General features: G+C 37.5%; 88 protein-coding genes and 19 pseudogenes (1 of these 107 running past the window's edge). 72 read left to right on the top strand and 35 right to left on the bottom strand.

The features are described 5' to 3' along the window. Positions 1 to 186: the 5' portion of a winged helix-turn-helix transcriptional regulator gene (locus CEF16_RS21880; RefSeq protein WP_091588268.1), read on the bottom strand. 174 nt of this gene lie to the left of the window's left edge; 186 of the gene's 360 nt are visible here — the first part of the coding sequence; it begins with the start codon at positions 184 to 186; its stop codon lies beyond the left edge, outside the window. A gap of 264 nt (positions 187 to 450) precedes the next feature. On the opposite strand from CEF16_RS21880, the gene CEF16_RS21875 reads away from it, so the two are divergent. After that, entirely contained in the window at positions 451 to 1,437 is a 987-nt protein-coding gene (locus CEF16_RS21875) for a Gfo/Idh/MocA family protein (protein WP_091588270.1), read from the top strand. Between the two features lie 149 nt (positions 1,438 to 1,586). Here the strand turns inward: CEF16_RS21875 and CEF16_RS21870 are convergent, their stop codons facing one another. Genes CEF16_RS21870 through CEF16_RS21865 form a run of 3 tightly spaced genes read right to left on the bottom strand, consistent with a single transcriptional unit; the run spans position 1,587 to position 5,357 of the window. Beyond that, positions 1,587 to 3,179, bottom strand: coding sequence for a sodium:solute symporter family protein (locus CEF16_RS21870; protein ID WP_091588271.1), 1,593 nt, complete (start codon positions 3,177 to 3,179; stop codon positions 1,587 to 1,589). A 32-nt stretch (positions 3,180 to 3,211) separates the two neighbouring features. After that, on the bottom strand, positions 3,212 to 3,367 hold the full coding sequence (locus CEF16_RS23995; RefSeq protein WP_170032324.1) for a hypothetical protein: 156 nt from the start codon (positions 3,365 to 3,367) through the stop codon (positions 3,212 to 3,214). Beyond that, on the bottom strand, positions 3,360 to 5,357 hold the full coding sequence (locus tag CEF16_RS21865; RefSeq protein WP_091588273.1) for an oxidoreductase: 1,998 nt from the start codon (positions 5,355 to 5,357) through the stop codon (positions 3,360 to 3,362). Before CEF16_RS21865 ends, CEF16_RS23995 begins: the two co-directional genes overlap by 8 nt. Before the next feature lie 180 nt (positions 5,358 to 5,537). Here CEF16_RS21865 and CEF16_RS21860 point away from each other — a divergent pair, with 180 nt between their 5' ends. Next, complete coding sequence (locus tag CEF16_RS21860; protein ID WP_139186024.1) at positions 5,538 to 6,116, top strand: cupin domain-containing protein; 579 nt, start codon at positions 5,538 to 5,540, stop codon at positions 6,114 to 6,116. A gap of 381 nt (positions 6,117 to 6,497) precedes the next feature. Here CEF16_RS21860 and CEF16_RS21855 read toward each other — a convergent pair whose 3' ends face one another. The 3 genes from CEF16_RS21855 to hxlA form a co-directional block, all read right to left on the bottom strand. Further along, positions 6,498 to 6,623 (bottom strand): GapA-binding peptide SR1P, encoded by a 126-nt coding sequence (locus CEF16_RS21855; protein ID WP_091588276.1) that lies wholly within the window; start codon positions 6,621 to 6,623, stop codon positions 6,498 to 6,500. A 322-nt stretch (positions 6,624 to 6,945) separates the two neighbouring features. Next, positions 6,946 to 7,503, bottom strand: a complete 558-nt coding sequence (hxlB, locus tag CEF16_RS21850; RefSeq protein WP_096241799.1) for a 6-phospho-3-hexuloisomerase — start codon at positions 7,501 to 7,503, stop codon at positions 6,946 to 6,948. 18 nt (positions 7,504 to 7,521) lie between these two features. Further along, the gene (hxlA, locus tag CEF16_RS21845) at positions 7,522 to 8,163 is read right to left on the bottom strand and encodes a 3-hexulose-6-phosphate synthase (protein WP_096241785.1); all 642 of its coding nucleotides are present in this window, start codon (positions 8,161 to 8,163) and stop codon (positions 7,522 to 7,524) included. A 460-nt stretch (positions 8,164 to 8,623) separates the two neighbouring features. Between hxlA and zwf the strand changes: the two genes are divergently transcribed. The 9 genes from zwf to CEF16_RS21800 all read left to right on the top strand — a co-directional run bounded on the left by zwf (position 8,624) and on the right by CEF16_RS21800 (position 20,439). Then, positions 8,624 to 10,144, top strand: a complete 1,521-nt coding sequence (gene zwf / locus CEF16_RS21840) for a glucose-6-phosphate dehydrogenase (RefSeq protein WP_091588121.1) — start codon at positions 8,624 to 8,626, stop codon at positions 10,142 to 10,144. Positions 10,145 to 10,247: 103 nt separating this feature from the next. Further along, positions 10,248 to 11,150 carry a phosphogluconate dehydrogenase (NAD(+)-dependent, decarboxylating) gene (gene gnd / locus CEF16_RS21835; protein ID WP_091588120.1) on the top strand — a complete coding sequence of 301 codons (903 nt, stop codon included), beginning with the start codon at positions 10,248 to 10,250 and terminating at the stop codon, positions 11,148 to 11,150. A 137-nt stretch (positions 11,151 to 11,287) separates the two neighbouring features. After that, positions 11,288 to 12,625, top strand: coding sequence for a glucose-6-phosphate isomerase (locus CEF16_RS21830; protein ID WP_091588118.1), 1,338 nt, complete (start codon positions 11,288 to 11,290; stop codon positions 12,623 to 12,625). Positions 12,626 to 12,712: 87 nt separating this feature from the next. Beyond that, complete coding sequence (gndA, locus tag CEF16_RS21825) at positions 12,713 to 14,143, top strand: NADP-dependent phosphogluconate dehydrogenase (RefSeq protein ID WP_091588116.1); 1,431 nt, start codon at positions 12,713 to 12,715, stop codon at positions 14,141 to 14,143. 82 nt (positions 14,144 to 14,225) lie between these two features. After that, positions 14,226 to 14,975, top strand: coding sequence for an IclR family transcriptional regulator (locus CEF16_RS21820; protein ID WP_245918041.1), 750 nt, complete (start codon positions 14,226 to 14,228; stop codon positions 14,973 to 14,975). Positions 14,976 to 15,650: 675 nt separating this feature from the next. Continuing rightward, entirely contained in the window at positions 15,651 to 16,616 is a 966-nt protein-coding gene (locus CEF16_RS21815) for a heme-dependent oxidative N-demethylase family protein (RefSeq protein ID WP_091588113.1), read from the top strand. Between the two features lie 32 nt (positions 16,617 to 16,648). Then, entirely contained in the window at positions 16,649 to 17,470 is an 822-nt protein-coding gene (locus CEF16_RS21810; protein WP_091588111.1) for a dimethylamine monooxygenase subunit DmmA family protein, read from the top strand. 35 nt (positions 17,471 to 17,505) lie between these two features. Continuing rightward, a complete protein-coding gene (locus tag CEF16_RS21805) occupies positions 17,506 to 18,456 on the top strand; it encodes a PDR/VanB family oxidoreductase (RefSeq protein WP_091588109.1) in 951 nt (316 codons plus the stop codon). Between the two features lie 372 nt (positions 18,457 to 18,828). Further along, positions 18,829 to 20,439: a trimethylamine N-oxide permease gene (locus CEF16_RS21800; protein WP_091588108.1), complete on the top strand. Its 1,611-nt coding sequence runs from the start codon at positions 18,829 to 18,831 to the stop codon at positions 20,437 to 20,439. A 496-nt stretch (positions 20,440 to 20,935) separates the two neighbouring features. Here CEF16_RS21800 and CEF16_RS21795 read toward each other — a convergent pair whose 3' ends face one another. The 8 genes and pseudogenes from CEF16_RS21795 to CEF16_RS21760 all read right to left on the bottom strand — a co-directional run bounded on the left by CEF16_RS21795 (position 20,936) and on the right by CEF16_RS21760 (position 28,589). Further along, positions 20,936 to 21,358 (bottom strand): SRPBCC family protein, encoded by a 423-nt coding sequence (locus CEF16_RS21795; protein ID WP_091588106.1) that lies wholly within the window; start codon positions 21,356 to 21,358, stop codon positions 20,936 to 20,938. Positions 21,359 to 23,244: 1,886 nt separating this feature from the next. Next, the gene (locus tag CEF16_RS25485; RefSeq protein ID WP_139186020.1) at positions 23,245 to 23,406 is read right to left on the bottom strand and encodes a MerR family DNA-binding transcriptional regulator; all 162 of its coding nucleotides are present in this window, start codon (positions 23,404 to 23,406) and stop codon (positions 23,245 to 23,247) included. A gap of 217 nt (positions 23,407 to 23,623) precedes the next feature. After that, positions 23,624 to 23,788 carry a transposase gene (locus CEF16_RS24165; protein ID WP_175488393.1) on the bottom strand — a complete coding sequence of 55 codons (165 nt, stop codon included), beginning with the start codon at positions 23,786 to 23,788 and terminating at the stop codon, positions 23,624 to 23,626. A 268-nt stretch (positions 23,789 to 24,056) separates the two neighbouring features. Next, a complete protein-coding gene (locus CEF16_RS21780) occupies positions 24,057 to 24,680 on the bottom strand; it encodes a LysE/ArgO family amino acid transporter (RefSeq protein WP_091588102.1) in 624 nt (207 codons plus the stop codon). A 23-nt stretch (positions 24,681 to 24,703) separates the two neighbouring features. Continuing rightward, complete coding sequence (locus CEF16_RS21775) at positions 24,704 to 25,093, bottom strand: ACT domain-containing protein (protein ID WP_091588100.1); 390 nt, start codon at positions 25,091 to 25,093, stop codon at positions 24,704 to 24,706. A gap of 4 nt (positions 25,094 to 25,097) precedes the next feature. Beyond that, on the bottom strand, positions 25,098 to 25,973 hold the full coding sequence (locus CEF16_RS21770; protein WP_170032318.1) for a 2OG-Fe dioxygenase family protein: 876 nt from the start codon (positions 25,971 to 25,973) through the stop codon (positions 25,098 to 25,100). A 132-nt stretch (positions 25,974 to 26,105) separates the two neighbouring features. Beyond that, a pseudogene (locus CEF16_RS21765) lies at positions 26,106 to 26,572 on the bottom strand (stress protein). Between the two features lie 1,576 nt (positions 26,573 to 28,148). After that, positions 28,149 to 28,589, bottom strand: coding sequence for a DUF4198 domain-containing protein (locus CEF16_RS21760; protein ID WP_091588097.1), 441 nt, complete (start codon positions 28,587 to 28,589; stop codon positions 28,149 to 28,151). Positions 28,590 to 28,906: 317 nt separating this feature from the next. Between CEF16_RS21760 and CEF16_RS21755 the strand changes: the two genes are divergently transcribed. Together CEF16_RS21755 and CEF16_RS21750 are read left to right on the top strand one after the other, a co-directional pair. After that, positions 28,907 to 30,367 (top strand): SulP family inorganic anion transporter, encoded by a 1,461-nt coding sequence (locus tag CEF16_RS21755; protein ID WP_091588096.1) that lies wholly within the window; start codon positions 28,907 to 28,909, stop codon positions 30,365 to 30,367. A 110-nt stretch (positions 30,368 to 30,477) separates the two neighbouring features. Then, entirely contained in the window at positions 30,478 to 30,891 is a 414-nt protein-coding gene (locus CEF16_RS21750; protein ID WP_091588094.1) for a universal stress protein, read from the top strand. A 138-nt stretch (positions 30,892 to 31,029) separates the two neighbouring features. Here CEF16_RS21750 and CEF16_RS24645 read toward each other — a convergent pair whose 3' ends face one another. Then, on the bottom strand, positions 31,030 to 31,170 hold the full coding sequence (locus CEF16_RS24645) for a hypothetical protein (protein WP_139186019.1): 141 nt from the start codon (positions 31,168 to 31,170) through the stop codon (positions 31,030 to 31,032). Positions 31,171 to 31,361: 191 nt separating this feature from the next. After that, positions 31,362 to 32,005, bottom strand: a pseudogene (locus CEF16_RS21745) (class I SAM-dependent methyltransferase). Positions 32,006 to 32,210: 205 nt separating this feature from the next. Here CEF16_RS21745 and CEF16_RS23990 point away from each other — a divergent pair. From CEF16_RS23990 to CEF16_RS25145, 8 genes and pseudogenes are all read left to right on the top strand, one after another. Beyond that, the gene (locus CEF16_RS23990; RefSeq protein WP_170032316.1) at positions 32,211 to 32,369 is read left to right on the top strand and encodes a hypothetical protein; all 159 of its coding nucleotides are present in this window, start codon (positions 32,211 to 32,213) and stop codon (positions 32,367 to 32,369) included. A gap of 13 nt (positions 32,370 to 32,382) precedes the next feature. Further along, positions 32,383 to 33,123, top strand: a complete 741-nt coding sequence (locus tag CEF16_RS21740; RefSeq protein WP_091588093.1) for a helicase domain-containing protein — start codon at positions 32,383 to 32,385, stop codon at positions 33,121 to 33,123. Next, a complete protein-coding gene (locus CEF16_RS21735) occupies positions 33,124 to 34,686 on the top strand; it encodes a HelD family protein (protein ID WP_091588091.1) in 1,563 nt (520 codons plus the stop codon). Between the two features lie 145 nt (positions 34,687 to 34,831). Continuing rightward, positions 34,832 to 36,278, top strand: a pseudogene (locus CEF16_RS21730) (SulP family inorganic anion transporter). Positions 36,279 to 36,292: 14 nt separating this feature from the next. Next, complete coding sequence (locus tag CEF16_RS21725) at positions 36,293 to 36,706, top strand: universal stress protein (RefSeq protein WP_091588090.1); 414 nt, start codon at positions 36,293 to 36,295, stop codon at positions 36,704 to 36,706. A 179-nt stretch (positions 36,707 to 36,885) separates the two neighbouring features. Then, entirely contained in the window at positions 36,886 to 37,644 is a 759-nt protein-coding gene (locus CEF16_RS21720; RefSeq protein ID WP_091588088.1) for a metallophosphoesterase family protein, read from the top strand. A 157-nt stretch (positions 37,645 to 37,801) separates the two neighbouring features. Next, positions 37,802 to 38,218 carry a CBS domain-containing protein gene (locus tag CEF16_RS21715; protein ID WP_211295891.1) on the top strand — a complete coding sequence of 139 codons (417 nt, stop codon included), beginning with the start codon at positions 37,802 to 37,804 and terminating at the stop codon, positions 38,216 to 38,218. Between the two features lie 1,083 nt (positions 38,219 to 39,301). Continuing rightward, the gene (locus tag CEF16_RS25145; protein ID WP_342750509.1) at positions 39,302 to 39,400 is read left to right on the top strand and encodes a putative holin-like toxin; all 99 of its coding nucleotides are present in this window, start codon (positions 39,302 to 39,304) and stop codon (positions 39,398 to 39,400) included. Between the two features lie 229 nt (positions 39,401 to 39,629). On the opposite strand, the gene CEF16_RS21710 is transcribed toward CEF16_RS25145, so the two are convergent. Further along, complete coding sequence (locus CEF16_RS21710) at positions 39,630 to 40,781, bottom strand: tyrosine-type recombinase/integrase (protein WP_091588085.1); 1,152 nt, start codon at positions 40,779 to 40,781, stop codon at positions 39,630 to 39,632. Positions 40,782 to 41,158: 377 nt separating this feature from the next. Between CEF16_RS21710 and CEF16_RS21705 the strand changes: the two genes are divergently transcribed. From CEF16_RS21705 to CEF16_RS21685, 5 genes are all read left to right on the top strand, one after another. Then, complete coding sequence (locus tag CEF16_RS21705) at positions 41,159 to 42,130, top strand: helix-turn-helix domain-containing protein (RefSeq protein WP_091588084.1); 972 nt, start codon at positions 41,159 to 41,161, stop codon at positions 42,128 to 42,130. Between the two features lie 346 nt (positions 42,131 to 42,476). Further along, positions 42,477 to 43,070, top strand: coding sequence for a LysM peptidoglycan-binding domain-containing protein (locus CEF16_RS21700; RefSeq protein ID WP_091588082.1), 594 nt, complete (start codon positions 42,477 to 42,479; stop codon positions 43,068 to 43,070). After that, positions 43,063 to 43,287 (top strand): polysaccharide deacetylase family protein, encoded by a 225-nt coding sequence (locus tag CEF16_RS21695; RefSeq protein WP_170032313.1) that lies wholly within the window; start codon positions 43,063 to 43,065, stop codon positions 43,285 to 43,287. The genes CEF16_RS21700 and CEF16_RS21695 overlap by 8 nt, the downstream gene beginning before the upstream one ends. Positions 43,288 to 43,757: 470 nt before the next feature. Then, complete coding sequence (locus tag CEF16_RS21690; protein ID WP_091588373.1) at positions 43,758 to 44,072, top strand: ArsR/SmtB family transcription factor; 315 nt, start codon at positions 43,758 to 43,760, stop codon at positions 44,070 to 44,072. A 119-nt stretch (positions 44,073 to 44,191) separates the two neighbouring features. Beyond that, a complete protein-coding gene (locus CEF16_RS21685) occupies positions 44,192 to 44,767 on the top strand; it encodes an NAD(P)H oxidoreductase (protein WP_091588375.1) in 576 nt (191 codons plus the stop codon). A gap of 373 nt (positions 44,768 to 45,140) precedes the next feature. Here CEF16_RS21685 and CEF16_RS21680 read toward each other — a convergent pair whose 3' ends face one another. Then, the gene (locus CEF16_RS21680; RefSeq protein WP_091588377.1) at positions 45,141 to 46,010 is read right to left on the bottom strand and encodes an SDR family oxidoreductase; all 870 of its coding nucleotides are present in this window, start codon (positions 46,008 to 46,010) and stop codon (positions 45,141 to 45,143) included. Between the two features lie 91 nt (positions 46,011 to 46,101). On the opposite strand from CEF16_RS21680, the gene CEF16_RS25540 reads away from it, so the two are divergent. The 4 genes from CEF16_RS25540 (at position 46,102) to CEF16_RS21660 (ending at position 48,783) form a co-directional block, all read left to right on the top strand. Then, the gene (locus tag CEF16_RS25540; RefSeq protein ID WP_091588379.1) at positions 46,102 to 46,719 is read left to right on the top strand and encodes a helix-turn-helix transcriptional regulator; all 618 of its coding nucleotides are present in this window, start codon (positions 46,102 to 46,104) and stop codon (positions 46,717 to 46,719) included. Positions 46,720 to 46,722: 3 nt separating this feature from the next. Continuing rightward, a complete protein-coding gene (locus tag CEF16_RS25535; RefSeq protein ID WP_091588380.1) occupies positions 46,723 to 47,064 on the top strand; it encodes a helix-turn-helix transcriptional regulator in 342 nt (113 codons plus the stop codon). Between the two features lie 306 nt (positions 47,065 to 47,370). Continuing rightward, positions 47,371 to 48,198 carry a helix-turn-helix transcriptional regulator gene (locus tag CEF16_RS21665; protein WP_091588382.1) on the top strand — a complete coding sequence of 276 codons (828 nt, stop codon included), beginning with the start codon at positions 47,371 to 47,373 and terminating at the stop codon, positions 48,196 to 48,198. 162 nt (positions 48,199 to 48,360) lie between these two features. After that, entirely contained in the window at positions 48,361 to 48,783 is a 423-nt protein-coding gene (locus CEF16_RS21660; protein WP_091588383.1) for a VOC family protein, read from the top strand. A gap of 112 nt (positions 48,784 to 48,895) precedes the next feature. Here CEF16_RS21660 and CEF16_RS21655 read toward each other — a convergent pair whose 3' ends face one another. Further along, positions 48,896 to 49,504 carry an ArdC-like ssDNA-binding domain-containing protein gene (locus CEF16_RS21655; RefSeq protein ID WP_245918027.1) on the bottom strand — a complete coding sequence of 203 codons (609 nt, stop codon included), beginning with the start codon at positions 49,502 to 49,504 and terminating at the stop codon, positions 48,896 to 48,898. Positions 49,505 to 50,485: 981 nt separating this feature from the next. On the opposite strand from CEF16_RS21655, the gene CEF16_RS21640 reads away from it, so the two are divergent. From CEF16_RS21640 to CEF16_RS24635, 5 genes and pseudogenes are all read left to right on the top strand, one after another. After that, complete coding sequence (locus CEF16_RS21640; protein ID WP_091588386.1) at positions 50,486 to 50,938, top strand: VOC family protein; 453 nt, start codon at positions 50,486 to 50,488, stop codon at positions 50,936 to 50,938. A 1,004-nt stretch (positions 50,939 to 51,942) separates the two neighbouring features. Beyond that, positions 51,943 to 53,731, top strand: a pseudogene (gene ltrA, locus CEF16_RS21635) (group II intron reverse transcriptase/maturase). Between the two features lie 533 nt (positions 53,732 to 54,264). Further along, entirely contained in the window at positions 54,265 to 55,641 is a 1,377-nt protein-coding gene (locus CEF16_RS21630) for an alkaline phosphatase (protein ID WP_091588388.1), read from the top strand. Positions 55,642 to 56,911: 1,270 nt separating this feature from the next. Continuing rightward, complete coding sequence (locus CEF16_RS21620) at positions 56,912 to 58,462, top strand: hypothetical protein (protein ID WP_245918026.1); 1,551 nt, start codon at positions 56,912 to 56,914, stop codon at positions 58,460 to 58,462. Between the two features lie 95 nt (positions 58,463 to 58,557). Beyond that, positions 58,558 to 59,256: a peptidase G2 autoproteolytic cleavage domain-containing protein gene (locus CEF16_RS24635; protein WP_245918025.1), complete on the top strand. Its 699-nt coding sequence runs from the start codon at positions 58,558 to 58,560 to the stop codon at positions 59,254 to 59,256. 523 nt (positions 59,257 to 59,779) lie between these two features. Here CEF16_RS24635 and CEF16_RS21615 read toward each other — a convergent pair. Both CEF16_RS21615 and tnpA (CEF16_RS21610) read right to left on the bottom strand, forming a co-directional pair. Beyond that, positions 59,780 to 61,003, bottom strand: a complete 1,224-nt coding sequence (locus CEF16_RS21615; protein WP_091588510.1) for an esterase-like activity of phytase family protein — start codon at positions 61,001 to 61,003, stop codon at positions 59,780 to 59,782. Positions 61,004 to 61,451: 448 nt separating this feature from the next. Then, positions 61,452 to 61,727 (bottom strand): annotated as a pseudogene (gene tnpA, locus CEF16_RS21610) (IS200/IS605 family transposase); the annotation flags it as partial. A gap of 539 nt (positions 61,728 to 62,266) precedes the next feature. Between tnpA (CEF16_RS21610) and CEF16_RS21600 the strand changes: the two are divergent. The 5 genes and pseudogenes from CEF16_RS21600 to tnpB (CEF16_RS21580) all read left to right on the top strand — a co-directional run bounded on the left by CEF16_RS21600 (position 62,267) and on the right by tnpB (CEF16_RS21580) (position 68,266). Beyond that, positions 62,267 to 62,881, top strand: coding sequence for an IS200/IS605 family accessory protein TnpB-related protein (locus tag CEF16_RS21600; RefSeq protein ID WP_139186034.1), 615 nt, complete (start codon positions 62,267 to 62,269; stop codon positions 62,879 to 62,881). A 557-nt stretch (positions 62,882 to 63,438) separates the two neighbouring features. Continuing rightward, positions 63,439 to 65,283 carry a hypothetical protein gene (locus tag CEF16_RS21595; protein WP_091588455.1) on the top strand — a complete coding sequence of 615 codons (1,845 nt, stop codon included), beginning with the start codon at positions 63,439 to 63,441 and terminating at the stop codon, positions 65,281 to 65,283. Positions 65,284 to 65,768: 485 nt separating this feature from the next. Continuing rightward, positions 65,769 to 65,990, top strand: a pseudogene (locus tag CEF16_RS21590) (IS5/IS1182 family transposase); the annotation flags it as partial. Positions 65,991 to 66,361: 371 nt separating this feature from the next. Beyond that, on the top strand, positions 66,362 to 66,679 hold the full coding sequence (isdG, locus tag CEF16_RS21585) for a heme oxygenase (RefSeq protein ID WP_091588457.1): 318 nt from the start codon (positions 66,362 to 66,364) through the stop codon (positions 66,677 to 66,679). Between the two features lie 466 nt (positions 66,680 to 67,145). Beyond that, a pseudogene (gene tnpB / locus CEF16_RS21580) lies at positions 67,146 to 68,266 on the top strand (IS200/IS605 family element RNA-guided endonuclease TnpB). Positions 68,267 to 68,476: 210 nt separating this feature from the next. Here the strand turns inward: tnpB (CEF16_RS21580) and CEF16_RS21575 are convergent. Further along, a complete protein-coding gene (locus CEF16_RS21575) occupies positions 68,477 to 68,971 on the bottom strand; it encodes a hypothetical protein (protein ID WP_091588482.1) in 495 nt (164 codons plus the stop codon). 321 nt (positions 68,972 to 69,292) lie between these two features. On the opposite strand from CEF16_RS21575, the gene CEF16_RS21570 reads away from it, so the two are divergent. Continuing rightward, complete coding sequence (locus CEF16_RS21570) at positions 69,293 to 69,508, top strand: site-specific integrase (protein WP_091588480.1); 216 nt, start codon at positions 69,293 to 69,295, stop codon at positions 69,506 to 69,508. On the opposite strand, the pseudogene CEF16_RS24630 reads toward CEF16_RS21570, so the two are convergent. After that, positions 69,508 to 69,648 (bottom strand): annotated as a pseudogene (locus tag CEF16_RS24630) (NADPH-dependent FMN reductase); the annotation flags it as partial. The gene CEF16_RS21570 and the pseudogene CEF16_RS24630 sit on opposite strands and share 1 nt — an antisense overlap. On the opposite strand from CEF16_RS24630, the gene CEF16_RS21560 reads away from it, so the two are divergent. Continuing rightward, the gene (locus CEF16_RS21560; RefSeq protein WP_091588479.1) at positions 69,649 to 69,867 is read left to right on the top strand and encodes an HPr family phosphocarrier protein; all 219 of its coding nucleotides are present in this window, start codon (positions 69,649 to 69,651) and stop codon (positions 69,865 to 69,867) included. A gap of 79 nt (positions 69,868 to 69,946) precedes the next feature. Here CEF16_RS21560 and CEF16_RS21555 read toward each other — a convergent pair whose 3' ends face one another. After that, entirely contained in the window at positions 69,947 to 71,044 is a 1,098-nt protein-coding gene (locus CEF16_RS21555; protein WP_170032310.1) for a S8 family peptidase, read from the bottom strand. Positions 71,045 to 72,042: 998 nt separating this feature from the next. Here CEF16_RS21555 and CEF16_RS21550 point away from each other — a divergent pair. Continuing rightward, positions 72,043 to 72,332 (top strand): annotated as a pseudogene (locus tag CEF16_RS21550) (VOC family protein). A 203-nt stretch (positions 72,333 to 72,535) separates the two neighbouring features. Here the strand turns inward: CEF16_RS21550 and CEF16_RS21545 are convergent. Together CEF16_RS21545 and CEF16_RS21540 are read right to left on the bottom strand one after the other, a co-directional pair. Further along, the gene (locus CEF16_RS21545; RefSeq protein ID WP_091588475.1) at positions 72,536 to 72,997 is read right to left on the bottom strand and encodes a hypothetical protein; all 462 of its coding nucleotides are present in this window, start codon (positions 72,995 to 72,997) and stop codon (positions 72,536 to 72,538) included. 160 nt (positions 72,998 to 73,157) lie between these two features. Then, entirely contained in the window at positions 73,158 to 74,162 is a 1,005-nt protein-coding gene (locus tag CEF16_RS21540; RefSeq protein ID WP_096241783.1) for a DUF3231 family protein, read from the bottom strand. Positions 74,163 to 74,534: 372 nt separating this feature from the next. Here CEF16_RS21540 and CEF16_RS21535 point away from each other — a divergent pair, with 372 nt between their 5' ends. The 4 genes from CEF16_RS21535 to CEF16_RS21520 all read left to right on the top strand — a co-directional run bounded on the left by CEF16_RS21535 (position 74,535) and on the right by CEF16_RS21520 (position 79,341). Then, positions 74,535 to 74,708 (top strand): aspartyl-phosphate phosphatase Spo0E family protein, encoded by a 174-nt coding sequence (locus CEF16_RS21535; protein ID WP_245918023.1) that lies wholly within the window; start codon positions 74,535 to 74,537, stop codon positions 74,706 to 74,708. 765 nt (positions 74,709 to 75,473) lie between these two features. After that, positions 75,474 to 76,529: a PAS domain-containing sensor histidine kinase gene (locus CEF16_RS21530; RefSeq protein ID WP_091588307.1), complete on the top strand. Its 1,056-nt coding sequence runs from the start codon at positions 75,474 to 75,476 to the stop codon at positions 76,527 to 76,529. A 250-nt stretch (positions 76,530 to 76,779) separates the two neighbouring features. Continuing rightward, on the top strand, positions 76,780 to 77,223 hold the full coding sequence (locus CEF16_RS21525; RefSeq protein ID WP_245918022.1) for a hypothetical protein: 444 nt from the start codon (positions 76,780 to 76,782) through the stop codon (positions 77,221 to 77,223). 939 nt (positions 77,224 to 78,162) lie between these two features. Continuing rightward, entirely contained in the window at positions 78,163 to 79,341 is a 1,179-nt protein-coding gene (locus tag CEF16_RS21520; RefSeq protein ID WP_091588309.1) for a DUF6242 domain-containing protein, read from the top strand. 152 nt (positions 79,342 to 79,493) lie between these two features. On the opposite strand, the pseudogene CEF16_RS21515 reads toward CEF16_RS21520, so the two are convergent. Continuing rightward, a pseudogene (locus CEF16_RS21515) lies at positions 79,494 to 80,926 on the bottom strand (IS4 family transposase). A 223-nt stretch (positions 80,927 to 81,149) separates the two neighbouring features. On the opposite strand from CEF16_RS21515, the gene CEF16_RS21510 reads away from it, so the two are divergent. The 4 genes and pseudogenes from CEF16_RS21510 to CEF16_RS21495 form a co-directional block, all read left to right on the top strand. After that, complete coding sequence (locus CEF16_RS21510; protein WP_091588311.1) at positions 81,150 to 81,773, top strand: hypothetical protein; 624 nt, start codon at positions 81,150 to 81,152, stop codon at positions 81,771 to 81,773. A gap of 607 nt (positions 81,774 to 82,380) precedes the next feature. Next, positions 82,381 to 83,939, top strand: a protein-coding gene (locus CEF16_RS21505; protein ID WP_091588312.1) for an IS3 family transposase whose coding sequence is annotated in 2 segments (ribosomal slippage) — positions 82,381 to 83,038 and positions 83,038 to 83,939 — 1,560 coding nt in all. Because the reading frame shifts where the segments join, the coding sequence is not laid out codon by codon here. Positions 83,940 to 84,556: 617 nt separating this feature from the next. Then, on the top strand, positions 84,557 to 85,222 hold the full coding sequence (locus CEF16_RS21500) for a class I SAM-dependent methyltransferase (RefSeq protein WP_091588314.1): 666 nt from the start codon (positions 84,557 to 84,559) through the stop codon (positions 85,220 to 85,222). A gap of 151 nt (positions 85,223 to 85,373) precedes the next feature. Beyond that, a pseudogene (locus tag CEF16_RS21495) lies at positions 85,374 to 85,555 on the top strand (IS110 family transposase); the annotation flags it as partial. Positions 85,556 to 85,930: 375 nt separating this feature from the next. On the opposite strand, the gene CEF16_RS21490 reads toward CEF16_RS21495, so the two are convergent. Together CEF16_RS21490 and CEF16_RS21485 are read right to left on the bottom strand one after the other, a co-directional pair. Then, entirely contained in the window at positions 85,931 to 86,503 is a 573-nt protein-coding gene (locus tag CEF16_RS21490; protein ID WP_091588315.1) for a dihydrofolate reductase family protein, read from the bottom strand. A gap of 82 nt (positions 86,504 to 86,585) precedes the next feature. After that, complete coding sequence (locus CEF16_RS21485) at positions 86,586 to 87,422, bottom strand: helix-turn-helix domain-containing protein (RefSeq protein ID WP_091588317.1); 837 nt, start codon at positions 87,420 to 87,422, stop codon at positions 86,586 to 86,588. A gap of 1,446 nt (positions 87,423 to 88,868) precedes the next feature. Between CEF16_RS21485 and CEF16_RS21480 the strand changes: the two are divergent. The 8 genes and pseudogenes from CEF16_RS21480 to CEF16_RS21445 all read left to right on the top strand — a co-directional run. Continuing rightward, positions 88,869 to 89,019, top strand: a pseudogene (locus tag CEF16_RS21480) (DUF2200 family protein); the annotation flags it as partial. Positions 89,020 to 89,341: 322 nt separating this feature from the next. Continuing rightward, positions 89,342 to 90,319, top strand: coding sequence for an alpha/beta hydrolase (locus tag CEF16_RS21475; RefSeq protein WP_211295888.1), 978 nt, complete (start codon positions 89,342 to 89,344; stop codon positions 90,317 to 90,319). Between the two features lie 646 nt (positions 90,320 to 90,965). Then, positions 90,966 to 91,566 (top strand): annotated as a pseudogene (locus tag CEF16_RS21470) (GNAT family N-acetyltransferase). A 325-nt stretch (positions 91,567 to 91,891) separates the two neighbouring features. Beyond that, positions 91,892 to 92,851: pseudogene (locus CEF16_RS21465) on the top strand (sigma-70 family RNA polymerase sigma factor); the annotation flags it as partial. 75 nt (positions 92,852 to 92,926) lie between these two features. After that, on the top strand, positions 92,927 to 93,535 hold the full coding sequence (locus CEF16_RS21460; protein ID WP_096241781.1) for a dihydrofolate reductase family protein: 609 nt from the start codon (positions 92,927 to 92,929) through the stop codon (positions 93,533 to 93,535). Positions 93,536 to 93,897: 362 nt separating this feature from the next. Continuing rightward, positions 93,898 to 94,632 carry a DUF899 family protein gene (locus CEF16_RS21455; RefSeq protein WP_091588474.1) on the top strand — a complete coding sequence of 245 codons (735 nt, stop codon included), beginning with the start codon at positions 93,898 to 93,900 and terminating at the stop codon, positions 94,630 to 94,632. A 452-nt stretch (positions 94,633 to 95,084) separates the two neighbouring features. After that, positions 95,085 to 95,417: an ArsR/SmtB family transcription factor gene (locus CEF16_RS21450; protein ID WP_091588472.1), complete on the top strand. Its 333-nt coding sequence runs from the start codon at positions 95,085 to 95,087 to the stop codon at positions 95,415 to 95,417. Positions 95,418 to 95,482: 65 nt separating this feature from the next. Continuing rightward, the gene (locus CEF16_RS21445) at positions 95,483 to 95,977 is read left to right on the top strand and encodes an SRPBCC domain-containing protein (protein WP_091588470.1); all 495 of its coding nucleotides are present in this window, start codon (positions 95,483 to 95,485) and stop codon (positions 95,975 to 95,977) included. A gap of 393 nt (positions 95,978 to 96,370) precedes the next feature. Here CEF16_RS21445 and CEF16_RS21440 read toward each other — a convergent pair whose 3' ends face one another. Next, complete coding sequence (locus CEF16_RS21440) at positions 96,371 to 96,784, bottom strand: DoxX family protein (protein WP_091588469.1); 414 nt, start codon at positions 96,782 to 96,784, stop codon at positions 96,371 to 96,373. Positions 96,785 to 97,447: 663 nt separating this feature from the next. Then, on the bottom strand, positions 97,448 to 99,625 hold the full coding sequence (gene katG, locus CEF16_RS21430; protein ID WP_096241780.1) for a catalase/peroxidase HPI: 2,178 nt from the start codon (positions 99,623 to 99,625) through the stop codon (positions 97,448 to 97,450). Between the two features lie 254 nt (positions 99,626 to 99,879). Here katG and hxlR point away from each other — a divergent pair. The 7 genes and pseudogenes from hxlR to CEF16_RS25475 all read left to right on the top strand — a co-directional run. After that, positions 99,880 to 100,034 (top strand): annotated as a pseudogene (gene hxlR / locus CEF16_RS21425) (transcriptional activator HxlR); the annotation flags it as partial. Between the two features lie 1,458 nt (positions 100,035 to 101,492). Then, positions 101,493 to 101,831, top strand: a complete 339-nt coding sequence (locus CEF16_RS21420) for a LytTR family transcriptional regulator DNA-binding domain-containing protein (RefSeq protein WP_170032307.1) — start codon at positions 101,493 to 101,495, stop codon at positions 101,829 to 101,831. 2 nt (positions 101,832 to 101,833) lie between these two features. Next, positions 101,834 to 102,361 (top strand): tubby C-terminal domain-like protein, encoded by a 528-nt coding sequence (locus tag CEF16_RS21415; protein ID WP_091588460.1) that lies wholly within the window; start codon positions 101,834 to 101,836, stop codon positions 102,359 to 102,361. A gap of 1,140 nt (positions 102,362 to 103,501) precedes the next feature. Next, positions 103,502 to 103,690, top strand: a complete 189-nt coding sequence (locus CEF16_RS25480) for a FixH family protein (protein WP_139186035.1) — start codon at positions 103,502 to 103,504, stop codon at positions 103,688 to 103,690. Between the two features lie 323 nt (positions 103,691 to 104,013). Beyond that, positions 104,014 to 105,131, top strand: a pseudogene (tnpB, locus tag CEF16_RS21410) (IS200/IS605 family element RNA-guided endonuclease TnpB). Between the two features lie 734 nt (positions 105,132 to 105,865). Continuing rightward, a complete protein-coding gene (locus CEF16_RS21405; RefSeq protein ID WP_091588502.1) occupies positions 105,866 to 107,188 on the top strand; it encodes a 2-hydroxycarboxylate transporter family protein in 1,323 nt (440 codons plus the stop codon). 96 nt (positions 107,189 to 107,284) lie between these two features. Further along, positions 107,285 to 107,407 (top strand): MerR family transcriptional regulator, encoded by a 123-nt coding sequence (locus CEF16_RS25475; protein WP_211295890.1) that lies wholly within the window; start codon positions 107,285 to 107,287, stop codon positions 107,405 to 107,407. A 95-nt stretch (positions 107,408 to 107,502) separates the two neighbouring features. On the opposite strand, the pseudogene tnpA (CEF16_RS21395) reads toward CEF16_RS25475, so the two are convergent. Together tnpA (CEF16_RS21395) and CEF16_RS21390 are read right to left on the bottom strand one after the other, a co-directional pair. Further along, positions 107,503 to 107,736: pseudogene (tnpA, locus tag CEF16_RS21395) on the bottom strand (IS200/IS605 family transposase); the annotation flags it as partial. Further along, a complete protein-coding gene (locus CEF16_RS21390; protein ID WP_091588442.1) occupies positions 107,675 to 108,349 on the bottom strand; it encodes a TetR/AcrR family transcriptional regulator in 675 nt (224 codons plus the stop codon). The pseudogene tnpA (CEF16_RS21395) and the gene CEF16_RS21390, both read right to left, overlap by 62 nt. Positions 108,350 to 108,584: 235 nt before the next feature. Between CEF16_RS21390 and CEF16_RS21385 the strand changes: the two genes are divergently transcribed. The 6 genes and pseudogenes from CEF16_RS21385 (at position 108,585) to CEF16_RS25470 (ending at position 114,280) form a co-directional block, all read left to right on the top strand. Further along, positions 108,585 to 109,532 (top strand): CoA-binding protein, encoded by a 948-nt coding sequence (locus CEF16_RS21385; protein WP_170032304.1) that lies wholly within the window; start codon positions 108,585 to 108,587, stop codon positions 109,530 to 109,532. A gap of 65 nt (positions 109,533 to 109,597) precedes the next feature. Next, positions 109,598 to 110,695 carry an acetate--CoA ligase family protein gene (locus CEF16_RS21380; protein WP_170032301.1) on the top strand — a complete coding sequence of 366 codons (1,098 nt, stop codon included), beginning with the start codon at positions 109,598 to 109,600 and terminating at the stop codon, positions 110,693 to 110,695. A gap of 66 nt (positions 110,696 to 110,761) precedes the next feature. Further along, a complete protein-coding gene (locus CEF16_RS21375) occupies positions 110,762 to 111,565 on the top strand; it encodes an enoyl-CoA hydratase-related protein (RefSeq protein WP_091588448.1) in 804 nt (267 codons plus the stop codon). Between the two features lie 65 nt (positions 111,566 to 111,630). Beyond that, positions 111,631 to 112,833 carry an iron-containing alcohol dehydrogenase gene (locus CEF16_RS21370; RefSeq protein ID WP_091588450.1) on the top strand — a complete coding sequence of 401 codons (1,203 nt, stop codon included), beginning with the start codon at positions 111,631 to 111,633 and terminating at the stop codon, positions 112,831 to 112,833. A gap of 25 nt (positions 112,834 to 112,858) precedes the next feature. Further along, positions 112,859 to 114,004, top strand: a pseudogene (gene mmsA / locus CEF16_RS21365) (CoA-acylating methylmalonate-semialdehyde dehydrogenase); the annotation flags it as partial. Between the two features lie 6 nt (positions 114,005 to 114,010). Further along, positions 114,011 to 114,280: an enoyl-CoA hydratase-related protein gene (locus tag CEF16_RS25470; protein WP_425428048.1), complete on the top strand. Its 270-nt coding sequence runs from the start codon at positions 114,011 to 114,013 to the stop codon at positions 114,278 to 114,280. A gap of 185 nt (positions 114,281 to 114,465) precedes the next feature. On the opposite strand, the pseudogene CEF16_RS21360 reads toward CEF16_RS25470, so the two are convergent. Next, positions 114,466 to 115,343: pseudogene (locus CEF16_RS21360) on the bottom strand (IS3 family transposase); the annotation flags it as partial.

The raw sequence follows: 115,343 nt of genomic DNA, 5'->3' as shown, positions 1-115,343 counted from the left end.
CAGTTCTCTTAATTGGTTAACAAGCATTCTTTGGGTTATACCCGGTATGAGAGATTTTAGTTCATTAAACCGTTTGGTTCCTTCTTTCCCTAGATGCCACAAAATAAGCATCTTCCATTTACCACCAATGACAGAAAGCGTCAATTCCTTTTCACAGTTAAACGTCTTACCACATACATGCCCCATATTTACACCCCCCAAATCTCACATAGTGGTATACTAACAGACAGTATCTAACAAAAAAGTGCGTACTTTTGATTAATTATTATACACATTATACTTGCTTATGTACAGGAATATACGAGAGAATTAAAAAGGTTTCTCTAATCATAAAAACATTGCAGGAATTTACAAATTTTATCTAAAACGTACAATGAGCTGAATCGAAGAAAATGTCAAGAAACCAAGTCCCTAGCTTTAACTACTTCATATGAGGATGGTGCTGTAGATATGATACGCTTTTGTATAGTCGGGACAAACTGGATTACAGAAGAATTTATTAAAGCAGCAAGTCATTTACAAGATTTCTCTTTAACGGCTGTTTATTCCCGAACAGAAAAACGAGCAAAAGAATTTGCAGATATGTTTAATGTTGAGACAATCTTCACGGATATAGAAAGTATGTCAAAAAGCAATAAGATAGATGCTATTTATATTGCCAGTCCTAACTGTTTTCATGCACAACAAGCGATAACTTGTATGAACAATGGAAAACATGTCTTATGCGAAAAGCCAATGGCTTCAAACACGGCTGAATTAAAGCAAATGATAAACACAGCAAAAAAGAATAACGTGCTATTAATGGAAGCCCTAAAAACTACTTTTCTTCCTAATTTCAAAAGTATCCAAGATAATTTGCATAAAATAGGAGAAGTCCGTCGGTATATTGGGGTATATTGTCAATACTCTTCCCGTTATGATACGTATAAGGAAGGAACAGTCTTAAATGCATTTAACCCTACCTTTTCAAATGGTTCTTTAATGGATATTGGAGTTTACTGTCTTTATCCATTAGTAGTACTTTTTGGAAAACCAGAAAGAATAAAAGCAAACGGAATAACACTAGAGTCTGGTGTAGATGGAGAAGGGAGTATTCTCTTACAATATGAAGAAAAGGATGCAGTTGTAATGTACTCAAAAATAACCAATTCATATATATTTTCGGAAATTCAAGGGGAAAACGGGAGTATCTTAATCGATAAAATACACAGCCCTGAAAAAGTACAAATTTGCTATAGGGATGGGAGTGTAGAAGATATTACACAGTCACAAGTAAATAACACAATGTATTACGAGGTGAAAGAATTTATTGAATTGATTAAAAAAGGGGAACTCGAATCATCTACTAATTCTTACTCTAATTCTTTAATAGTTACAGAAATTATGGAAGAATCGCGACAACAAATGGGGGTTGTATATCCAGCAGACAAGGATTAAGTGAATAAAAGATTAAAATTCAAGCAGCTATTTTATGTAAATCATTTTAGTTTTTGGTGCTATTCTGATCCTTGGTGAGGTTATTGGAGATAATGAAAAAACCTATCCTAGCTTGAGATTCCAAAATTAGGATAGGTCATTTTCCATCATTATAATAGGTGCAGAGGGAGATAATAGAAGATAAAGGTGATGACGATCACGAAGGCTCCACTTGCGATCAGAATATTAGGATACCTCTGGGTAATGGTGATTTCCTTGTTGTCTTTTAAAGCAGCTGGAAGTTGTAAGATTTGCTGCCGGAATACTTTTTCTGCTTCCGTGACTTCTTCGGTTCTCGAAATCAAGACGAGTGCGAGAGTGGATAACACGACTCCAATGATGATAGGGTGAAAGTAGATTGGCAGATCTGTCACGAGCATTTGATATAATTCGGCTGCAACGACACCCAGAAAGCCGATGATGATCCCCCAAAACGCCGCATTTTTGGTGACTTTTTTTGAATAAACACTGGCAAAGGCGGTAGGTCCCCAAGAGGCAGCAAATAAAGTGGCTGCAAAATATCCGATCCACATGACTGCCGGCGGCTGCCAGAGTGTAATAAGCAGAATCACTACGCTCGACAGCAGCATCGTATTTCGGCTGAATCTCAACACTATTTTACTGCTTTTCTCTTTATTAATGAGTATATCATGAGCGACGCTGTTCCCTATGAGTTGTAAAAAGGTGGAGCAGGATGAAAGTATGGCTGACATGATGCCAACTAAAGCGATGATACCTAACCAGGTTGGCATGAGGTTCAACGCGGACCAGATAAACACGTTTTCCGCAGGGTTTATAGTGGGATTTACGACATTCACTGTTGCCACTCCAATATGGAGAAAGAGGTAAATAACAAAAATAGCAATAGTGGCTATGACACCGGAACGGATCACGACGTGCTCACTTTTCGCCATTAAGTACCGGCTTGTCTGCCATGGACTTACAGCAACCACCGTTCCCCATACCAGTCCTAAGATAATTGCCCAGACAAGCGCTTCTCCAGGGGAACTGAAATAAGAATTCTCCCCTGTCATCCCATGCCAGCTTAGAATATCTGGGAAAGCTTGCAACGACGCTGTCTCAAGCAAGGCATTCGGCCATCCGCCTGTGGCATGTAAAATAAATGGTATTCCGACGATAGTGGCTATGAGGAAAATGAGAAACATAATTGTATCGTTGACCAATACCCCTTTTGCTCCGGAAAGAAAAGTAAAGGACGTATACGCAAACCATATGACGAACAAGGATGCGGTATAGGATAGACCCGAAACGGAGGAGAATAGCAGTGCTCCTCCCTGGGTCACAGCCACAATATAAGCCGAAATCCCTAAGATGGTCGTGATTCCAGCGACTTTCTGCATTTTTTGTGAATCAAAGCGTTTACCAAAATACTCAGGAACAGTCAGGGCGCGGCTTCGTCGTAAATATCTTCCGAAAAAAAACACGCCGAGCACATAACCGCTGGCATTGAAAATAATTAAGATCAGCTGTATGATCGGATAACCGCTATATGAAAAGCCTGCTTCACCCATAAATGTTACCGAACTTAGGAAAGAAGCAACCAGGGACCCTGTAATCACCAGAGTCGGCGCGTTCCTTCCGGATACATAGTAGTCATCTACATTAGAAACTCTACGTGACAAAAAGATCCCCATGAAAATAAAGAATAAAAATGCGATAATAATTCCGATTAAATAAGACAATATATCTCCTCCTTTATTTTTTCAAGTCCGCATCATTTCATGGAAGGTTTCTGTTCTTCCTCATGATAGCGGAGCTCTTTTTTCTCTTTAATTTCGCTGCTGTTTAGTTTATTTAGCATGTATTTCGAGAATAGTCCGATCAATATTAAAGCGCTTCCATAAGAAAAAGTAAAAATGAGATCACCCATTTATTTGTTCCTCCTCTTTTTCAGCAGATAGGTTAAGTGCCGCCTGAAAACCTTCCCACACGGCTTCATCCAGCGATCGTGGACTTTTCGCATCTCCTATTCGGATAACCTCGCAACGTAGGTTCTTAAGTCTCCGATACTCTTCAAGTGCCTCAGAGGCATCTTGGCCAGTCGCCAACACAATAGCTTCCGGTTTCCGTTCTTCGATCCGTCCGCTAAATATATGCTCGAGCAAAATGCTGTCCTGTTTCATTGCTTTTAGTTTAAAGTGAGGAGTTTGATTGACCTTTAACGTATCGAAGCGTTCCAGCAGCTTGTTCCGTTTATATTGCTGCACGGCTTCTCCAATTCCGTAGCTCTGAGACACAATTTCCACGTTTTTACCTTGTACAGCTAAGAATTCTGCTGCTTCCACTCCAGGCCAGTCTCCTTTCCAATCTAACACGAGAATGTCTTCTTCCTTTACCGGTGTATGATTGAGAATGTCCCAGGACGTATAGTAAGATATCGTTGTGTTATCAACATCATCTGGTAGAAGCGGCTTAGAACCAGTTGCTACAATGACCGCATTGGGTTTCATTCTTTTCAAGTGGGCGTAAGTGAAACGCTTTCCCTTTTCTATCTGAACATTTAAACGCTCTAGCTCATTGATCAGATACGTACGCCACTGTCTAACCTGCTCTCTGTACAGACCCCCCTGTAAGATATTTAACTGTCCACCCAGGCAGTCGTTTTCTTCAAATAATGTTACGTCATGTCCTTGTTTTTTTAATGTAATCGCAGCCATCATTCCGGACGGGCCGCCGCCAATGACTGCAACAATTTTTGCCCGTGCCGTTGCTGGAACGTCGGCATAATACTTTTCTCGTCCAGTCACCGGATTGACGGTACAACGGATCGGGAGGTGTTGCTGATAGCGACCAATACAGCCTTGATTGCAGGCGATACAAGGTATAATTTGTTTCCCTTTATCTGTTATTAGTTTATTGGGTAGGTGAGGGTCTGCAATTAAGGCCCGTGTCATCCCGACCACATCTGCACATTGATCAGCTAGCAATTGTTCGGCAATGTCGGGAGTATAGATCCGTGACGTTAGAATAAGAGGAAGGGCACCAATTATTTCTCTCACCTGTTTCACTTTCGAAAATAGCTGCGATGCTGATTCCGAAGCAGGCGGTACAATATACGAGCTTCCTTTGTACGTGGCAGATGATCCGATCACGAGGCTCCAATAATTAAGCTTTTCCAGTTCGTGAAGGTGGCGGATCACGTCAAGAGAGCTATCGGCACTGGTACCGACATCGTCTTGGGATTCCAAGGACATTCTCATTCCCAGTACGTAATCGTCACCGACAGCCTTTCTCACTCTCGTAATCACTTCTCTTGAAAATCTCATCCTGTTTTCAAAAGAACCTCCCCATTGATCGGTTCTTTTATTGACCGTTGGGCTCCAAAACTGTTCAAACAAATAGGTGTGCGAGCCAACAAACTCTACCCCGTCGAGTCCAGCCTCTTTCAGATGAAGGGCACTTTGGACAAATCCGTCGATAATTTCTTCGATTTCTTCCTCTTCCAACTCTCTTGGAATTATGTGAAACCGTTCGGTTGGAACTGCGGAAGGAGCAACGACATCGTTATTTGCTTCACTAACATAGGCTTCACGTCCGTGGTGAATTAATTGAGCAATTAATTTCCCATCGTGTTTATGAATGTTTTCTGCCGTTTTTTTATGGAGATGAATGATTTCTGGGTGACTGGCGTCTATAGCGAATGGAGTATTCAATCCAGTCTTATGCACCCCATGAGCCTCCATGACGATAAGCCCCACTCCTCCTTTCGCTCTTTCCGTGTGGTAAGCGGCGAAATCCTCTGTCGGCAAGTGGTTTTCGACGAGTGTGGTCTGGTGACCACTAGTCATGATGCGATTCTTAAGTTCCATATGGCCAATCTTCATTGGAGAAAAAAGATGAGAAAATTTTTCCTTTGTCATATGGGGACCTCCTGAGTATTTTTAAGTAATACTTAATTAACTATACATTAATATTACAATCACCTTGTCGTAATTTCAATAAAAAATCTGAATTTAATGAATATTACAAAATGGGAAGCAAGCATGTGAAATCTGATAGTATTAAAGAAAAACAACCTATTTTTACAAGAGGTGACAATCTTGAGTGATATAAATGAAACCAATACCGTCGGGGAAAAGCTTCGAACAATACGATTATCAAAAGGAGTAACTTTAAATATGATCGCAAGCCAAACTGGACTCACTTCAAGCTTTATCAGTCAATTTGAGAGAGGATTAACCACAGCATCTATTGCCTCTATGCAGAAAATAGTCCAAGTATTGGACATTCCCCTCGCTTCTTTATTTGATAAAGAAATGGTGGAAGACGATACAGCAGACAACGTAAGTATCGTGCGCAAAGATAACCGCCGCCAGCTCTCCTTTCCCAAGCCCGCATTAACGAATGATTATTTACTTACCAATTTAGATGGGAAACTACAGGTGATATACTCGACGATCGAACCAGGAGGAAAAAGCGGAGAACCTTACAGCCACAATAGTGACGAGGAATGCATTATTATCTTGTCGGGCGTAATGGAAATCACGATAAACAACAAAACATATGAACTTCATGAAGGGGATACTATCAAATTTACGAGTCGTTCCCCACATGATTGGAAAAATACAGGAGAAAATACACTTGAAGCGCTATGGATTATAACGCCGCCAAGCTTTTGATGTACATAATGTGAGCCAGTTGTGGGAGGTGTGAAGGCGAGGTCATTCATGGAAGCTGTTAGTGTACGCCGATCCCATACCAAATTGCGAGGCACTGAATAATGTGTTGTTAATTCTTTTGATTATTTCTAAAGAGTAACTAGTACCTAACAGCTGAAATAAATGTAAAACCATAAATCGCAAATAGCTTTTTAAAAAATCCCTTTCTGAACTCTGATCAGCAAAAGTGGCTGCTGGTGGAATTGTCGTAATTGTTGATGTACTGTAATCATTGGACGACAATGCGGAAGCCAAACTATCTTTGTCATTTCCTTTTCAAACTATAATAGATAACATAAAAGTGTGTTGAAGAGTTAGCTTTAAAATATGAAAACAAACAGTTTAATTATTGCGATCTCTACAAGATTGTGTAGAACACTCCGTACATTTTCCGTAGAGTGTTACAACTTTCTCAATGTTAATATGTTCTATAACTTTCTCACAGGTTTGACAAATAATAGTTCCCATTACTTTCAACTCCTTTAAAAATATATAGAAAACGCTTTCAAAATTTAATTTAGTACACTTAACCTTACCTTCCATCGCAATTGGTTACACAACTTACAAATGACTACGTTAAAAATTATTCCCAATGCTACTTTACCACCACCATAATCTTAGGGAATATTGGAAAGAAAGTAACCAAGGTAAGCCTTGGTTACTTATATAATATGATCTAAAACGTATGGTAGCTTAAAATATAAAAATATAGTAAAAGGAGAAGGAAAGTATGGACTGAAGGCACAGCCTCATTTTAAAACATATATTTTTTCAACGAATCGTTTTGCCCCTACTCAAGATTCGCATGTTTGCCAAACATAGCCCCAGATTCTGATTTTCTTTGGTCCATCAATCGTAAGATGACCGCATCATAAAATAATAAGAGACTTTGTTCAAATAAAGAACCCATAGGTTGTATGGTATTGTATTCATTGTCTGTCCCAGCCTTCGGTTTGGCTGGTACTTTAATCGCTACATCACTTAATCTTCCAATCGTTGATTCAGGAGAAATCGTAACAACCGCAACAGAAGCGTCTAAACTTTTCGCCTTCTCTGCCATGGAAACCAAGCTTTTGGTCTCTCCCGAACCAGATCCAATAATTAAAAGATCGTCTTTTTCCAGGCCAGGGGTGATGGTTTCCCCAACAACATAGGCCTCTACTCCCATGTGCATCATTCGCATGGCAAAGGATTTGGCCATAAATCCAGATCGGCCGGCCCCAGCTACAAAAATTTTCTTGGATGCCAGGATTTGATCCACCAATTTTTCCGCTTGGTCTTCAGCGAGTAATTCGATGGTCCGGTTTAACTCGTTTATAATTTCCGATGCGTATTGTGTGGTCTTCATCATGGAATTGCCCCTTTTTTAGGCTACAGTCCCTTGTTTAATTAATTCTTCGATTTTTGACGCTGCAGCTTTTTTATCTTCAGCTCCCGTGATCCCTCCACCAACAATGACAAGATCCGGTTGGGATTCAATGACTTCTGGGAGCGTGTCCAATTTAATACCGCCTGCAATAGCCGTCTTGGCATGTTTTACAACACGTTTAATGGTGTTCAAGTCCTCAAAGGAGTTTTTCCCAACGGCCTGTAGGTCGTACCCGGTGTGTACACAGATATAATCTACACCAAAGGCATCCAATTCTTTCGCCCGTTGTTCAATATCTTTCACAGCGATCAAATCAACAAGGATTTTTTTGCCTTGTTTTTTCGCTTCCTCGACAGCCCCTTTGATCGACTCGTCTTCGGCTACCCCTAGGATCGTAACGATATCAGCCCCTGATTCCGATGCCTTCATGACTTCGTAACCGGCCGCATCCATGGTCTTTAAGTCCGCCAATACCTGGAGCTGAGGGAAGGCTTCTTTGATTTCTTTTACAGCTTGAAGCCCCTCAATTTTTACAACAGGTGTCCCGATTTCGACGATGTCAATATGATCTTTGACTTCATTTACCAACTCTTTTGCTTCTTGCGTGTTTACAAGATCCAACGCTAATTGAAGTTCCATGATCTCACTCCTTATTTGAATTTAAATTTCAATGAAATTGTTTGATACAAATATTATTGTAAGTTCTAATTTTCAGAAATAAAAGTACGGACTTTATTTTCATATAGTGTCAAAAAATATACTGTAAGGAAATATGTTAACAAAAGGGCATAAAAAACATGCAGCTCCTCCTATTAAGAGTACTGCATGTTTTTTAATGTTTCCCATCTTCCATAAGATGTTATTTGGATCGCTTACAATATTTTTTTAATACATATTTTTGTATGGAGGGAAGGTTTTCTTTTTCCTGATGTTTCATGACTGTCTCCATATAGTTTTTATCCCAATCATCCCACTTCATTTTAATATAAATTAGTGTGTTTTTTTACACTATATAAAAAAAAAGTGCGTACTTACAAATGTAAATTATAAATATTATACTGATCCCTACATAGAACATGTAGTCCATAGGAGGGAGAACATGAATGATGTTACTGTTTCACGTGATACAGAGTACAATGTTAGCGTCCTAAACAAATCGGAAGTTGATTCTATGACCTTTGTCTTATTTGGAGCCACAGGGGATTTAGCCAAAAGAAAAATTTTTCCTGCCCTATATAATCTATTTCTGGATAATAAAATGCCACAATCGTTTTCAATTATCGGTTTAGGCAGAAGAGAATGGTCAGATTTCACATTTAAAAAACATGTAAGAGAATCACTATCTACATTTTCGAGACATGAGATAAATGATGGACCAAAAACAGATGAGTTTCTTAATTCGTTCCATTACAGCCCTTTGGATGTAACGGACGATGAGGGGTATGAAAGGCTACTTGATATGATTCAAAGACATGAAGAGGAATTGAATATTCCTGAAAATCGTCTGTTTTATTTATCTGTTGCCCCTAGTCTAATTGATGTAATTACCTCGAATATTACAAATAGCGGGTTAGGATCTGTAAAGGGATGGAAGCGTTTAATTATCGAAAAACCATTTGGTCATGACTTGAAGTCGGCCCAAGACTTAAATGAAAAACTTAGTAAAGCTTTTGAAGAAAGTGAAATTTATCGTATTGATCATTATCTCGGTAAACCAATGGTTCAAAACCTCGAAGCTTTAGAATTTGCAAATCCTATATTTCAAGCGTTATGGAATAAGCAATACATTGCTAATGTACAAATTACGGCTAGTGAAACAGTTGGGGTAGAAGATAGAGCGAATTATTATGACCAAGCAGGGGCAATTCGTGATATGGTTCAAAATCATATGTTGCAAATTCTGATGATGACAGCAATGCAACTCCCGAAACGAATCAGCTCAAAAGATATTCGTTATGAAAAGAAAAAAATCATGGAATCTCTTAGGCCATTACAAAAAGAAGAAGTTGCATCTCATGTAGTTCGTGGTCAATATGGTCCAGGGGAAATTCAAGGTGAATTCGCTTTAGGATATAAAGAGGAAGACGGAATTAATAATTTTTCGAAAAATGATACATTTATTGCTGCCCGTTTGTGGATTGACGATAATTTTTGGAGTGGGGTCCCCTTCTATATCCGTACAGGAAAAAGAATGAAAGAAAAGTCCACAAGAATTGTGATTGAATTTAAAAATCCATTGAAGGATCTTTATATTACCCAAAATGAAGAAATATCCCCCAATATTCTAACCATTGATATTAGTCCAAACGAGAGTGTTTCCTTACAATTAAATATTAAAAATCCATTAAATGATAATAAGATTGAACCGGTTACAGTTGCCTATTCAGCTAACCAGAAGAATGTACCCGAAGCCTATGAATTCTTACTGTCCGATGCTTTACGTGGTGATCCTACTTTCTTTGCTCATTGGAACGAAGTTGAACTATCTTGGAGATGGGTTCAGCCTATATTAGAGGCATTTGAAGAAGATATCGTTCCTTTGCATTCATACCCTGCAGGTTCCATGGGACCAGAAGCAGCTGATCAATTATTGGAAGAGGAGGAATTTCAATGGTGGTAGGTTGAAAGTCTTCTTGCGAAACTTAATTCCCACTACTAAAGGATTAACTTAAAATACTGTAAATTCTGAATCTTAAATACTTACAATTTTAGGAGGTATCAATATGCAAGTGGGATTAATTGGTTTAGGAAAAATGGGATTAAATATAGGTCAAAACCTACTTGACCATGGTCATGAAGTAGTGGCATACGATATAAATCTAAATACAGTTGAAGAAATTAAAAAATACGGGGCTAAAGGTACAACAGATTTGTTAAAGCTGATCCATTCCTTAGAAAAGCCGAGAGTTCTTTGGATGATGATTCCCCATTCCAATGTTGATTCAGTAATTAATGAGATAACACCATTCTTAAATAGCGGTGATATTGTAATTGAAGCCGGAAATTCCCACTATAAGGAATCCATACGTCGATATAATCAACTAAAAGAGTTTGGGATAAGCTTTATGGATGCAGGTACTTCTGGTGGGGTAGAAGGGGCTCGTCATGGAGCTTGTTATATGATTGGAGGAGACCCAGAAGCTTGGAATATAGTAAAGCCTGTATTTGAAGATACAGCTGTAGAAAAAGGATATTTATATGCAGGTCCAATAGGCAGTGGTCATTTTCTAAAAATGGTACACAATGGAATCGAATATGGAATGATGGCGGCTATTGGTGAAGGATTTGAATTACTAGAAAAAAGCGAATTTGATTATGACTACGAAAATGTTGCAAGAGTATGGAATAATGGTTCCGTTATTCGTTCATGGCTTATGGATTTAACCGAACAGGCATTTTCTAAAGATGCAAATTTAGAAGAAATTAAGGGGATTATGCATTCTTCAGGAGAAGGGAAATGGACAGTCGAAACGGCTTTGGAACTACAAACTGCTGCTCCTATTATCGCAATGTCCTTAATGATGCGTTATCGTTCAACTGAAGAAGATACCTTTACAGGTAAAGTAGTAGCAGCTCTTCGTAACGAATTTGGAGGGCATTCAGTGGAAAAAATGACAACCTCATAAAAGTTTAAAAGAAGTATCTGCGTTGAAAAAATTTAAATAGAGATATATAAAAAGTCCAAGATAATAATATCATTAATCAAAAAAGCCTGGATTAAAGAAGAAATGCCTATAGTTTAATAGAAAGGGGCTAGAGGGGTATGGCTATTTCTTTTGATTACTCAAACTCCTTATCATTTATAAATAATCATGAAATAGATCATTTAAATGATTTTGTGAAAATAACGCATAATAGACTACATGAAAAGAAAGGACTGGGATCCAATTTTCTTGGCTGGGTAGACCTACCACTTAACTACAATAAAGAAGAAGTTTTACAAATAAAACAAGCAGCTGAAAGAATACAAAATAATTCGGAAGCTCTTATTGTGATAGGCATCGGGGGATCATACTTAGGTGCAAGAGCAGCAATTGAAGCCTTATCCCACAGCTTTCATAACCAAATGAACGATAAAACACAAGTTTATTTCGTTGGTCAAAATATCAGCTCCGTTTATATGAACCATTTATTAGAGGTAATAGAAAATAAAGACGTCTCTGTTAATGTGATCTCTAAATCAGGAACAACAATGGAGCCTGCTATTGCTTTTCGTTTTTTCCGTGATTATATGGAGAAAAAGTATGGAAAAGAAGGTGCTAAAAAACGGATTTATGCTACTACTGATCAATCGGAAGGAGCATTAAAAAAGCTTGCTGAGGAAGAAGGGTATGAAACTTTTGTAATCCCGGATGATATCGGCGGAAGATATTCTGTACTTACAGCCGTTGGTCTATTACCTATTGCCGTTGCTGGACTGAATATTGATCGAATGATAGAAGGAGCAATAGAAGCTTATCATAAATATAATAACCCGGATCTTTTGAGCAATGAGTGCTATCAATATTCTGCTGTAAGAAACGCCCTGTATCGCAAAGGGAAAGACATCGAATTACTGGTTAACTATGAACCATCCCTTCGTTATGTATCTGAATGGTGGAAGCAATTGTTTGGGGAAAGTGAAGGGAAAGATCAGAAAGGTCTTTTTCCTGCCTCTTTGGATTTCACAACTGATTTGCATTCCATGGGCCAATACGTACAGGAAGGTCGAAGAAATATGATAGAGACTGTGTTACAAGTCAAAAAACCTCAAGTTGATCTGACTATTCAAAAAGATCCGGAAAATGTTGATGGGTTGAATTTCTTAGCTGGTAATACTATGGATGAAGTCAACAAAAAAGCTTTTCAAGGTACTGTATTGGCTCATATAGACGGTGGAGTTCCTAACTTACTTGTTGAACTGGATGTAATGAATGAATATACTTTTGGTGAAATGGTTTATTTTTTTGAGAAAGCTTGTGCAGTCAGTGGATACCTTTTAGGTGTAAACCCATTTGATCAGCCAGGGGTTGAAGCTTACAAAAAAAATATGTTTGCATTACTTGGCAAACCAGGTTTTGAAAAGGAAAAAAATGAACTAGAGAAACGTTTATCAGATTAAAAGATACAGAGTACTATATATCTTGTTAGCGGTTCTACAGAGATAGTAAATACGAATCTAAATATTTAAGTAGAAAGGAAGAATTTTATGGACAAACAACAAATCGGTGTCATTGGCTTAGCAGTTATGGGTAAAAATCTAGCATTAAATATTGAAAGTCGAGGTTATTCTGTTTCTGTTTATAATAGATCCTCTGAAAAAACAGAACAATTTTTGAAGAATGAAGCAGAGGGGAAAAATTTTGTTGGTACGTATAGCATCGATCAATTTGTAAGTTCATTAGAAAAACCACGTAAAATTTTATTAATGGTTAAAGCAGGTCAACCTACAGATGCAACAATTGAATCGCTAAAACCTTATCTTGATAGAGGAGACATTTTGATCGATGGAGGGAATGCATTTTTTCAAGATACAATAAATCGTAATAAAGAATTAGCCTCAATTGGTGTTCATTTTATTGGTACAGGTGTTTCCGGTGGAGAAGAAGGGGCATTGAAAGGTCCTTCTATTATGCCTGGTGGTCAAAAAGAAGCGTATGAACTTGTAAAACCCATGTTAGAAGCAATTTCTGCAAAAGTAGAAGGGGATCCTTGTTCTACTTATATAGGACCTGACGGCGCTGGCCACTACGTTAAAATGGTCCATAATGGAATCGAATATGGTGATATGCAATTAATTTCAGAAGCTTATTTTATTTTGAAACATGTACTTGACTTAAGTGCACAAGAATTACATGAAGTGTTTACCGAATGGAATAAAGGAGAATTAGATAGTTATTTAATTGAAATTACCTCAAACATCTTTACCAAAATGGACAAGGAAACAGGCAAGCCACTTATTGATGTAATATTGGACACAGCTGGTCAAAAGGGTACCGGTAAATGGACAAGTCAAAGTGCGCTAAACTTAGGAGTTCCACTTCCAATTATCACAGAATCTGTATTTGCTCGCTTTATTTCTGCAATGAAAGAAGAACGTGTAAAAGCAAGCAAATTATTAAAAGGGCCTGAATCGAAATTATTTAAAGGGAATAAAAAAGAGTTAATTAATGCTGTACAAAAAGCTTTATATATGAGCAAGATTATCTCTTACGCACAAGGTTTTTCTCAAATGCGCGCTGCATCGGAAGAATACAATTGGAATCTTCGCTTCGGTGATATTGCGATGATTTTCCGCGGTGGTTGCATTATTCGTGCACAATTTTTACAAAAAATTAAAGATGCTTATGATCGTGATCCTAATTTGACAAATTTGTTATTAGACCCTTACTTTAACGAACTTGTAGAAAACTATCAATCCGCACTACGCCAAGTTGTTAGCATAGCAATTGACAATGGCATTCCAGTCCCCTCATTTTCAAGTGCCATTGCATATTATGACAGTTATCGTTCAGAAATTTTACCTGCAAATCTGTTGCAAGCACAACGTGACTACTTTGGAGCGCACACCTACCAACGTGTGGATAAAGAAGGCATATTCCATACGGAATGGATGGAAGATTGCAGCAAGATCAATTAATAGTTTATCCCTTACTATCTAAATTAACTAAAACATTCAAAATTTAATTCTAATGAAAGAAGGGGTGAGGACATTGTCGGAGGTGATAAAGAAATGTACTACTTTGTTGACTGCCATTATACCTGATGAGGAAAAGGAGGAATGGAGTGCTACTGAAGTTAGTCAAAAGTTAGAAATTCCTATTCAAACGGTGCATAGATTACTTTCAAGTCTTACTGAATGTGGATTCGTATATAAAAACAATGAAACTAAAAAATTCCGTTTAGGTTTGAATTTAATACAATTAGGACTATCGGTAAGAGATAATTTGTTGGTTCATAAAGGTGCACTTCCAATTATGAAAAATCTCACTAAGAAAACAGAGCAAAGTGTTTATTTAACAGTTCCGGAAGGTAATGAAGGTGTATTAATTGACTTTGTTAGTGCAGATCCACTTTATAAAATTTCAGAGCCTATTGGAAGGAGGACACCTTTATGTACCGGTGCCTCTAAAAAGGTAATGTTAGCTTATATGAAACTAAAAACCAGAAAGCAAATTTTACAAAGTCTTATGAATATCGGCCAAGTAAGCAATTTGAATAAATTGGAATATGAACTAAAAAATATTAAAAAAAGTGGAATTGCTATATCTAGTGACGAAACAGCAAAAGGAATAATCAAAATAGCTGCTCCTATTTTTTCATCTGAATATAAGGTAGTTGCTTCTATATGCTTGGCTAGTTCGAATAGAAAATATTTAGAGCATAAAAAAATGTTCATCAGTGAGGTGAAAAGTGCAGCGAAAGAAATCTCAGAAGAGCTAGGTTGTATTGAATCACACTCCGTACATTAAAAGTACATTATATAAAAAATTTTGACAATACTAATAGATTTTACACGAAACTAACAAAATTTATTTTTTGATAAATAAATATGAATTATCTTAATATTTGATAAAATTTTATTTTTTTCTCATATTAAATATGACATAATAAGGTACAAATAATTTATAGAAAATTCCGGAACCTTTATCCAGTAATAAATTGACAGTTTTAAGTAGTCAATTTCTAAGTTTTTCTATTTTCTCTTTTTTAGAATACGTATAAAACTGGATAGAATATGAAAATAGAAAAATTAATTACAAAGAGGGGGGAGAAAGAAGGGCTAAAAATAAAAAGCGACAGCGGATATATACAGCATACTAATCGCCTGAACCATTATTTATGCATTAAAAGAAAAGAACTGTACAACCAACTAAATATTTAGTGCTTATAAGACAACCAATGGTTTAGGAAATCGTAACATAAAAGCACCGTAACTTATTTAAAAATTCGGAGATATTGGCATTAAAATCTCTATCGCAAGATAAAAACAAGAAGGAAGATGGGTATGAAGCCCACTTTATGTAATTCAAATTTTGTAGCGCTTACATGGGACTTACTGGATTTTTACCAATATAAGATAAAATTTCCAGTATTAGACGTTTTGTATAGTATTTTTCTTAGATTTATTAAAGGGGAGAAAAAATATGACGAGAACTATACAAAGAGGAAAAATTCCGAACACTCCTATACTCGATCGATTTCCAAATCCGTTTAAAGGAGATTCCTATCGGTATTCCAATAATTCGAAACTACTTGATCCACCTGTAGTACTAACTATTACACCAGAATATTTTGAAGAAGTTGCCTTAAAAAGACAACTTTTAGAGTCTAGAAAAGAACAATGTTTTCAATCTTTTGAACATTCTGTCGAAGCGCAATGGGAAATACTAGAGATGATTATGCAGGAAATGGTATCAGAGTACCCAGATTATTTTAGTTTAATTAAAAACGAAAATCACTGGACATTCCAGAATCATTTACTTGAAGAAGAACAGTCATTTACTTTTGGTGATTCTTCAACCTTACCATATGAACCATTAGATTTTATAGGAAGACATGTTCAAGAAGATTTAATCTATCTTGGGCAAAGGGACGGAGAACTATATATGGACGCTGGACAACTAGTATTCCCGGCTAACTGGTCGCTTAACTTTGACCTTGGGATGTCATTCTTGGAAATTCATAGTCCTGTACCATATGCCTTCTCCGGTAGTGGATTAGCTGAGAAAGTTCGAAGCTTTATCTTACGAATAGAAGCAGGAAAACCGTGGACTCGATATAACTGGACATTAACAGTCGAACCAATCCTGGACACATCACCGGAAACCTTTGATACATGGGGACCAAAAAAAGACAAGGTTACTTCCGATAATGCTGGAGATTTAGTCCATTTACGAGTAGAAGACCAAAGGTTGTTTCGTCTTCCACGTAGCAATGGTGTTTTGTTTGGAATTCATACACACCTTATTCCTCTTAACGAATATTGCAAAAATCAACAATGGAAAAAACAATTTTATAACGTATTGACTGACCTACCAGATGATCTAGCAGATTATAAAGGTTTTATTTCTTTTAAAGACAGAGTAGTAGAATATTTAGAAAAGAAGTAATAGATAGTAGTTTTAAAAATAAGGGGTTGGGGGTGTACTCAATTAAATTTTTTCTTACTCGTGAGGAGTTGTCATTTAATAAAGGGTATGTAGGGGAAGTTAAACTCGTAAATGGTTCGATTCCTTATACAATTAGTCGTTCGAATGAAATTACAATTAATAATACTCGTTTCGAGCTTCCAATTAATTTAGTTGAATTGAATAAAGAAGAGGGTAGGTACCTTCTTTTAATCAATACCGCAGATTATCAAGAACAAAAGCGTTTGGATTTAGTAAGGTCTCTCAGAAACCAGACCTTTGAATTACAAGCACAAGATTATTCATTTTTTAAACTTCATTCTAATTGTAAGAAAGTGTTACTATTAATTGATAAGTTAGCTCTAATTGAAAGTTTAGCTATTGTTCATTCCCTTTCCATAAACAAGATAGAAACCCAATTTTTCTTGAAGATAAATAGTCAACAAGAATCCATATTCAATTATATGGCTTTACGAAATTATCTTCAAGAAATACCTTATAATAATGCTGCCATTTTACCGTCATCATCTTATGATAAGAAAGTTCAGTCCATTTTTGAAAAACAAAAAATTGGGACAAATATCTTTATTTCTGGATCCTTCTCCATGCTAGATAGTTTAAAACAAAAAGCTTATGAAGCAGGTTTCTCTGATGAGGAAATACAGTACAGAGGGTTCGGACAAAAACAGGAAAAAATATATTGTGTAAAGTGTTACTCTTATAATAAAAAACACAGTACTCAGACAATAGAGTGTGAAAATTGCAACACAATACTTGATGTATCTGATCACTTTTCAAGAAGATTAAATGCATACCTTGGCTATATTGATGTTTGATAAGTATATAAATATATGGGGGGTGAAGAACTGAAATGGCTACCGTTGGAGTTGTTGTAGAAGAAGTAAAAAAGCAATCCCCGCAAGTAAAGAGTTTTAAATTAGCACCAGTTGATGGTTCAAAATTACCTCGATCTAGTGGCGGAGCACATGTCACTACTTCTATCCAAAACGGTCAAGAAATAATCGAACGCAACTACTCATTAACAAATGATCCTGACGAAACGGACTACTATGAAATTGGCATCCGTCGAAGTGATGAATCAAAGGGCGGTTCCATCTTTTGGCATGACCGTATAAAAGAGGGGGATCAACTTGAGATAAGTTATCCTAAAAATCACTTTCCTCTTAGTTTCAGTGCGAAACACCATGTCTTTATCGCTGCTGGTATTGGAATTACTCCTTTTCTTGCAATGGCATCGGAATTAAAAAAGAAGAATAAATCATTTGAATTACATTATGCTGCTCCATCACAGGAATTATGTGCTTTTTATTCATTTCTTTCTTCTACTTATTCTGCAGAAACCCATTTTTACTTTTCCAGGACAGGGAAAAGAATGACAACCGACTTAATGGACAACCAACCAATAGGTACTCATGTCTATTTTTGTGGTCCTGAAACAATGGTAAAAGAGTATGCTGAAGCAGCAAAATCATATGGATATCCTGAAAAAAACATTCATTTTGAGCTTTTTACACCTCCAGATTTTGGTCCCGTGTACCCTTTTGAAGTAAAGTTACAAAACAGCAATAAAGTGCTTCAAGTTCCTGAAGAGGAAAGTTTGTTAGATGTATTGTTAAAGAATAATATTGAAGCTCCTTATTCTTGTAAAATGGGTGGATGTGGAAGTTGTGCAGTTGAGGTATTAGAAGGTGACATCGATCATAGGGATGTATTTTTTACAGAGGAAGAAAGGAAAGAAACAAAAGATATTTTAACATGTGTTTCTAGAGCAAAGAATGATTGTTTAGTTCTAAACTTATAAACATACTTAAAATATAAACCTTAAGTTCTCTTATTAGATATTAAAAATGTTCTTGCCAAAAAACAATGGGAAAATTTGAAATTTTCCCATTGTTTAATATCCTATTTATTTAAAGTGGAGAATGAAGATGATCTCCCAGTAAGGTGGGTCTCTGTTTTAAATTTATATCATGGATCTTTTTAATTATTTTTCCTTATAAATCATTTTTATTTTTTCAATTTTCCCATCATTCGGAAAAATCTGAAAGTAATAGAATTTATTACATCTATAGGTTTGTAATTACGTTTATCAACTAAAAATCTTAATAGGAATTCACGGATTTCTGTCTTAGATAACGAGTTTCAAAAAATATATGATGGAGGTAATTTGTTTATGAGTGTTGATAAATCAAGTTCTGCTGAAGTCTTGCAAAAATCCGGTCAAGAAATTCAAAGTTCAACTGATTCTCAAGCTGAATTAAAAAGGGATCTAACTTGGAAGGATGCTTTTTGGTTTTCAAGTGGTGTACCAGCTTTAGTATTGTTTTCAATTGGAGCTATTGCAGCCACTGTTGGAAATATTTCATGGTTAGTTTGGGCAGTATCTATATCAATAGGATTTCTTCAGGCTTTTACATATGCTGAAATTGCTGGTTTATATCCTAATAAAGCCGGCGGAGCTTCGGTATATGGATCAATGGCATGGATAAAATATTCTAAATTAGCTGCCGCAATGTCAATGTGGTGTAACTGGCTAGCTTGGACGCCTGTATTGGCTTTAGGAACATCCCTAGCTGCAGCATATGTTTTCAATAGCTTTTTTGCTGGAACAGCCTTTACTGCATGGGAACTTACACTATTAAATTTGGAATGGGTTAGACCAGGTTTAACTATGCGTTTAAATGGTGTTTTTATTCTTGCTGTTGTGCTACTTTTTGTTATTAATTTTATACAGAATTTAGGAGCACTCAAGGCGGCGCGTTTTCAGAATATATTAGCTATTATCGCACTTTTACCTTTAATATTAGTCGGAATTATTCCACTGTTTACTGGAGGTATTCAATTTGATAACCTCTTACCATTCGCTCCACTATCGGGGTCCTGGGACATGGCTGGATGGACGTTATTGTTTGGAGGGATGTTTTTAGCAGCTTGGTCTACTTATGCCTTTGAAACTGCAATTTGTTACACAGGTGAATTTAAAGACCCTAAAAAAGACACATTTAAAGCAATCATTTCTGCAGGTATATTGTGTATCGTAATGTTTACACTTGTTCCATTCTCCTTTCAAAATGCACTTGGGCTTGAAGGATTGCTAAATCCTGGGGTAGTTAGTGGTGAAGGAGTTGGGAGTGCCATGGCTGATATGGTAGGAGGCGGAATAATTATAGGTACTATTATTATTCTGCTGTTAATCCTAGCTCTAATAATGGCTGTCATGACCTCGTTGGCTGGGGCGTCTCGTACGTTATATCAGGCGTCTGTAGATGGATTTTTCCCTAAATCTTTCTCTGGTGTTAATAAAAACGGGGCACCTTCAACAGCTATGTGGGTAGGTTTAGTATTGAATGTTTTTTTGCTCTCATTGTCAGACTATACATTTGTTCTTGCGATATCAAACGTAAACTATCTATTATTCAATTTTCTTAATCTTAATGCTGGATGGATTCACAGAATCGATCGTGCAAATTGGTCCCGACCATTCAAAGTACCAAACTGGCTTTTAGTAACAAATGTAGGATTCGCTTTTCTGAATATGGCTCTCTTAGGAATGGGTGCTGATATTTGGGGGAAAGGTACTCTTTGGGCAGGCCTATTTAGTGCAGCGTTAGTGATCCCATTTTTTGTTTATAGACATTACTTTATTGACAAAGGGGAATTCGCGGAAGGAATCCACGATGGAGTTGAGGATTCTAAGGAGAAAAAAGCCGGTATTTGGCCTTATATAGCGCTTGCTACAGGGATTGTAGTCATCTTGATAGCACATAATATAGCCGTTTATTAATATGTTAGACCTCTAAAATTATTAGAATAGAGTTAATTTTGCTGTAGTTTTGGAAGTGCTGAAAGTTTGTTTTTATTCTTATAAGAGATCTTTCTGGTCTAAACTCGGTATCTTAAATTATATCTCCAAATTTTGTGAGTTACTTTAGAATAAATTATGTTAGTTTTTGTATCCTAGAGATCAAGAGGAGATTTAACGTATACTAATATGCTGGAACACCAACCATTAAACATGCATAGCTAAATGAGACAAAGATAAAAGCACCCTCTTAGGCTACCTTTCGACTATATTCTATTGGAGAAAGGTAGCCTAAATTTTTCTTACCTTAACGAATCTGTCCAACCAAGTGTAACCCATCCACTTTTTACGATTTAGGTCTTGATAAATTACAAATTATCAATCTTTTTTATAAACGGTCAGACTTTTTTATAAATTATCAAACTTTGTTTTAAATCCACAATAAGGGGTAGTGTCAGGAAATTGCAGGTTTATAAAATCATTTAACTAACGCTGCTCTCAAATTAACACCATATTCCAAATAACCCTTTAAACAAGTCAACATATAAACCCAACCCTCTTTATTATCTATCAATTGACTTATTAACTCCTCATCATTTTCTTTAAAACCTTCTTCGTTAACTTCAGTAATTGTACTCGAGTTATCCACCTCATTTAGCGTAATTGTAACAATATGTCCTTCGCCCCACTGGAACACAATTTTCTTATTTATCTCGACTTCTATTATTTCTATATCTCCTTGAGCATCGTATTCATCATATCTCAATGTAACCGTCTTTCCTTGTTCCCATCTTTCAGAACTCGATGAGAACCAAAAATTCCCGATTTTTGAAGGGTTTACGAAGGCTTCAAATACTTCATAAGCTGGCTTTAATATTTTAATTTTTGTAAGGTTGTTCATATACTAAATCAACTTCTTTCCTTTGGATTTAAACTACTCTCGTATTCTACTCTAACATATGACTTTTCAAGAGACTTCTTCCGGATTGCTATTTTGAATTAATCGAGAAACTGCTCATCTTGATCAATATTTATTATAAACGCAGTAATTATTTGGTAAAATTTAAGAGAGGTGAATCTTATGAAGGTATTGGAAAATAAAAAAATTATATGTTTGCTTAGTCTTATAAGCATTATTGTTGGAACATCTGTTACGAGGAATGATGATGTGTCTCCATGGGTGTATTTAGGATTTCCTGCTGAGTGGATTCAGTATAATAGTACTTTCGGTTTTAATGTTAACCTATTGGGACTTACATTTAATTTTGTCTTTTTCTATTTTATCTTTTTAATGATAGAAAAACTGTTGAATAAGACACTTTACCATTCTAATTAACTTTGTGTTGCTGAATACAGCTTTCGTTTGCCCCGTTCTGCTATTCGTTTTTTCCATAAGTGTAAATGAGAAAACACATTTAACACCTTACTTATAACAAATTTATATTTCTAGGATATTATCGGGCGTACATCTGGAATGGATGGCGCTCTATTTTATAGTCATTGCATGAAATTCACATTATGTTTGTGAAAATACTTACGTTTTTACAAACGATTGGGAAGTGTTTGTACTTTCATCTTTAATCATAGAAGCCTTTATAGTTATATTTCATAAAAGAGTTAAAAGTGGAAACATAGTCATAAGTTCAAACGAAAATAAAAATGCTAGCGTAAACAATTGTGTTTTTATTGTGGGAAACAAATATAATTCGGTAATGTAAGATTAGCCATGAAGCCATACAGACAAAAGAACGTTATACTTTGAAAAAAAGAAAATATAGTGAACATGCAGCCCTTAAAGTCAAGAGAGCCAAGTTCTTAGATTAATAATTAATAAAAGGGATGGATTAAATACATTTATCCATAGGGACGTTTAAAATGATCGTCTGTTTTTTAAAAAGATAAATAAAATAGCTTGAATAATAGATTTCCTCAAGAGTTCCTTGCCATTAATCATATTTGAGACCATATGGATTCTAATATATAAAAGTTAATCAAACGTTTGATTAATTTGTCTTATAAGTAGTTTACTTAAAAAGACGTACACCAAAATCCCTTTTGGAACTGCTTAGCTTGTTTCATAGATTCAAAAGCAATAACTTGTGGTTGACAAAAATTCAAATTATTATCTGCTTTCATAAGAAAGTTCCATCTTAGCACTTATCGTTGTGTCTTTTTAAAAAGTCATGGCAAATAATTTTTGAGAGGTTACTTTCTATATCTTTAAATCGAAGAAGCCCATTTAAAGCACTCCTATCCCTATAAAGCAACATGCATGGAAAAGAGCTTGTGCTAGTTGAGACTTTCTTTCTATCGGGGCCAAGGTTTTCTACGTGGAGGGGTGGGTATGATCGTTCGTTCTGTTCATGTTAAGTTTATAATAAGGGGAACCTTGGGACAGTTCCTCACGCTCCATAGTTTCATTTACTAATTAGATTAAATTTGCTTAAGGGGAAAATAAATGGCTAATATTTTTATTTGCTTATATATCGAATACTTGGAAAAGAAGGTTGGAATAGAGAAAAGAATTCGTCGGTTAAACAAATTGCATTTGTCATTGTATTTCTGGGCATTAGCTTTTATGTATATTATCTAATAATATATATTCAAAGTGGAAAAGTATACAAGAAATAAAGAAGCAATCGTTATTTTTATCGATATATAATAATAACTCACGAACAATACCCAAGGAGTAAACGACTCTTTGAACAGTTCGAATAATAAGCACTCTTCTAATATCAAATAGTTTATATATACAAAATCCACTCTCTTTGTGACGTTTAGACTTTATTACCCTTCCTTTTCCCAATGCCGAATCGATGAAGCAGAGGCGTTCGCTTCTTTAGCCACCTCTCCAATTGTGAAATGATTTTTATTACGGTCCTTTGGTATATCAGTTAATTCAGTTAAATCTTTTGAATCAAAAATCTTATTAAACACTATCCAAGACATGGTGGGAATTAAAGCAGGATTACTTATAACAGAAGATGTTTAATGATTTGTTGAGATAGTAATTTAAGAGAGAGGAGAAAGCATTGAATCCAGAAGCAGCGTTTACTGAGATAAAAAAATAGCAGACAAGCATAGAGAATTTTTGAATAATGAAAGACCATCCGTTTGGAATGTAAATAAGAGAGCATCAGCTTTGGTTTAGAGGTGAATCTCAGACCTATCCATCTACAACATCTATTAAGTAGAGCTTATGCGAACCCAGTTTTTTTAAAGGCTTTGGATCGGGTAATCCCCATTCTCTCGCGAGTGATCTATATCCTCCTTCTCCAATTAAATAGGCTTTGACAATGGCCAGCTTAAACTCCTCATCATATTTAGCCATAAAAACACCCCCAAAAGTTAGATTTGTTGGTCTAACTTTTGGGGGGCGGTTCATTTTTTGGGGTGTTTTTATTTTATGAATTGTAAAAATCGAAAAAAAGCACAAACCAATGTCTTGGTCTGTACTACTAATGTTAGTATGTTTTTATACAATTAGCGTTACCGCTTTTCACTTAATTTGAGACTATGTATAGATCAAGACGGAACATAAGTGAGTTCAAATGGATACATCAATATGGTAATCTACAAGTATGCAATTATGGAATCTGTTACGTACTTACCAAAGCGAACTGAATTAGTTGATAGGAAAGCCAGATCATCACACACCCAATGCCAAAATCCAGTATCCTCCAAGCTACAGGTTTTTTAAAAAGAGGAATAAGCCATCTTGCACCATATCCGAGTCCAAAAAACCATATAAATGAAGCGATAAGAGCTCCAATTAAAAATTGTATTTTTTCATTCCACGTTAGTGTTCCAGCAACTCCACCTATGATAACAACCGTATCTAAATAAACATGTGGATTAAGCAGAGTAATAGCCAATGTGAGTAAAATAGTTTTGTGAATTTTAGGGGACGTTCCCACATCATTGTTAATATTCATCGAATTAGAGAGAAGCCACGCACTTCGAAATGATTTCACGCCATAAAAAGCTAAAAAAAGACCTCCAGCAATCGCAAGAGTAACCGTTGCAAAAGTACTGCTACTGATAATTGTTCCGATTCCTAATACACCGATAATCATTAGTATTAGATCACATAGAAAACAAGTTAATGACACCCAAAAAATATTATTTTTCAGCAAGCCTTGTTTAAGTACAAAGGCATTTTGAGCACCAATAGCTACAATAAGACTACCCGCAATTAGTGCTCCTCTTATTACTTCATCCATATCTACATACCTACTTTTCTTCGCTAAATAATTTGATAACCCTCAATTCTAAGCACATCTAACGCATTATCAAAGTTTTCTTCTTTGAAAAAAATATAATCGGTGTCAAAACTAGAAACGACTAAAATACTTATTTCAGCCTTTGATAATGGTGCAATAATTGAATACAATATTCCAGTTTGTGAAAACTCAAGTTTTGCTTCGACTCGTAATACTTTCCATCCATGTGATACATCTAAGAAATTTCCATCTGCAATTTGGTCTTGTTTGTAAATTAACGTTGTTACACCTGACTCTTTTATAGTACAAAAGATCTGGCTGGTGGTGCTGCGAATATCGAATTCATTAGAAACTTTACACAAAGAATAAGTATCTTCAAGTAACTTTAAGTATGGGAATGAATTTCTATTCATAATTTCACTCCAATATTAAAACATCAAATCCAATAGTCGATCGATACCCCGGCTCATTTGGATTAATTAATGAAATAGGTGTTACTTCATGCCACAACTCTGTTCCTTTATCTGGTTGAAAAATACCTTGACCAGACTGCAATGTAATATTGAGTAGAGACGTTCTCGCATCAGCACCATAAATAATACTTTTTCCACCACTAATATTATTTCTTTCGACCACCAATGCAGATACAATATAATCCATTCCATCTTGATGAATTCCTTCAGGTGAGTTGGAGCTTATCTGGTCTGGAATACACAGAACTAAAGTGTGATGAATTGAAATACTTAGTTTTTTTACAGAATTATTATATTCTTTAACTTTATCTCCAACTTGAATTAGAAGTTTTTTAAGGTCTTCATCAAATAGGTACTCAGGCAACTCTTTGAATTTCCGGGGGATCAGGCGATAATCTAAATCATTAGTGGAGACCGTTGCTTCAGTTTGTTGAAATGAACCACAAGGAATTCGTCGAATTTCCCAACCCCTTCCTTCCCAAATCAACTCACATTCAGAAATAAGCCGCATTCTTGTCGGTTGTAAAGAAGAGATTTTTGAAAAAACATCACTTGATACACTTGGGAAGATTTCCGGTAGATCGCTATCAGGGGTTTCACCTTTGTAAATCTTTATCCAAACTTCATTTCCAATTTTATTCAACTCATTTTGTGACAAATGCGACTGTAAAATTTCTATTTTATTTTTTTGAGTCAAGTAAGCATCAGGTTCATACTCCAAATATGCCTTTCTCAGCTTGTCTTTCATTTTTGCTAAATCGATATCAAGATCAATTACATTTACAATACTAATTGGTGTATCTAATTCTTTTAATAACACAATCATCTCTCCTCTTATCATTCTACAATTATATGTAAATGGGTTATTGATAAAATATAGTCACCACAACTAAACTAGATAAGAATGTATTCACTGTAATACGCTTTTTTCCATCTTTACCTCTATTTTTCATTAAGGTCTATGAAAATTGACCGTCTTCTGGTCATCTCCCGTGCGTTCAAACCAGCCTCTAAAGGCCCAATTATCATATCCTCCATCACCTTCGTTAACAAATGCTCCTTCTTCAAACACTCAGACTCCGAATGTAATGCCATCGTAATCTACCGTATCAAAGTACTGTACACCTTGTAATTGATTGGGATTATAACCTTGACTCAAGTTCATCACCATTACATTATATTGCTGACCTGATTCAAAGAACGCTTTTTCCATCGCTCCCTTGACGAAACCACTTCGATTGTCAGCTGTCTTCTTAGCTACTGGTTCCGCAGAAGCAGCTGAGGTTGGCGGAGAAGTAACTGTGGATCCTGTAGCTATTGGACAAGCTATTGACGCTCTAAAGTCGGTAGAGCTAATGGCGTCGCTAACACTGCTAACCCTAATGCAGATGCTAAAACAGCTTGTTTTGCTTTTCTCATTCGCTCTCCTCTTATTTATGTAATTCTTAGAACTTTCACCCTTTTTTCTAAATGAAAACCAAAAATAAAAAAGATTAATAAACAAAGCCCAGCATAGATGGGCTTTGTCTGTCAAAAAACAACATCTCAAAAAAGTGGTGGTGAAGCCATTTGTTAAGTTCAGAATAGCAGATACTTCCATAAATGGGAATAGTTTCTATTTAATAGGGAAAATCTAATGTAGGGAAGGCAATTGCTTCAAAGCCTGGGCTTGTTTTTATACTTTATATGACTTTCTGTTCTTTCAGCTTTGCTATTTTACAATACAAAGAACTTTTCCCTACTTGTGTGATTTCTACCATTCATTACGGAAAAGTCTATTGGGAATTGATAAATACTACTACATCAACTACACAAACCTTCCCAATAGAGTGAACCCTATTAGGAAAATATCATAAAATACAGAAGGGTACCTATTGGAATAATTAACATTTTTATGACACTGGATGCTGCCATTACATTACTCACGTTTAAAAACAGTTCCATGTTAAGAATAAAGAGGAAATTTATTACCTTCGGTTTGATCAAATCGCGGACATAAGAAGAGCAAACCTTTGACTCATAAAGAATTACTGGAATACTTAGAGACAGGATTGAGGAAATAAAATATTCAGATACCGATCATCATGATCATTCACTAGTATTACTGGGTGGTCGAATGGCCTTTCAAGAAATCAAAAAATATATAGAAGAGAAAAAGGGATGATAAGGGGGAGATCCAACTGTGGTGGTACATATCCTTCTCGGATGGATGACAGGATTCTTTTCCTCGTTGTGCGGCGTCCCCTAAAACAGAAGGTTTTAATACCTTAGACATAGGAAAGTGTATATCTGATAAAAAAGAAAACTTGATCAATGACTGCAACTCTCTTCATTTAGGTGAATACCTTATAGTGGAAAGGGGAGGGTTAAAAAAAACATCTAATTGGTTATTCGTACCAATTTGAAAATACGGGGCCTTTATATGAGGAATGCAAAAAACACATGAACTATCATGTGATATTAACCATGGAACCAGCACTCAGTGAAATAGGTAGCTGCGAAGGGGAAGTGATTGGAGGTTTTAGAGCTTCGATTCAAAAACAAAACTGGGGGTTGTTTTATAGAGGGATGGCCTTTTTATCCTAATAATCGGGTAGAAGGAATTTACTACAAGGGACATAGTTTAGGAACGAAAAATGATAGGTATACGTTTCCTCTTTCACGCACTGCATCTATAATATGTTAGATTGAAATAATCCTAAGAGGAAGCTACCTCTCATCTACCAAGTAGAGAAAGCATCGTTGAGTGATTATTTTTCAATACAGAAAAGCCCATCATTGATGGGCTCAGTTTGATGAAAAATTCCTTTTAGCTCAACTATTTTTTTAAAATATGTTTTTGAATAATCTATGAATTTTTTTATAAAAATTATAATAAAAATCACTTAGAAAATGAGAGATTAGGAATCTTACTAAATAAAAAAATATACTAATGATGATTATTGACAAGAGAATAAACAGTCCTTGTTGTATCGCTTGCAAAATAATTCCCCTTTCATAAAAAGCCAGCAAGGTTTTTTCGGATATCCGAAGAGTCACTCCGACGAATGACAGCTACCTCCGTATCTGGCATCGGTTCACCGTGTAAAAGGAGTTGTATAGAAACTTCTTCTTCTGGTGTAACTGACGTAGGGTTAAATAAAGGGATTAATTCTGCACGTTCAGGAGTTACTTGCTTATCAAAACCTTTCATCTTCTTAGATTTTTTTACAGTAGGTGTCTTGCTAGCCCCGACAAATGATTTGGCACTGCGAAAGGTACCTTCTTCCTCATCCCCATATGTAAAAATCCCCTCGGTGGCAACAATGTATGCCCCTTGATCTTCTGTCTGAAAGGAACCAGCGTAATAATTATTGACCCCGATTCGTTCTTCATCTACTTCGGTCGTTTCTCCAATGTAAAAAAAACGGTCAGTTATGTCGATTTCCTCACCCACGCATCACTCATATCCCTATTTCAACCTGACTACTGGCAGGTCTCGATAAAAACTTACAACTAAAGGTATATAAATGAAAAAATATAAAATAAGAAAATTTAGAAAAAAAAGAATTTAATAAAAAAGAACATTTGTGAAATGGAGTGGAAAATGAGAGATATAACGAGAATATAGACGATTATTTAATATGATCTACGCTTACATAACGTTTTTATATGTCGATAAATGTATGCTATTCTATTTTTGTTCACAACGGCCGACTTTTGTAAGAGACAAAAGTCACAAAAAATTAAATAGAATGGAGAAGAGGTGTTGGGTTGAATTTTCAATCAATTAAGCAAGAGTGGTTTGGCAACATAAGAGGAGATGTCCTTGCCGGAATTGTTGTTGCACTTGCTCTTATCCCTGAAGCCATTGCCTTTTCCATTATTGCTGGAGTAGATCCGATGGTTGGTCTTTATGCTTCTTTTTGTATCGCCGTGGTTATTGCCTTTATTGGTGGAAGGCCAGGGATGATTTCAGGAGCTACTGGTGCAATGGCTTTACTGATGATTACACTCGTTGCAGATCACGGACTTGAATATCTGTTGGCTGCTACGATATTAACAGGGATTTTACAGATATTGTTTGGTGTTTTTAAATTGTCTAAGGTTATGAAGTTTGTCCCTCGATCAGTTATGGTTGGTTTTGTTAATGCCTTAGCTATTCTCATTTTCACTTCTCAACTGCAACATTTCGTTGGAGAAACCTGGATTATGTATGCTTTAGTGGCTTTGACTCTAGCAATTATTTACTTGCTGCCAAAGGTCACGACTGCTGTTCCTTCCACTCTAGTTGCTATTGTTGTTGTCACGGCAATTGCTATATTTGCAAATTTTGGAGTGCGAACCGTTGGAGATTTAGGTTCTCTTACACAATCTCTTCCTGTCTTTATGCTTCCCTCTGTTCCGTTGACGTTTGAAACGTTAGCTATTATTTTCCCGTATGCTTTGGCTTTGACTATTGTCGGGCAATTAGAGTCACTGTTAACGGCTTCTATTGTAGATGATATGACAGATACAGAAAGTGATAAAAACAAAGAGTGTCGTGGACAAGGGATTGCTAATATTGTAACGGGTTGTTTTGGTGGTATGGCAGGTTGTGCCATGATTGGCCAATCAGTCATCAATGTAAAATCAGGAGGAAATGGGCGGCTTTCTTCTTTAGTAGCTGGTGTTGCCTTGATGGTCCTCATTATAGCTCTTGGCGGGATTGTTGTACAAATCCCCATGGCTGCATTAGCAGGAGTAATGATTATGGTATCTATTGGAACGTTTGACTGGAGTTCTTTAATTAACATTCATAAAGTTCCAAAAACAGATTCTACAGTAATGGTAGTGACCGTAGCTACTGTTGTGGTAACCCATGATTTATCTAAAGGAGTGTTAGCAGGCGTCATTTTAAGTGCTATTTTCTTTGCTTCTAAGATTTCTAAAATTCATGTGGAAGAAAAACTAGTTGCAGATCAAAAGAAGAAAATTTACTCTTTAAAGGGGCAATTGTTTTTTGCTTCCGTTTCTGATTTGCCAAAGAAATTCAGATTTAAAGATGAAGTGAATGAAGTACAGATTGATCTAAGTGAAGCTCATTTATGGGATGATTCAGCAATTAATGCTTTGGATAAGATTGAGAGTAAATTTGAACAACAAGATATCAAAGTGACGTATGCTGGATTAAATGCAGAAAGTAAGCAGTTGTTGAACAAAATAGGAGGTTTAACTAAAGCCTCAGGGCATTAGAACAAGCAGAATCCTTAAAAGAACGATCACTAAGAACTGGTGGTCGTTCTTTACTTTGAAAAGGAAGGTATCTAATGATAAAAATAATGAAATAGGCAGGAGGATAATATATGTACCTACGTGTACTTATTGCATCGGATGGCTCGGACCACGCATACCGTGCTGCACAACATGCTGTTAAAATTTTAGGTGATGATGGCAACATTGATATTGTCTATGTCATTGATGAGACAAAATCCAAAACAGATGTATTGCATACGGGAGATAAAAACCTTGTATCAAAAAAACGACGTGATAAGCTAAAAGACATAGAGGAACTATTGAAGGAAAATCAAGTATCATATGAGGTGCAGATTTTACATGGTGAACCAGGACCTACCATTGTGAAACATGCTAATGATCATAAATACGATTGTGTCGTGCTAGGTAGTCGTGGCTTAAACAACCTTCAGAGTATGGTTCTAGGAAGTGTCAGTCATAAAGTGGCTAAGCGTGTAAATTGTCCGGTTATGATTGTAAAGTAAGAGACTGCAGGAATTTTTCCTGCAGTCTTTTCTCTATCCGTTTATTATTTCATATAAGAATTTTCGTAGAAGTTGAGTGTGGGGTATTTATTTTTCGTCATATTCATTTGGAATTCATTGTCAAATAAAGCGACAGTTCTACCGTCTCGGTCTATGACTAGGTTTTTTTGCCTTTTTTTGAAAGTATCTAGTGCCTCTTTTATCTACCCACCGAGCAACAGTAAAAGAAAGGAGGCGAATGTCTGCCTTGTATTCATGTAAGAGTCGGTGCTCAAGCACTTCAAATTGTAGTTTCCCAACAACGGGGTAGTTTTACCAGCATCAGGATGGGAAATGATATTTTCTCGACGTTATTTCTTTATTGAGCTTGCTCATTACGATATCCTTTCTCTTAACCAATCTACTACGTGAATAAATATTCTTCTTGCTTTACTTCATTCTAATTTTGTACAAACAGTCGTTTTTTATGGTTATTCAGTATATGGTAGTGCTTTTTTGCAAACAGTTATTCCTAATGGGTAGCGTACCTTGGGTCGTTTTACATTTTCGATGGATACTCCTTGTTGGTAGAAAATCTCGATGTTCTCAAATAGTTCATTTTTTCCGGTAAACAGTGTAAGGAATTCATGTTCTGTTAACTGATGGTAATGAAAAGGAGATCCACAGGGTTTTCCTCTCCCCTGACCAAAAGGGGTCGATAAAACAAGGGTTCCCCCAGGTTTAAGCAATTTACAAATTTTTGTTAAAAATTCCTTATCATTTGGAACATGCTCAATGGTTTCAAAAGAAATAATCGTATCAAACATGCCTATCTTTTGCTTGAGTGAAGCATCAAGAGCATTCCCCGTTTGAAAAGTCAGTAATGGATGGTAATACTTTTTTTTGCATAATTAATCGTCTTAGGATCAATGTCTATTCCTATGATCTCTGTTATTTCTTTCTTTTTGGCTTTTGCTGTCATCTGGGCGCCATATCCAGTTCCGCACGCAATGTCCAGTACGCGCCCAGATGCATAGGGGATAGCAAAGTAATAACGGGCAAGATGTTCAAGTAACATTCCATTACTAGGGTGCATTACTTTAGGGATGATTCTTTCCCCTGTATCTTTTAACACATGTGATCACCGCTAACTAATATAGTAAACAATCATAATCACAAACGAAAACGTTCACTTCTTTCAAATAATCCTATTCTAATCAGTTTGTTTGCGTTTACATTTCACAGGCTAAAATCGTTGTGGTATATTACCTGTGTACCCCTTATATCCCCTATATCCTCAATTATATCTTCTACATTAAATCCATTTGGAGTGGAAAAATTTGACTGATGAAAATTTCTTGAATCATGAAGAACAAAATCGGCTACAAGAATTAGAAAATCAATTAAAAGAAAGCAGTTCTTATCAGGAAAGAAAACAGATCATAACGAAAATAGCTTTATTACGCGAAAAATCAAAAATAAAAAGAAATAAAAAATAGAAGGGAGTTCTTTATGGCAGATAGGGAACATCAAGAGCTGCAGAAAGAGCGAGCTCATTTTGAAGAAACAAAAACATATATCCGTGAAGTATTAGAGAAATCGTTAAAAGACCAACAAGGATATCAACGTAATATTAAACACGCATTAGTGGAACTAGACCATTTAGACAGCAGTTTAAGTTATGTGAACACCTTATCAAACGCACAATTACTAGATATGACCACAAAAGAATTCCGGAACTTACTGAATATACAAGATAATCCTTATTTCAGCAGAATTGATTTTACTCCAAAAGATACTGAACAAACAGAACAGTTGTATATAGGAAAAACATCTTTAAGCAGAAAAGATACGCATGAGCCTGTGATTGTGGATTGGCGTTCCCCTATTGCTAATCTATATTATGAGGGAAGTTTGGGAGAAGCTTCGTATGAAGCAGAAGGCCAGACTCATGAAGGGGAACTGTCTTTAAAAAGACAGTATGTGGTGGAAGACGGAGAACTCGAGGAAATTAGAGATATTGATATTACAGCACGGGACCAGATGCTGCAGGCTGCTTTAACGACAAATGCAGAAAAACGATTAAAGGATATTGTTTCGACCATACAGTCCGAACAAAATCGTATCATTCGAGCAGAGATGAACAAGCCGTTAATTGTTCAAGGGGTTGCTGGAAGTGGAAAAACCACCATTGCCATGCATCGTATCGCTTATTTCATCTATACGTATGCAGAAACGTTTAATCCTTCCTAAATGATGATCTTAGCACCAAGTAAGTTGTTTCTTGATTACATTTCGGACGTTCTTCCGGAACTTGGAGTGGAAGATGTAACTCAGACAACATTCCAAGATTTTTTTCAAGAAGCCATGGGAAAAAAGTTCACTTTTACAAAATCGGATGAAAAGCTGCTGAAGCTTGTGGAAGGAGATCCTAAAGAAAACCTGGACACTTTATCCTGGGTTGCTCAATTTAAGGGTTCTATGCTGTGTAAAGAATTGATAGATCGATATGCTGCTGACATCACAGCCAATCTTATTGTCGAGGAAGATTTAAAACTGGATCGGTTTGTGTTATTTGAAGGGAAAAAGGTGAAAGCTCTTTTTGAAGAGCAATATGCATACATGCCGCCTTTTCAACGTATAGAAAAAATGAAGAAAGTGATTTCAAATCATGTCAAAACGAAGAAAAAAGACATTCTTCAAAAAGTAGAAGACATCTATGATAGCCGGATTGAAAAGATTAGGTACAGTGTAAAAGATCCAGAAAAGCGAAGAGAAAAAATCGTAAATATAATGGATCAAAAAGAAGAATATATACAGACTTTAAAAAAGGAATCCAAAAATATAGTGAATCCTTACGTGAAGAAGTTTACCAAAAAAGATATTCACACCTATTATAAAGACTTAATGACAAACGAAAATCTTTTATTAAAATATGGTGACGGAAGTATATCAAAAAAAGAAGCAAAGTTATTGGCTTCGTACAACAAGTCTGTGTTAAAAGGTAAAAAGATTGAAGAGGAAGATGCTGCTGCGCTGCTGTACACAAAGTATTTACTCGCAGGAGTAAAAGAAACACAAAAAATTAAAAATATAGTTATTGATGAAGCTCAAGACTATAGCCTATTTGAATTTTACACTTTAAAAAAAGTCACTAATACTGAGTTATTTACCATTTTAGGCGACTTGTCTCAAGGCATTCATAGCTATAGAAGTATTATGAATTGGGATGAAGTGATTGAAAATGTTTTTAACAAAGCAACCTATACCACGTTAGAACAAAGCTATCGTACGACGCAGGAAATTATGGAACAGGCAAACATGGTAATTCAATACAGTAAGGCGGAAGGATTGCCCTTTGCCAAACCAGTAGTCCGACATGGAGATGAACCAAACTTTCATTTGTTTGATACCTCAAAAGACGCAGCATTACGGATTCAAGAAAGTGTTTTTGAATACAAACAAATAGGTCACCAATCCATTGCGATAATAGGAAAAACCCAAAAAGAGTGTTCTATGATCCATAATGCTTTAAAAAAATATACGGGTATTTCTTCCAAAGAATTAGAAGAGAACGAACATTTAGAAGAAGGGAGTGTTCATGTTGTACCTTCATATCTATCTAAAGGACTTGAATTTGATGCAGTGATACTTGTCACAGATAAAGAAAATTACAACTTGGATAATGAATTAGATATCAAATTGCTTTACGTTGCAATGACAAGAGCTCTCCATGACTTGGATATCTTTTTACAACGAACACATCATTCCGGGATCCTAAAGCAACTGTTAAACCAAAGTGGAATAAAGCAATAGTATGGTATTAGAGGAAGTGGCAACGATCCCTCCTGATAAGTGCTGGTACTTAGTAACAAAAGTAATTCACTTTGTCCTTAATAAAAAGAATAAAAACTCCAGAAACTAAAGCAATATATATTCTTTTTATTAAAGGATGGTCGATATGAATACATTAAAAGCAGACTGGCTAGCGAATGCAAAAGGCGATATTCTCGCCGGTATTGTTGTCGCGCTTGCGTTAATTCCTGAAGCCATTGCTTTTTCGATAATTGCAGGGGTAGATCCGATGGTCGGCTTATATGCTTCTTTCCTCATACCTGTAATTCTCTCTCTTGTCGGAGGAAGGTCGGGTATGATTTCGGGTGCAACAGGTGCAATGGCTTTAATAATGATTGATCTAGTCGCACAACATGGGCTTGAATATTTGTTAGCTGCAACCATCCTGACTGGTATTTTACAGATTATATTTGGGATTTTAAAACTTGCTCGCTATATGAAATTTATTCCACGTTCTGTCATGGTAGGATTTGTAAATGGATTAGCGATTCTAATTTTCACATCACAAATCCCCCATTTGACTGGACAAGGCTGGATCGTTTTGGCTCTTGCTGTTGTTACACTTGCAATTATTTACCTGTTTCCTTATGTTTCCAAGGCTATCCCATCCACGCTTGTAGCAATTGTCGTTGTGACCGGCCTTGTCATGTTTTCTGGTATCAACGTTTTTACCGTTGGTGATATGGGTACACTAACGCAAACATTACCAGTATTCCTGTTACCGCAAGTTCCTTTTTCATATGAGACGATGGCCATTATTTTTCCTTATGCTCTTGCCCTAACGGTCGTTGGTCTTCTGGAGTCCCTGCTTACAGCAGCTATTGTCGATGATATGACCGAAACCGATAGCAATAAGAATAAAGAAAGTAGAGGACAGGGGATAGCAAATATCATAACAGGCTTCTTTGGAGGGATGGCAGGTTGCGCGATGATTGGACAATCGGTCATAAATGTAAAATCAGGAGGGAAAGGAAGGTTATCTTCCCTTGTAGCTGGTGTTGTTCTTATCCTTTTAATTATTCTTTTGGGTAACATTGTCGTGCAAATCCCAATGGTAGCTTTAGCTGGTGTTATGATAATGGTTTTATTAGCACCTTTGATTGGAATTCTATACGAACCTTATTTATTGTTCCAGGAACCGACGCTATTGTTATGGTCGTAACCGTTGCTGTGGTTGTTATCACTCATGATCTTTCAAAAGGTGTGTTTGCAGGAATTTTGTTAAGTGCCATCTTCTTTGTCTCAAAAATTTCGAAAGTAGGGATAGACAGTAAGCTCGATGAGAAAAAAGAAAAAGAACATATTTCGTCAAAGGCCAGTTGTTTTTTGCTTCTGTTACTGATTCCATTGCCGGTTTTAATTTTAAGGAAGATATAAAAGAAGTTGAAATTAATTTAACATATGCCCATATATGGGATGACTCTGCCGTAGAAGCTATGGAAAAAATTATTGCAAAATTTAAAGAAAACGGGACAAACGTTGAGATTACAGGTCTTAATGAAGCAAGTTCACTTTTAGTAGAAAAGTTAAGGCATAAATTAAACAGCCATTAAGGGGGAAAAACGACATGTTTAAAAAGATTTTATTAGCTACGGACGGTTCAGATCACGCTCTCAGGGCTGCAGAGAAGGCGATTGAAGTTGCAAAATGTAACTCTGAGTCTGTCATTCATGTTGTTTATGCGGTAGAGAGCTCAAAATCAGAAGTGCTGCAAAATTGGAACACCACGGGCGCTCACGAAAAACGGAAAGAAAAAATTAGACCCACCGAAGAAAAAATAAAAGCCGAGGGAGTAAACTATAAGATTGAATTTTTGCACGGGGAACCTGGACCAGCGGTCGTCAAACATACGAATGAAAACCAGTTTGATGTTGTAGTACTGGGCAGTCGAGGTCTTAATCGTTTTCAAGAATTAGTTCTAGGCAGTGTCAGTCATAAAGTAGCTAAAAGAGCCGAATGCGCTGTGTTGATTATTAAATAATTAAAGCCTGCCATTATGTAAGTAAAAACGCGAGAATGGAGGGTTTCCTCGGAGTAAGACAAGAAAGTAATTTTAAAGAATACTAGAAGTAAATAATATATTGCAATCATAGTTCAGAAAATTAAAAAATATTAGGTGGGATAAACTTTCTAGCAACGGTTACAGCGAGGAGGAATGTGATGAACGATTCTATCGCAGTTATTACTGATATCCATGGGAATATATACGCTTTACAAGCGGTTCTGGATGATATCGATAAGCAAAAGAGTGTCTCCCACATCTATTGCTTAGGAGACATGATTGGTATCGGACCTTTCACCAATGAAGTGCTAGATTGTTTAATTTCAAGACCAGATGTAACTGTTCTAAGTGGAAATCATGAAGAATCGGTTATTGCTTTAATTAAAGGGGAACCTTATCCAAAAAGAAATGAAAAAGTGAAACCGCATCATCAATGGATTGCCGATAGGTTAGATCCTTCCTTTGTAACGTGGTTATCGGAGTTACCAAGAAAAGTTACAACGGTTTGGGGGGAGAAACATCTTCTTTTTCAACATTATCATATGCGTCCTGAGAAAGAGTCTTTACCTATTGTATTAAATCCCTACGAGCCCGTTGATTATCATCCTACGTTAACAAAAATTGAATCTTATTATCAAGACAAAGCAAATAGAAAAGATTTGGTTTGTTTCGGTCATCATCATCCTGTTCATCTTTTTGAATCAACTGATTGTATTTATCTTAATCCAGGCTCATTAGGATGCTATCATAAGGCGTTTGCACGATATGGGATTGTTCATAATCATGAAAATAATCTTTATGCTACGTTAAAAGAGGTTCCTTATGATAAAAGTAAGCTATTAAGCGTTTATGAAAAATGGAAAGTACCTGCACGAGATTTTATTTTAAAGACATTTCATAGTGATATACGATTTTAATAAAACAATCATGTAAAATACTGTAACTGATTAGAGATAAACGGGAGTTCCGTAGGCGCACTTTCTAGCAATGATTAGGGGAATATAAACAATGTTTATTTACATACTAAAAGGGAAAGGAGAGTGAAAAACTTTGGCACAAACATTAAAGGACATTATGACACAAAACGTAGCGACAATTTCCCCACAGCAAACTGTTCAAGAAGCCGCAGCTTTAATGTCCCAATACAACGTCGGATCAATTCCCGTTGTGGAGAATGGTCAATTAAGAGGGATGATTACTGACCGTGATATTACACTTCGTTCTACAGCACAAGGTGTTGCTCCATCTACACCCGTTTCACAATGTATGACGCAAAATCTTGTTTTTGGTAATGACAACATGGACGTGCATGAAGCTGCAAATTTAATGGCGCAAAACCAAATTCGTCGTTTACCTGTCGTTAATAACAATCAAGTTGTAGGGATGGTAGCCATTGGTGACCTTGCTACACAAAATATTTATCAAAATGAAGCTGGTCAAGCATTGTCAAGTATTTCTACACCATCTCAACCAGGTCAACATCTTCCTTAAATTATAAGAAATATAAGAAAATTAGGGATGTTCCATAAGTAGGATAACTGACTTATGGTCATCCCTTTTTATGAAAGTTGTTGAACGTTGTCATAAGATAAGGGTATAGACCTTACAAGCTTTAAACCATCATCACTTTCATTTTATCGGACGGCTTTCCTGGAACAAGGATAAGCGCTTATTTTCCTTTTTAGGGCCAGATTGTAGAGTAACGCAACTAACTTGTAATTCAAAAATGATACGATAACCCAAATTGACAGTGAAGATGGCCATCGCGCCTTGTATATGCATGCCTTCAAGACCCGAAGATGAGGCGATCTAATATCCGTGTCTATGTTTTAATTCACTATTCTTTGCCTCGATTTTATATCGCTTTTTGGGGTACCGCCACATTGCTATCAAGTTAAGACAACAAAATATATGAACTTGAGTTCATGAACAAATTTTTTTCTATTTCAGTTGTGTAAGTTAAAAAATGGCATGACAAATAAGCTTTCACGAAGGCATTTTTAAAAATTTTATGCAACTTGATAATCTCGTGACATGGTATACTGATAGACAACACCCAAAATATCAAAGACTGTTTTTTTCTCATATCGGTGGGATTTTCGCCCGTTTTTCTGTAGAAGGGTAAACAGGCGAAGCAGTATGGGTTTATCCATATTAAACCAACCGTTCTTCACGTGGGTATTCTAGTCAGTGGATGGCAACGCGCTGGCTTTTTTATTCTGTTCGCTCTAAAGATAACAAAAAATATTTTAAAATTTCCAATTACATAAAAAGTTATTCAAACGTTTGATTAATTTGTCTTAGCTGAATATGAAAAAGTAATATATTTTAACATACAGTGATTAAGCGTGATGTTATGAGCCAGTTTATATTTTTTACTAATAATTGTTTTAGCATAAACCTTTTTAAAATTCTTTAGACCTTGTGATCCCCTTATAAAATCATATTAAGAAAATAATTAATAAAAAAGGAAAAGTATGCTAGAATGATAGACAAACAATAGCAAAAATGCAAGATGGGCGGTTGAGCCTCCTCATTGTCATTCAGGCAATGGAGAAAGGGGGTGAAGCCGAAGTGATTACAACAGATGTAGCAAACGTGATACTAGGTTTTGGAACACTGCTTCTGACGTTGATTATGGTTGTGATCATGATTATAAACCTAAAAAAGTAACCCCATCCTTGCGTTTTTGGCGAAGGCAGGATGGGATTACTCCATCTTAAGCCAACCGTTCTTCATGCGGTTGCTATTGTTTTGGCCAGTGCGTGACAGCGCGCTGGCATTTTTATATTGGCTTATTCTTATTCATATCATACTACAATAAGAAGTATTCGTAAATATTTAAGCAATGATTGTTAAATTGTTTTTTCTTATTTTTTAGGTTCCCCTTTAAGAAAAAACATTAAAATATTTGTTTTTTCCAGTACAAACCCGCATTCATTCCTTTATTTATAGTTTCTGCAACATATCCCTCTGTCGTAGTCTTTGATTGATGACCGACCGTTTTCTGTACTTGTTCTATGGGAAGACCTAACGTTAAAACAGAATAGTTCACAAAAAAGTGACGGAAGAAATGGGGGGTTATAGGCCCCTTATTTCTCACCCATAAAAACCCTGTATCCTGAATAATCCTCGTGACATACTGACTTAAATATTTATAACCATACGCTTTTCCTTTATTTGTTGTGAATAAAGGACTATTTGATTTTACGTCTATCTCTGTACTTAACCCTCTTCTTTTGCGAAACCTTTGAATGCTCTCCAAAGTAGATTGAAGTATAACAGCATGTCTCTCCACATTATTCTTCCCAATCACCTTTAAAAAATAAGTCCCGCCTTCTATAGAAGGATCATAATACAGATCTCTCCAGCTAGCCTTTGCTAATTCCTGTACGCGAAGACCTGTAGTCGCTAACAATAATAAAAGTGCATAGTTAATGGGATGGTCTTTGTAATAATCTAACAATGATTTAACCTCTTCATATGTCAATTCCCGTTTGGGTTTATCTTTTCTTCGTACGGTACTTTTCTTGAAAGCTACCTGTAATGGAAACTCCACTACTTCTTCCTCATACAGGAATTGCAGAAAACTTTTCACCACTGTAATTTTACGAGCTCTAGTCGCTATCGCATATCCCTGTTTTCGATGTTGGAATGCTCCATTTTTTAACCACTCTTGATAACTCCTGATGTGTTTCTTCCTTATATAAGGGAACAGAGAGGAAGATACCTCATCTTGCTGCAGCTGAACATGAATAAACGTATAAAACTGGAGTAAATCTCGAAAGTATTCTTTTTTGGTTTGTTTTTTTCGGTTTTTTTCCTCATCATCATGGGTTTCTTGGTGAACAAAAAAATAGATGATTTCCAAATCCGTTAACGATGATAGTCCTGGAAGAAACTCGTCTTCCTTTTCTTCCATCTTAGTGTACACCATGGCTAGGTAGGAAGAATCTAGCATCTCTGCAAGTATTTTATTTTTATTAGAAAATATAATGTTTCTATCATGGATATATAATGGTTCATGATCTAGAGGGATTCGAGAATAATTCATAATATTAAATGCCCCCACTTTTATATTAAGTAATATAATATTTCATTTTCATTCATGTATATTATACGTACTATTTTATCGTATGTTTGCTAGATTTACTATTGCTAATATACAAGAATAAGGTTATATTTTTCATGTACATTTTATTAGATCTAATTATTAAATATTTTGTATAAAAAATACAACTATTTTACATGTCGTTGTGTTTATTAACTATAATAATAGTGTTGTTATTATTCATCTATTTTTAAATTATCTGTTACTGGCCACATATCATCATGGTAAAATATAATTAAACAAGGACTAAAGTAAATAGTTAAATGCGCTTTTAGTCAGTTTGGGAGTGACACATTTATAGGTAAGGGGAGAGATATGGAATGGAGAAATCATATTATGTTTCAAAGGATTTAGCAGAGTTGTTAGATGTCACCGAAGCGACCATATACAAATACATTCGAGATGGCAAAGTCGTTCCTTATAATAAAAGCACATGGACCATTGATGGAGAATACCGTTTTTCTGAAGAGGAAACGTTAAAATTAATAGATGCTCAAGAAGAAAAACCTGGCCTATCTACGAAAGATGTAGCGGATCGGCTGGGAATTACTGCTTATACAGTAAGCCGGCATATTAAAAATGGTGTGTTGCCTGCCAAGAGGAAAAAGTATAAAGGGTTAGAGCGATACTTTGTATCAGAAGAGGATTTTAAGACTTATGCATTGAAGGTACAAAGCAAAAAACAAGAAAAGTTATATGATGAAGAACTGGGATTTTATCTTTTCCAACCCTTATATAATCAACATGGAGATCTAGCAGCAAGAGTTGTTAATCTAGAGGAACCCTTGATTCAAAGCATTAATGGAGAATACTTTTCTATAGAGGAAGCGAAAGAGCTGTCATATGAAGGAGAGAGAAAGAAACTTTTTGAGGGTAAGAAAGTGAGAAAGCCGGGGTTTGTGATCTTTTCCTTCCCAACAACTGATAATATTCATTCTTCTTTTTATATTTTTATGGACTATATTATGAATCAAGTTGGTTTACATAATGTAGTAGTTAAACAAAATTCCTCTACGATTACCTTTTCAGTACGAAGTTATGATTTGACAATCTCAAAGGAGACAGAACAACTCCATATAGAAATAGAAGAAATGATAAACAATTACATGATACAAGGTTCTTTTATTCAACGTGAAAAGTCTATTTATTTAAACAGTGAAACAGATACCATCCAAGCCTATATAAAGACAGCAACAAAAGAAAAACTAAAAAAAGAAGCTATAAAAGTAGGAGTTAGTATGAATGAGTATGTCGGAAATGTTTTAGATCGTCTTTATCAAAATGGAAATTGATGGAAAAAGGTGAAACGAACAACAAGACGCGCTTTTGGTGTGTATATGGTGCTGTCTATCTTGCGCCTCTTTTTACTAGGTCTTAATGACATGTAGTATTTCTGTTGGGAGAGAGTTTCTTGACAATTTTGATCGTTTCAGAATAGGGGGCTGCCCATTTTGAGACAGTCCCATTTAAATTAATGTTCCATTATTGGGTTCTCGCCAACATTTTGAAAAAATCCATTTAATAGGGTAAGTTTAGTTGAAATAAAAAAACCCCATTTAACAAGGCTTCTTTTCGAATATATTTAAGTAGTGATAAGAAATTAGTCTACTGGAGTGAGAATCAAGAGGAGGTGAAATCATGCTTAAAATAGCGACCATTTTAATTGCATTTATTTTAGTTTGTCTGCCTATGTTTGATAGATCTGCAATGGCTGAGACTCACATGGTTCAATCGGGGGATACCCTTTCGAAAATTTCCGACAAGTATGGAACATCAGTAGATAAGATTGTTAACCAGAACAAATTGGTATCTACTATACTTGAACCAGGTCAACACTTAGAAATTCCTAACTCGTACATAGTTAGTGAAGGGGATACACTTTATAAAATTTCTATTAAACTCGGAGTCTCTATACCTGAGTTATTAGAATCTACCCCAACAATTAAAAATCCTGATTGGATTTATCCTGGACAAATAATCAATGTTCCTATAAAAAATGAAATGATATTTATGGGGAATCCCAATAAGAAAAGAGTTGCCCTTACTTTTGACGACGGTCCAGAAGATACTTATACCCCTCAAATTTTAGAAATCTTAAAGCGAAAAGGTGTGAAGGCTACCTTTTTTGTGGTAGGAGAGAGGGTCAAGGAATATCCAGAACGACTAAGACAAATTTACAGAGAGGGACATGCTATAGGCAACCATACTTGGGATACACCCGCATTTGCCTGAGCTTACGGACCAACAATTTAACGAAAACATACAGTCGACTACCGCAGAAATTGAGAAAATTATAGGGGTCAAACCAGATTTATTCCGACCGCCATTTGGAGAAATTGAAGATCGACAGGTAGAAATGCTTAATAAACAAGGCTACCGTTCGATATGTGGACGGCCGATACAAAGGACTGGAGCGGAGTGTCTGCTGAAGAAATTGTATCAAGAGTGAAGCAAGATGCTAGCCCTGAATTTATAATGCTTCAACATAACTACCATTCATCCGAACAATTTGAAACTGTTAAGGCATTGCTCAAATCATTGACGAACTACAAGCACAGGGCTATGAGTTTGTTACCGTTCCAACACTCTTGGGTAATAGGTATGAATAAAAACTATCCCAATAGGGTAACCCTTATTGGGATAGTTTGTTTTGTAAGATAACTATAATTGGAAGTATTCCATATGAAGTATGTAAAATATAAATTAAAATCTAAGTACTTTAGAGAGAACAGTACTTTTTGATCCTAAGGTGTGTTTATTGATAATAACTTCTTAATAACGCCAGCAATGTTATTCAATTAAAGGACGCTTTTCTAAGAGGAAGAATTGCATCTTTCTTTGTGAATTGGGGGCATTTAACGGAGTAACTGTCAAATTCTTTACATTGACATATCGGAAAAAGTCGATTAGCATAAAAGTATGAAGCATATCGATATTTTTAAAGCCCTATCAAATGAAACACGCTTAGAGATATTGAGATGGTTGAAAGAACCAAAAAAACACTTTGACAATCCTCCAAGCAAGAATCCAAAAAATATTGATGAGAAAGGCGGTGTATGCGTAGGTGTTATTCAAAAGAAAGCACAATTGTCACAATCAACGACATCTCAATATTTATCTATGATGCAGAAGGCTGGTCTGTTGAAATCTGAACGACACGGAAAATGGACCTATTACCGAAGAAATGAAAAAACGATTCAAGATGTATCCGCATTCTTGAAAGAAAAACTTTGATCGGTTTTTCTTGTCCATATATATCGATATTTCCCGATATATAAATTTGTTGTTTTAGGTCAGGCTATATACTAACGGTTCAGCCCAGAAAAAAACTAAAGGAAAGAAGGGAAATCATAATGAAGATACTGACAGTTGTTACTCATCCAAGAGAGAACTCTTTGACTTTTAAAGTTGCAGACCATTTCGTCCAAGGCCTAAAGGATGCAGGTCACGAAACGGAGATATTAGATCTATATCGCAGCGGTTTCAATCCCGTACTTTGGGAAGAGGATGAGCCCGAATGGTCTGCAGATCATCAAGAATATTCTCCTGAGGTTGAAATGGAAATGGAAAGAATGAAAAGACACGATTCGTTGGCTTTTGTTTTTCCGCTTTGGTGGTGGAGCATGCCGGCTATGTTAAAAGGATATATAGACCGCGTTTGGAACTGGGGGTTTGCTTACGGGCCAGGAAAGCTTGATCATGAAAAAGTGTTATGGCTCAGCCTGGCCGGTGCTCCAATTGAGCGTTTTGAGAAGAGGCAGTACGATAATATGATGACACGATATTTCAATGTTGGTTTGGCGGATTATTGCGGAATCCAAAATTCGCAATTCGAACTTTTTTATGAAACCATAAATGTACAGCCCGGATATATGGAAGAGTGGTTGACTCGAGCTTATAATTTAGGACTGCACTATGCCAAATATTAAGTTGTGAGGTTTTCTTAATGCGTATTAGTGAACTTTCCGTTAAAACCGAGGTTAAAAATGTTGTTATTCAAGAATCGGGGCGCAATTCTGTAGCAAGAAATGCGACTTTTTTATGAATTGCGCCATATTCTTGAAGATCAATTTTTCGAAAGAAATTTGGATTAACACTGCTTCTGACATGATAATGGTTGTGGTCCTGATCATTAACCTAAAAAAGTAACCCCATCCTTGCGTTTTTGGCGAAGGCAGGATGGGGATTACTCTATCTTAAGCCAACCGTTCTTGTTGTATTCAATTATGGTTTGTTTTTTCTTTTGGGGTTGTTATATATTGTGTAGCTTCATTTGAATTTAATTGTTATTTTGAAGTAGTTTTATTTTTCCACATGTTTTTTAAAATAATTGCCCCAATGCGGTTGTGTTCCATCAACGTCTTTAAATCCATAAATATCTGAAAGCTCCCAAGTGCTTAATGTTCTTCCATTAAACCTACGTACGTCCGGATCCAAAGCCAGATGTTTAAGGGCTTCACCGATATAAAAGGGTGTTTCAGATGCAATAAAATGTTTTTCGACTTTGACCCCTTCCTTCCAGTTTTCTTCTGTTACTCCAAAAAGATCTAACATTGCTTCTGAGCGTAGGAATCCGGGAGTTAAAGCGATAGAAGTAATATTGTTATCTTTTAGGTCTTCTGCCATGGCTTTTGCCATATGAATGTTTGATATCTTCGCTAAACTATAGTAAAAGTTCCCTCTATATTCATAATCTATACCGTCAGTGACTTCAACGATTAATCCTGAGTTTTTCTTCTTCATTAAAGGTACTGCGTAATGAGAAGTTATGAAATGAGCTTGAACGGCTTGTTTTTGCATTTGTAATCCCTTTTGTAGATTATGATCCCCAACATCTTTCCCCCATTCTGTCAAAGGATCTCCCCCCCAAACATCATTCACAAGAATGTCTAATTGTCCGTTTTGTTCCTCATTCACTTTGTTTATGAACATTTTCACTTGTTCTTCGTCTGTATGATCCACTTTGACAGGAATTCCAATTCCGCCTGCTTCTTTGACTAATGCAGCTGTTTCTTCAATTGTTTCTTTCCGCTGCATAGGAGAAATTTCTTGTCTTGTTGTACGTCCGGTCACATATACAGTTGCTCCTGTTTCACCAAGTTTTATTGCCATAGCGCGACCTGCTCCTCTTGTGGCTCCAGCTACAATGGCTGTTTGATTTTCTAAATTCATCGTTCATCCATCCTTTCTTTTTATGTAAGCATATAATAAATTAGATATATGACATGTAATGTCATGATTGAAAAAATTAAGGAGAATAGCGATGAAAGCTGAAAGATTAATTAAGATCTTACTTCTTTTGCAACATGGTGAAATTGTATCTACTCGAGAAATAGCTAAAGAACTTGAGGTTTCCGAAAGGACCGTCCATAGAGATATGGAATCATTAAGTGCTGCTGGTATCCCAGTTTATGCTGAAAGAGGACAAGCAGGAGGATGGAGGCTTGTCGATAACTGGAAACAAAGGTTGAGCTGGTTGAAGGAAAAAGAAATGCTATCACTGTTCTTGCCTCATGCAGAAAAAATTATTAATGATTTGAATATGGGAACCTCCTCAAAGCATATCAGGGATAAGCTACTGTTATCCTTGCCAGAAGAATCCAAGCAAAGTGCAGTGAAACTTTGGGAAAGAGTACATGTTGATATGGGCACTTGGAGGAATACTAAAATTGAAATGAATCCTGCTATGGAAGTAATGAAAGAAGCAGTCATGAACAATAAAAAAGTAACCATCATTTACAAAAAAGCAAATGGAGAAATAAGAGAATCTATAGTCAAACCACTTGGACTAGTAGCCAAATCAAGCACTTGGTATGTGATATCAATGAATAATCAAGATGAATTTCGCAGCTATAAAATCACTCGAATCATTGAATGTTAATTAATGGATGAACAGTTTAATAGGCCTCGTGATTTTAAATTATCGGACCATTGGGAGGAATCTAAAAAGCAATTCATGCAAAGTCTACCTGAGTTTCGGGTGAATGTGAAAGTTTCTCCTTTTGCACATGAACGAATTAGGTTTACTGGACGTTTCGTACAAGCAGTAAATGACGGGAAGGTTACAGAGAATGGCTGGACAGAACTAGAATTGACTTTCAACACCGAAGATGAAGCTGTTAATTTCATAGTCGGTTTTGGAAACCAAGTAAAAATTCTTTCACCATTGAATTTAATAGACAAAGTAACAGGTAGAGCAAGGGAAACAATTGATCTATATAGATAAGTAGTAGAGGTGCTTGTGTTCGTCTGTCGAATTGGTGAAGGTATAACATCCCTAAGAAAAGGTTTATTTATCTTCAAATCGGGTTTTCTGTTAGAGGGGGCTTTTATTGAATATTTGTGCAGTGTGAATTTTCAACGATTTTCCATTAAAGGGCGCATACCTGAAAAAAGGATTGTGCTCTTTCTTTGTGTAAAGGGCCAGATTGTAGAGTAACGAAATCAACTTGTAATTCAAAAATGATACGATAACCCTACGAAGAAATATGAAGTTTTGCACTTCAAAAATCTAAAGGAGGTGGGAAATAACATGCAATTTTATGTTCCTTTGCAACCACCTAAATTACAAAAAGAATTGTTAGATTCCAATTATCAATATCGAGAATATTTGCCAAACAAGAGTCTGGAATCTTATGTTGCTTGCTATTGGACCGTTGATTTCCATTCATCGGAACAGAAAAAATTGCACCGTATCATACCGGATGGTTGCGCTGATATTATATTTGATCTGAGATCATCCTCTTTTTCAAAAGGAGCCTTTGTTGTTGGATTGATGACTGAATATGAAGCCATAAATCTTACTCAAAAATGCTCCTTATTTGGAATTCGCTTTTATTCAGATACTGTATACCGTTTTTTAAGGCATCCCGTGTCTCAGTTTATTGGAAATCCTGTATTTCTTGAAGATATATGGGGAGATGAAGCTGCATTTATGACAGAAGAAATCATATCAGCCAATGGAATTTCAAGAATAATTGAAAAGGTTGAACTAAAGTTAAAGAGATTCCTACTCTTGAACGAATCAAAACCAAATTATTTGCTACAAACGGGTCTGCAATACATTTATGCTACTAAGGGGATGATTTCAATTCGCTCTTTGTCAGAAAAACTCAGTTACAGTGAAAGGAATATAAGAAGGACATTTCATAAGGAGTTAGGAGTGAGCCCGAAAGAACTTTCAGGTATCATTAGGTTTCAAAGCCTTCTTCAAGAGCTATATAATAGTAATCAATATAGTTTTACAAATATTGCTATAAAATACGGATATTCTGATCAACCACACTTTATCAATAATTTCAGACGTTATTATGGCATGTCCCCCAACCAAGTTTTTAAGATAAACAGTGCCACTCAGTAAATGTGTCCGTTTTTTACAATCTAAAATAGCTAAACTAAATGATACTATTTATTAAACCCTTTGAATCAATCTTAAACTATATGGACAAGCAGAATATGTTGGTCCTGCTACAAGAACCACTATTTCCTTACTATGTAAATTTATAAGGAGGTATGATATTTTATGAAGCCACGAATTACAGTAATTACATTAGGTGTAGATGATTTGGAACGATCTTTGAAATTCTATCGAGACGGATTGGGGCTTCCAACAGAAGGTATAGTGGGCAAAGAATTTGAGCATGGTGCCGTTGCTTTTTTCGACTTACTATCAGGCTTAAAACTTGCTATTTTTCAGCGCAAAGATATTGCGCATGATGCTCAGATTAATCAGACTAATTCTAGTCCTACTGAATTTACTATTGGTCATAATGTAGAAAGCAAAGAAGAAGTTGACAAGGTGATGGAACAGGCAAAGAAGGCTGGTGCTATTATAACAGCCCCATCACATGACACTTTTTGGGGTGGTTACTCTGGTTACTTCCAAGACCCAGATAGCCACTTGTGGGAAGTAGTGTGGAATCCACATTTGGAGATCAAGGAATAACTCAATCTTAAATGATCTTCCGCAATCGGAGCGCTTTAATTGAATAAATGAAGAGCACATATTAGTCATGTATAATATGTGCTCTTCTTTATTTTTTAAGGTTTTTTTTAATTTAGGTCTTGATAACCATTTCTGCAACCAATTCTTCTTTTGAATAAACGTCATCTCCAAAGGCTACATTTTCTGTTATGACTCCTTTGCGAGCTAAGCGACTTTTATGTCCTGTGCTATGAACCATTTCATGAAACATTGTGCTGTAATACTCTTCTGCTTTCGGAAAATCCTTCAATGGTGGGCAGTTGATTTTATCAAGGGTTGGATAGTAAACGGCTTTCCCTGAATGAAAAGTATAATCAGGTGCGTTCATATACCCTTTATAAACTTCCTCTGCTTTTTCGATTGGATCATGGTTGAATGTCACATGTTTTCGTTTGCTGTTCAACCCTTCCACTTGTTTATTGATTTCAAACACTCGAAAATACCGAAGGTAAGGGATTTTTTCCATTTTACCGTTTTCTTCATCCTCTTTTTCTAACCACTTCCAAAATACCACGATATGTGATTTTTCCCCTTTTTTCACCTTACCGCCCGCTTCCTGAATTTGCTTGAAGGTCGCATATTCTCCGGCTTCTAACAGGAATGTATTAATTACACGATATGGTTTTTGTGTCTTCCAATTAACAGCTCCCCCATTGATCCACGGCTTTCGCCACGGTACCACTCCATTTTCCAGCTATTCGATAACCTTCCCTGTAATGATTTCATAAACGCTTTTTTTCATTATGAGGTTCCTCCTTGGTTTTCGCTTTTTGCCTTTGGATTCCGAAACGAAATGATTTCCCCAAAGGGGGATTATTTTTGCCCTTTGGCATGGAGAAACGAAAAACACGCATAGACAGTCCGTCAAGGTTTCCGCACAAAAAGTTTTTTGCGTTGCGAAGCGCTTTTAGCAAAAAAGTTTTTTGCCCTTGACGGGGTGGCTTGCCGTCTTGGCTTCCAGCAGGAAGGGGTAAGGGGCCCCGCCTGCTGGAAGCCTAGTCGGCTTGCGTTGTTTTACGATTCGGAAGCTAAAGGCAAAAATGATAAAAAAAATTCCTGGCTAAGCCAGGAATCTTCCATTTTTTCTTTTCTTCTTTGAATATGCTTTTTACGTTCCGTCATCGCTGTTATACTTCATATCTTTTTTGTAATTAATACAATTTCTTAAGAAATCCGTATAGCCTTAAGGCTATGTAAGGCAAAAAAGAGCCCTCTGTTGATTTAAAATAAAGACTGATAATTTATAAAAAAGATTGATAAAACCCTGTATTAATATAGGGTTTTTATTTTGACCCTTAAACTTTTAGCTGTATTGTTCAATTAAAGAGGCCTTTAATGGAGTACAGGGCAGGAATATTTTGTGGGGAAGTCGAAGTTGTTTTATCGAATAGCATCTACGGTATCGAATTTTTGAATTTGAACATGATGGCATTCACGAAATAAGGTTCGCAAATATTCCAATAGTAGAGGGTTTACGAAGTGTTGTTCGTTAACAAGATGTTATATGACATACCCGAAAACCCAATTTCACATTTTCCTATAATGTGACTTTTATTTGTTATCATGAACTGTGACAAGGTGTTTTTTGTTTGGAAGGAATTTGTAACAGAATAATTATGAAGATGATCAGATAATAAATTTTTACACATAAGGAGATAAAACTATGGCAAAAAACAAATTACTAAGAATGGACAATGTCGGCATCGTTGTAGAATCCCTTGATGACGCAATCTCTTTCTTCGAGGAGATTGGCTTGAACCTCGAAGGGCGAGCCACTGTCGAAGGTGAATGGGCTGGTCGCGTAACCGGATTGGGTTCTCAGTGCGTAGAGATTGCTATGATGGGTACCCCAGATGGCCACGGCCGACTTGAACTTTCGCGATTTCTCACCCCACCTACTATATCAGATCACCGGACTGCTCCTGTAAACGCCCACGGTTATCTACGCGTCATGTTCACCGTTGAAGACATTGACGAAATGGTATCCAGACTCACTAAGTATGGTGCTCAGCTCGTTGGCGAAGTGGTTCAGTACGAGGACTCGTATCGGCTCTGCTACATTCGTGGAACCGAAGGACTTCTAATCGGTTTAGCGGAACAACTCGGTAACAAATAAGTAAGTGACGTTTTATAAAAAGCCTTTACTGAAATATACATTACTTAAGGGGGTCCAGACAACATTTTAACCCTTTTATACGTTAAGACATTTTTTCCATTGTATGATACATAATAAAACTGATATATACAATAAGTATCATTTAAAAACTATGAAGTTCAAATGAATATACTAAACTGCCAAAAAACCTTAATAAACCAAGGTGTTGATTTAAAATAAAGTTCGATAATTTATAATAAAGTTTGATTAAAATTCCTGTATTGATATGCAGGAATTTTTTGTTCCGCAATCGGGCCACGTTCGACAAGTTTTGCTATAAGCGCTTTATAGTGTGAAATGCAGAGGAATATTTAGTAGTCAATCCTAACTTTACAACTGAGGATGGGAATGACGGAACCATGTTTCCCGAAACCATCCCGTCAACACTCCTGCATGCGTCGTAACGGACAGGTTACGGGGTTTGAAGTACAGGTAGATTCGGCAGAACGAAGGCTGGAGCCACTTAGAAAGAGAAGGTATGCCGACGGATATGCCGCACGGCTGAAAAACTGGATAAGGTGAGTATGTTTCAATAGGATGAAACTGACGAACAACCGAATGTACAGGTCTAAAGATTGACCATAGGGAAACCTATGGCCCATAACGATGGGGTGAGTGGTGTGGAGTAAAAATTGGCCCTATGAAACACGCTATACCGGACAATGGCGGTATCGAGCTCACAGGCTTCCAGGGGAACACCTACGTCCAGTAAGGAAAGCTAGGTTGTAAGGGACTTGGAAAACAAGGAACGTTGAAACAAGGACTGTCCTCCGAAACGGTTGCTATAAGGCTTAGCCGAAATGCATTTATCCTTGCGAGGGTAGGGGCATGACTGATGAACCTTCTGTAATGGGAGTGAAGGAACAGCCCCAAGTCTAGCGAAACGAACGACCATTTTCCATACGTGCATTGCACCGATCGGGTAAGAACGTGGGAACATCACTCTGAGAAGGAGGGATGCCACAGTGCAAGCTTTAAGATATTGGGATTATTACGATATGACAGATACCTTTACCGATTTGTACGACAGAAGTTTGGAAAAACAATCATTTTCTCGTCTTTTTGATGTGATCACATCCCGGGAAAATATTTTGTTAGCTTATCGTACCATCAAATCCAATAAAGGATCAAAAACACCGGGAACTGATGGAAAAACCATCGCAGACATAAAAGAATGGTCTGAAGAAAAATTAGTAACGGAAGTCCGGCAGAAGTTAGAAAACTATCAGCCGAAAAAAGTTAGAAGAAAATGGATTGAAAAGGATAACGGAAAGTGGAGGCCTCTCGGTATTCCGTGTATGTTAGACCGAATCATTCAACAGAGCTTCAAGCAGGTGCTTGAACCGATTGCGGAGGCCCAATTCTATAATCACAGTTATGGATTCCGGCCACTCCGCCCACCATGCAATGGCAAGAATCCAATCCCTTATCAATACAGCACACTTCCATTTTGTGGTGGACATTGATATTAAGGGTTTCTTTGATCATATCAACCATAGATTGCTGATCAAACAATTATGGAACATGGGGATTCAAGACCGGAAAGTACTAGCCTGTATCTCTAAGATGCTAAAGGCTGAAATTGAGGGAGAAGGTATACCCACAGAAGGATCGCCGCAAGGGGGCCTGTTATCGCCATTACTAGCCAACATTGTTCTTAATGATTTGGATCAATGGATTGCTGGCCAGTGGGAGTTCTTTCCTCTATCAAAACCTTTTCAATCCAAAGTCGGTGAAAGGAAGGCCAAAAAGCGTACCCACCTCAAAGAGGGTTACCTCGTCCGCTATGCGGACGACTTTAAAATTCTTTGTAAGGATGGGAAAACAGCACAGAAATGGTATCATGCAGCACGGTTATATTTGAAAGACCGTCTGAAACTCGACATTTCTCCAGAAAATCACAAGTTGTGAATTTGCGCAAACGGGAATCAGAGTTTCTCGGCTTTACCATTCGTGCAAATAAGAAGGGTAAAAAGAGAGTTGCCCATACCGGTATTAAAGCTGATAAAAAGCGTAAAATTAAGGAAGAAGCGAAGAAGTTGATTCGGAGAATCAAGACTTCCCCTTCTGCTCTCAATACTCTCTTATTCAATAGTTTTGTGCTTGGACTTCACAACTATTTCAAGAAAGCCACTCATGTCAACCCCGAGTTCGCACGTCTTGCCTATGATTTAGGGGCATTCATTTACAATCATCTTAGACCGGTTGGAAAATACGGCCATCCTGCCAATCCTCCGCCAGTCTATAAAAAAAATGTACAGTCAAGGTTTTAAAACTTTCAAAGTCATGGGTGTATATTTGTTTCCCCTTGGTGATGTAAAAACGGTGAACACCATAGGATTCAGTCCAAAGATGACGCCCTTCACCAAAGAAGGAAGAGAAATGATACAGAAAAAGCTTCGCCCGGACATTCGACGGGAAATCAGTGTCCTCATGAAGTCAACACTTCCGAACCGAAGCGTTGAATACATGGATAATCGAATCAGTCGGTACAGTATGAGAATGGGAAAATGTGAGATCACAGGCATTGAATTGCCTGCCGCTGATGTCCATTGTCATCATTATGTCCCACTGAATCTGGGAGGAAGCGACCAATTTCATAACCTTCGCATCCTCCATTGGAAAATACACCAATTAATTCACTGTACAGACAAAAAGATGATTGATGAACTCAGGCTTAAATTCCAGTTTACATGGTCGATGATCGATAAAATCAATCGATATCGCAATAAATGTAATCTTAGACCGATCTAATAATCACAAACACTGAGTAACGAGGAACTTATGGTTTAGTAGTTTTCGGTAGATGGAACGCGGAGTGCGGGGAAACTTGCACGCTCCGTGTGGAGCAGGGGAAAAGCTGGAGATCACATCAAAGGCTTACCTATTGCTGACTATTGTCGAATAAAGAGATTGTTCAATTTCCTTTATCTTCTAGTAATTAAATTTGTACCTAAATCCTTGGCGACATTGTTTCAATAGACTCGTTGAACAATATAACCTGTAGGGTTGTTTATCATTGTTGATGACTCTTGTGACCAGGTGAATCCTATCATACGTTGGTCTAAGAATGTTAAAACCATAGTTCATCTTGTGATATCCAAAAACAGGAAAATATTACCAAATCATTATAATGATAAACTTAGCAAAATCGTATGTATCGACAAGTCTTTTTTACATCGGTCACTCATTCAAAGTTTTTAAGAATTTCTTTATTTTTCCTTAAAATTGTCTTTATATTAATCCCTTAAACTCTTAAGTTGAATCCAAAATGAAGGAGTTTACATATGTTTAAAAAAATGGGAGTTTTTGCTCTTGGTACAGGTCTAGTTTTATCAGGGTTGAGCAGCAGTTGGGTACAAGCAGATGCGGAAAAACCAGATTGGGCTGGAAAGGGGAAGCCTGAATGGGCGGGTCCTCCTCAGCAAGAAGAAGTGGAAAATATCATTTATATGATTCCTGATGGCTTTAATGCGGATTATGCAACCAATTACCGGTGGTACAAGGGTGAAGATGCGGTCTGGGACGAACATCTCAAGGGTATGTTTAAAACGAAATCTAGTGACTCAAGAGTAACCGATTCCGCAGCCGCAGGAACAGCGATGGCAACGGGTGAAAAAACAAACAACGGAACAGTTGGACTAGATGCTGAAGGTAATGAAGTTGAATCCATTTTGGAAGCCTCCGAAGATGAAGGCAAATCGTCTGGTTTAGTAGCGACATCTACGATCACTCATGCAACTCCAGCTGTTTTTTCCTCTCATGTTGAGTCACGTGACAATCAAACTGAAATTGCAAAGCAAATGCTAGATAACGATGTTGATGTCATGCTTGGCGGTGGAAAAGATTTCTTTTTGCCAGAATCTGAGGGCGGAAAGCAGGAGAAGAAAAACCTGATTCAACAAGCTGAAGAAGCAGGGTATCAAAGTGTAGAAACACATGAAGAACTACTAGAAGCCGATGATGTTAATGTAGAAGAAGGAGAGAAACTACTAGGTTTATTTGCAGATGGGCCGTTAAGTCCTGAACTTGAGCGTGATCAAACGGAAGAACCAAGCCTTTCAGAAATGACCACAAGTGCGATCAATACACTTGATCAAGATGAAGATGGATTTTTCTTAATGGTAGAAGGAAGCCAGATCGATTGGGCAGGTCATGCAAACGATCCAGCATGGGCCATGACGGATACAAAAGCTTTTGAAAAAGCAGTAGAGGAAGCAATTGAATTTGCTGAAGAAGATGGAAATACCCTCGTTGTCGTAGCCGGCGACCATGAAACAGGCGGCATGACAGTTGGAGCCAATGGGGAGTATGACGTGCAGGCAGATCAGTTAAAAGGCGTGGAAGCTACTGGTGATTATATGGCTGAGCAGCTAGACGAAGAACGTACCAATGTAAAAGAAGTTGTTGAAAATTATACGTCATTTGAACTTACAGAAGAAGAGGTTCAAACCATTCAAGAAGCTGATAATGCAGCAAACGCCATCAACTCTGTTATTAGTGATAGAGCATTGATTGGCTGGACAAGCTCTGGACATACCGGCGTAGACATTCCTGTTTATGCATACGGACCTCAATCAGATTCCTTTAACGGTTTTCTCGACAATACGGACCTACCGAAAATTATGGCCGATGTCATGAATATTACTTTAGGAGAAGAATAAATAAAATAAAACTTCATTAAGTAGGGTGTTTTCTTTCCTCACTTAATGTTTAGTTGAACGGATCGGACTTTTACGGGTAGCATTCCCCCACCTATCTACTCGTTTTACTGAATCTTTAAGAGCAAAGTCTTACGGCGCATAGGATAGGCTAGTGCCGACGTTGGCAAAAGGACGTACTTCTATAGGATGTGATGGCTTTTGCGTTGCGAACACGACGTTCGCGCTTTTAGGAGAAGTTCCTATGAGTCAGCCTGCCCGTAAGGTTTTCGTAAACAAGAGGCTGCTAACAATACCCGTTCAACCATTGTCTCGCCAGGAACTATTGCTACTGAATTACCAGAGACGATTTTAGATTCAGAACTAAAATCTGCAATTGATGAGTTCTATAAAGTTGCAATTGATGTTGAGAGCATTACTCGTCCCATTTCTTTTGCAATTGAAGAACCATCTGATGTGTCATTAAAATTCGTCCTACCATTCAAGAGCTTTAAAAAGAAACTGTTCTAAAGAAATACACTACTTTTTTATGAAGGTATAACTTATGTAATAGAGCTGCAATGGCAGTTCTATTTTTTATGAAAAAAGCGAAGGCAAACGATCGGGCGCATATGAATTTCCTAGCCGGCCGAAGCGATGCTCTGTATCTCAAGGTCCGGCGTAGAAATTACGTTAGCGGCAGTGAGCCACAGCTAGATTACGATCGTACGCTGTTCTCAAAATTTTTTCATTCATGAAGGCGAGACATTGTCTCCAGAAAATTTTTTTAGAAAAAAGTTTTTGAAGTATTGTACTTAACTTGCGTTATTTCCATAAGGCCGGATTATTCTGGAAAAAATTCATATGTTTCTTATTACATAAAAGGGCGCTTTTCTGAAATAAGGAAAGCGTCTTTCTTCATGAATAGGGCAAAAATTTAATTGAATAAAAGGTTGTATAAAAAAATGGGGTTTTATTCTCTCCTTCCCGATCGTAATAATGGTCATATATGAAAATTTCCTCGAATAAGTTTGTCTATGCCGCTGTTTTGTTGGAACATAACCTAATAATAAGTATTCTTAATGAGCCTTTAAACAATTTTCATAAGGAAGAGGAAAAATCATGGTCCAATGAATGTAATCAAAATCCGATTGGGGCTTGTTCGGAAGCAGAAGGATTAAGTACAACGGCTAATGGGACAACTTCCCATACGGATGAGGAAGGGACTTTTGAATGAATAGTTCCGTAAAAAACTTTTGTCTCGGTTATTTTTGGAAAGGAGGAGTAATGGTTAATGTCTGATCAGAAAGAGATAAAGTCGAGTGAACATCAGGAGGAAGAGGTTCAAGCCCAGGAAATAGGTACTTTGCAATCTCCAGAACCATGTTGTGCTAATGGGTGTATTATAACAGATGCTGCAAACGGATGCTCCGTAGAAGAAGGAACGAATACAACCGCGAGTGGAAATGCTTCTCATGCGGAAGGCAGAGAGACAACCGCCAGTGACCTTCGCTCTCACGCAGAAGGGCAAGGGACAGCCGCCAGTGGAGTTGCTTCTCATGCGGAAGGTTTTTTTACAACCTCGAGTGGAGATACTTCCCATGCGGAAGGCAGAGAGACAACCGCCAGTGGACCTCGCTCGCATGCGGAAGGGTTAAGTACAACTGCCAGTGGATCGGCTTCTCACGCCGAAGGGCAAGAAACAAATGCCTTCGGAGTAAATTCTCATACGGAAGGGTTTCAAACGACAACGGGAGATGAACTCGATCCATCACAAGGTCTGAATGCTCATGCCGAAGGGCGATCAACAACCGCCACTGGATTTACTTCTCATGCGGAAGGAGAAGGTAACACAGCGAGCGGAAGAGCCTCTCACGTAGAAGGCGGTGGTGTAGATCCACTTGGGAACCCAGCTCCTAACCTATCTATTGGATCTTCTTCCCATGCAGAAGGTATAGGTACAACCGCAAGTGGATTCGCTTCTCATGCGGAAGGAAGAGAAACCAGAACATTTGGAGAGAATTCTCACGCAGAAGGGCAAAATACAACAACGGGAGATGCAGGCGATCCATCACTAGGTTTAAATGCCCATGCCGAAGGGGAAGGAAATACGGCCACTGGAAGAGCTTCGCACGCAGAAGGAGGCGCAGTTGACCAAAATGGCAACCCTGCCCCTACGTTAGCGAGTGGAGATAGTTCCCACGCAGAAGGCGTTGGTACAACCGCAAGTGGATTTGCTTCTCATGCCGAAGGAGGGACTTTTGATATCAACTCTGTTCCTGGTCCAGTGGCAAGCGGAGACTTTTCTCATGCGGAAGGGTTAATAACAGAAGCCAGTGGTCAGGCTTCCCATGCAGAAGGAGGTTTCAATACTACTGCCAGTGGAGATTTTTCCCATGCGGAAGGGGTCAGTACAGAAGCCAGTGGCAACGCTTCTCATGCGGAAGGAGGGGGAGGCATAGTAGTATTTATTATTGATGGTACCATTACCATCTTGTTGCTAGGGCCAAGGGCAAGTGGCGACTTTTCTCATGCGGAAGGGTTTGAAACAGAAGCCAGTGGAGAGGCGGCCCATGCGGAAGGAAATGATACAACCGCCAGTGGTCAGGCTTCCCATGCGGAAGGGTTTGCTACAACCGCGAGTGGAAATCAATCCCATGCGGAAGGCAGAGATACGATAGCAGATGGAAGCTCTTCTCATACCGAAGGCCTTAATACTTGCGCTAACGGTAAAACAGGCGTTCATGTGATGGGCAAAATGGTGGTCCAGCCCCAGGAGATCCCGATTTTTCATGGTATCTCGTCAATGGTGATCCCGCTGTACCTTGTGATCCTGATGGTGTAGTCGCTAAAATTTTAGAAGATGGTTCAGCGTGTTTTGATGATGCCGTAACAGCAAGTGATTTTATAACAGCCGCAGGTGCGTGTGACTTTGCCGAAATGTTTGAAACGTCAAACGGAGAACCGATTGGTGTCGGTTATTTTGTGACCTTTGATGAGGGTAGTGAAAAAATTAGAGTAGCGCATGCAAGGGATGATTATATTATTGGCATAACAAGTTCAAACCCTGCGATACTCTCTGATTCGCAAGACCCAGATTGTAGCAAATACGTCATCGATGAATGGAACAGACCCGTTTATGAAGAAGTGACGATCCCTGCTGTAAAAGATCATGAAGGAAACGTGCTTACAGAAGAGCGCAAGAAAACAAGGAAGAAAATCAATCCGAACTGGGACCCATCAAAAAATTGTAGCTCACGGCTCGATAAACCGGAATGGGTGGCTGTTGGACTTGTTGGAAAACTGCTCGTTCGTGACGACGGAACGTGTCAACCAGGTAGTTATTGTAAACCGAATGATGATGGAATAGCGACGAAAGCCAGTCAAGGGTATCGTGTAATGAAACGGACGGGAGAGAATCAAATATTAGTTTTACTAAATTCAACATTAGAAACTACTAATATCGAACAACTGAAACAACTCGCAAGTGATCAGCAATCAGTAGAAGGAATGGAAAGGTTAATAAATCTAAAAGAAAAATCTATCGAACAGCTAGAAAGATTAGCAAAGATAAAAGAACAAGGCTACCTTACGGAAGAAGAATTTCAGATTGAAAAACAAAAACTATTAGATTCATAAGAATATTTTCACAAGATGATGAGATTACCAAATACCTTTACAATAAATTTCCTTCCAGTAAAATAAAATTTAACAAATATTATGGTAGGATCAATTGTACTGGGAATTGTGTATCCGGATCCATCCTGTCTCGAAGAGTAACAAGGAACTTATAGTTTAGTACATATCGTTAGATGGAACGCCGAATGCTGGGAAACTAGCACGTTCGGTGTGGAGCAGGGGAAAAGCCGGAGATGACTTCAAACGCTTACCTATTGCTAACTTTAATGGAGCAATAAAAAAAGCCTAATTTCTCAATTTAATGCTGAGAAATTAGGCTTTTTTATATTGATTTTTGATACAACGATTCGTCCATCTGTAAACATCAATAAACCAGATTTTTACACGAAATGACTGGTATTGTATTTAAAAACTCGGTTCTTGAAAGAAGTTATATGTAAATTTATAGAAATAAAGAAGAAGCAATGCTGACAAATGAAAAGCGTCTTCTTTATTGTACTTTTCCTAAGTGTGTTTTTTCCCTTTATTTATCCTCAGGTATAACCTCCACAGCGATTATCTGTGTGATTTGGCTTCTATTGAAGTTATTGTCTGATACTAGAACCAGGGTGTCATTTCCGTTTGGAAGTTTTTTGCCCCAGGTCATTCCCTCTACATTATCTACTTTATCAAGTGCAAGGGTATTTAAGTTAACGACCAGCTCTTTCTGCAATGGGGTGATATTCTCCTTGTCTATTGATTCCATGCTGCTGATGTCCGTCGCTCCGTTTACATTTATTTTATAAACCCTTACATAGTTGTTGAAGTTGCCATCATCTGATTGAACACTAGCACGTTCCAGCACTAATAGTTCCTGATCATTAACAGCTAAAATCTCGGTTACACCATTATCTGCATGTTTTCCTTCTCCCGGTTGTTCCGGAATAGCATCAATCGGATAGGCATATTCATTTAATACATTTCCTTCTCTGTCATATTGGGTGATTCGTGATAATGCTCCTGATTTTGGTGTCGGTATGGCATCATCCTGAAGGAGCGGTCCTTCCATTGCCGTCCAGTATGTTTCCCCGTCCGCAGAGAATGCGCTGCCTTCCAATGCTAAGTTGTTTCGAAATCCTTTTTTATACTGTTCATCCATGATTGCAGTCTCTGTCAAAGGCAATTCGGAAATAAAGCTGCCGTCTGGTGCGGCTTGACGAATAAATGGATTCAAACCAAGGGAACGGTCGCCTTCACTTGTATACCAGATACTGCTGTTCTGTGGATCAAAGCGGATTGATTCTGGGTCTGCAACAATTCCCTCTGTACTGGAAAGAAATTGATTTCTGTTTGGATAAACAGTGTTATCGGCCTGTTTCAAGTAAGTGACATCGACTAGATTAACAGTCTGAAAATCCCTGGAGTTATAGTTAATTTTTGCTTCATAAAGTCTTGCCGGGTTATGGTCTGACCTGTCATCACTAATGATTAGCCATTTATTGTTGTGAGGGTTGTACGTAATACCGGAAAAGCCACCAACCACTGTTCCTTTGTAGGTCATTTCATGGGATAGATTGAAAGATCCTATTAATCTTACATGGTCAATAGAGCGGGCTTCCAATTCTTTTTTCTTGTTTTCTGATTGCATGGCAGATTGGATTTCTTTGCTGCTGTTGGTTCCTGAGTGGGCAGAGGTGGTAACTACGGTTTGCCCTGTAATGAACAAAGCTGTCATACCAGCCAAAACAGTCTTGCCAAATTTATTCATAGAATCACTCCTCTACTAATCTATTATTTAAGACCATTGTATCGGAATGATTTTAATGTTATTTAACTTTTCATTATAAATTATGTAAAGAAAGACAACGCATTTTGGATTAGGACTATTGCTTTGAAAATGTGCATAGATCCGTTCGACTTTTTTTCACGTTAGGAAAGCATAAAATTTTAGTCAAGAAGGGATTCGATGTAGCTAAAATTTTATCATCTCAAGTATAAGAAAAACTAACATATTCGCTAAAAGGCGAGCGAATGCGAGCTTTTCTAAACGGGCGCATTTCCGGAATAAGGATCTACGCTTATTTTGTATGAAAAGGGCGCGATTATCCAATAAAGGTAATCGTCTCCCTTACTTACTCAAGATTTAGTTTTTCTACAAAAGCGTCTTTGTTCTTGAACAAAAATTAGCGCCGCATTCCCCTTCAAAATCTATTGATTTAGTGGGAGTTAGGCGGTTTTCCTTGTTCTTCTATATATTTTTTTATCGTTTCAATTGTTGTTCCACCAGTAGATAACACCATATAACTACGACTCCAAAAATAAGGTTTCCAAAAGTATTGGGATAATTCCTTTGCAAACTCTTTACGTATATATCGAGAAGTGACCGTCTTATAACTGTTGATCGTGTTGGCAAGATTGATTTGTGGTGGCGCATCGAAAAGAATGTGAACATGATCGGCTTCTCCATTCATTTCAATGACTTCGCAATTCCATGTTTCTGCTGTGGAAAAATTGATTCACCCTACAAAAACGAATCCCTCCCCAAAATATCAGGAATTTCATTCCCGTTTTTATAAATTCCCTTCTTATTTCAGACGAAATGCCATTGCCGTTGCTTTTGGAAAAGTAAAAAGCTATCGTTCCAACAATCGGAACTGGTTGGAAGAACGAGACAGCGCACAATCCAAAGGGAAACACTGAAGAAAAAGCCACCTCGATTACAATGGCAGCACAAAGAATTCCCTGTATTTTACAAAGGGAATATGTTCAAAAAAACGTCTGATACCACGGCCCAAATCAAAATATTTTATCAAAATGATTGAGTTTGGGTGAATATCGAGTTTAGGACAAGATTTGTATAAACGAGGTGTTTGGGATTGGAAAGAGTGCAACCCTAAGTTAGTGAGGGGTTGGAAAAAAGTATTTCCTAAACATTTCTTATCAATCCAATGTAAAACTTAGTGATACTAGAATCAAAGAACAAAAAGTTTGTGCTGTTGATCTTGGGATCAACAACTCTGCCGTTTGTTCAGTGATGGATGCAAAAGGCACTGTCTTAGGGAGGAATTTTATCGAGAAAGACCGTTTGTATACGATGACGAACAAACTGCGAAAAGCACAGGTGACTTCTGGTTGGATTTCTGCGCCAAATTTTTGGAGGCGTATCAATGGAATTCAAACACATATTGTGAACCATACCTCTCATAAGATCGTGAAATTCGCTCATGAACATGGTTGTGATGTGATCGTTTTTGAGTACCTTGATTACATGAGAGTACCAAAAGGATTTTGGGGTGCGAAGAAACTTCGGTTCAAACTCCGTTATTGGCGAAAGAAAAGCATTCAAAACAAAGTCGAAGAAATGGCACATTATTTAGGTATACGTATTTCAAGAGTGAATGCTCGAAATACGAGTGCTCTTGCTTTTGATGGTTCGGGGAAAGTAAAACGGAACGATAAAAAAGACCTTGCGACTTTCACAACAGGCAAAGTCTATCATGCCGACCTATCGGCTTCGTACAACATTGGTGCAAGGTATTTTATTCGATCGTACCAAAAATCCATTTCTGAAAAGAAGTGGTTGTCTCTTCAGGCAAAAGTTCCTGAATTGGCAAAAAGAACACAACAAACCTTGTCTTCGTTCTAACCGTGCGTTAGAGTGGCCGAAGTCCTCTTAATGGCTGGTTTTGTACTGTATGCAAGATAAGGGATGCTCCATCAAAATCTATTGATTTAGGTGGAGAGGTTCACACTATCGAAACGTTTGAATATGAAGCGCACAAACGGAGGTTTTTTATCAATTCCAGAAGTCTTCATAATCCACGTCAAAGCCTTCTTTTCGTCAATCCTTGATGGGGTAGCGTCAGAAAAATGCAGATTTACAACGTTAAGGAATTTTTAATATTAAAAAGCCTAATTTCTCAATTTAATGCTGAGAAATTAGGCTTTTTTCGTTGCTCCATTAAAGCGCCCGTTTCTTGAATAACGATGAGTTCATCTCATATTAATTCAATTTATGTTTGTTTTACGAACTTTAATAATAAGAGATTTAAAGAAAAAATAAACCGTTCGTAAAAGTTGTACTTTTACGGACGGATTCAGAGATTTTCTTTTTGTAAAAAACTTCTGTTTTAAACACATATAAAAACGAACAAGGTACAACATAATTGTAGTTATAAAATTAATTGAAAAGAGGAAATTTTTATGCCTTTTAACAATTCAAGAGAACTACAGAACACTTTGGATATAACGTTCTCTGGCAAAACAGATGAGCATGGTAAAATGAAAATAGATCAAGAAATTACATTTGAAAATAAGGAGAGAATTTTTTATGTGATCGTTAAGTTCCCAACAAACCATGAATTTAATAATCAATTTATTAACATTTACGCAGAAAATGCTGACTTCTCTGGAGATGAATTTAAAGATGAGACTGAAGTAACGATTTGCAATATGCATTCCTGGCCTCTAGAAGGAACAAAAGAATTTACTTTATGTGGAGAAGATTTTCAACCAGATTCGGATATTACACTCTTTACAACTTTCCACTTTATAAGAAATGATATTCAGAAATTAACCAATGAGGTTTTAAGAGAAGCTAAAATGGATTTTCCTCCAATTCCAAATGCATTCTGTTGTGGCTTGAGTGACGATACTTTCAATTATTTTAGTTTCGATTGGTACCGTTACCATAAGCCAAAACCAATGGACTATACTTTACAACAACAAAGTCAAACTACTGCACGAATCTCATTGTACGAACCACCAAGATTTAAGATAAATGCTGATAAGGAATCTATAGAAGTAATTGTACCTCTGCAAATTGATTTTTTTATATTAACACGAAGAAATCAACCTTATGCTACTGTAAATGTAAATTTTTTGTTAGATGTAAGTCCAGTAGAAATAACTTCCACGATGGATGTTTTTGCATTGAAAATCAATAAGGTTAAGATTTCCTTTTTTACTAAGGAAGACTATATTTATGTTATTCATGATATGGAAATGCTTCTTGAACAATTCGGTACTGAATCAGAATTTAAAACACAAGTGGAAGAAATTATTGAACAGATAAAGGATGTAAGAACAGACGAAAAAGAAATTCTAGAGGAAGATGGAAGCCTTAATGAAGTTCTTCCTTCGATAGTAGCTGAGATACAACCTATACGGACCTGGCCGTCACCAGAAGGTTGTAAAACAGAATTTCAAAGATTTTACTATAAAAAAGGGTATATAGAAAAACAGGAAACTGGTTATTTATTTGCTGTTTTTTCAATTTATAGTTTGAAATTATGTCCCCCTTGTATTTGTCCTGATGATTTAGAGCTTAAACTTCAAGAAGAGAAAAACAGAATGCAAAATAAAGAGCAAGAAGGGTATTTACAAAGTTCCCCTAAATGTCTTGATCCGAGTATGACAATTGCAGTAAGTGAAGATTCATTGAAAGAAATCTTTTTTCCTATCCTAAATCAAAGTTATAATCAGTTTGCAGAAGCAGAAACTGGTTTAGTTTACGGAAAGTTAATATATAGGTTTAGGAGTGTCCTTGAAAACATTAATATTACCGAAAAGGGCATTAATGTTAATATGCACTTATTGGAGTCAGGAGCTAAAATTGAAGGCCGGCTGCAAGTTAAGAAAATAGGAAAAACACCGAAAAAAACCCTTTCAATTCGTGTGCAATTAGAGAATACAAGTGTAAACTTTAATATTGTGCAAATTTTGGACCAAGATTACCAATTGGACCTTCTGGTGCAACCAACAGTTAGTATTGGTAAGCTTGATCCAGATCTATCAAGCACAGAGATACCTTATCCTATAAGCAAGGTTATCGATCAACTTTTAAATTTATTAGGAGAGTCAATACAACCAGATTTAAACTCTTATTTAATGAAAAAATATGCCTTTATTATATTCAATGAAGTTGAATCGTATCGAACCTTTTTTTTAATTGATATTGGATTTAATAAGAGTGAGTCTATAGTGATGACGTTTTTGTTTGGTGGGGACCCCGATTATTACAGAATGAAAGAAAAAGGAAACGTCTAGGATTCCGAAAGAGAGAGGGTTCACCCTTTTCTTTGTTTTGTTTTTTGGTGGTAGTGGGACTTGTATGGGGCATCGAATTATCGAAACCTAAATCGTAAAAAAGTCATAAAAAATAGAGGTTGATACATATTAGTCATGACTAATATGTATCAACCTTTTTACTTCTTGTTCCAAAATCGCGCCCTTTTCATGAAGACTTGATTTCAAGATAATATTAATAACAATCTTCCACTTTTGCCTTCTTCAACGAGAACCAATATCCAGAGCCACCAGTTTCTGCTGCACGCTATAGATGTGACCAGTAGATATTTCTGTCTCTATTATAAATGACGAAATAAATATGAACATTTTTGATTATATAAGCGAATTAATTTCATAAATCTCAGCCCAATTGGTACAAGGCTTTCAAAAACTAAAAAAAGGAGTACCTCCCCAAAATCTCGAATGTTTTAGTTACTACACAAAAACCAGAGATTGGAGGACCTATTATACGACAAGAAAGTCTGTTTGACCTGCAAGATTTATATGATTTAGAACCTACCCAGCGTTTTGAAGCTATCTTTTCAGCGATTGATATCAAGCCAATCCTTAGTTTGGTATCTAAGAAATCACGTTTTGGTCCACCTGTTAAGCTGAATTATGCAGCTATGCTTTACTCCTTGATTGCCAGAATTTCAGAACGTATCCCCTTTATTAAGGATCTAGTTACTTGACTGGGCGAACAGTGCCAGACACTGTTCGCCATTCTTCTGTTTATTTTTCAAATCACTTTGTACTCTAAGACAAAAGCAATGGGTTGCATAGATTTTTGAGATGAAAGCTAATAAGGACCTTTCATTTATGTGATCCCATTACAACCAATCGTTTTATTTGACGACCCCGTGGAACTCTCTGTGAAACAAGATTCTTCGGTGCGTGCCAGTGGAGCACCAAGTCCTGTGAATGAAAATTTACCTAAGCATTTTATTCATCAAGAATGTTTTCGGTGGTATATCATATTTATGTGAAAGTCAGGTTTGAAGAGAATTAGCCAATAATAATTCCTAAATCAAGAACATAATATGAGGAGGTTTGTAATATGTTCATTGCAACAAATACTGTTCACTTGAAAACTGGATATGCGGAGGCATTTATTGAACGTTTTAATAAAGAGGGAAAAATTCAAGGAATGAAGGGGTTTGTTGGTTTAGAAATTCTATTAACAGAAAACACAAAAGATTATGAAGAGGTTACCATTCTTACAAGATGGGAAAACAAAGAAGGGTTTTTTGGTTGGATGAAGAGTGATGCATTTAAAGAATCCCATGCACATCGTGGTGGCATCTCTGACTTTATTATTAAAAATAAGACGACATTTTATGAAGTGAAGGTTACTAGAGGTCCGATAAGAGTTTGATAAGAAGGATATCATAGGGTCGTTAAAACAGAAGAAGCCGAAGCTGATCCTAGAATTGACTTACGTTATGATACTCGAGTTCAATGTAAGAATTCAACCACCACAGATAAGTGACCAAGGTTCAAAAACATTAACATAAAAGTCAGCCAATCTCCGCCAGTCTTTGGTCTCATGATAGTGTTCCTTGGAATAGGATTAGCTATTGGATTAGCTCTTTTATGCGGTACTTTTTATCGTTCCTAGGCGAGAAGGCTCCCACTTCAAAGGATCGACAGCGAGTAAGTAGGAGATGAATTGCCTTCGGACAAGAGATGGCTTTAGCTATCTCCATTGTCCGACTATCCCTCAGTCTCCTTATTAAGAAGGGCAACATATTTTAAAGAGGGGTAAGAATGTATGTTCCCTTTTTTGTGTCAATGTCTTATAATAAGAGTATCTTACATTCTTCATGGGGAGAGATGGGGGAATGGTGGTTCACAAAGCATATAAATTCCGTATCTATCCAAACAAAACACAGGAAGTGCTTATTGCTAAAACAATTGGTTGTAGTCGTTTTGTGTTCAATCATTTCCTCGCTAAATGGAATAACACATATAAAGATACGGGAAAAGGATTGACTGATAACGCTTGTTCCAAACAATTAACGCAACTCAAGAAAGAATTCGTTTGGTTAAAAGAAGTGGATAGCACGGCTATTCAATCCTCGCTGAAAAACCTTGCGGATTCGTATGCACGATTTTTCAAGAAGCAGAATAACGCTCCACGATTCAAATCTAAGAATAATAAGGTGCAGTCTTACACAACAAAATGTACGAATGGCAATATTGCGATGATGGACAACAAAATAAAGGTACCTAAACTTGGTCTCTGGTTGCGTTTGCGAAAAGTCGTGACGTAGAAGGCCGCATTCTTCATGCTACTGTTAGAAGGAATTCAAGCGGCAAATACTTTGTATCTATTCTGGTAGAAACAGAAGGGTGTGAATTACCCAAAACAGATTCATCTGTTGGAATGGATGTCGGAATAAAGGACTTTGCTATTCTTTCTGACGGAACAGTATATAAGAATCATCGACACTTCCGTAAGCTTGAAAAGAAATTAGCAAAAGCACAACGAATTCTTTCAAGGCGTAAAAAGGGTTCTTCTAACTGGCATAAACAACGGATGAAAGTTGCTCGACTGCACGAAAAAATATCTCATGCGAGAGCAGATTACTTGCATAAAATCTCTACTGAAATCATCAAAAGCCACGATGTCATTGGTATGGAGGATTTGCAAGTATTCAATATGTTAAAGAATCACAAATTAGCGAAGGCTATTAATGAAGTTAGTTGGTCACAATTCCGTACCATGCTTGAATACAAAGCAAAATGGTATGGAAAGCAGGTTGTAACGGTCGCGAAAAACTTTCCTTCCAGTCAGCTATGTTCAAGTTGTGGTTACCGAAACAAAGACGTTAAGAATCTCGCAATACGTGAGTGGACGTGTAAAGAATGTGGCTCACATCATGATCGAGATATTAACGCAAGTATCAATATTCGTAACGAAGCTATACGATTAACCGCAGGAACTGCGGGGATAGCCTAATCAATAACTAGCGGTTACGCTGGTGTTCTTAGGAATCTCCCACTTCAAACAGGCAGTAAGGTTGTTAAGTGGGAGTAGTTCAATATTACTAGTCTCAATAAAAAGAGAAAGAAGCACAACAGATGTAAATGGAATGACTTCGGGCGAGGTAACGCATTATCCAGATTTCTTCTTAATGATTTTAAAATATTCTATAATTATTACATTCTCTTAACTTTGGCTCTTATCTGTCAGTTGTTCCTGTACCAATCTCTCTACCACATCACTAATAGTTTCCTGGCCCTTTTTTTCTTTAATTAAGACATCAATCGTTTTTTGTTTAAAGTGAACGTTGACTGGGATATTGTCACTCTGAATCAAAATTCGTTCATCTTTCCAAATAATATACCCATCAATAAGATGATTTTTTAGAAAATGATATTGCTGTTTTGTGCCGTCAAATGTTCCATTGCGAAGGGAAACGAGAAAGTTTCCTTCTTCATCTTCAAATACTTTGACATTTTTAATACCTAGATGGTAGTAGAGGTCATATAGTAAGTCATAAACAGGGTGTAGGGGATTACGGGCGATAGGCATTTGCATCCGTGTAAACCCTTTGGATTTACTATAGCGTCTGGCTGGCCAACCTTCTTCATATGCACTGTTTGATTTCTCCTCGGTAAGAGTACCATCTTCCCAAAGTACTTTAAAAGGAGATACCTGCACAACTCTGCCATTCTGCTTGTACCCACCGATTAATGGTAGCAGCTGATTTATTTGTCATACGTTGAAATTCTTTTGTAGTTATAATATCCTCCATATTGAATCCCCTTAGGACCCTTGTTAATAAAGCTATTATTCCATGTATCCTACCCTAATATTACAGCATAATATTACTTACTGTGTTCATTTGCTGTTCACCTCCATTAGGAATTTTCTTCAGTTACAGCTCCACCTGGAAAGAGATAAAAACTATAAAGCTACTACACTGAGCAGGAATAGTACGGTAGTCAAACAATTCCTTCAATTTTGCAGCATAAAGAGGAAATGCTTCCTACCGATATAACCATTAGAATAGTTCAAGTGGCCAAACCTAAAGAGGATTTAGTAGATCGTGACCTTTATCAAGAGGATGTAGAAAAGCTATTGGGTTACTTCAAACAAAAACAGTGGTTTACGTTCACTATGCTATCTGTTTTAACCAGCACTGGCATGAGAATTGAAGAATTATTGCGGGCAAAATGGCGTGATATCCATACTTGATGAGATGTGGGTTTGAAGTCACTAAAATTTTCAAAATCGGTATAGAGCGAAAGTCGAACTTGGACCTGAAGTTCACCCATGATCAGTCTAAGATTCTCAATGGCACTGATTCCTCCTGCAGCCCCATATCCTACAAACCCATGAAAGATGGATTGTGGACACGACCTGCAGGATTATTTGTACAAAAGGCAAGCCGGTTCAAATCGAATGTCTATTTAGGAATCGATGAAAGAATCGTAAATGCCAAAAGTATCATGGGTATTATAAGTCTAGCTTTCGGATATGGGACAACCGTCAAAATCCTAACCGATGGCATAGATGAAGAGATGGCATTGAGTAGACTAGAGAGATATATTTGAAACTTACTTCTCTTTCATCATTTTAATAGACACATTAAAAGTCTGATCACTTAGACACCTTCACTTTGAAGGTGTTTTTTTAGCGTGGAAGGTTTAACAGGGCATTGTAAGCATTGATGCGTCCGAATTCATAAAGTGTCCCGGTACCGGTAACAGGTACGGTGGTCGATTCGATTGTCTGTCTGACTACTTTCGGATTTCGATTGAGTGATAATAACAATGCTAAGAGCCCACTCACTAATGGTGTGGACATGGATGTTCCTGAAAGGTAACCGTAATTGAACTGTCCAGAGCCATTAGGATAGGTCGGCATTGTCGATAATATATCGACCCCAGGTGCAGCTAGATCCACCCAAGAAGCCCCGAAGTTTGAAAATATAGCTTTCGTATCATCCCGTACAACGGCTGCTACACTGATGCATTGCGCAAAAGCTGCTGGATAGTTGTGCTGGTTCAGCCCATCATTACCAGCCGCTGCCGCCATCAAGACACCTCTGCTTTGGGCATATTTCACGGCATCATGGAGTATTGAACTGAAGGCCGTTGTCCCGAGGCTCATGTTGATGACCTTCGCCCCGTTATTCGTAGCGTAGACAATTCCTTGGACAACACTGCTTAAAGATCCTGTCCCATCATCACCTAGTACTTTGATATTCATCAAGGTAGGATTGATTGCAAGGCCAGCTACACCGGTCCCATTCTTAGTGACAGCTGCTGCTATCCCTGATACGTGAGTTCCATGACCATCGAAATCTTGTGTGGACGAGGAATCTGAAAAATTGGCATTCAAGATGATTTTAGCTTGTAGATCCGGATGGGTCGCATCGATACCTGTATCAAGAACAGCAATCGGAACCTTTGTGGAACCTCTGGTTATATTCCAGGCTCGGACAGCGACAACCTTCATAACCCCCCATTGTTGTGAAAACAATGGGTCGTTCGGAACAAGCTGTTTTTTGACGATAGCATCTCTTTCCACGTATTCGACTTCATCACTATTTGCATAACATTGAAGGCACTTATCGATTTGAGAAGGAGCAGTCTCAACAACCTGAACACCCAATTCCTTTATATCACAGATCACTTTGGCATTCGCTAGTCGATGGATCTGAGCACATTTCTGACGAGGGGTTTCGGCGTGAAAACGGATGAGAAGTCTATCAGGTAAGTAATTCATGTTCATTCTCCCTTTCTTTCATTTTTATTAATAGTTTACACATTTTACTAAATTCAGGTCACGGCAAGATGGAAATGGGCGCGTCTAATTTGTTTTTTTTTAAGATTATAAACCGTAAGTATGAATGAAATTGACTTAGGGGATTATTAGGGGTACAAATAATAAAAAGCCAACTCTATTATGAGCTGACTTAAAAAAGGCAAGGAGTTAATACTTTAAATTCTAAGAGCCTAAGTATGGTAAATTATAGGAGGAGGGTGAAACCGGTATGATAGAATTTCTTTTCTCTAATTTCATTTTGCTAGTAATAACCTTATTGGTGATTATATTTGGTTACAAGTTAATGTATCGCAAAAAAAATGCAAATGATGTAAAAAAATGATGAAATTCTTTTGATGGGGGAGAGAAACTATGAAAAAACTGTTAATTTTCATGTCGGATTTTATTATGTTCTTCAGTGCAGCTGGTTTATCTTTGGCCAACGAAAATGCTAAGCATTTACGTTTAACCGCTGATTAAGAAGTTAAATCAGCGGCTTGTTTAAGTTTTTATGATTTAGCCATATGATAAGCAGATGTAACAACGGCATCCTCTTTTACTTGAATGCTTCCAGCATAGTCTACTATATCATTTTTATCTATAATCCAATACTTCCTTCATTCAAATTACCATGTTCTTTAAAGAAATTTCTCAGCTCCACATGTGCATAATCGTGATTTCTCTCTTGTAAATAACCCGTAATGTCATCGATTGTAAAATAACATATCTATATAGATAAGTAGTATAGAGGTGCTTGTGTTCGTCTGTCGAATCGGTGAAGGTATAACATCCCTAAGAAAAGGTTTATTATCTTCAAATCGGGTCTTCTGTTAGAGGGAAAGTACAAAGCTAATGTTCATAATAAAATGGTTCATTATAACGTTCCCTTCAGTTATAAACATTAGCAGTTGAATGAAAGTGATTTGCTTGGTTTTAGAATATTTAAAAGAGGTGAAAGCATAAAACTGAATCACTTAAATTTAACTGTCAATGATGTTCATGGGAATTCTTAGAAACTTGTTTTGATATGACATGTGTTGGTACCAGAGGAAAAGGGTTTGCTGCCATGTTTGATGATGATTAATTTGTTTTAACTTTGATGAAAGGAAAGGATGTTCATTATCCTAAGACTTTTCATATTGGATTCCCACAAGAAAGCAGAGAAAAAGTTGTTAATAAGAGGTTGAGAAATGATGGGTATGAAGTTGATCTTCCTATTGAATCTCATGGATTTACCTTCTATGTCTAAGCTCCAGGTGGATTTACTGTTAAAGTTTTATCCGAGTAGTCGTATTTAGATCTCAATTAGATCAAAGGTGTTTTGTTGAGACTGTTGAATTGATCTTCAAGAAATGGGCACTTTTCTGAAATTAGGAATGCGCCTTTCTTTATGTAAAGGGTCATATGAGAATTCAAAATAAGCCTTCTTTGTTTGTTCTTTAAAATATTAGATTAACTGGAGCATTGATTTTTTAACTTTTTTATTAACAAACCGATTACTACTCCCGGTATCACGGATAACGTGGGTAACCATACAGGGCCGAATAATATCCCCATCATCTTGAATGTTGGCGAAAAAATTAGACCAACTGTTACAGAATAGGAGGCAAATGCAAATGGTAAAAATGCAAACAGCGATTTTCCTCCGCCAACATCTTTGTATGCGTCCCATACCGCAAAAAAGTACAAGCAAGGGTAAAACATTAACCATCGATAATTCGCTTGTTGAATTGCTTTTTCTATCTCCCCATGAATACTTAAAAGGATCACTTTGTTAAAATTGGATTGGACATTAATCAAAAATTCCAAAGTTATAAAAAGAAATCCTTTGAAAAACTTTCTGTTTAAAATTTGGCCAAAACCTGGAAATGCAACACTCCAAAGTAATATTTCGTACTTGTTATTTCGATTCATGTTATCCATCTATGTGATTGTAGACGTTATTAAATTATTTTCGAGCTTTCTTTCCTTAAGGCAACTCACAATTTAGTATTGCTTAACTTTAATTTTTTTCCCTAGTATAAAAAAGGTGGAGTTACATTGACACTCTGCTCCATTTGTAGGAAGAAAGTTGTTATTTACCTTTTGCAATCTTTTTACGATTTGGGGCAAGTGGTGGCTGCTCTAACCACTTATATTTTGTCATCAAGTCGAACCAATCTTTTGTAACCAATAAGTTTTTTAATATGATTTTTTCATAATTCATTGCAAGATCGGTTCGCATAGCGACCGCAAGTCCTGTACCATGATAAGCTTGTGCGGTTTGTAATAAAAAACCAATATGATATAGCATTAGCTTGTCTGAAAAGGGAGCGTCTTGAGAAGTTGATATTTCTGATTCCCAAGACATGGGTACAGGTAGATCATCGTCATGTAGTATTTTACTCAATGACTGAATTTGTTGGTCAGAGATTTTTTGTGTATTCATTAAAAATTTTCTAACCTCATTTGACTGCGTCACCTGACTAAATGCAATAGAAAGAGTTTTTTCCATTATTTTTTTCTTGACGTTTAATGAAAGAGTAACCATTTCTGTTGCAGCTAAAGGGCGTTTATCACTAAAAAAACCGTCTAAAAATTGTTGGCCTGAAATAAATTCGGGGCTTGTTTCAGGATAAAAATAGGGATCTCTTTGAAAGTGTCCTTTTTCTAATAATAATTCAATAGTATGATGATACATCCTCTTTCCGTCATTATCACAAGAATCATAAAAACTCCGTAAATCTTCTCTTACAGAAGAACTAATTGATCCTATATGTCCTAATAAACCATGTAGTGTCATAATGTGTAAATAGTGTAAACAGAATATGTCCGAAAATAATCTTTTTGTTCCTTTATTAAGATCTGATTCATTAAACCCAATTGGAACTGGAAATCCTTCGTTTTCAAGGAATGTTGTTATCTGTTTCTTTTGCTTTTCAAAAGTCTGTAAAGCATCCTCAAAAACAGCTCTTATCTTTTCATCCTCTATAATGGATAGCATATACTTATTTACTATTTCAATCGCCGTTCCATTTATATATTCTGCCCACAATGTTCCAATTTCCGAAGATGTGAGTTTTAAATCCTGTTTGTCCATAAAATCACCTCTATACTAAAGGGTTTCCAGAATATTATTTTTTATATGTACAAGATTATTGCAAAAAAACTCTTCGGTAATCGGGCGCTTTAATGGATTAACATACTTGAATTTTAAAACATCGGTAAGAACATAAAAAAAGAAAAACCCTGAAATTTAATACAGAATTTTGATCACCCTTCCTCATTAAGGAAGGGAGGTTTCATGATTATGAACTTAATTGTAGGTAGTACTACCGTCCTGTTTTAATAGAAATTTTGTTATATCTCTTTAAATTCAGTTGGAAATTTAGCATAATATCAGTTGTGTCTTTGATAATTTATCACGTTAAATAATTAAAGAAATAAAGATGATCAGGAGATTATGTACGCTATGTATAACAAGGATGAATTAGAAGAAAGGATCAATGATTTAAGAAAAGAACTGATCCAAAGTGTTGAAAAAAACGGATTAAATAGCCATGAGACCATTCGTTGTAGTCAAAAATTAGATCAACTTATTAAGGTTTATCAAAAAAAGATTATAAAAACCAAAAATAGAAATTGAGGATCCATTTGTAAGAAGTATAAATGGTTAGATATAGACAAAAAGGTGTTATTCTTTGCTGTTTCAACATTTTTAATTGTTACATTTGTTCTTAATTTGATCTAGCATATTTTGAATAGATCTTTACAATAAAAAATTGTTGCTTGAAAATAATGTTTGATCAAATTGATACTAATAACCTTTCATAAGCCGGTTAATTCCTCATTCAAAGGGAAAACCAGCTTTTTTCATCTAGAAATTAGTTTAGTAAGTTTAACGCGTTTTTCTACCGTAACCCTACTACAGAGTAGTGCCCATTACGGAATATTGAAAAATATGAACAATAATACCGCCTCAGTTATATTACTAAAGCACCTATTGCTTAAAGAAAGGGTATTGAAAAAGGATTTGTCTACATTTTGAGAAGGCTTTTCGGCGTCTTTTTTATTATAGAAGAATAAGCCAATAACTAATCACAACCCTAAAATGAGAGGTATAGCAAATGTGTTCTTGTATGATGCATTCAATGCAAACATGCTTTAGCACAAATTTTTCTCATAATAGTGTTCCTTGGAATAGGATTAGCTATTGGATTAGCTCTTTTATGCGTACTTTTTATTTAATTTTACGTTTTATAAAGGCAATTGAGAGAAGAAATGAAATTTGAAAAAACCTATAAGGGGTATGTGCTTCTCCCCCCTTTTTTGCTTGCAAAACGACACTTTTAAGTAACTTTATATATCAGATATAATAATGAATAATTAATTCGTATAGGAGTAACTGTCTATGCAAAAAAAAATCTTTTCACTTGATGAACATCAGATTTTTCTACAAGGACCAGTAGTGGTATTTAAGTGGAAAAATGTCAAGGATTGGCCAGTTGAATATGTCTCATCAAATGTAGAAGAAAACTTAGGATATAAAAAAGAAGACTTTTTGTTAAATCGTATAAAGTATGGGGATATCATTTTTGAAGACGATTTGATCCAGGTTTCAAATGAGGTTTCGAACTACAGTTTAAGTGAACGCAATATGTTCGAGCAAGAGTACCGAATTGTAAAAAGTAATGGAGAAATCGTCTGGATCTATGATTATACAACAATAGTTAGAGATGAGAATAGGGCAATTACTCATTTCTATGGTTATATATTAGATATCACTAAACATAAAAGAAACGAAGAAGCTCTTAGAAGAACAGAGAAATTAAATACTATAGGGGAATTTGCTGCAGGAATTGCACATGAAATCAGGAATCCTTTAACCTCATTAAGGGGATTTCTTCAGCTAATTAAAAATGGACAAATAAAAGAAGAGTACAAGGATATCATGGAGTCAGAGTTGGATAGGATAGAGTCCATTCTCAATGAGTTCCTGATTCTATCCAAGCCACATTTAACACAATACAATAAAAAAGATGTTCATGTTCTATTTAAGCAAATTCTTCCGCTTTTTGAAACACAAGCAACCTATAACAATATACAATTGGTTACTGAATTTGATTTAGACGAATTAATGATTAACTGTAATGAAAACCAATTAAAACAAGTATTTGTAAACTTTATAAAAAATGCCATAGAAGCCACGTCTAATGGTGGAGTTATTAAAATTGAATGCAAGAAAGAACAAAATGAACTCTGTATTCGTTTTATTGACGAAGGTTCTGGTATTTCTGAAGAAAACATAAAACGTCTTGGAGAACCTTTCTTTACTACAAAGGAGAACGGTACAGGTTTAGGTTTAATGATCAGTTTTAAAATTATAGAAGAACATGGCGGTACTATTCAAGTTGAAAGTCAATTAGGCATAGGGAGTATATTTAAAATTAAATTGCCTTTTTGTTAAAGAAGCCAAAAGGCTAATGTTAATCTTCTGATTCTAAAGTAGAAAATACAACAATTGGAATTATTATCTAAATATTTTCCATACTGATGCTATTACCCATGTCTGGTACTGCTGATTTATGTTTTATCACAGATGTTCCTATGTTAGATGAGATTAACCATTTAGATAGTTACCGAACATCTATGAAACGAAGTTCCTGCATACATAAACGAAAACAAAGCCCATAGATAAGTCCACAGATCCGTTTTCCTTGTCCTATGAAGATTCCAGCCATCATCTGCTCGCCTACAGCTTACATAATGACGGCACTGGTGCTGCTAGGATTTCGACTATCATCGGACGGCGTGTGCCTGAGCGAATTATTAATCGCTTTTGGAAAGAAGGCATAATTCCAACTCTTAACCAAAGTGATGAACCACTCGTTATTCCTCAAATGAATGATATTGGACTAGGGAACCGAGTAGCAGTCTCTATTCGTAAAGACCACGAAGTACTTGGTTATATTTGGGTGCTTGAATCTGGGCGCACACTCACAGAAGAAGGTCTCTTTGATTTAAAATTTGCTGCTAGCAAAGCTAAAAACCAGCTTCTTCAGCTCAATATACATAAGAAAAAGGAAGAAACTTTACGAGAATGGTCAGCGGAAGCGGAACTTCCGATGCACACTTTTGCGTATGCTCCGATAAAAAGGTGACATGGCAATCTGAAGATATCCACACTCATGACATAGGCTTTCCAGCTACCACGGACGCTCATTCACTTACCCAACAACTACAGTCGATTGAAGATCAACAAGGTATGACTGCAGTATTTTCTACCTATCAAAATAGAAGCCCGAAGATAAATAATTCTATTGAGACAGCTTCGGATAAATTGAAGAAAGATTATTCCGAAAATTAGTGATGTTCTTCCTTTCAAAGTATTTTATCGGCTATTTGGGCATTTCTTGCGCCGATGTTTCTACAAGAATTGGTTTTATTGTTTTTTTCATGTACCAAAGAGAACCAGGATGGGTTTACTTCATATTAAACCAACCGTTCTTCACGTGGTTATTCTGGTCAGTGGATGGCAACGCGTTGACTTTTTTATTCTGTTCACTCTAAAGATAACAAAAAATATTTTAAAAAATTTATTAATTATAGTTGTTCAAACGTTTGATTAATTTGCCTTAGCTTAATGGGCATGTGGCGATATCCCTGAAAGAGCTTCTAATCTGATCAGATACCCCTTTGGATCTGTTTATCTAAAGGGGTGTTTTTATAGTGAAAAGTGAAAAGAAGACCTGAACTGAAAGGTGGATTAAGAAACTGTTAAGTAGCAATAAAGTTATTCCACTAAAGGGCCAGATTTTGTAGTAACGTATTGTGAAGACGATTGAGGTTTAGAGTAATTGATATAAAGAAGAGAAGAGGGATTTTTTACGGACAAATGCTTTGTTTTTATGTATCATTTTCGTTTTTTTGATACCCGTGTGTACATACCATTATCAACCATATATGGTAAAATTAGCACGAAAGCATGTTGGAGAACACCTGTAATCTTTATATAGGGCTAAAGACAACTACAACGTTATTTTTTACTTAAGCCAATATATAATTTTTACACCTTATATGAACTGTTAGAGGGGGAAACTATGATTAAAAAATTGATAGGAGAAAGTGACAGGAGAAGTATGTCTCTCACTTTTGCTACTGCATTGGTACTAGTGTTGACATTGTTTGTAACTATCACCAATTCGAAGGCTGTACAGGCAGAAGAGGCACACTGGCAGAAAGCCACTGATCACATCGGTATACCAGAAGGCCACATTCAGAAATCAATTATATTTGACGATAAAATGTGGCTGTTTGGTATATACGACTATAACGAGATGGATTCACGAGCAGCCATTTGGTCGAGTGACGATGGTGAAGAGTGGCAGCTAGAAACTGATTTTACAGAAGATGAAGGACCTATTTTAAAAGATATTGATAACGTAGTTGTATTTGACAACAAACTTTGGGTTATTGGCTGGACAGGTATATGGTCAAGTGAGGATAGTGTCCATTGGCAGCAACTAAAGGACAGAGATAATATGGACTGGCCTATGACCACTGGCTTTAGTGCTGCAGCTTATGATGGTAAACTGTGGGTGGCCGGTGGTTATCATGACGGTGTGACAAATGAAGTTTGGGTAAGCGAAGACGGAATCCATTGGGAGCAGGCGACAGAGGAAGCTGATTGGTCTCCTAGAAATAGCCCAAATTTGTTTGAGTTTGCTGATAAGCTTTGGTTAATTGGTGATGTCAAGGGGCAGAGTGATGTCTGGTATAGCGAAGATGGTGTAAACTGGCATCAAACTACCGAAGATGCTGGCTGGCCCCAACGGAGACACCCGAGCGTGACTACCTCTGATGATGGAATCTGGGTTACGGGGGGCAGTGATGTGACGGGTGAAGGTCTAGTGTATAATGATGTATGGTTTAGTCCTGAAGGAAAAGAATGGAAGAAGGTTACTGAAGAAGCAGCTTGGGGACCGCGCTTTGAGCACGCCTCCATAGTATATGATGACAAGCTCTGGGTGATGGGCGGCGTTGATTTTAATTTCGATATTGGTTATCAAGTGAGCGTTCATGACGTTTGGTACTACAACCTGATTGATGAAGAGGAGGAGATAACCCCTCCTAAGGCTGTGCCGCCCGAATATAAGAGAAGAGTCGATGTTGGTACCAAACAGGGGGTAATATATCAAAAAAAACAAAACTGTACATTTAGGGGCAAGAGCAAAGGTAAGTGTCCATCAAACGAAGGTAAAATCTTAAACACGAAATAAATGTTCATAAAGGGGTACAAACACATTGCCATCAAGTTAAGAGAACAAAATATATGAACTTGCGTTCATGAACAAAATTTTTCTCTATTTTAGTTGTATAAGTTAAAAAATGGCATGACAAATAAGCTTTCAGGAAGGGATTTTTAAAAATTTTATGCAACTTGATGATCTCGTGACATGGTATACTGATAGACAACACCCAAAATATCAAAGACTGTTTTTTTCTCATATCGGTGGGATTTTCGTCCGTTTTTCTGTAGGAGGGCAAACAGGCGAAGCAGTATCTTTGATAATTCTTGGGTGTTTTTTTGTATGGCTTTAAACAGGAGTGGAAAGTAATCTTTGATGATATAAATAGCTTTATACTCGCTAAGTTCTTGTTTTTTCTTGGTGAGAAGTAGCTGCCGCATTTGAAACATGGTGGAAGAACCAAGGAGGATAGCGATTAGTTGACCATAGAGATGACATTCTAAGCGCTCTTTTTTGATTTCTTTACAATGATCGATTTCAAAGAAGGATTTCCATGTCTTAAATAGTAATTCAATTTGCCACCGTAAAGAGTAAAGATCGTGAATGTGTTCCGTTGGAACATCTTCGGGTGATGCATTGGTTATGTATACATTCATCGCACTCAATCGTTTGCTTCGTTCTTTCATGATAATGCCTTTCTTTTTCTCCTTTACCGCATGATTTTCCAATCGTGTTCGGGTTGCTCTTCCGTAAGTCGGTGGATAATGACTCTAGTCGGCAGCTTTTGATTTTTCCCAATATAAACATCTGAGATTTCATGGGTTTGTCCAGGCTTTAATTGATGCATGATCTCTTCCATATCTAATTGAATATATTCGGTTTGTTTTTTGAGTGTTCCATTTTTGAAGTATTCAGGATTAGGGTTCCTTAGATAAACCCGAGTGTTTAATTTTAAACGAGAGATATAAGAAGCGCCCTTCTCATCCATCTGATGGAGGTCATTTAGGTCAAAGTATCCTAAATCACGTATACATAAGTCATCTGTTTGTACCGTTTGTAAGCACGTGGAACCGTAGGTTCGATCATTTTCTTTACCTGGACCCGAATGAACATGGAGGAATTGGCCACTGAGAAGATCATATTCCAGTTGAATTTTCACGCTAGCTGTATGGCTACTGCCTCCAGATCCTTGATAGGTTTTAGCAAAAACATTTGGCAATTGAAAGGTCGTAGAATCCAAGATTCGTATACTCCGAAACTGTGAAACGTAACGATGAGAAAGAACCTGAGAAGTAGACAACTTTTTAGTAAGCAAGGTAGCGAAAACATGCCGTAAGAGCTCGACAGCCGTAGGATTAAATCGTTGATTAAGTCCTTCAGGACTCATTAAAACTCCCGTTGAAGATTCTAAACAACTACATAGCTGTGCCAGGGAAGTGCTTGCTACTTTTTGACTTAACCACACACACAACGCGATTAAATCTTTGGCTTGGTACTTACTTGTCCTTTGAACAAAACCTACCTTTTTGGCCAGCTGTTGGAGATATTTTGGAGACAAAGATCGTCGTAATTCTTGTGAAAAGAGGGTAAGTTCATCTAAAACCTCGTTACCTATAAAAAAACACCATCCTTTCCATCATATTACAAAAAGAATAGCGTTTTTTTCGTTTTAGGGGAAATGATTTGCCTTAGCTTGATGGGCATGTGGCGATACCCCTAAAATGATTCCTTAGCGTTAGAAAAATGCTAGTAATAATGTTTACATATTTTGGATTAATGATTACTATTATATTGCATTTATTTTACAAGATGTTATAAAATTAAAAGGAGGTATTATTTTGAGACAAATTCTTTTTGCATTTGTTTTAACATCCGTTGTATACCTTACTATGGGAAATCTAACTACTCTTGCAGAAGAAAATTTAACAGAGGAACAGATTGCGGAAAAATTCGAGGAAATTGATTCTACATACGATGTAAACGAAGAATTAAGCGAAGAAGACGCAGAATTTATTAAAAAGTATGCAAACGTCACACAACCAGAAGAAACATCTGTTGACATGGTACAATCATCAAGTCAAGAAACAAGTTCAGAAACATTTTATGGAACTGGGAGTGCGCCAAATAGTAATGAAAGTGCCGCTGTTTTAGGTACATACACTTTAAATCAAGGATATATTAGTCAATCGTATAAAATCTCAATGACTGCTGCTATGAATTCTGGAACTGCTGACAAAATAACTAATGAACATACTCATACAGCTTATGGAACTGTTGGTAGTGGGGGTCTTTTAAAAGTTTATAGTAAAAATGATTCACGTTCATGTAGTAATGAACAAAGTTGTTATTCCTATTTTTCAGAAGATTATAGTGCTCATGTTGTTTACTATTCTCAAGTGATCAAATCTACTATTTATCATGATGGTAATAGATCATTTGACGTAACAGTAAGTGGTCTATAAAGACTAATTTTTATAAAAAGCCTTCGACTTAATGAAGTGGGAGGCTTTTTATGTTAATTTTTAAATGAGTTGTAAATAGGAGGCTTTATTATGCTGACGTCTTTCAATATTCCTAATATATTAATTACTTTGTTGGTATTAGTAATAATTATAAGTGTTGTATTCTTAGTAGTTAAGTCTACAAGGAAATAGATTAGAACACTTTAGAGAAAATGGTTTGAAGGAGTTAGAAAGTCTGAAAAAAAAAGATTCTTAGGTTAATAGACAAAAACTATATTACAATCAACAGCCGAAGAATCGGCTTAAGCTGTAGAGTATACAGCTTATGATGAAAAAATCATGTGTTAATAAAATCCATCTACTTTCCCCCTGGTAACAGCTTCGCTTGTACACCCCCTAGAAAAAAAACGCCTTTGAGGCGTCAGATTGTCGAGAAACCCACGCTTTTTTGAAGCATGGGTTTCTCTATGCTTCGTTGAATATCCCATTCATCCGTTTTCATCTTGTGTAGAAAATAAAAAAACCTCCTCCTAACCTCTGATATGCTCCCCAAAAGGTAGACAGATGAAATAAAAAATCTGTTTGACCTTGAGGGGGAGTATTTTTTATGGCGAAAAGTAAGTTTAGTGCACAAGAAAAGCTTGAAGTGATCCAAGCTTATGAAAAAGGGAATTTTTCCATCAAAGAAGTCATAGAACAGTATCAGATTAGCTTATCTACCTTTAAAGATTGGAGAAATAAGTACAATCATCTGGGCCTCGAAGGCTTACAACCTTCCAAAAGCTGGACAACCTATTTGAAAGAAACAAAATTACAGGCGGTTCATGACTATCTCTCGGGGAAGTATTCTCTTGCGGAGATTATTATTCGTTACGGGATATCTAGCCAGTCGGTTTTGGGAACGTGGATAAAGCAGTATAATGGTCAAAAAGACGTGAAAACCACGGGGAAAAGAGTGAATCGTCCAATGACCAAAGGAAGAACAACCAAACTAGAAGAAAGAATTTTCATTGCCAGAGATTGCATGGAGAATAATAAAGACTATCAAGGCATCGCTGAACGGTATAACGTGTCCTATCAACAAGTGCATCAATGGACCAAGAAATACGAAGAAGGGGGAGAAGATGCCCTTAGAGATCGACGTGGGAGAGTGAAGCCGGAAGCCGAACTCACTTCAGAAGAAAAAACGGCATTACAGATGAAGAAACTGGAAAAAGATAATGAACGGCTACGTGCGGAGAATGCATTGTTAAAAAAGTTGGAAGAAATCGAAAGGAGGCGAGAATAAACCAGGTTCGTGCCGAAGATACCTATTTAGCCATTGAAGAAATTCATCAATCGGAGCATCTGTCCATTTCTTTATTATGTGACGTGGCGGACATTGCCCGCTCTGCGTATTACAAGTGGAAGAACCGCACCCCTACGGAAAATGAACAACTCAATCAAACGATCCTGGTGGAAATGAACGAGCTGCATCAGAAAGTGGAAGGGATCTATGGGTATCGCAGGATGACGATGAATATGCGAAGGGTGTTCCAGATGCCTTTAAATGAAAAAAGGATCTACCGCTTAATGGTCATCGCTGGCCTGCAATCGATGATTCGTCGAAAGAAAAAGCAGTATGGGAAGTCAAATCCCCAACACATCGCTGAGAATGTCCTCAATCGGGAATTTACGGCCGATCAACCGAATGAAAAATGGGTGACGGATGTAACCGAATTCAAATATGGTTCGGCTCACAAGGCTTATCTTAGTGCCATTCTTGATTTGCATGATGGATCGATTGTGAGCTATGTCTTAAGTACGACCAATAACAATCCATTAGTCTTTGAAACTTTAAATCAGGCGACCCAGGCCTTTCCCGATGCAGCCCCCCTTCTCCATAGTGATCGCGGCTTTCAATACACTTCTCATGGATTTAAACGATTGCTTCAAAAAGCAGAAATAGAGCCCAGTATGTCACGGGTGGGGAAATTCATTGATAACGGACCGATGGAATCTTTTTGGGGTACGCTAAAGTGTGAGAAGTATTATTTACATAAGTACAAAACGTTTGACGAGTTACAACAAGCTATCGATGACTATATACACTTTTATAATCACGAACGGCTACAAAAACGATTAAACGACCTTACCCCTATGGAATATAGGAGTAAAGCCGCTTAGATCCTTTTTATTATTTCTACTGTCTACTTGACGGGGTGCAGTTCATCCGAAGCCTTTGATAAACTGGACGGATATGTACAGGAGAATAAGGGTGTTACCAGGACGGCTCTGATGCGTGACGTTGTTGAGCAATTAATCAATAAATTGTCTAATACTGATACAAGAAAGATGATTGCGGAATCAAAATCCAACATGCCCTATATCAATATGAAGAGGCGTTTGGTGCTGATAAGTTAAAGGAAAGAGTTAAAAAGTACTTTGCTGAAAAGGAGTAAAAAACCTTCCGTTGATCTTACGGAAGGTTTTTTATTTAAAGATTCGTTTTTTACTAACGTATTGATTAAAAATAAAGTTTGATAATTAATAAAGAACCAATCGATAATTGCAAAAACATGGATAAAAACCTTTGTATGTTGTTACGTAATAGGGCCATATTCTTGAAGAAATAGTTGGAGTAAGACTATTAATTAAAGGTTGTTTGTGAAGTGTTACACTTAAGCGAGGCAGAATAGTTGAAGAAGATTAGTTTAATGAAATCATTTTTACTAAAGTTCGTACGTATTAAAAGAGAAGTGATTTTTACGGAAGAAAAATAAGGTGAATGAAAAGGGGATTCTATGAAAGATAATCAGATGGAGAATAGTGGTAAGGTTGAGAAATTATATACAAAGAGGGCATTAACATATGAATCTTTGTATGTTAATCGACTAGGTTGGGGTAAAGAACTTTATACTTTTTTTAGGAACTATAATTATTTAAAATCGCAATTAAAGGTTTTAGACGCTGGGTGTGGAACAGGAGTTATTACAAGAACTCTCAATAAAATTGTAAATGAATTAGGATACGATGAGTTAGTGTTTAATGCTTTTGACCTTACTCAAGGTATGTTAGATATATTTCAAAAGCAAATAACGGAAGAAGGACTAAATAATATAGAATTAGCTAGGGCTGATGTTTTAAATCTCGATTCACTACCAAATAACTGGAACGAATATGACCTTATTATTTCATCAGCATTATTGGAGTATATCCCCAAAGAACAGATTAGTAATGCTTTAGTAAACTTAAAACAATTACTTAAAGAAGAAGGTAAAATGTTAATCTTTATTACAAGACGCAACTTTGTTACCAACCTAACTGGCAAGCTATGGTGGAAAACAAATCTGTTCGAAGAAGATAAATTTCAAAAAATACTTCGAGATGTTGGGTTTAGAAAAATTGAACAAAGAAATCTTCAATCTAGATGGTCGAAATATATAATGGTTTTTGAAGTAACAAAGTAATAAGAAATTCCGAGGCCTATTTCTATCCAAAGGAAGGACATTTGCTTTACCTAAACCACTGGAGAGCTATACTTAAACAGCTAAAGTCTTATTAAATGTAGTGTAGTGCTTTAATAAACAAACGGGGCATGAGTAGAAAAAAAAGGAGTAGTCGATTTATACCGCTGTGCAATGTGGAACCACAAAAAATCGCTATCCAAAACTAAAAGCCTACTATGATAAAAAGCGTGAAGAGGGAAAGCCACATAAAGTAGCTATTATTGCTTGTTCCAACAAGCTCCTTCATTGGATTATGCATTATTAAAACGTAAAGAGGCATTTAAGGTATATTAATTTCCATGAAAAACCAATTAAGGAAAAACTTAAAATCGACATGTTTGAAGCTTATTTAGCATGCGCAATTTATTGTAACATGACTTTTTTAACTTTTTTAGTCCTACCTATTGACCTTCTATTAGCTGGTATTGCTGAACAAATTATTATCTGTTGCCTAAATGACCCGCAGTTAAAGAATACAACTTCCAGGGCTAGTACGATCGCTCCCTCCCAAAGCAGTTTTTGATTAAACTTCCCTTGTTCCGGGTTTTAGGTAAAAATTCCATGAACGTGTTTTTCGTATTCATGGTAACTTATTCTAAAAGACTTTTTTGAATATGCCCGCGGGAGCACTCGGCTACCACAGGCAAGGTTCTATCAGCATACCGTGAACTATTCAGCAACAGCGTAGTGCAGCAGCACGTTGCCAGAATCAAAGCTCTTGGCTTTGAGGAACGTAAGCTCGTTTTGATTAACCTCTTTGAAAAGTTGCTTTCCTCCGCTAGCGATGACTGGTGTCACAATGAACACATACTCGTCTATGAGCCCGGCTTTAGTAAGTTGCTGCACGACGGTGCCACTGCCCATGATGAGAATGTCAGATCCATCTTCTTCCTTTAGCTTCTTCACAACTTCAGTGATATCGCCACTATAAAATTCAGTGTTCTCCCAGTCGGACTTTTTCATCGTTTCTGAGAAGACAATTTTCCTCATGTCAGTCAGCTCTTGCGCCAGCGCCTTCATTTCTTTAGGGGCGTTCGGATCGCACAGAACGGGCGGCCATGAAGCCTCGAACAACTCAAAAGTAGCCTTTCCTGCTATGAGCGTATCTGCCTTCACCATCTCGTGAGTAGTTTTATCGACGTCGTTGTCTGGGACGAACCAGTCCATACCTCCAGTCATTTCGTTGAGACTGGCAAAATAACCATCAATAGAAACTCGGTTAATCATTTTGACTTTACGCATCGTCATGCTCCTTCCCTTTATCTTTACATACCCATTATAATTGGAAAGAGTGATATAAAATTGTACAAAGCCGTCATTTTTGCTATAAATACGATGACCCGGCCTCATCGCTATGGAATTCACTTACCTTATTCGTAATCCTTTTCGGCGTAACCCAGGAAAACGCTTTGATGTCGCTGATGAAATGCGATTGATCGTAAAAGTTAAGCGCGTAAGCGATATCTGAAAATCGTTCATACTGCCCCGTATTCATCATCCTCAGTGCCTCATTCACTCGCTTTACTCGAATGTACAACTGGGGTGGCATGCCAACTACTCGGGCAAAACGCTTCTGGAATTGACGCTCCGAAATATGAAATGCCGACAATAAATCTTTCACTTTGACAGTTGAAATGTGCAAACGAATAAAACCCAGCGCCTGCTCGATGAGTTCATCCCTTTTATTCGTTTGCTCCAGCTTTGTGATAAGGAATTCGCCAAGCATAGTGATTCGTTCGGCATTTGATTTGGTGGCTAAAAGCAGCCTCTCAAGCTCTTTTGCGCCAAATTGGTCGGGCAATAGGAAACCTTGGTTGAGCGTGGATGCATCCATACCAAACAGCGTATAGAGCGCGTGAGGCTTGAAGACTACTTGTATTGTCGTGTACGGCTTGTTTCTGAAGTGCATGACACTCGGTTCCGAACCTTGTCCATGTAGAAACAGTATGGGAATATCCGAGATTTGTGCTGAACGGCTCTTAATTCTTTCTATAGCAGCTAAAGCATCGGTAGAAAGATGGAACACAATACCAGGAAGGCCATTCGGACACACCTTAACATTAAGTGCTTCACTACCCGTATGAGAGGCAATTCGAAGGCACTCAATATCGCGTCTTAATACCTTTGGTGGCGGTAAGACTGTAAAGTTTATTGTTCTCATAACCTGCCAAAACCTCCGGCTAAGGGTAGTTGCTGATTCCTATGGGGTATTGGTTGATACATGTTACATACCTCCAGATGCAAGGTATTGTAGGTACTACCCACTATATCCTTGCATATCAATTCGACGAAACCTAAGATAAACCCTTTTTGCTACTGGGACTTTTGATTATTTAGAAAGCCCCAAATAGCAGGTCGTTGTTTTAAATCAAAGTTTAATTCACAGTAGGGTGTGCTTGGTTTCCTAGATGCTTAACGGTTGAACACTTGTATGGACCCGAGATAACAGCTTAAATACCTTCGCCTTTTAAGACATTAGTTATTTGTTGAGCATCTATGTTGCCCTTATTAGTTAACCCTCTTATTCTTTCATTTTCTCCTGTTTTTGGAGATTCGCCATATTTGTCATTTTTACTCTAAAAGAGTATCGAATGGCATTTAAGCATCTTCAAGAAGGAAAACCCTTCAGAGTAGCAGTTATTGCATGTGTTAATAAGCTCTTACACTGGATTTATGCCTTACTAAAAAGTAGGACTACTTTCCAAGATATAGCTTAGAAACTATATCTAACTAAATACAACAAAACCTTCAGAATTGATTAAGCGGAAGGTTGTTTAGCATGCTTACTTTTAGTACAGCATGAAGTATTTAAGTTTTTATTGAAAAATGTTGACAAACTATTAGCTGGTTTTGTTTCACAAGAAAAAACTAAGCGGATAATTTGGCTTTAAAAATTTAAAATACCTTGAAAAGAGGGAAGAAAAAGAGTAGTTTGTTGTTTTTGGGATATCGCCAGCAAAACGCGAATTTATAACGTATCTTGCGTTGTGATCTTTGGAGTAATTACGTTTTTCTCGTTAAAATACATTAAAAATAAAGATTTTGCTGTTAACAAAAGTGTTTTAATAATCCCAAGTATTACTTTTGCTGTAGTGATTGGCATAGTTATAAGTATTATGGCAAACGGAACATTTTTGGAGTCTCTGGTTGTTATTGGAGTTTTAGTTATCGTTTCTTTAGGGCATTCTTTAGCACTAATAAGAATGAGAAAAACATATCAATCTCTCCTTAAAAAAGATAATAGTAAGTAGTTTGATTAAGGAGTTAGAAACTCTTAAATAGCAATTTTTTATTAAAGTAAAGGGGCTTTCAGTAGTAACCGTGAAGCCAAATCCTTATATATCGATCTTCAACAAACGGGCGCAATTCTGCAGTAAAGGATTGCGCACATTCTTTGTGTAAAGGGCCATATCGTATTATAAGGTCAATCAGTTATTTACTGGTTGGCCATTTTTCATGATTTAATATGAGTAGCCGAGGAGAACGAACGGGCCAGTGGGAGAGAGATAGAGGTACCGGCGAAATGGGAAAATGAGGAGTGATACAAACATGAATCCAGTCATCGGTCTGGATGTAGCGAAAGAAGAAAGCCAGATTGTCCAAAAAACATCCTTCACGGACAATGATCAAAGGTGTGGTCTGCGGTGTACGGGTGGAAGACATAGAAGAACCAACTATGCAGGAAATTCGCTATTTGAGATAAGCTGACCGATGAGTTAGCAAAGGAAAAAACGATGGAGAAGATTTTACGGAAATAATAGTTAGAAACGAAGAAACACTGCTTCCATTTGTATAATATAAAAAGAATCGGTGTTTTTTGTTGAATTGACAATAATTCTTCAGAGAGACAATTTAAATCTTCATGTATAAGGTGGATTGCTCAATAAAGTACTCGTCTTGTTTCTATGAATGGAAAGCGCATTTCATAAACCAAGTACAATTCCCCACGTTATCCCGTCCTTTTCAATTAGTGCAGGAGCAGGCTTTTCTTGTTTATAGCATAATGACGGTTTTATACAATTTTTTGTAGCTCCGATCGATTATGATTTGAGATAGATCATAATGAGAGGAGTTTTTTGATTGGAAGTTAATCGTACTATACCTCCAAAATGGACTAAGAGATTCAAGATCAAGTTGTTGATTCGTATTGGAATAATCGCCGTTATTTTACTTGTAGCAACCATGAGTTTGGGTTTGTGGGTTTCAAGTAATATGCTTCTTTCGCCATCGTTCAAAGGAGTAACGAAAGATTTTAGTCACTGCCTCCCGGATACGGAACGATACTTCGGTGAATCTTGCGGCAACTTGCGCCAAACCAAGGAGTATTCGTTTCAGGAGGTCAAGTTCTTTTCTGTGAATGGCTATGTCCTGCCGGGTTGGTTAATTAGGGCTGAAGATAACGGCGGTCCACCTTCGAATAGTGCAATCATGTTTGTTCATGCTGGCGGTAGTGATAGGCGTGAAGGAACGAAATATATCGGTATGTATCATAGGCTGGGGATGGATGTGCTTACCTTCGATTTAAGCTGCCATGGAGAAGCCCCATGTATAACGAGTGGTCTGTCATTCGGAGAACGCGAATCGACTGACGTGTTATCGGCTTACCACTATCTAAAAGATCAATATGATAAGGTATATGCGATGGGTTCTTCTGTGGGTGCGTCATCCATTTTGATTGCTTTGCCCGAAATGCCTGATCTTGAAAGTGTGATTGCCGAAAATCCATATTCCAGCTTCGAACAGCTGATTATGGATGCACCTGAGTCCAAATCCCTTCCGGATTGGGCAGTAAACAATTTGATTCAACTCACAAAAATACGCGGAAAATTTGATGGGCAGAGTAGCCCAGAAAACTCACTGAGACTCTCAAGTTCCGTACCAATCTTCTTTATCCACAGTAAGGCCGATCATAACACGCCCTATACCCAGACGGAGTACTTAGAGGGCATCTATACTGGGCCAAAGACATTGTGGGAGCCTAAACAAGGTGAGCATTCTGCAATCTGGAATACAAATCGAACGGACTATGAGAAGCGGATCAAAGAATTTTTGAAATGATTCCTTCATCTGGGGAAAGCATTTTAATGATTATACTTACTATTTAAATACAATTAGAGCAACAGTAGAGGAACAACTTCAACCGATAGGAAGTTGCGAACCTTGACTAGGAATATGAAGATAAGCATGAACAGATTATTAAGAACTTCTTAGCCAATATCCAAGATTGATCAATTATTTTACTTCATGGAATTGCACAAACGGTTGCTATTTTTAGGCAATAAATCGAGGGGATTTTAATCTTTTGTAAAAGGAGCGACAGAAGGCTCAAAAGAAACTATGATTTTTTGGGGCTTAACTAAAAAAACTACACCATCTTTAAACACAATAGTTTGCCGTAGGTGGTAGACATAAAAATGCTTGAACTTGGCTTTTTCCTTTTGCCACATCCAGAACAATCACTGGATTCATAGGTGATTTGCGCTCTCTTTTTTTGAAATGGGCCAGATTGTGGGATAATATTTTACTAGAATCGCTGCTGTACAAAAAAGGATTGCCTTGGTGGCAATCCTTTTAAATGCAAATAATATTCAGTTCTTTACACTAACTATTAAACATTTTATAACTATTGAACAGTTATTGATTAGAGAAGGACTTAAAGAGAAGTATAGAAGATTCTAATCATTAAATGTCAGAGGAGAATATTATGGAAATTCGACAGTATGAAGAGAAAGATGAAAAAGGGTGGATTCGATGTAGAGTGCTTTCCTTTTTAGACACAGCTTATTATGATCACGTGCTGCAAGAGAAAGAAAAATTCAACAATCCAGCCATAGAACTTGTGACAGTGATCGACGGTCAAATTGTTGGGTTATTGGATATCGAATATGAAGCGGAAGAAGGTTTGTACCAGAGGTGGAGGGTTAGGTGGAATGATTTGGCACATTGCTGTCCATCCCGATCATCGAAGAAAGGGAATTGGCAAGTTTCTTTTGAATGAAGCAGAAAAAACAGTTAAAGCCAAAGGGATAACCTATCTTGAAGCCTGGACGAGAGATGATAAGTGGGTCAATCATTGGTATGAAAAAAATGGATTTCGCCCTGTCGATTCTTACTTGCAGGTATTTATGGAGGGGGCCAAAGAGGTCGGAGTCTTGGAAAGTGAAATTTCAAACCTGCAGCCTGTGGAAGCTTTTGCTCATTATGTGGGGGAAGACACGAACACTATAAAAAATACATTTAAGCGAGTTCATGAATGTTTATGTTATGAAAAAAAGTTAGCCCCTAGGGCAATGTCATTAAGTTAAGCCCAAGACACCACCGGGAATAAAATGGAATCCGAAACGGCATGGGAAAAAGTCCTGTGCGGTTTGTTTTTTTGTGCAAGCAAGGAAAAAGCATACAGCAAACAAAGCGGATGGAATATCTGCTTAAAAAATATTCATGGGAACCGAATTATGCTACTCTGTAGACGAAGCTACCGTTATATTCAGAGATGCGTGAGGAAGTTTCCCCCCATTATTCAGGTAGTGCTTTCTCATTTTATTAAAGACTAATAAGTGGCTTATAAAATGGAGACGATCTGTTCTGGGGCGTGTGTGAAAAGGGTGTTTTGCCCGTCAAAAGGAGGCCAAGATGAACGAAACAGCATTAGAGCTTCAGTTATTTGAGAACTTAAAGCCTGAGTTAACATCGTTCTGTTACAGAATGCTAGGATCCATCGATGACGCAGACGATGCTGTTCAGGAAACCTTTATTCGTGTTTGGCAAAGTTGGCATTCATTCAGGCAGGATTCCTCATTCAAAACATGGGTTTATCGTATTGCATCAAACTTATGCCTGGACAAGCTAAGACAAACGAAACTCCGCACTCGCCCCGTTGACTTTTCCGATCCCGCGACATCTATTATCGCACCCAGCGAAACGTTGCCTGACTCATCCTGGGTCTGGCCTGCTCCCGCCTTTTCGGAAAATCCGGAAGATATCCTCATTCGCAAAGATACGCTTCAACTGTGTTTTATAACTCTCTTGCAAACATTGCCTCCACGTCAACGTGCTGTTCTCCTTTTGAAGGACGTATTCGAGTGGTCCTCTAAGCAGATTGCAGAAACGTTAAGAATGTCGCCGGCAGCCGTTAACAGCGCCTTGCAAAGGGCCAGAGAGACGATGGATCGTTCGAAACATCGTTCTGAAGAATATAGCTTGATGGATCTCGAGCCCGATCAAGAATTGCTCTCACGGTATGTGGAAGCGTTTGAACAATTTGATATCAATGCGCTGGTAGCTTTGTTTCATGAGGAAGGCCGTCTTTCAATGCCGCCTTTCGCAATGTGGGTACGCGGCAAAGACGATTTGTTCAAGTTTTTTGCGCTTACACGCTGGCATTGTGAGGGCTCCCGGTTTTTGCCGATTACGGCGAATGGGGGTTATCCTGCTTTCGCACAGTATGTGCTAAGCGGTGAAGACTCCTACTTGGTACCCTGGGGTATTCACATTATTGAAATAAAGGACAAGAAAATATACCACGTCCAAAATTTCATTAATACAAAATTATTTTCCCGATTTGGGCTTCCTGCACAAATACACCGATGAATATCGTAATCTAATTTCGTCTAAATAAATGAGAAACAAAATTACGATTATCAAAGATAGAAAGGACGATAGTTCATGCGTAAAATCATTCTATTCATTCACAGTACTTTTAATGGAGTTGTCACTGGCGACCCAAGCGAGGACAAAACCAACTGGGCGGTCTGGAGAAATAGCGCTGGCATTGAGGAAGGTTCTCAGTATCTATTAAATATTTTCGAGACAGCTGATACCATTTTGCTTGGCCGCGGAACCTACGAAGACCTCTCTAGAAAGTGGCCGACTAGTCGAGGGTCCAAACGGGACAATGGAGGTTCAAGCCTGGGTGATAAGATAAACAACGCCCACAAACTAGTTGTAACAAGCGCCCGCCCGCTCGACAAGCTAAAATGGGGAGAATTTGAAGCTCCAAAACAATTGACCGGCAGTAATATAGAAGAACAAATTAAGGACTTAAAAAATGGTGACGGTGGCGACATTGTTATTTTCGGTAGTCCAACGCTCGTGCGAACACTTGCAAATGCAAATCTTATTGACGAATATCAGATAGTCATGCACCCGGTTGTGGTCAACGTAGGTGAGCATTTGTTTGACAATCTTAAGGAGCAGAAGGAATTCCATCTCGTGGACGTCAAAACACTTAAGGTGGGTTCTCTCTTGGTAACCTACAGACCCGCTAAAGCTTAGCTCAACCGGGCAGATCATTACTGTCAACACAAACAGCTACCCAGTTGGTAAAGTGCAATGGACCGTCTGTTAACACAGCATTATGCTACTCTGTAGACGAAGCTAACAGCTGATCTATAGTGGATTTTGCGCGTATTCTTCTGCCCTTGGCGAATGGGTCGAATCGGCAAAATGTTTTTGCGAATCAGCGCTTCAACATCGGGCAGGGGTTCATCGTCCCTTGACGAAGGAAATGTCTACAAACGTGAACGGCGACCGTGAAGTTGACTTGGTAGTGGTGCCGTCTATCCATTTGGGATTTGTATTTACGCATGATCTGAACATAGATGTGTAAGTAAACTATAACGAGAGGGGATAATTACATGAATCAAAATTACAACACTTCTAAGCAGCCTCCAGTGGTCGATCGGTCCACCTGGCAGGCCAAACTGGATGTGTTGCGGCTCCGAGAGAAGGCGCATACTCGCGAAGGTGACGCAATTGCGGCAGCCCGTCGGCGGCTGCCGATGGTCGAGGTGGACTCGAGTATCCCGCTGATCGGCCCGGATGGCCCGGTCACGCTGCTGGAGACGTTCGAGGGCCGCCACCAGTTGATCGCCTACTTTCATATGTGGCACACTGGCAGACCCGCCGCGGAGCAGTGCGAGGGCTGCACCTTCTCCACGACCCATATCAACGAGCTGTCCTATCTGAACTCGCGGGACGTCAGCTACGCGACTTTCTGTGAGGGGCCGTATGAGGAGAGTTCGCGGTATCGCGACTTCATGGGCTGGACGGTTCCCTGGTACTCGGTTCCCCAGGACGCCGCGGACCAGTTGATCGTTGACCGGCACTTCGGCATCCTGGTCAGTTATCTCCGGGACGGCGACAAAGTCTACGAGACCTACTGGACCACAGGCCGCGGCAACGAACGGATGGCACCGTCGTACGGACTGCTGGACCTGACTGTCTACGGTCGGAAGGAGTTTTGGGAGGATTCACCCGAGGGTTGGCCGCAGCATTGGGGCTCAAAAGGTGGTCAGTTTCAGATGGACGGCCGCCCGACCGCCCAGTGGTCCCGCCTGGCAGCCGGACGCTCTGACGATCTCGGCACCTAGACTACCTTCTGCACTATTGTCAAAAAGCCGTAACCCAGGGGGTCCCTCCGGTATAACTATCTACTTGTGATGAAAGCCGGCTGTTATTTTATTCAATCATCGGGCGCATTTCCGGAACAAGGAAATGCGTCCGTTTTTCATTTTAGGGCCAGATTATGGAGTAAGGAAGGTTATTAGATAGTTTATCTTGAATGTAAGTTATGCCAGAAAAGGTCAGGATATTTTGAATATACCCAACTAAACACACCACAAATATCCAGTTTCGTTTTGTCATATTAGGGGACATTAAGCACCTATAAATCATGGTGTTTAATGTCCCCTGATGTTTATTATCGGAATCATGAATAAATTTATAAAAAACTCTACAATATTCCTTGACAGGAATATTCCTAGTTAGATATATTATAGTTAACGAATAAATTCAAAATAAAGGTTGGTGTTAAAATGAAAAAATGAATACTAAAATTCTAAGCGCTCTTGCCGAACCCAGTAGATTACGCATTGTAGAATTACTTCGTGACGGTTCTCTTACTGTAGGGGAAATTGCGGATCAGCTTGACATACGACAGCCACAAGCATCAAAACATCTGCGCGTGCTATATGAAGCAGGAATAGTGGAATTTTATGCTGAAACCAATCGCCGCATATATAAGCTACGGTCGGAGCCTTTCAAAGAATTAAATTCTTGGTTGGATCAATACCGTGAACTATGGGAAGAACAATTCGATAATTTAGATCGTTATTTGCAGGAGTTGCAAAAGAAAAAGAGAAATAAACATAAGTGACTGCAACCAAAGTATTTTATTGATCGATTTGGACTATGGAAAAATAATCTTTTGGAGGTATTAAAATGTCTGCTAAAATTGAAATCACTCGTACTTTCGATGCTCCACGTGACCTTGTGTTTAAAGCTTTTACCGAAAAGGAACATCTTTTAAACTGGTGGGGTCCGAAAGGATGGACAATTGATGTTACTAAACTAGAACTCCGCCCAGATGGTGTCTTTCATTACAGCCAGAAGTCTCAAGATGGCCACGTTATGTGGGGAAAATTTGTTTATAATGAAATTGAACCTCCAGAGAAACTTGTTTATACCAATTCATTTTCTGACGAGGAAGGTAATATCGTACGTGCTCCCTTTAACGCTAACTGGCCATTAGAAATTCAGAATATTTTGACGTTCATCGAGAATGATGGCAAAACAACACTTACAATGATTGGTGTTCCGGTCTCCCCTACTGAGGAAGAAATCAAGACCTTCGAGGAATCACAAGAGATGGTACAAAAGGGGTTTGAAGGAACCTTCGATCAATTAGCTGATTATCTGTTAAAGGTACACAATTAATAAACGTTTTAACGAGAAAACACCGCCTATCTAGCGGTGTTTCTTTCGTTACATGATGTGGTGGGACCGGTTAAAACCCTTTAGTCCGAGTTAAACAGAAAGTTAAATCTACAGATAATCTGAATACTCATTTATCAGAGGCAACTGTAACTTGGCATAGTGCCAATTTTTTAGCACTCCTTAGCATTTGTACTTTATTCAAGAAAAGGGCACGATTATCCAATAAAGGTAATCGTCCCTTACTTACTCAAGATTTAGTTTTTCTACAAAAGCGTCTTTATTCTTGAATAAGAGAAGAATGGAATTTTATGAGGAAGTATGATTAAACCTTTCTTCAGCCAAAAGAAAAAACACCGATTATCAGTGTTTTTCTTTAATACACAAGGAGACTATCTAATTGGTTATGTGTTCTTGTACTCCACTGGTTGTGTGATTCAATAAAACTTCTTTATGTTTTCTATGATAGAAAACATAGGAGCCAGCAATTAACGTGTATCCGATGAAGAAAACGACCAAGCCACTGGTAAGGCCATCTACAGATATGGTTGAGTACATGGCGCCCGTCAAATCAAATGTAAAGCCGGCATAAGCCCATTCTTTAATTCGCCAAAAACCAGGGATTAGGATCGCTACTACACCTAATAATTTAGCAATCCCAATAAAGGGAAGAAGGTAAGCAGGGTAACCTAAATGGTTGAATAAAGCAACTGCTTCGGGAGCAGACAAGATATCAGGAATAGCACCGATAAGCATTAATACTGACAACAGTCCCGTAAAAACCCAGTAGGTAATGTTGATTTTCTTCATTTTGAGTTCCTCCTTGTTTGGCCTTCTGCCATTTCATTCCTCCCAAAAATTATTTTTTCTTAGATTAAATTGAACCATAAAATCTTCTTGGGTAGTATTGAATGTTTGTTGTCACTTATGTTTATTTCTCTTTTTCTTTTGCAACTCCTGCAAATAACGATCCAAGCTGTCGAAATTTTCTTTCCAAAGTTCACGATATTGTTCCAACCAAGCATTTACTCGATTTGTCCTACGGGGAGAGGACCATTACAAAGGAGTTCAACAATGTGTAGCCTGTTAGGTTCGGAAAGGGCACTCAAAATTTTAGTATCCATTTTTCATATGAACACCAACCTTATATTGTATTTATTTTCTGATTTAAATATTATTCATAAAGAATTTTTTTAAATTATTGGTATGAAAAATTTAAAAGTTTCCATTATGATGTAATTTAAAATAATTGAAATGCTGAACTGGAAAATTATTAAGCAAGCAATAGTAAAATTACAAACGTGTTTCTGAGGACTACGACCACGACCTCGATAAAAACGCTAAAACAACCCATCGAGTCGAAGGGTTCGCCTATGTATAATCGACCGGTAAGCCGGTTTATAGGAATCCCCCACTTCAGCAAAAGAGGGTTTCTTTTGGAAGTGGGGGTAGTTCAATCTTTTAAAAGCTCTTTTAATTAAGGTCGAAACGATCGGCATTCATTATCTTAACCCAGGCAGCGATAAAGTCATGGACAAACTTCTCTTGGTTGTCGGCTTGCGCATATACTTCGGCAAGGGCACGCAGAACAGAGTTGGAACCGAAGACAAGATCCACTCTCGTTGCGGTACGGGTGACTTCCCCTGTCTGGCGGTCACGTCCTTCGTAAATTCCGCCATCTGCAGGCTTCCACTCGATTCCCATGTCAAGCAGGTTCACAAAGAAGTCGTTCGTGAGTGTGCCGACACGATCTGTAAAGACGCCGTGCTGTGTGCCGCCGTAGTTGGCCCCGAGAACACGCATGCCGCCAATCAGGACCGTCATTTCAGGGGCGGACAGGTTTAACAGCTGTGCCTTGTCTATCAAGAGTTCTTCTGGGCTGACACTATACTCTTCCTTCTGATAGTTGCGGAACCCATCTGCGAAAGGCTCCAGCACTTCAAAGTTTTCTACATCCGTCTGTTCTTGTGCAGCATCGCCGCGTCCGGGCGCAAACGGCACTTTTACATCAAATCCTGCATCCCTTGCTGCTTTTTCGATGGCTGCACTGCCGCCCAGTACAATCAAATCGGCCAGGCTGACGTTTTTATCCAGCTGACTTTGCACGCCTTCCAGTACAGTTAATACTTTCGAAAGCTGCTCCGGCTGATTCACTTCCCAGTCTTTCTGGGGAGCAAGACGGATGCGGGCGCCATTCGCACCACCTCGCTTATCCGAGGCGCGGAAGGTACTAGCGGAAGCCCACGCTGTTGTAACGAGCTCGCTCACTGTAAGCTCGGAGTCGAGGATCTTCGCTTTCAGTTCTTCGACTTCGGCATCGGTTAACTCATAATCAACGGATGGGACAGGGTCCTGCCAGATGAACTCTTCTTCCGGCACTTCCGGTCCAAGGTACCGATCACGAGGACCCATGTCACGGTGCAAAAGCTTAAACCATGCACGGGCAAAGGTATCGGCAAACTCGTCTGGATTTTCGTGGAAGCGACGGGAAATCTTTTCGTAGGCCGGATCCATACGCATGGCCATATCCGCCGTAGTCATCATCGTTGGAACGCGTTTGGCTGCATTTTCTGGATCAGGTGCAAAATACTTCTCGTCCGGATTTACAGGAGTCCACTGATAGGCACCGGCAGGGCTTTTCGTCAGCTCCCATTCATATCCAAACAGCAGATCAAAGTAACTCATATCCCATTTTGTCGGCGTAGGAGTCCAGGCCCCTTCAATTCCACTGGTGATAGTGTGAGGACCATTGCCGGATTCGTATGTACTTATCCAGCCTAACCCCTGTGCTTCCATAGGAGCTCTTTCAGGTTCTTCACTAACATGAGAGGGGTCTCCTGCACCGTGTGCCTTACCGAATGTATGACCGCCGGCTGTGAGTGCCACGGTTTCTTCATCGTTCATCCCCATACGTTTAAAGGTTTCACGGATATCACGACCGCTTCCGACCGGATCCGGCTCACCGTCTGGACCTTCCGGATTCACATAGATTAAGCCCATTTGAACGGCAGCAAGCGGATTCTCCAGCTCACGCTCCCCGGAGTAGCGATTATTCTCGAGCCATTCTGTTTCAGGCCCCCAGTTGACATCTTCTTCCGGATGCCAGATGTCTTCTCGTCCTGCGCCAAACCCTATGGTCTTTCCGCCCATTGATTCAATCGCTACATTCCCTGCGAGAAGGAGCAGGTCGGCCCAGGAAATCTTATTGCCATACTTCTGTTTTATTGGCCAAAGCAGGCGGCGGGCCTTATCGAGGTTGCCGTTGTCCGGCCAGCTGTTAAGAGGAGCAAAACGCTGCGAGCCGCTTCCTCCGCCACCGCGGCCGTCTCCTTGACGATACGTACCTGCTGCGTGCCAGGACATGCGGATAAAGAATGGACCATAATGTCCGTAGTCCGCAGGCCACCAATCCTGACTGTCTGTCATGAGATTATAAAGGTCCTTTTTTAGCGCATCGTAATCTAACTTTTTAAATTCTTCTGTATAATCAAAATCTTCTCCCATTGGATTTGTCTTCTTGTCATGCTGATGAAGAATATTCAAGTTCAGCTGATTCGGCCACCAGTCTCTGTTTGAAGTAGCAGTAGAGGTATTACTAGTGGCACTTCCATGCATGACCGGGCACTTTCCAATGTTCTCAATGTCTTTCATAGCTATACGTTCCCCTTTCTGTTTTGAGTAATCAATAAATGAACATGCCTTTGACGTAGTAAACTTATAAACTACAGGAAATATTCATTATTACATTATAATTATAATAAATTATTGCTTAAAATAATAGAAAAATGCTGCATAATCTTCAGTCACATTATAATATCTATAAATTCCATTTGTAAGTACGCACTTTTTTATTATATAGTATAAAAAAAATCACTATTTTCTATTAAATTGGGAGGGGAAAGTGAATGGGACATCATTGTAATAAGACGTTTAACTGTGAAAAGGAATTGATGCTTTCAGTGATTGGTGGTAAATGGAAGATGCTTATTTGTGGTATCTAGGGAAAGAGGGAACCAAACGATTTGGTGAGTTAAAATCGTTGATCCCTGGCATTACAGAAAGCGAGAAAGCCCACGGTTTTAATCGTGGGATGAATCGTTTTTTCTCTTGTTGTTGCAGTGTAATACACTAAATAATACAATTGAATGATGGAAAAACATACGCTTAGTGATATTTGGAGCTGAACGATTAAGTATATCAGCCAATTTTATAATGTCTTTTGTATGCTTGTAATAGTGATACCAAATGTTTTAGATATTAATGAATTCATCGGATTGACTGATGCAGAAAATAAAAGAAGTAGAGAATACCTTAATCTATTACACAAAAATAATGTGTAATAAAAAGCAGTGCACTAAATACCGGTACGTTGCTTTTTATATATGATTTTCTTTATTTACTCTTATCTATTCTTTGTTATTAATACGATTGAAAAGCCATACTAAACCAAATAATCCTAAAGCAATAGGAACTCCCCAAAGTAATTCCATTCGATCACACTCCAATTTTGCTTTTACTCATTACAGCTATACTTACTAACAGGAACATTAAAATATAAATTAAATTTTTAAGGCTATATAAATAATAACTTTGCACATTAGTGGAAATAGCGACAATAGGATCAGACATATAAAAGAATGAAAACTTCAAGACACTTTCATCCAGTAATATGCCGGTAAAAGGTGATAATACCAACACTATAAGTGTAATAAACAGAGAGAAGCTATTCTTAAATAAAATCGTCATAAATAAAGATAGAGAGATGAATAATAGAGTTACTAATAACTTTGAGAAAAAGTCTAATGTGAAATAAGCTATAGGGTTGGTAGTCCAATGAATATCAATCGTTTCCAAGAAAGTAACAGGGTCCTTATCTCCTATTTTAAAATAAAAATTCATAATAGATAATATGAAAATCAATAAATAAACTAAAGAACTACTCACGGCTAAGTGAGTATATTTTGCTAAGATATACTACTAGTTAGTGATGCCGCTTGTCTTAATATTAAATATCATACCTGAAGTGAAATCCTTAAGAATTGTCTTATGAGAGAGGTATAAGTATAAAAAATTCCTATAATATAGAAGGAATAAAGGAGTCTATATGAATTTGTTAAATCAGTACTGAATGCCATAAGTAATAAAAATATTAAAAAAGGCATTAAGAGTAAAAGATAGAACCCCTTATCTTTTGATAGTTTCCATAACTCGGCTTTTATCAATTTTTATACTCTTTTTTTGGGGGGTGAGATTCTGAAAAGTAGTTTTAAGGCTATAGTTTTATCGGTTATTATTTTTGGCTCAGGACATTTTTACTTAGGTCAGCCTTTAGAAGGGTTGTTGTTTTTTATAACAGGCAGCCTTATTTTTGCTATTAGTCTTAAATTTAATATCCTTTTTGTGGGATTAGTAATTTTTCTGCTACTTTCTATCTACAGAGTTGTTAAGATCTCAAAGCAACTAAATGAAAACTATAAACAAAAGGGAATTAAACAACAGTAGGAGGGGAGTTTATCCGGTGGCTCAAGTAGTTAAAGAGAAAGAAAATTTAATAATATACAAGAAAAGTCAAATTTATAAAGTTAACGTTAATAACATCATAATGATTGAGCGTTCACAAAAGGGAATTATCATTTACTTGGAGAACAAGGAAGAGGTGAAGTTACGTTACTCTTTGAATAAAATGAAAGATCATTTACCAGGAAGTTTTAAAAGAACGCACCAGTCTTTTATAGTGAATACTAAATACATTTTTAAAATTGAAAGACTAGGTCCTTCTTTGTTTCAAAGTACCCTATCAAATAGAGTAATAGCATTAATCAGTAAAGAACATCTTAAATCATTACTGGAGGGGTAGGGGTGAATACATATAAATTTACGGAACCCTTTTTTTTGACTTCTAAACATAAAACAACGGTATATAAGGCTGACGAAAGTAAAGTCGGATATATACAGAAAATGTATGATAATGACGTTCAAAGGTATGTGAGCTTATTTTTAGACAAGTTATATTTCCAGTATAATTTCTACAATCCTGAAGGGGAACGTATATCTTTTATTAAGAACATAAAAGAAAACAAAAAAGATTATATACGTTCTCGATGGTTATACAAAAAAGAAAATGATAATGTGATTATAACAAATAAAACTAAATTAAAAACGAATATCAGATTTCAAATTGATATGGAAGAACACTCACCAATTGAAGTAACAAGGGACTTTGCAGAGAATAAAGTTGTTTTCTGGAAGGGTAATAAACAATTAGCGGTTATTAATCACACTAAAACATTACCACGAAAAATAACTGTTCATACTTATAATGAAGATGTACTTCCACTAGATCTAATCTTTTTTATTTACTTTGTCTATAGAATATACTCTATATGAGTTATGGTAGTGTGCGAACACTACCAAAAACACCAAATGGTTTTATTATAAAATATACTCCTCTTCATTTTCTTCTGTTACCATTTTTTAAATCAAGCTCTATAAAGTGAATTATACCTAATAAATATACCATGAAAAAATTGAAAATACAAATAAGTCATAGTAAATTGGTTCTTGTTTTGTTTTGATTAAAAGTACTACTCGTTACCAATACATAAAGGTTATAATTGTGTTACAAACCTTATTTTAATAGAAATTTATTGTATTTACATGTTATTATAGACAATAAGCAATCTTAGATTGTTTAAAAAGCGTCTCCTTTTAGTAGTGTGTGGTACTCTATTAAATACAAGGGGACGTTTTTTTACGTTTTTGGTAAAGGTTTAGAACGATGTATCAGAAGAAATATCAAAATTCTTAGAAACACTTATTAATAATCACATAAGAAAACAAGAAGAAACACCGGAAAAAAAGAACGTATATCCGAAAAACAGATGAAAAGATATAGATAAGAATAACTTGTTGTAAAACATTAACAGGAGGGTAGCCCTTCTGTTTTTATGTTTGTTTTTTTCTAGTCCAAACTCTTTTCGTAACGGTCTTTCAAAATGAAGATCAACATAATTTTTTATAAATTCGCGTTTTTTCTCTGTATCTCTTCCTTCATAAAGAATCTATTTCTTTTCATTCGTTCCCCGTCACTCTTTTCATTCCATAATTCCAGGGCTTCTTTCTCTAGGGTTCGCTCTACTGGTCTTCTCGTAAAGGATAATTCAGAAAATCCTAGGTTACCGTCTCGTATTGTCATGTCTAAACAGGGGAATGTTCGTGATACTGCAGGTTCTTTTCTTGCAGAAGCATACGGATTGCCAAAGACCCAAACATGGAAGGGTCAGTATATGGATATTTTAAACAAAAATTGGAAGTAAATAAATTGAAATCAAAACAACATCACTATCTTGGCTTCTGATAAATCCATACCGTTTTCAGCAGAAGATGGACCACTTTGATACAACCAAGCACATCCGCTTAAAACTAGCTTAAATATCCCCATGGTTAGAAGAAAGAGAAATTACTTTTGTATGTCAGATCACCTCTTTTATTTCTTTTCTATCTGTATTTTTTACCTAAAGTCCTTCTCTGAATAAAGAACAAGTTATAAAGATTAAACGGACGCAAGAGGGTAAAAAAGTAGATGATGCGACTAATATTCAGGTTGACATATGGAAAAAAGAGAACCATGAAGATCATGAAGTGATAAAAGCCAAACCTAAGGGGAACGAAATTTATTTTGCAGACGTTCAACGAAGACGGCTTATATTATATTAAAGCAGATGTTAGGGCCCGCGATTTACATGTTATGCCCACTAAACACAAGTGATCGTAGGCAATCTTTCTGAAGAAAAATTAAATTTATCGTTCCTAGGCGAGAAAACTCCCACTTCAAGGAGCGTTAGCGAGTAAGTGGGAGATGAATCGCCTTCGGACAAGAGATGGCTTTAGCTATCTCCATTGTCCGACTATCTCCCCTCCGTCTCCTTGTTGAGAAGGCCAAAATATTTAAAACAAAAAAGAGAATATATGTTCCCTTTTTTTGTGCCAATGTCTTATAATAAGAGTAGCTTACATTCTTCATGGGGAGAGATGGGGAAATGGTGGTTCACAAAGCATATAAATTCCGGATCTATCCAACCAAAAAACAAGAAGTATTTATTGCGAAAACCATTGGTTGCAGTCGTTTTGTGTTCAATCATTTCCTCGCTACATGGAATAACACCTATAAAGATACGGGAAAAGGATTGACTTATAATGCTTGTTCTAAACAATTAACGCAACTCAAGAAAGAATGGACTTGGTTAAAAGAAGTGACAGCACAGCCATTCAATCCTCGCTGAAAAACCTTGCGGATTCGTATGCACGATTTTTCAAGAAGCAGAATAGCGCTCCACGGTTCAAATCGAAAAATAATAAGGTGCAGTCTTACACGACAAAACATACAAACGGTAATATCAACATTGTTGACAACAAAATCAAATGACCGAAACTTGGATTCATTACATTTGCAAAAAGCCGTGATGTAGACGGTCGCATTCTTCGTGCTACGGTTAGAAGGAACCCAAGCGGCAAATACTTTGTATCGATTCTGATAGAAACAGAAGTGCACGAGCTGCCCAAAACAAATTCATCCGTTGGAATGGATGTTGGCATAAAGGACGTTGCTATTTTGTCGGATGGAACGGTGTATAAAAATCATAAATATTTTCGAACGCTCGAAAAGAAGTTAGCAAAAGCACAACGAATTCTTTCAAGGCGTAAAAAGGGCTCTTCTAACTGGCAAAAACAACGAATAAAGGTTGCACGACTTCACGAGAAAATCTCAAACGCACGAAATGATTACTTGCATAAAATCTCTACCGATATTGTTAAAAACCACGACATTATTGGGATAGAAGATTTGCAAGTATCGAACATGTTAAAGAATCATACATTGGCTAAAGCGATCAGTGACGTATCGTGGTCCCAATTCCGTACCAAGCTTGAATACAAAGCAAAATGGTATGGAAAGCAGGTTGTAACGGTTGCGAAAACCTTTCCTTCCAGTCAGCTATGTTCAAGTTGTGGTTACCGAAACAAAGACGTTAAGAATCTCGCATTACGTGAGTGGACGTGTAAAGAATGTGGCCCCCATCATGATCGAGATATTAACGCAAGTATCAATATTCGTAACGAAGCTATACGATTAACCGCAGGAACTGCGGGGATAGCCTAATCAATAACTAGCGGTTACGCTGGTGTTCTTAGGAATCTCCCACTTCAAACAGACGTAAGGTTGTTAAGTGGGAGTAGTTCAATGTAACAAAAATCTGAACATCCTCATGGAGACCATGACCATCATTAATTACTCATTTTGCTAAAGTGAACAGAAATCCAAGTTTTTGTAGGGAAGAACAAGTAAAATTATAAAAGCCGATGTCCTTAGCGTATAGGATGTCGGCTATTTTTTTCGAAGTTTGTTTAGCTTACAAAATTCGCGTTTTTTTGCTCTGAACTCCTTATAGAGGAGGCAAATCATCCATGGAAATAGGGGATCGAAAATTAACTGACCTAATTTTTTACTTTTTTTAATTACAAAAAGATTATATTAGTTTCTTAACCTATTATTTATTCAGAAAATTAAATAAGATGAAAACACATTCTTGAAAACGATTACTAGAGGTGATTTTATGTCTGATCCTAATCTGAAGGGTGAAACGAACGATCGAGCTTTATCGTAACCATTCAGGAAAAATTGAAGTGGTAAGTAAAATTAGTGTAGATAGTGAAAAATTAAATTACAGCAGCAGATGTGATTTCGGAAAAAGAGTTACATCCAGGTTTATTATTCCAAAGGCGCTAGATATAAGAGTAGCAAAGGCAGTTCGAACAACAGCAATACAGCAGAAAAAGGGTAGAAGTTGAGTTTCATAAAATCGAACTTCTATAAAACAAAAAGGAGGAAAAAACATGGAACAAGCAGCGAAAAAGTATTCAAGTGAAAATGTCCAAAAGACAAATGTTTCATCACTAGAAGAAAATAGAATAATGATTTTTAATACACCTGTTGTTTGGTTTGGAGTATTTGCAGCGATCACACTATTAAGTATGTATACAGGAAATCTTCCAGGAGGTATGATTGGTAGCTTACTCGTTATGATTGTTTTAGGTGAAGTATTTGGTTGGACAGGGGATCGTTTACCTATAGTCAAGACATTCCTTGGTGGAGGAGCAATTGTTGCCATTTTTGGTTCCGCTTACATGGTGTATAGTGGATTCTTACCAGAAACAATTACAACTTCAATTACAGATTTTATGAAAGATGGGGGCTTTCTAAATTTCTATATTGCAGCATTAATTACAGGTAGTATTTTAGGGATGAACTCAAAAATACTTATTAAAGTTGGATTGAAATATTTTCTTCCTATTGGAGGAGCCGTATTAGGATCAATTGCACTTACAGCTCTAATTGGTGCAATGGTTGGATTTACACTTCAGGAAGCAGTATTAGTTATTGCCATGCCTATTATGGGTGGCGGAATGGGTGCAGGTGCTGTTCCTATGAGTCAAGTTTATTCTGAATTACTAGGAAATGAACCAAGCTATTACATTTCAATGCTCGTACCAGCATTAGCACTTGGAAATGTATTCGCAATAGTGTTAGCAAGTGTATTAGATATACTAGGAAAAAAGTTTCCTTCATTAACTGGAAATGGTCAATTAATTCAAGGATTTAAATACGATAAATCAGAGATGAAATACGATATTCAAAAAATGGGAGCAGGGTTACTTACAGCATTAACATTTTTTACAGTGGGAACTCTATTAGCTTCTGTAATCCCGATTCATGCATATGCCATTATGATTATTATTGTCGCTTTTTCTAAAATTTCCAATTTAATTCCAACGACAGTAGTTGAAGGTGCAAGTCAATGGTATCAGTTTGTGGCTAAAAATTGGACGTTTGCATTATTATTCGGAATTGGTGTAGCTTATACGGATTTAGGCACAGTATTGGAAGCTCTAACATTACAATATATTTTAACAGTATTTGGCGTTGTATTAGGAGCAATTATCGGTGCAGGGTTATTAGGAAGACTTGTTGGGTTCTACCCAATTGAAGCGGCGATTACAGGTGGGTTGTGTATGGCAAACATGGGAGGTACTGGTGATGTTGCTGTGCTTTCAGCTTCAAAACGAATGGAGCTAATGCCTTTTGCACAAATCTCGTCACGTTTAGGTGGAGCACTAATTTTATTACTTGCAGGTTTGCTTATTCCTTTATTTACTTAAGTAGGTGGAATGTGTAAGGAGTATTAGGGAATCCTAGGTAGTTCGGTTGTGAAGTAGAAGAAAGAAACTTGTTGTTGGCATTGGAGAGGTTCCGATATAACAGGGGTACCTACGAGAAGAATATGTTATTGGGAAGAAAAAGGAATTATTGAATCTGAAAAAGAAGAAGAAGGAACAACTCGAAGATATAATTACTTAAACATAAAAAAATTCTTTTAATTCAGGAGTTAATTGAAGAAGGATTTACACTTGATGCAGCAGTTAAAAAAGTTGAACAAAAATTAGCGCCGCATTCCCCTTCAAAATCTATTGATTTAGTGGGGGTTAGGCGGTTTTTCTTGTTCTTCTATATATTTTTTTATCGTTTCAATTGTTGTTCCACCAGTAGATAACACCATATAACTACGACTCCAAAAATAAGGTTTCCAAAAGTATTGGGATAATTCCTTTGCAAACTCTTTACGTATATATCGAGAAGTGACCGTCTTATAACTGTTGATCGTGTTGGCAAGGTTGATTTGTGGTGGCGCATCGAAAAGAATGTGAATTTAGTTGATCATTATTTTGACTATTTTTGTTTGTCAAGTAACTAGAGATTGCTTCAAAGCAATTATCGCGGTAGAAAGCATGCAGTTTATCATTATTACGCATGAGCCATTGAATAAGGGATCCGTCAATTAGAGCACGAATTGTGTAGGAGGCTTTATCAACATTAACATTAGCGAAAGTTCCTTCTTTTTGCCCTAGTTGAACGATCTCACGTCCGATTGACCAGCAGTTTTCATAAAATTGATCATTGATTTGACGGAACTGTTCATTATGATTGGATTGGGAAAGAAATTCAAGATAAACTCGATAAAACTTGCGGTTATCACTTGGACTGGCAAACGCTGCATTGACATATGCACGCAATTTATCAAGTGCAGTATACTCATTACTGATTGCTGCATGTTCATTTTTATAAATTTTTCCTGTAACCCACTCTAATAGATGACAAAATACATCTTCTTTATTTTGGAAGTAGTAACTTGTCACACCTTTGCTTACATCAGCATAATCGGCAATGTCCTGCAAGGTCACATTGTCAAACCCTTTTTCAAAAACAGCTTGAAAGGCAGCACGTAAAATTTGCTTGCGACGTTCCTCAGCTTTATTACTCATTCAAAAGCACCATCCTTTCTCTATAAATATATTATACACAAAATATGACCAGACAAAATATTTTTTTCTGACTGGCCAAAATTATATTGACTGGTCAAAAAAATAAAATATAATCAAAGTGAAAATATTAAAAAAATTCATGCGCACTTGTTTGATTGGAGGAATGGTATGGACAAGAGAGATAGATAAAAGGGGTAAAATGAACAAAATAAAAACGATGAAAAGAGGTGTACATATGAAAGGGCAAGAGCTTGAGGCATTATTACATCCTGTTCAATCTGTTGCAATTGTTGGTGCAAATTATCGTTTCGCATGTCAGGTAATAATGGAAAACTTAAAGAATTTCGAATTTAAAGGAGATATCTTCTTAGTTAATCCAAAGTATGACGATATTAATGGTATGAAATGTTATCATACACTTCAGGAAATCACAAAGCCAATTGATATCGTTGTAGGGCTTGTCAATCCAAATTTGATGCTAGATGTTACCCGTGTTGCTGGTGAAATGGGGGCAAAGCTTCTCGTCATTCCAGGTGGAGGATATGGTGAAAGCGGTCCAGAAGGAAAACAAATTCAACATTCTATTCTTAAAGAAGCAGAAAAAACGGGGATAAGAGTCTTCGGTCCAAACTGCATGGGTTATTTTAATATGCATAATCAATTTACTCCCTATATTGGAACATTACACAGACCCAAGCGTCCGCTTCGAAAAGGACCGGTTTCCATCGTATCACAGAGTGGTTCAGTGCTCGATTCCTTTATTGCTTCGTGTCTAGGTTTAAGTCGAATTTATTCGACAGGAAATGAAGCAGATCTTAAAATGAGTGACTATGTCAAAGTACTCGCGAAAGATCCGAAAACATCTGTCATTATTTTATATATTGAGGCGATTCGCAACCATGAACATTTTTTGAAAGCGCTTGATTTATGTGGCGAATACAGAAAGCCTGTTATTGTATTGAAGACTGGGAAAACACAAAAATCATCAGCGATGGCAAATGCGCATTCCGGAGCACTTACAGGTGACTATAAAGTTGAGAAACATGTGCTTGAGGAGCATGGCGTCATCTTCGTTAATGATATCGATGAAGCTGTCGCAGCGGCACAAATGCTGTCTCAGCCGTATTTACCTTCAAAAACACGTTATCTGCCATTACTGTATCAGGAGGACAATCTGGCATAGCTCTTGATTTAGCTGAAGAATATGACATCGATTTTCCGGAATTATCAGCTGCGATTCAGCAGGAATTGCAAAACGAATTGCCTGAACTTGCGCCATTCTCTAATCCGCTTGATGCTTGGGGGAAAAGTAAAAAAGAGTTTTCTGAAGTATCAAAAACGTGCTTAGAATATCTTACTAAGGACCCTAATATCGGGATTGTCTCTGTTGCGATTGATGCGCCGATTGGTCAAGGAGATCATGAATTTAGTTTTACAGGTACGCCGGCCAAACATCTTGCCCAATTAAGAGAGAATACAGCTAAACCTCTTTTCTATTTTGCACACATTCATACCGAGTTTGATCCGCGTGTCCTGTCTATTTTAGATGAAGCGGGCATTCCTGCCATACAAGGTACCCGCAACGCATTAGCGGCATGCCGGGCATTGTTCCAGTATAAGGCGTTTTTAGAGAAGAAAGAACAGGCGCCGATCTATTCGATTAATGAAGTCAATTTTGAAGAACAGCCGATCTTACTTCATGATGATGACGGCAGGAAGCTCCTTGAAGATAACGGTTTTCCATCACCGCCTGAAAAAATAGTGGCAAGTATGGATGAGGCTATTGAATTTTCAGAAAAGATCGGTTATCCAGTCGTATTAAAAGCGCAGGGGTTAGCCCATAAATCTGATGTTGGAGGAGTAGTGCTCAATCTTCAAAATGCGAAAGAATTAAGAGAAGCGTGGAACAGCATGACAAGCTTAAACTCACCAAACTACTTGGTCCAAGCTATGATTAATGATGGGTTTGAAACGATTCTTTCTTATAAAACAGATTCGCACTACGGGCCGGTGATCATTTTTGGACTGGGTGGGATTTATACGGAACTGCTAAAAGACATTGTTCTTGCCGTTCCGCCAATTACAACCGAAAAGGCAGAGAAAATGGTACAAAGCATCGAGGTCCTATGGAAGAACATTAATGGATACCGCGGTAAGCCGCCGCTTGATTTAGAAGCATTGCTTGATGCCATTGTAAAAATGGGGAATATGGCAGAAAAACATTATGAAGAAATTGTAGAGTTTGAAATCAATCCATTACGTGTCCGCACAAAAGGAAAAGGAGTAATGGCACTCGAAGTCCTTGCATCAGCTAAACAAACCAGTTCATTAAAGCTGGTACACTAATTGGCTGATCGTGTAAAGGCTTAAGAACGTTTCTATTAACGATAAATATGAAATGAGGGGAAAAAAATGGAGACAACAATTATAAAGGATTTCAAAAATATTAATCTAAAAATGGAAAATCGTGTCGCGTATATTGCGATTAATAATCCGCCGGCAAACGCGATTAGTTCGGAAACCGTCAGCGGATTATTAGCAAGTATTGATTATGTGGCAAGTGAACCGGAAGTAAAAGTCATCGTGATTACAGGAGAAGGAAAGTTTTTTGTAGCGGGTGCTGATATTAAGGAATTTGTACCAGCGTTTGATAGTGAAGAAAAAGGAAAAGCACTTTCTGTGAATGCACAGGCTGTCTTAAATAAGATTGAACAACTTAAAAAGCCGGTCATTACGGCGATTAATGGGGCATGCCTGGGTGGTGGTTTAGAGCTTGCCATGAGTTGCCACATGCGTATTGCTGCAGATGAAGCGAAACTTGGACAACCTGAGCTGAACTTAGGGTTAATTCCTGGATTTGGCGGCACACAGCGCCTGGCACGCCTAACAGATAAGTCGAAAGCTCTTGAATTAATTCTGACCGGTCAATTTATTGACGGTAAAAAAGCCGAGTCTATTGGTTTAGTAAATAAATCTGTACCTCTTGCTGAGTTAATAAATGAAGCAAAGCAACTTGCTGAAGCCATTGCTCTTAATAAAAGCCAACCCTCTGTTGCAGCGACCATTGAAGCTTTAAATAAAGGGTTGGAAACAACATTGGATGAAGGGTTAGAAATTGAATCTGATCTTTGGGCGAAGTTGTTTACGACCGAGGATATGAAAGAAGGGGTGAACGCTTTTATTGAAAAGCGGGAGGCTGAATTTGCAGACAAGTAAGAAATAGATATGGGGTGTCATGTGAGGCTGACGCCGCATATCTCCAAAACTAAAGGGGGATGGTCATGGATAAGGTATACAAGCTGTTAATGCCAAATGCCGTACTATATGGGAGCGGGGCACTGAACGAAGTGGGCGAACAGGCAAAAAAGCTTGGTAATAAAGCTCTTATTATAAGTGATGCAATCATGCAGAAAATTGGTAATGTTGATACTTGTGAAACGTATTTACAGCAATCCGGTGTTCCATACGAAAAATATTTAGGCGTAGATACAGAGCCTACGAATATTCATGTGGCAGAAGCTTTAGAGAAATGTATGAATGAAGAATGCGACATCATTATCGCAATTGGCGGGGGAAGCTGCATTGATACGGCAAAGGCTGTTGCTGTTTTACGGACCAATGAGGGAACGATTACCGATTATTTCGGCACACAAAAACAGTTTAAGCGTAAGCCGATACCTTTAATCGCAATCCCCACAACGGCCGGAACCGGTTCAGAGGTTACAAAAGTAACGGTGATCACAGATACACAAACAGATGTGAAAATGATGTTTTCAAGACCTGAACTGTTACCTCAAGTTGCCATTGTTGATCCGAAGCTGACCATTTCTTGTCCCAAAGGTGTTACAGCCGCGGCAGGTGTTGATGCACTTTGTCACGCAATCGAGGCGTTCATTTCGAAAAAAGCACAGCCGGTTACTGACACATTAGCTTTATCAGCCATTGAAAACATTATGACATATATTCGCCGTGCATATAATGATGGTCATGATATGGAAGCGAGAGAGAAAATGGCATACGGAGCAATGCTTGCAGGAATAGCGTTTTCAAACGCATCGGTTACCCTTGTACACGGCATCTCACGTCCAATTGGCGCACTCTTTCATGTCCAGCATGGTATTTCAAATGCAATGCTGCTTCCGGCGGTACTTGAATTTACAAAAGAAGCAGCAGAAGAGCGTCTTGCTTTTATTGGAAGGGTAATTTTACCTGAAGCAAAAGAAATGTCAAATGAAGAGCTCGCCAATATTGTCATTTATGAAGTGAAAAAGCTTTGTCTGGATTTAAATATTCCGAATATGAAAGCATATGGCATTGATGAGGAACCATTTAAAGCATCGCTTTCGAAAATGGCACACGATGCACTTGCAAGCGGAAGTCCTAATAATCATCCAAAAGTACCAGTTCTTGAAGAGGTTATGAAGCTTTATGAAACATGCTATAGCTATGACTTCAGTATGGATGTAAATATAAGTAGACAATAAATGTATGAATAGAGGGGATTTTTGAATGGCAATGGCTACTAGTGTAAATACGTTAAAAAATTTTATTGGTGGAGAGTGGGTAGCTGCAAATACTGACAAGTTTGAAGCAGTACCAAACCCTGCAACAGGCAACATTATTGCTCATGTTCCTATTTCTTCAAGAGACGATCTAAATCAAGCTGTCTTAGCTGCAAAGGAAGCTTATAAAACGTGGAGCAAAACAGCAGTGCCTCGTCGCGCTCGAATTTTATTCCGTTATCAGCAGCTTCTTATCGAACATTGGGAAGAACTGGCCAAACTTATAACCACTGAAAACGGAAAAAGCTATGAAGAAGCATATGGTGAAGTCCAACGAGGTATTGAGTGTGTCGAGTTTGCTGCCGGTGCTCCAACATTAATGATGGGTGAGCAGCTGCCGGACATTGCAACAGGTGTTGAATCTGGGATGTATCGTTATCCAATAGGGGTTATAGGAGGAATCACACCGTTTAACTTTCCAATGATGGTACCATGCTGGATGTTCCCACTTGCGATCGCCTGCGGCAATACATTTGTTTTAAAACCTTCTGAACGAACACCACTACTGGCCAATCGCCTTGCGGAGCTGTTTCAAGAAGCAGGACTTCCAAATGGTGTATTAAATATTGTTCATGGTGCACATGATGTCGTGAACGGAATTCTTGAGAACAAAGAAGTAAAAGCTGTTTCTTTTGTCGGTTCACAGCCGGTTGCAGAATATGTTTATAAAACGGCTGCTGCAAATGGAAAGCGTGTTCAAGCACTTGCCGGCGCAAAAAATCACTCTATTGTTATGCCGGATGCGGATTTGGATAATGCTGTGAATAATATTATTGGTGCTGCATTTGGTTCTGCTGGGGAACGTTGTATGGCTTGTTCAGTAGTTGTCCCTGTAGGTGATATTGTGGATGAATTAGTTGGACGTTTAAAAAAGGCGGCAGATGAAATTAAAATAGGAAACGGATTAATAAAGAATGTCTTTCTAGGCCCGGTTATTCGAGATACGCATAAAGAACGTACGGAGTATTACATTCACACCGGTGAAAAGGAAGAGGCACAGCTTGTTCGTGATGGCCGCCAGGATCAAACAGACGAAACCGGTTACTTTATAGGGCCCACTATTTTTGATCATGTTACACAAGACATGACGATTTGAGGTATATTTAATCGTGTAGTTCCGAAAGAACAGTTAATGGATGAAGCAATGAAAATGGCGGAAAAGATGGCGCAAATCCCACCATCAGCTTTAAAAATTACAAAAATGACGGTTAATAAAACATATGAAATGATGAACTTAAAGCAAGCACTTGACTATAACCTCGAAACGGCCATTTCAATGTTCTTTTTAAACCAAGAACAAGAAATAGCCGAAGCGGGACGAGTCTTGCGTGAAAAGGGATTAAGTGCCTTTCTAAAAGACTCTAAATAATGCTATTGCCTCTAAAGAGCTGTTCTTGCAAGGTCTTGGAATAGACCTTCAGGCCAGCTCTTTTTTGACAGGGGGAGAACAAGGTAGGTACGGAATCCTGCTGAATCTTTCATGCTAATCACTAGTTTTGAAAAAGGATCAAATAGGGTGGTTGCTAACCTTCGATAATGGCTCTGATGCTGGAATTATGGAGTTGGGAATTGATCCCAAGAGTCGTGCAGCGTTCTAGACTTGTATTCAGCCGGCGTTAAGTAATCCAATGATCCGTGAATGCGAATGTTGTTGAACCAATGAACGTAATCAAATAGTTCAAGGTCAAGTTCGTACTGGTTGGGGAAGCTACGGGCGTGGGTGAACTCTGTTTTGATGGTCTTAAAGGTAGCTTCAGCGACGGCGTTGTCATATGGCGTTCCTTTCTCACTCAAGGATCGCTCAATACCAAAGGTTTGAAGGGCCTGGTCGATAAGTTGATTTTTAAACTCACTGCCTCGATCGGTATGGAACAATTCGAGCTGATGAAGATTATATTTCACTGATGCAAAGGCACGTTGAACCAAAGCTGCGTCTTTATGAGGACCAGCACTGTAGCCGATGATTTCTCTGTTATATAAATCGACAAGAACACAGATGTAATGCCATTTCTGTTGGACACGAACATACGTTAAATCGCTCACAATCTTTGTCCTGATCAAACTCTCGATTTAACGTGTTTCCTACCTCTGATTCGTTACAAGCAGCTTTAGAAGGTTTATACTGAGCGACTGTATACTTCGAGACTAGTCCTTGTTCTTTCATCATCCGTCCGATACGGCGACGGGAAACCGTCCAGCCAAGTTTTTCAAGTTCTTTTTTTATCTTTCTCTGTCCATAAATATTTCGACTATCTTTAAAAATGTTAACGATCAATCTCGTCAATTCTTCCGCCTGATCATCACGAACGTGGCTTCATAATAATACGTACTTCTTGGAATTTGCAGGACGTCGCACATTGCTGATACCGAGTATTTGTGACGGTTGTTTCGGATCACATCTACTTTCGTCCCATGATCAGCGCGGCCTGCTT

Source organism: Alteribacillus bidgolensis (assembly GCF_002886255.1).
Classification (GTDB): Bacteria; Bacillota; Bacilli; order Bacillales; family Marinococcaceae; genus Alteribacillus; species Alteribacillus bidgolensis.
Note: the sequence above shows the minus strand (reverse complement) of the source record. Positions and strands in the feature narration are given on the sequence as shown.

What these genes read in the sequence shown, in the direction of transcription:
- CEF16_RS21875 (WP_091588270.1), top strand. Translation starts at nt 451, where the DNA reads ATGATACGCTTTTGTATAGTCGGGACAAACTGGATTACAGAAGAATTT.
- CEF16_RS23995 (WP_170032324.1), bottom strand. Translation starts at nt 3,367, where the DNA reads ATGGGTGATCTCATTTTTACTTTTTCTTATGGAAGCGCTTTAATATTG.
- CEF16_RS21865 (WP_091588273.1), bottom strand. Translation starts at nt 5,357, where the DNA reads ATGACAAAGGAAAAATTTTCTCATCTTTTTTCTCCAATGAAGATTGGC.
- CEF16_RS21855 (WP_091588276.1), bottom strand. Translation starts at nt 6,623, where the DNA reads ATGGGAACTATTATTTGTCAAACCTGTGAGAAAGTTATAGAACATATT.
- hxlB (WP_096241799.1), bottom strand. Translation starts at nt 7,503, where the DNA reads ATGAAGACCACACAATACGCATCGGAAATTATAAACGAGTTAAACCGG.
- hxlA (WP_096241785.1), bottom strand. Translation starts at nt 8,163, where the DNA reads ATGGAACTTCAATTAGCGTTGGATCTTGTAAACACGCAAGAAGCAAAA.
- zwf (WP_091588121.1), top strand. Translation starts at nt 8,624, where the DNA reads ATGAATGATGTTACTGTTTCACGTGATACAGAGTACAATGTTAGCGTC.
- gnd (WP_091588120.1), top strand. Translation starts at nt 10,248, where the DNA reads ATGCAAGTGGGATTAATTGGTTTAGGAAAAATGGGATTAAATATAGGT.
- CEF16_RS21830 (WP_091588118.1), top strand. Translation starts at nt 11,288, where the DNA reads ATGGCTATTTCTTTTGATTACTCAAACTCCTTATCATTTATAAATAAT.
- gndA (WP_091588116.1), top strand. Translation starts at nt 12,713, where the DNA reads ATGGACAAACAACAAATCGGTGTCATTGGCTTAGCAGTTATGGGTAAA.
- CEF16_RS21815 (WP_091588113.1), top strand. Translation starts at nt 15,651, where the DNA reads ATGACGAGAACTATACAAAGAGGAAAAATTCCGAACACTCCTATACTC.
- CEF16_RS21805 (WP_091588109.1), top strand. Translation starts at nt 17,506, where the DNA reads ATGGCTACCGTTGGAGTTGTTGTAGAAGAAGTAAAAAAGCAATCCCCG.
- CEF16_RS21800 (WP_091588108.1), top strand. Translation starts at nt 18,829, where the DNA reads ATGAGTGTTGATAAATCAAGTTCTGCTGAAGTCTTGCAAAAATCCGGT.
- CEF16_RS21795 (WP_091588106.1), bottom strand. Translation starts at nt 21,358, where the DNA reads ATGAACAACCTTACAAAAATTAAAATATTAAAGCCAGCTTATGAAGTA.
- CEF16_RS25485 (WP_139186020.1), bottom strand. Translation starts at nt 23,406, where the DNA reads ATGTCTTGGATAGTGTTTAATAAGATTTTTGATTCAAAAGATTTAACT.
- CEF16_RS24165 (WP_175488393.1), bottom strand. Translation starts at nt 23,788, where the DNA reads ATGGCTAAATATGATGAGGAGTTTAAGCTGGCCATTGTCAAAGCCTAT.
- CEF16_RS21780 (WP_091588102.1), bottom strand. Translation starts at nt 24,680, where the DNA reads ATGGATGAAGTAATAAGAGGAGCACTAATTGCGGGTAGTCTTATTGTA.
- CEF16_RS21775 (WP_091588100.1), bottom strand. Translation starts at nt 25,093, where the DNA reads ATGAATAGAAATTCATTCCCATACTTAAAGTTACTTGAAGATACTTAT.
- CEF16_RS21750 (WP_091588094.1), top strand. Translation starts at nt 30,478, where the DNA reads ATGTACCTACGTGTACTTATTGCATCGGATGGCTCGGACCACGCATAC.
- CEF16_RS21740 (WP_091588093.1), top strand. Translation starts at nt 32,383, where the DNA reads ATGGCAGATAGGGAACATCAAGAGCTGCAGAAAGAGCGAGCTCATTTT.
- CEF16_RS21735 (WP_091588091.1), top strand. Translation starts at nt 33,124, where the DNA reads ATGATGATCTTAGCACCAAGTAAGTTGTTTCTTGATTACATTTCGGAC.
- CEF16_RS21725 (WP_091588090.1), top strand. Translation starts at nt 36,293, where the DNA reads ATGTTTAAAAAGATTTTATTAGCTACGGACGGTTCAGATCACGCTCTC.
- CEF16_RS21720 (WP_091588088.1), top strand. Translation starts at nt 36,886, where the DNA reads ATGAACGATTCTATCGCAGTTATTACTGATATCCATGGGAATATATAC.
- CEF16_RS21715 (WP_211295891.1), top strand. Translation starts at nt 37,802, where the DNA reads ATGACACAAAACGTAGCGACAATTTCCCCACAGCAAACTGTTCAAGAA.
- CEF16_RS21710 (WP_091588085.1), bottom strand. Translation starts at nt 40,781, where the DNA reads ATGAATTATTCTCGAATCCCTCTAGATCATGAACCATTATATATCCAT.
- CEF16_RS21705 (WP_091588084.1), top strand. Translation starts at nt 41,159, where the DNA reads ATGGAGAAATCATATTATGTTTCAAAGGATTTAGCAGAGTTGTTAGAT.
- CEF16_RS21700 (WP_091588082.1), top strand. Translation starts at nt 42,477, where the DNA reads ATGCTTAAAATAGCGACCATTTTAATTGCATTTATTTTAGTTTGTCTG.
- CEF16_RS21690 (WP_091588373.1), top strand. Translation starts at nt 43,758, where the DNA reads ATGAAGCATATCGATATTTTTAAAGCCCTATCAAATGAAACACGCTTA.
- CEF16_RS21685 (WP_091588375.1), top strand. Translation starts at nt 44,192, where the DNA reads ATGAAGATACTGACAGTTGTTACTCATCCAAGAGAGAACTCTTTGACT.
- CEF16_RS21680 (WP_091588377.1), bottom strand. Translation starts at nt 46,010, where the DNA reads ATGAATTTAGAAAATCAAACAGCCATTGTAGCTGGAGCCACAAGAGGA.
- CEF16_RS25540 (WP_091588379.1), top strand. Translation starts at nt 46,102, where the DNA reads ATGAAAGCTGAAAGATTAATTAAGATCTTACTTCTTTTGCAACATGGT.
- CEF16_RS25535 (WP_091588380.1), top strand. Translation starts at nt 46,723, where the DNA reads ATGGATGAACAGTTTAATAGGCCTCGTGATTTTAAATTATCGGACCAT.
- CEF16_RS21665 (WP_091588382.1), top strand. Translation starts at nt 47,371, where the DNA reads ATGCAATTTTATGTTCCTTTGCAACCACCTAAATTACAAAAAGAATTG.
- CEF16_RS21660 (WP_091588383.1), top strand. Translation starts at nt 48,361, where the DNA reads ATGAAGCCACGAATTACAGTAATTACATTAGGTGTAGATGATTTGGAA.
- CEF16_RS21640 (WP_091588386.1), top strand. Translation starts at nt 50,486, where the DNA reads ATGGCAAAAAACAAATTACTAAGAATGGACAATGTCGGCATCGTTGTA.
- CEF16_RS21630 (WP_091588388.1), top strand. Translation starts at nt 54,265, where the DNA reads ATGTTTAAAAAAATGGGAGTTTTTGCTCTTGGTACAGGTCTAGTTTTA.
- CEF16_RS21620 (WP_245918026.1), top strand. Translation starts at nt 56,912, where the DNA reads ATGTCTGATCAGAAAGAGATAAAGTCGAGTGAACATCAGGAGGAAGAG.
- CEF16_RS24635 (WP_245918025.1), top strand. Translation starts at nt 58,558, where the DNA reads ATGTTTGAAACGTCAAACGGAGAACCGATTGGTGTCGGTTATTTTGTG.
- CEF16_RS21615 (WP_091588510.1), bottom strand. Translation starts at nt 61,003, where the DNA reads ATGAATAAATTTGGCAAGACTGTTTTGGCTGGTATGACAGCTTTGTTC.
- CEF16_RS21595 (WP_091588455.1), top strand. Translation starts at nt 63,439, where the DNA reads ATGCCTTTTAACAATTCAAGAGAACTACAGAACACTTTGGATATAACG.
- isdG (WP_091588457.1), top strand. Translation starts at nt 66,362, where the DNA reads ATGTTCATTGCAACAAATACTGTTCACTTGAAAACTGGATATGCGGAG.
- CEF16_RS21570 (WP_091588480.1), top strand. Translation starts at nt 69,293, where the DNA reads ATGCTTCCTACCGATATAACCATTAGAATAGTTCAAGTGGCCAAACCT.
- CEF16_RS21560 (WP_091588479.1), top strand. Translation starts at nt 69,649, where the DNA reads ATGAAAGATGGATTGTGGACACGACCTGCAGGATTATTTGTACAAAAG.
- CEF16_RS21555 (WP_170032310.1), bottom strand. Translation starts at nt 71,044, where the DNA reads ATGAATTACTTACCTGATAGACTTCTCATCCGTTTTCACGCCGAAACC.
- CEF16_RS21545 (WP_091588475.1), bottom strand. Translation starts at nt 72,997, where the DNA reads ATGAATCGAAATAACAAGTACGAAATATTACTTTGGAGTGTTGCATTT.
- CEF16_RS21540 (WP_096241783.1), bottom strand. Translation starts at nt 74,162, where the DNA reads ATGGACAAACAGGATTTAAAACTCACATCTTCGGAAATTGGAACATTG.
- CEF16_RS21535 (WP_245918023.1), top strand. Translation starts at nt 74,535, where the DNA reads ATGTATAACAAGGATGAATTAGAAGAAAGGATCAATGATTTAAGAAAA.
- CEF16_RS21530 (WP_091588307.1), top strand. Translation starts at nt 75,474, where the DNA reads ATGCAAAAAAAAATCTTTTCACTTGATGAACATCAGATTTTTCTACAA.
- CEF16_RS21520 (WP_091588309.1), top strand. Translation starts at nt 78,163, where the DNA reads ATGATTAAAAAATTGATAGGAGAAAGTGACAGGAGAAGTATGTCTCTC.
- CEF16_RS21500 (WP_091588314.1), top strand. Translation starts at nt 84,557, where the DNA reads ATGAAAGATAATCAGATGGAGAATAGTGGTAAGGTTGAGAAATTATAT.
- CEF16_RS21490 (WP_091588315.1), bottom strand. Translation starts at nt 86,503, where the DNA reads ATGCGTAAAGTCAAAATGATTAACCGAGTTTCTATTGATGGTTATTTT.
- CEF16_RS21485 (WP_091588317.1), bottom strand. Translation starts at nt 87,422, where the DNA reads ATGAGAACAATAAACTTTACAGTCTTACCGCCACCAAAGGTATTAAGA.
- CEF16_RS21460 (WP_096241781.1), top strand. Translation starts at nt 92,927, where the DNA reads ATGCGTAAAATCATTCTATTCATTCACAGTACTTTTAATGGAGTTGTC.
- CEF16_RS21455 (WP_091588474.1), top strand. Translation starts at nt 93,898, where the DNA reads ATGAATCAAAATTACAACACTTCTAAGCAGCCTCCAGTGGTCGATCGG.
- CEF16_RS21450 (WP_091588472.1), top strand. Translation starts at nt 95,085, where the DNA reads ATGAATACTAAAATTCTAAGCGCTCTTGCCGAACCCAGTAGATTACGC.
- CEF16_RS21445 (WP_091588470.1), top strand. Translation starts at nt 95,483, where the DNA reads ATGTCTGCTAAAATTGAAATCACTCGTACTTTCGATGCTCCACGTGAC.
- CEF16_RS21440 (WP_091588469.1), bottom strand. Translation starts at nt 96,784, where the DNA reads ATGAAGAAAATCAACATTACCTACTGGGTTTTTACGGGACTGTTGTCA.
- katG (WP_096241780.1), bottom strand. Translation starts at nt 99,625, where the DNA reads ATGAAAGACATTGAGAACATTGGAAAGTGCCCGGTCATGCATGGAAGT.
- CEF16_RS21405 (WP_091588502.1), top strand. Translation starts at nt 105,866, where the DNA reads ATGGAACAAGCAGCGAAAAAGTATTCAAGTGAAAATGTCCAAAAGACA.
- CEF16_RS21390 (WP_091588442.1), bottom strand. Translation starts at nt 108,349, where the DNA reads ATGAGTAATAAAGCTGAGGAACGTCGCAAGCAAATTTTACGTGCTGCC.
- CEF16_RS21385 (WP_170032304.1), top strand. Translation starts at nt 108,585, where the DNA reads ATGAAAGGGCAAGAGCTTGAGGCATTATTACATCCTGTTCAATCTGTT.
- CEF16_RS21375 (WP_091588448.1), top strand. Translation starts at nt 110,762, where the DNA reads ATGGAGACAACAATTATAAAGGATTTCAAAAATATTAATCTAAAAATG.
- CEF16_RS21370 (WP_091588450.1), top strand. Translation starts at nt 111,631, where the DNA reads ATGGATAAGGTATACAAGCTGTTAATGCCAAATGCCGTACTATATGGG.